Below are 113,045 nucleotides of genomic sequence, written 5' to 3' on the forward strand. Positions count from 1 at the left end.
ACGGGTGATGGCCTGCTGGCGGCGCTGCAGGTGCTCGCCGTGCTCGCGGAACGGCAGCGGCCCTTGAGCGAAGTCGGCCGCGTGTTCACGCCGCTGCCGCAGATCCTGAAGAGCGTGCGCTTCAATGCCAGCGGCGGACAGCCGCTCGAAGACGCGGCCGTCAAGGCCGCAATCGCTTCCGCCGAGGCTGCGCTCAATGGCAAGGGCCGCCTGCTGATCCGCAAGTCGGGCACCGAGCCCTTGATCCGCGTCATGGGCGAGGGCGAGGACGAAGCGCTGGTCGCGCGTATCGTTGCGGACATCGTCGCGGCGGTGCAGGCGGCCGCTTAGCGGCAAGAAGACAGCCAGCGCGTGCCACTTCCGCGGTGATCAGATCACCCGCGACGCGATCGCAAAGCCTATGCGCATGGGATGAGGGGTTTGCACCTTTCGACCGGGAAGAGTTTCTCCCCGTCACGGCCGGCTGGGCCGACCGTCCACGAGCGTCTGCGCGGTTAAACTCGTGGACGCCCGGACACAAGGTCCGGGCATGACGGGGAGAGGGCGGCACGCCGTGGGCTGAACAAGCGCACCGCCCAAGCGCTAGAAAATCGATCCGCTGTCAGGCTTGTAGATCACGTCGGCCAGTGTCGCATTGGTGACGCCCTCAAGGATTGCGAGCGTCACGAAGCCGTCTCCGCCGCCGTCCTTGTCGAACTGCACCAGCGTGTCGCCGTTGTTGACGTAGAGGCGCAGGTATCCATCACCTGTCACATCCTCCGATGCGACGTCGAAATCGTCGAACAGGTCGTAGAGGTCGAGCTTGTCCTTGCCGACCTCGAATCCTTGGATCAGGTCCCCGCCAATCGTGTTGAGGTCCGCCGGCACGTCCAGTGTGTAGCGGAAGAGGTCGTTGCCCGCGCCGCCATTGAGCGTGTCGACACCGAGGCCGCCCTCGAGCACGTCGTCCCCGTCACCGCCGTTTAGAATGTCCGCCCCTGCATCGCCAAGCAGCCGATCGGCGCCCTTGCCGCCGTTCAGGACATCGGCGCCAGTGTAGCCGATGATGGTGTTGTTGAGATCGTTGCCATTGATGGTCACAGCGCCCTGGGAAACGAGCACATGCTCGACATTGGCGGCCAGATCGAGGCTGACGCTCGTAATGATGAGATCGATCCCGCCGCCTGCGTTCTCCTGGATCACGTCGCCGATGTCATCTACGTAATAGGTGTCGTCGCCGGCGCCTCCGATCATCACATCGTTGCCGGCCCCGCCGGTCAGCGCGTCGTTGCCCGCGCCGCCGTTCAAGATGTCGTTGCCCTCGTCTCCGATAAGAATGTCGTGCCCGATGCCACCAATCACTAGATCGTTGCCCGCACCGCCGGCGATGAGGTCGTTGCCGGCCTGGCCGTCGAGCTTGTCGTTGCCGCCGCCGCCGCTAATGACATTGTTGAGCGCGTTGCCGGTTCCGATCGCATCGACGCTGCCGATTTCGAAGACTAGAGCCTCGATGTTTGCCCCGAGCGTGTAGCTGGCAAGCGTGGTGGAGACCGTGTCGTAGCCCTCGCTGGTGTTCTCGATCACTGTGTCGCCCGCATGGTCTACGTAATAGACATCGTCGCCTTTGCCACCGCGCATGGTGTCCTTGCCGGTGCCGCCATACAGCCAGTCGGCGCCATCGCCGCCGATCAGCGAGTCGTTGCCGGTGCCGCCGTCGAGCGTGTCGTTGCCGCCGCCGCCGTTGAGCGTGTCATTGCCGGCGAGGCCGAAGAGCTCACTCTCGCCGCTGTTGCCGGTGATGACGTTGTTGAGCTCGTTACCGGTCCCCTGGAGGAAGCTGGCGCCGACCAGAGTCAGGTTCTCGACATTGGCGCCGAGCGTATAGCTGGCGATCGCCACGACCTCGTCGATGCCGCCGTTTGCCTCCTCCTCGATCGTGTCGCTGCCATCGACGTTCAGATAGCGGTCATTGCCGGCACCACCCTTCAGCGTGTCGTTGCCGATGCCGCCGTCGAGCGTGTCGTTGCCGGCGCCGCCCTCCAGCGTATCGCTACCGGCGCCGCCGGTAATGCTGTTGCTGAGCTTGTTGCCCTTGATCGCGAGACTACCGTTCCCCAAGACCTCCACGTTCTCGACGTTGACGCTGTTCGTTTCGAGATTGAAGTTGATGGTCGTGCGGATCGTGTCTATGCCCTGGCCGGCCAGCTCGATCACCTTGTCGTTTTCGTCGTCGACATAATAGATGTCGTTGCCGGCGCCGCCGCGCATCTCGTCAGCACCCGCGCCGCCCTCGAGCAGGTCGTTGCCGGTACCGCCCTCCAGCAGGTCGTTCCCGGCGTCGCCATAGAGCGTATCGTTGCCGGTTCCGCCAAGCAGCGTGTCGTTGCCAGCGGCGCCTTCCACAGTGTCGTTTCCGGCGCTGCCGTCGAGCTTGTTATTGCCACCGTTGCCGCTGATGAAGTTGTCGAGCGCGTTGCCGGTGCCGCTGAGGGCGCCGTCCAGCAGATACAACGCTTCGAGATTGGCGCCCAAAGTATAGCTGATCGTACTGAAGACCATATCGTAGCCTTCTTTGGCCTTCTCGACGACCACGTCCTTGATACTGTCTACGAAGTAAGTGTCGCCACCCTTGCCGCCGACCATCCGGTCGTTGCCGGTGCCACCATCCAGCGTGTCGTCGCCCAGGCCGCCAGAGAGCGTGTCGTTGCCGGTGCCGCCTTCGAGCTCGTTATTGCCGCTGTTGCCGGTGATGACGTTGGCGAGCGCGTTGCCAGTGCCGTTGATGTTACCGGTTCCTGTCAGCGTCAGCTTTTCGATGTTCGCCAGGGCGGCGAGGGACCAGGTCACCGCGCTGCGGATTTCGTCGATTCCGGCATTCGCATCTTCTAAAACCACGTCGTCGGCGCTGTCGACGACGTAGATGTCGTTGCCGATCCCGCCATACAACGTGTCATTGCCGGTGCCGCCGTCCAGAGTGTCGTTGCCGTCTTCGCCTTCGAGCTGATCGTCATCGCCGCCGCCGGTCAGCGCGTCATTGCCGCCGCCGCCATAGAGGAAGTCATGGCCAAGATCGCCATGCAGGGTGTCATTGCCGGCGTCGCCGTGCAGGAGATCTCGGCCTTCGCCACCCAGCAGAGTGTCGTTCCCATCTCCGCCAAACAAGTAATCGTCGCCATTCTCGCCCTTCAGCGCGTCATTGCCGCTCTCGCCCGCAAGTCCGTCATTCCCGAATCCTCCTGAGATAACGTCGTTGCCGGCGCGCCCATACAGTTGGTTATCGCCGTTGTTGCCAAGTATGATGTTTGCGCCTGCATTGCCAAATCCCTTGAGATTGGCATTTCCGTCCAGATACAGGTTCTCGATATTGGCATAGGCCTTGTTGGTGAGGTCGATGTCGATCACGGCCAGGATACCATCGTTCCCTTGGCCCGCCGCCTCGATCACTTTGTCTCCGATGCTGTCGACGTAATACAGATCGTTTCCGAGACCGCCGGTCATGACGTCATTGCCCGCGCCGCCAGCAAGGACGTCGTGGCCGGCACCGCCGATCAGCGTGTCGTCGCCCGCGCCGCCTGCAAGCTCGTCGTCGCCCCCTTTGCCGTTAAGGAGGTTCTCGTCATCGTTGCCTTGCATCTGGTTGCGCAGTTCGTTGCCGATGCCGGTCGCGGCGCCGGCCAGGGAAAGGAAGAGAATGTTTTCGACGTTCGCGCCGAGGGTGTAGCTCGAGGAATTTGTGATGATGGTATCGAGGCCCTGGTTGGCAACCTCGATCACCTTGTCGCCTTTGTCGTCGACATAGTAGGTGTCGTTGCCCGTGCCGCCGATCATCACGTCAGCACCGAGGCCGCCGCGCAGCGTGTCGTTGCCGTCGCCGCCATTCAGCGTGTCGTCACCGTCCTCGCCCCTCAGGTTGTTGTTTCCGGAGTTACCGATGATCACGTTGTTGAGAGCATTGCCGTAACCGTCGACATTCTTGTCCTGGATCAGCGTGAGGTTTTCGATGTTCTCGAAACCTGCAGCGCTGAGGTCGGTTGTCGCGTTGTTGATGATGGTGTCGGTACCTTCGCCGGCGATCTCTTCAATCGTATTGCTGGCTGTTCCGTTTGCCAGGAAATACCGATCATTGCCCTCGCCGCCGACCAGCGTGTTGGTCCCGAAGCCGCCGTCCAGGTAATCGTCCCCGCTGCCGCCGGAAAGGATATCGGTCCCGTCTTCGCCGAACAGGCGGTCATTGCCTATATCGCCGTCGATCACGTCATTGCCGAGCCCGCCGTGCAGTTCGTCATTGCCTTCCTCGCCGAACAAGAAGTCGTTGTGGTGTCCCCCGGACGCCGTGTCGTTGCCGAGTCCAGAAAAGATAAAGTCGTCGCCGTCGCCGCCATCCAGCACGTCGTCACCAGTGTCACCTCGCAGATCGTCCTTTCCTTCGCCGCCGAATAACCTGTCGTTCCCGGCATTGCCGGTCAGTTTGTTGTCGCCCGAATTTCCCTCGATGACGTTGTTGAGGGCATTGCCGACGCCCGTGATGTTGGCGCTGCCGTGCAGCCTCAGGTTTTCGACATTGGCGCCCTTTAGAAGGAGGTTGAAGCTGATTTCCGCATGGACCAGATCGGTGCCTTTACCGGCCGATTCCACGACTTGATCGTCCTCACTGTCGACGTAGTAGCCGTCGTTACCCTTGCCGCCGGTCATGATGTCGTCGCCGTCACCGCCGTCGAGATAGTCGTCGCCGTTGCCGCCCAGCAACGTGTCATTACCGTCGCCCCCGTACAGGTCGTCGTGGCCGTCACCGCCCTCGAGCTTGTTATTGCCGACGCCGCCGGCAATCACATTGTTGAGCGCGTTGCCTGCGCCATTGATGTCGCCACCTCCAAGCTCAAGGCGTTCGAGGCTGCCACCCAGCACATAGCTGATGCTGCTGTAGACGAAGTCGATGCCTTCGCCGGGCTTCTCGGTCACGACATCCGTCGCGCTGTCGACGAAGTAGGTGTCGCTGCCCTTGCCGCCGATCATGACATCGCTGCCCGCGCCGCCGTCGAGAACGTCGTGTCCGTCGCCGCCGAGCAGCGTGTCGTTTCCCTCGCGTCCACTGAGCGTGTTGTCGCCGGCATTGCCCTTGAGGATGTTGTTCAGCGCGTTGCCGAAGGCATTGATGTGGCCGCTGCCGATGAGCGTGGCGTTCTCAATATCCGCGACATGGAACGCCTTCAGCTTGCCGCTGAAAGTGACGTATCCGACTTCGTTGAGGTCGATCGTCTTGCTCGAGAGAACCTCGTCGGTGCCTTCGCCGGCCTCCTCGACGATGGAATCGTCACTGGTCAGGTAGTAGATATCGTTGCCCTTGCCGCCCACCAGAGTGTCGGCGTTGGCCCCACCATCAAGCGTGTCGTTGCCGAGACCGCCAGTCAGCGTATCATTGCCGTCGCCGCCAGCTAGGCTGTCGTTGCCGTCGCCGCCATCGATCTTGTTGTCGTAACTATTGCCTTCAATGTAATTGTTAAGCGCATTCCCGGTGCCGGTGAGGTCGCCGACGCCGATCAGATAGAGATTCTCAACGTTCGCGCCGCTGACCGACAGGTCGAACGAAATATATGATCCGACCTCGTCGATTCCCTGACCGGCGGCTTCGACAAGCTGATCGTCGGCGCTGTCGACGAAGTAGTCGTCGTTTCCGGCGCCGCCTTGCATGATGTTGGCGCCGCCCGTGCCATACATCACGTCGTCGCCTGCGCCGCCTTGCAGCAGGTTCAGTCCCGCGCCACCCTCCAGGTAGTCGTCGCCGTCGCCGCCGATCAGCGTGTCATTGCCGAGGCCGCCGCCGAGAATGTCACGGCCCGCTCGGCCCTCCAATTTGTTGGCGAGACTGTTGCCGATTAGGATGTTGTGGCTTGCGTTGCCGGTGCCGTTGAGCGCGCCGCCCATCAACTCGAGCTTCTCGACGTTGGCGGGGAGAGTAAGGGAGATCGAGCTGACGATGGTATTCAGCAAGCCCTTGTTCGCGAGTTCGGTAACCAGGTCGCCGACATGGTCGACAAAGTAGAGGTCGTTGCCATCGCCCCCCGCCATCTTGTCAGCGCCGGTCAGGCCGTTAACGACATCGTCGCTATTTGTGCCGACCAGGATGTCGTTGGCGGCGGTTCCAGTCATGGTGGCCATGGTCACGGTCTCCACAGATTCGAGGCGGCAGCAAACGATCCGCGCGGGCCACCGGCTACCACGGTTGACACACGTGAAAGTAGCGGGAAGACTTTGGTTCGCTTACCTCGGCCAATGTCCCAGGTTATGCGGCTAAGCTTCCCACGATTTGTTGTGGCTTGCGCAATTATTGCCGCTGTTCAGGCGCGAGGCGGCGATTTATTGGTGCACCACCACAAAGTCAACCTCGGAATTATGATGTTTGTCACAAACTAGAGGCGCCTTATTGCCCGAGGGAGCTATTCCCGAGGGATTCCCGATGGTTGCGGCAGCTCTCAAAAATTCATCAAAAGCGTTTTGATATCCTCAACCATAGCGGATTCGCGCGGAAAGGGCCGCGCCCCCGCAGGGAATCTGAGTCGCGACGATCCTCTGCGAACCTGGAGCGGTGCGCTCCGGCGATGGAACAGCTTCCAGGCCAGACCGCCAGAAGCGAACTGCGTCACAAGGAAAGATCTGGAACGCGCCGGCACGTGCGTGCCGGCGACACGGGCTTACTATCAGCGCGCGCTCGCGCTGCGGCCGACGTTCCACTGGCGGCAGCGCCAGCTGGGCAGGCGGATGGTGGCGGTGGTGCCGCGGCCTTTTTCGCTGTCGAGCGTCAGCGTGCCGCCATGCATCTCGACAAAGGCCTTGGTGATGGTGAGGCCAAGGCCCGTGCCGTCGTAGCGGCGGGCAAGCGTGCCGTCGATCTGCCCGAAAGGTTCGAGCGCGTGCGGAATCTCCTCCGGCGCCATGCCTATGCCGGTATCGCTGACGCTGATCAGGAGATCGCCGCCGTTTTCGCGCTTGGCGACGATGCGGATCTGGCCGCCCGCCGGCGTGAATTTGACTGCGTTGGACAGCAGATTGAGCAGCGCCTGGCTCACCAGCTTGCGGTCGGCATAGATGCGCGCGACGTCGGCGCCGACCTCGGAGCTCATGGCGAGACCGGCCTTCTGCGCGCGAATCTCGAGCAGGCGCTTGGCCTCGTCGATGGTCTCCACCAGGGGAAAGTCCTGCTCCACGATCTCGAAGCGCCCGGCCTCGACCTTACTCAGGTCGAGGATGTCGTTGATGAGCGAGAGCAGATGCTGGCCGCTGCGGTGGATGTCGGCGGCATAGTTGGCATATTGCGCGACGCCCACCGGCCCGAACAGCTCGCGCTCGATCACTTCGGCGAAGCCGATGATGGCGTTGAGCGGCGTGCGGAGTTCGTGGCTCATGTTGGCCAGGAACTGCGACTTGGTGCGGCTGGCGACTTCCGCCTGTTCCTTGGCGAGGCGCAGGTCACGCTGGCTGCGCGCCAGCGCGTCGCCGCGCTCCACCAGATCACTGACGTCCGTATAGACCGTCACCATGCCGCCCAGCTGCGTACGCCGGTCGCTGATGCGCAGATGCCCGCCGTTCAACATGCGCATCTCGACGTGGCCCTGGCCGTTGCGATGCAGCTGGCTGCGCAACAGGGTCCAATTTTCCTCCTGCTCGGGGGCGGCGACGATTTGGCCGGCCTCCAGCTCCAGGCGCAACACGTCGTCGAAGGTCATCCGCTCGATGTCGGCGTCGTGCGGAATGCCGAGATACGAGCGCGCAATCTGGTTACAGAAGCGCAGCGCGCCATCGGGTGCGTAATAGACCAGGCCGTCGGTCATGCCGTCGGTGGCGTCCAGCAGTTCGCGCCGCACGGACGCGGCCTCATGCTCGCTCCTGGTCAGGCGCACCGCAGCGCGCTTCTGGTTCGTGATGTCGAGGACGAAGCCATCCCAATAGACGCGGCCGCGCTCCGGATCCGGCGCCGCCCAGGCGCATTCGCGGAACCAGCGCAGTTCGCCGCTGCGTGGATGCACGTAGCGATATTCGTGGACGTAGGGCTCGCCCAGCTCCTTGCGTCGGCGCTCGGCCTCGCGATAGGCGGGCAAGTCGTCGGCATGGATGCGGCCGACCCAAGTGTTGACGTCGGCAAGGCGCGTGATGGGATCGATTGCGCCCATCATCTCGATTGCATCGCGGCCCCAGCAGCGGACCGCCCCGCCGACGAAGCCGTAGGCCCCGTCACCTGGCGTGCCCTGATAGACCATGATGTTGTGCATGTTCTCCAGCAGCGCCTCGACGCGCCGGAGCTCCGAGCGCCGCGCGATCGCGGCCGCGTGCCGGCTGACGCACAAATGCACCAGGCCGGCGGCGCCAGCCATGACATCCTCGCACAATGGCGAGGCAGGCTCTGAGTCGAGAAAGGCGAAGATCTTGCCGCGGTCGCCGGGCTGAGGCCCGTCGATTACCACCGTGTGCAATTTCAGATCCGGCATCGCCAGCCGGACCGCCTCCTCCGGCATGGACGCAGAGGCGACCGCGACCCGCTCCAGCGCTTCTGGCATTCCGCGGCTGACAAACAGCATCGGCTGCTCGCGCAACCCGGTGATGGTGATGGCGGTGTGCGTGATGCCTTCGACCGCGCAGAGTCGGTCGCAGACCAGCTGCAACTGGGTGTCGAGTTCCGGGCAGCGCGCCAACTCACGCGTGAGCTCGGCGAGATCTCGCATCCCTTGCATCGGGCTCCGGCCCCACTGTCCCAGACGCGGTTAGAGGTAGCGAAAAGTCTGCATCCGGATAGGTTAAGAAACCCTAGCCAAACGGCCTAATCCGGTCAGAAAACAGCCAGATAGCGCAGGGAAACAGCTACTCCCAGGCCGATAGCGATGGTTGCCATCAGGTTGCGGGTAAGGAGCGAGGCGGCGACCGCGGCAATGGTCGCGAAGAGGTCGGGGTTCAGCCACTGGCTGCCGTCCGGCGCCTGGTCCAGATGCAGGGCGAAGGGCACGATGATGGCGGTCAGGACGGCGACCGGGCAGTGGGCCAGTGCCTTCTCGATGATTCCAGGAATGCGGATGTGGTTGGCCACCAGGAATAGCGGGCAGCGTAGCACCAGATTGATCAGCGCCATGCCGAGAATGACGATGCCGACGCTCATGCCTGACCCCTACGCTCGAGGTGGCGCTCGAATATCACCGCGACGGCGATCGCGACCAGAGTCGCGATGGTGAGGCCGGCCTTGTAGGGCAGGGCGGCGAGCAAAGCTGCGAGAATGCCGGCCACCGCCGCCGCAGTCTGCGCGCCGGCTGTGCGCAGCTTCTGCACCACCATGCCGATGAAGGTGGCGATGGCGGCGAACTCGAGACCCAACCCATCCAGCCCTTTCATCTGCATGCCGACCGCGATGCCGATCATCGTCCAGCAGTTCCAATTGACGTGCATGCCGATGATGGATGCCAGGTACGCCCAGTGGCTGTTGCGATGAACGCCAAGGCGGCGATAGCGATCCTCCATCGCGGCGAATGTCTCGTCGGTCAGGCCAGCGGACAAAATGAAACGCCAACCGAGCGACAAGTGCCGTACATAGCCGACCAGGGTCGCCGCATAGAGCGTGTGGCGCAGATTGAGGATGAACGTGACAAGCCAGATCACCCAGGCCGGTGTCGCCACCGCCATCAGCGCGATCGCGACGAATTGCGCCGACCCCGAGAACACGAACAGCGACAGAGCCATGGTCTCGAACGGAGACAAGTGCAACGGCTGAGAGGTGGCGAGCGCGCCGAAGATCACGCCGAACGGCGCCGCGCCCACCATGAAGGGCAGGGTGATCTTGAGTCCGTCGAGGATTTCCGTACGACGGCTCGGCGCGGCCGCCCCTAAGTCGGCGGCCGCTTGCACCGTTGTTCCATCAGACAACCGAGAAATCCACTCGCGGTTTTTCGCGCGCGAGGCGCGCAACAATATCGAGCCCGCGCGCGACCGTGTCGATCGAGCCGGGCGCACTGATGCTGATGCGCACGCCGTTGCGGCCGCTGCGCGACAGCGAGAACGTGCTGGTGGGGCAGACCGCGACACCGCGGATGCGCGCCTGCAGCGCAAAGGCATCCGCCGGCCATTCGTCCGGCAAATCGAGCCAGCCATGCATCGCCGTCGGGTGGCCGTAGTAGGGCAGACCAGCGAGGATCTCGCGCGCCGCGGCTTGGCGCCGGGTATATTCGTCGCGCCGTTTGGTGGAAATGCGGTCGCCCTCGCCGTTGTGGATCCAGCGCGCGGCGATCTCCGCAGCCAACGGCGTCGCCAGCCAGGTCGAATGCCGCACCGCGTCGTTGATCAGATTGCAGTCGTCAGTGAGTGCACCGAGATAGCCGACGCGCAAACCGGGCGCCATCGACTTCGAGACGCTGCTGCAGAACACGCCGAGCTCCGGCGCGAAGTTCACCATTGGCTGTGGCGCGTTCGGCACCAGGAAGCCGTAGACGTCATCCTCGACGATCTTCACGCCGTAGCGTCGCGCCACTTCGGCCAGCTCGCGCCGGCGCTGTTCGGGCACCACGATCGAGGTCGGGTTCTGCAGGTTGGTGACGCAATAGAGCGCCTTGATGTTGCGGCCGCGGCAGGCGGCTTCGAACGCGTCGGGCAGGATGCCGTCGTTGTCCATCGGCAGGCCCTGCACGCGGAAGCGCAGGAAGTCGCCGAGGCGGCGCAGACCCGGCCAGGTCAGGCTCTCGGTCAGCACCGTGTCGCCCGGCTCTGTGATCGCGCCCAGCGCGACCATCACGCCATGTTGCGCGCCGGCAGTGATGAGAACGCGATCCGGATCGACCCGCACGCCGAACTGCGCGAGCAGCTTCGCGCCGGCTTCGCGGTGCGCACGACTGCCGCCACTGGCCTGATAGTTCAACAGCGCGCCGGCGCTGGCCGAATCCGACAGCTCGCGCAGCGTCGCGCGCATCATGCCCTCATACTCGCCGCCGGCATCAAGATCGGTCGGCGTGTTGATGCTGAAATCGATGACGTTCGAGTGCGCGATCGCCGCGGCCACTGCGGTCGGCACCGGCGCGTTGGTGCGATTGCTGACGCGCACGGCGATATCGCTGCGCACGAAGGTGCCGCGGCCCACTTCGCCGCCGATCAGGCCGCGCCGCTCCGCTTCGCCATAGGCGCGCGTTACGGTGCCGACTGTCACGCCGAGCTGATAGGCAAGCTCGCGATGGGTGGGAAGGCGATCACCGGGCGAAAGCCGGCTGGTGCGGATATCGGAGGCCAGCGCATCCGCAATCGCCAGATAGCGCGGGCCGCGGTGACTGCTAAGGTCGGGGATCCAAATTGTCATGAGGACAATGTTTGCGTTGACGGAGGACAATGTCAACCACAATATCGCTGTTCAGGGAGGCAATCGGGACAATCTAACGCTTCTGATGCTGGAGAATGAAAGATGTATCGGTACAATACGAGTGACAAATCGGGTTCTTACTTCGTGCGTCCCACGCGTGGCAAGACCGACAGCGGTGCCGTCACGCGCCTCTTCGATCAAGTCTTCACCTGGTTCGAGCGTTCGCGTCAGCGCCGTCATCTGGGCGAGCTCGACGACCGCCTGCTGCGCGACATCGGTGTCAGCCGCGCTGAGGTCGAGCACGAGGTCGCACTGCCGTTCTGGCGCGCCGATCGCGGCTAACGCATCGACACTGGAATAGGGACGCGGCGGGCGCTGACGCGGCGGAAAGCCGATGAACGCCCGACGCATTCCTCCATCGCGCGCGAGTGATCCGCAGCAGAGGGATCCCGGATGTATGTGCCCGCTTCATTCAAGATAATCGAGCAATCGGAGGTGCTGGCGCTGATGAAAGCCCATCCCTTCGCGGCGCTCATCAGCCACGATGCCGAAGGGCTCACCGCGACGCACGTGCCGACGGTCACGCGGCTGGAAGGCGAAACGCTCGTGGCGGAGTGCCATCTCGCGCGTCCCAATCCGCATTGGAAGCGACTGGCCGCCAATCCCGATGCCGAAGCCATGATGATCTTTTCCGGGCCCGACGCCTACATTCGCCCGGGCTGGTATCCATCGAAGGCCGAAGGTGGCAAGACCGTGCCGACGTGGAACTACGCGACCGTCCATGCCTATGGCCGGGTCGAGGTCATCCAAGAGGGCGCATGGCTGCTGCGCCACGTCACGGAGCTCTCCGAACAGCAGGAGAGTCCGTACGAGATGCCGTGGAAGACCAGCGATGCGCCGGAGCAGTACATCGCTGCGTTGATCCGCGGCATCGTCGGCGTTCGCCTCTCCGTCTCGCGCGTCGATGCGAAGGCGAAGATGGGCCAGAACCGCGATCGGCGCGACATTCGTGGTGCGGCCGACGGACTTGCCGCGCGGGCGCAGCGCTCGGATCTTGCTGTCTCCGCCATGATGCGCGCTGCGCGGAGTTGAGCCGCGTGACACTCGAATCTGCCATCGCATTCGCCATCGGCATGTTCTTTCTGGCTCTATCGCCCGGTCCCGGGTTGGCAACCATCATCTCGCGCGCGTGGGCCTCAGGGCCGGTGGCTGGGCTCGCCGTGACTGCGGGCCTGGTGCTGGCCGACTTCCTTTTCATGGGCATTGCGGTGCTCGGCCTGACCGCGGTGGCGACGGCGCTCGGCCCGCTGTTTCAGATCGTCAAATATGCCGGTGCTGCCTATCTGATCTGGCTGGGCTATCGCGCCTTCCGTTCCTCCGGCTTACCCCTGATCGTGAGGCCGAGAAGCGGAAAGGGCACTATCAAGGACGTTGGTCTCGGTTTCCTGGTCACGCTCGGGAACCCCAAAGCCATTCTGTTCTACGGCGCGCTGCTGCCGACCTTCCTCGACATGACGCAGATCCGCTTCGCCGACTTCCTGATTCTCGCGGCGATCGTTGTCTTGGCGTCCTATGTCGTCTATGGCAGCTACATCTTTCTGGCGGAGCGCAGCCGGCGACTTTTGTCGTCGACCGCCGCATCGCGGGTCTTCCATCGCTTGAGTGGATCGGTTCTGATCGGCGCAGGCGTGGCGGTGGCGGCACGATAGAAGGGGGCTTCGATGGCGCTGAAATTCTTCCAGGTCGACGCGTTTGCCAGCAAGCCATTCGCCGGCAATCCAGCGGCGGTCATGCCGTTGCCCGAATGGCTGCCCGACGAGACACTGCAGGCGATCGCGGCAGAGCACAATCTGGCGGAGACCGCGTACTTTGTACCGAAGGGGCAGGACTTTCATCTGCGCTGGTTCACGCCGACGGTCGAGATGCCGTTGTGCGGACATGCGACGCTCGCCAGCGCCTATATTGCTCTCAATCACCTGGAGCCCGAGCGGGACAATGTTGTCTTCCACACGCTCTCCGGCGCGCTGACGGTGGCGCGGGACGGCGAGCGGCTGCTGATGGATTTCCCCACCCGTACAAATGAGCCGGCGCCGGCTTCCGAGATCGCGCCGGTGGCCGAGGCAATCGGCGCCCAGATCGTCGATCTGCGCCGGGGCTGGACGTATCTGGCCGTGGTGGAGTCGGAGGATATCGTCCGCTACCTCAAGCCCGACATCGCGAAGATCGCCGCCCTGCCGCTGGATGTCGTCGTCACGGCGCGCGGCGCCAAGGCCGACTTCGTCTCGCGCGTGTTCGTGCCGAAGTTCGGAATTCCGGAAGACCCCGTGACGGGCGCGGCCCACTGCCTGCTGGTGCCCTATTGGGCGGAAGTGCTGGAGCGCAAGACCTTCTTCGCGCGGCAGGTCTCGCAACGCGGCGGCGAGCTTTGGCTGCGTCTTGAAGGTGACCGGCTGAAGATGGCGGGCCAGGCCGTGCTCACCGTTACTGGAGAGGTGCTGATTTGACCGCGTTGATCTCGGTCCCCACGCTCGCTGCTTTCGCCGCCGTGGCCCTTGCGATGGTCCTGACGCCAGGACCGAACATGGCCTATCTCGTGTCGCGCACGATCTGCCAGGGCCGCGCGGCGGGACTCATTTCGCTCGGTGGCGTCGGCATCGGGTTCGTGATCTATGTGCTGTTGGCCGCCTTCGGCATCACCGCTCTGCTGTTCGCCGTGCCGTTGGCCTATGACGCGCTGCGTCTCGCTGGCGCCGCCTATCTTGGCTGGATGGCATGGAACGCCCTCAAGCCTGGCGGCGCTTCGCCGTTTCAGGTGCGCAATCTGCCGGCTGATTCGCATCGCCGGTTGTTCTCGATGGGGCTTTTGACCAGCCTGCTCAATCCCAAGGTCGCGGCGCTTTATCTCTCCCTGCTGCCGCAGTTCATCGAGCCGGCCAGCGGCAACATCCTCGGCCAGACGGTCCTGCTCGGCATGACGCAGATCACCATCAGCCTCACGGTCAACGCGCTGATCGTGCTGGCGGCCGGCGCCGTCTCGGCCTTTCTGACGGGGCGGCCGTTCTGGACCCTGGTGCAGCGCTGGCTGATGGGTACGGTGCTGGCCGCGCTCGCCGTGCGCATGGCCCTCGACACCAGCCGGCGCTGATCCCGGCCTGCGCCGCATCGCCGCTTGCGGCGGCGGCGCGATTTCGGCTACTTACCTGTGCCCAAGGCCCCACAGCACGCGGGGTCGGGGCGCTGTTTACCATCATCCGAGATCGCGCCCACACATGGCCAACGGCAAGGACCATCAACATCTGCTGCCTGCGGGGCTGAAAGACGGCCTGCCGCCCGATGCCGCATTCGAAGCGGCAATGGTGGAGCGGCTGATGGCCTGCTTCGCGTCCTGGGGCTATGAGCGCGTAAAGCCGCCGTTGATCGAGTTCGAGGATGCGCTGCTGTCCGGCATGGGCGCAGCGATGGCGGCGGACACCTTCCGCCTGATGGATCCGGTCTCGCAGCGCATGATGGGACTGCGTGCCGATATGACGCCGCAGGTCGGGCGCATCGCTGCCAGCCGGCTGAAGAGCTCGGCCAGGCCGCTGCGTCTCTCCTATGCGGGGCAGGTGCTGCGCGTGAAGGGCGAGCAGATGCGCCCCGAGCGGCAGATCGGCCAGGCCGGCGTGGAGCTCATCGGCACCGAAAGCGCGGCTGCCGACGCTGAAGCTGTGCTGCTGGCCGCAGAAGCGTTGAAGCAGCTTGGCGTCGCGGCTCTAGTTGTTGACCTCAACGCACCGATGCTCGCGGTCTCCTATTTGCGCGAATCCGGCATTGCCGATCCGGCCCCGATCATCGCCGCGCTCGATCGCAAGGATGCTGCGGCGGTGAAGGAACTCGGCGGCGCACTGGCGCCAACCCTGCAGCAATTGATGAATGCGGTTGGCGCGCCGGCGCAGGCACTCGATCGCCTGGCCAGTATCGCGCTCACCCCGAGCGCGGCGGCGCAGCGCGATCGCCTGGTCGAAGTGGCGACGCTGGTGCAGGCTGCGGCCCCCGACCTCGGCCTCAATCTCGATCCCACCGATCACCGCGGATTCGAGTATCATACGGGCGTCACGTTCTCCTTGCTCGGGCGCGGCGTCGCCGGCGAGTTCGGGCGCGGCGGGCGCTATGTCAACCAGGCGGGCGAGGACGCGACCGGTTTCACGCTCTATCTCGACACGTTGTCGGCTGCCTTGCCCGCGCCCAAGCCGGCGCGGCGCATCTTCCTGCCGCGCGGCGCGTCGCACGATGCGGCCTTGCGCCTGCGCCAGGAAGGCTGGGTCACCATTCACGCGCTCGACAACGGCGCGGAGGATGAGAAGGAAGCGCGCCGCCTCGGCTGCTCGCATCTCTGGCGCAACGGCGCCATTCAAATGCTCTAACGGAGATTTCTCGGCATGGCGAATGTAGCGGTCATCGGCTCGCAATGGGGCGACGAGGGCAAGGGCAAGATCGTCGATTGGCTGTCGGAGCGCGCCGACGTGGTCGTGCGGTTCCAGGGCGGCCACAATGCGGGCCATACTTTGGTGATTGGCAACAAGACCTACAAGCTCAGCCTGCTGCCCTCGGGCGTCGTGCGAGGCAAGCTCTCCGTGATCGGCAATGGCGTGGTGGTCGATCCCTGGGCGCTCTTGAAGGAGATTGAGATTCTGCGCGGACAAGGCGTTGCGGTCACGCCGGATGTGCTCGCGGTGGCGGAGAATGCCGCGCTTATCCTGCCGCTGCACAGCAAGCTCGATCTGCTGCGCGAGGAGGCACGCGGCGCTGGCAAGATCGGCACGACAGGCCGCGGCATCGGCCCGGCCTACGAGGACAAGGCCGCGCGCCGCGCCATCCGCCTCTGCGACCTGCTCGACCCCGATGCACTGGATGGAAAGGTGCAGAACCTGCTCCAGCACCACAATGCGCTGCTGCGTGGCCTGGGCGCCGAGGAGGTGAATGCCGCTGAGCTGCTCGCGCAGTTACGCGGGGTGGCGCCCAAGGTTGCGCCGTTCGTGAAGACCGTCTGGCAGTTGCTCGACGCAGCGCGCAAGCGCAGCGACCGCATCCTGTTCGAAGGCGCGCAGGGTTCGATGCTCGACGTCGATCACGGCACCTATCCGTTCGTCACTTCCTCCAACACCGTCGCGGGGCAGGCGGCGACCGGCTCGGGCATCGGTGTCGGCGCGGTCGGCTACGTGCTCGGCATCACCAAGGCCTACACAACGCGCGTCGGCTCCGGCCCATTCCCGAGCGAACTCCACGACCAGATCGGCCAGACCCTCGGCGAGCGCGGGCACGAATTCGGCACGGTCACCGGCCGCAAGCGGCGCTGCGGCTGGTTCGACGCAGCGTTGGTGCGTCAGTCCGCGAAAGTGGGCGGTATCAACGGCATCGCTCTCACCAAGCTCGACGTGCTCGATGGATTCGAAGAGCTGAAGATCTGCATCGGCTACGACATCAATGGCCAGCACTTCGACTATCTGCCCTCCGCCGCGCATCTGCAGGCGGCCGCAAAGCCGGTCTACGAAACCGTCGAAGGCTGGTCCGAATCCACCAGGGGCGCGCGCTCCTGGGCGCAGCTGCCGGCAACCGCCATCAAATACATCCGCCGCATCGAGGAACTGATCGAAGTGCCGGTGGCGCTGCTCTCTACCTCGCCGGAGCGCGACGACACGATCCTGGTGACGGATCCGTTCACGGATTGAGTCGAGAGACGATCATATGAAAATCGATCGAGACGGATCGGGAGGTTTCACGCTTCATGCCAACTCCGACGAGCTGCTCATTATCAACAACGCCTTGAACGAAATATGTCATGGCCTGCCGATATCTGATTTCGAGGCGCGTATCGGACGCCCTTTGAATGAGGCGCAGTCAATCTTGATGCAAGTAGGCAAGGTGCTTAGCGAGAGCACCTTGAATTGATCATAGGATGTGTGGAGTGCTCGCGCATTGAATGTCTCATGAACTCAACCATCGTCGATGTTGCGCACAGCGCTCTGGATGACGCCGGTAGGGTCATCGAGAAACTAGACCGTGTCGCATTTGAGGCTCTTGCCCAGTCCATAGCTCAGGCCAAGACCATCGCGCTTCACGGCCTCGGCCGCGAGGGGTTGCAGATGAAGGGCCTTGCGATGCGGCTCTTCCATCTCGGGCTCGATGCGCATGTGGTGGGGGAGATGACGACGCCGCCGCTCGGCGCGGGCGATCTGCTGATCTGCTCTGCGGGACCGGGTGATTTTGCCACCATCGCGGCGCTCATGAAGATTGCGACGGATGCCGGCGCCAAGACGGCGGTCGTCACCGCCCAGCCCGGCAGCACGCTCGCGCAATCGGCGGATCACGTGCTGCACATCCCGGCCCAGACCATGGCCGACGACCAAGGCAGCAAGATTTCCGTCTTGCCGATGGGCTCCTTGTTCGAGCTCAGCCAGATGCTGGTGTTCGAGCTGCTGGTGCTGCGGCTCCGAGACATCAAGGGTGAGACCGCCGCTTCCATGCGCCGGCGCCACACCAACCTGGAGTGAGTTCATCCTTTTGCAGGGGGATGAGCGCACTGCATTCCTTACCGTCCCTTAACCTGTTCCCGTCATAACCTAGGATCGGCTCATTTTGTGTAGGGCCGGCGGGGCTAAACGGCCTTGGCCGCGAGGATTGGGCGCAAAGCGCGGTTGGCAATGGCGGACGATCAGATTCTGCTCGAAGAACGGTACGAGATTGCGGCGGACAGGCGTCTGCCCAAGCTCGATTCACCGGACGTTGACGCCTTTGCTGTCAATGACCGCAACGAGCCTGGCCGACCGATGTTCGCGCTAGTCGCGCCCGGGCACTTGCCGTGCCGCTATCTCGACCACCTCACCAAGAAACCGCCGTCCGATGCGCCGGTGCTCTGGCCGCGCGCCGCCGGCGTAATCGATTGGCCGATGGCCCCGGGCAATGGCAGCGCAATCGTCTGGGGCCGCCGTCCGGTTCTCATTTTCGATGCGCCGAAAGGCGAGCGCGTGTTCGGCCGCGAGATGGCACCACCGCGGCCCATGACCGAGCCGCAACTGGCGCGGCAGGTGATCACGCCGCTAGTCACGGCGATCCGCGAGATGAGCCTGCTTGGCATTCCGCATCGCGCGATCCGTCCGGGCAATCTGTTCTACCAGTCGAGCAGCCAGGGCCCGATGATGCTGGGTGAGTGCTTCAGCATGCCGCCCGGTTTCGCGCAGCCCGCGCTCTACGAGACGATCGAGAACGCGATCGCGGATCCGTACGGCCGCGGGCCTGGTCTCTCCGCCGACGATCTCTATGCGCTCGGTGTGCTCATCCTTCAGCTTCATATCGGACGCGACCCGACAGAGGGCATGACGGACGAAGAGATCGTCTCGGCCAAGATCTCCGCCGGCTCCTTTGCCGCACTGGCGGGACGCGAGAAGCTCTCCACGTCCATGGCCGAAATCCTGCGCGGCCTGCTGAACGACAAGGCAGGCGATCGCTGGACCTTGCGGCACCTCGATGCCTGGACCACCGGCCAGCATTTCACGCCGACCATGCCCTATCTGCCGCAGCGCGCCTCGCGCCCGATTCGCTTCGGCGACAGCGAGCACATGAACAGACCGGCCCTGGCCCATGCCATGGCGCGGCACTGGCCCGAAGCGTCGAAGCTGGTCGACAGCAGCGACTTCGATAACTGGATGAAGCGCAGCTTCAACGACGACAAGGTCGGCGACGTGATGATGCGGCTCATGGGCTCAGCCGCCGGGTCGGGACCGAGCGCAGCCATTAAGGATCGCTACATCGCGCGCCTCATCATCTGGATGAGTCCGCAATCGCCGATCTGCTATCGCGATATCCGGGTCAACGTGACCGGCATGGCGACCATGCTGGCCCAGCTATTAGACAATCAGCCGCTGCTCAACCAGTTCGTCGAGATGCTGCGTGGGCGATTGCCCCAGCTCTGGATGAACGAGCAGAGTGCCCTGAATTCGGATCAGCTCCAGCTGCGCCGCATCATGGAGGAGGTGGAGAAGCATATCGAACGACCAGGCATGGGCCAGGGCGTCGAGCGCGCGCTCTACGAATTGAATCCGCGAATACCCTGCCGCTCGCCGATGATTGCCGATTTCTACGTCACCAGCATGAAGGACCTGCTGCCGGCGATCGATGCCGCCCTGCCCGGACTGGGCGAGGGGGCGATTCCGTTCGACCGGCACATCGCGGCCTTCATCGGCGCTCATCTCCGGCGCACGATCGATCGCGAACTGACCGCCGTCTCCCAGGCAGAGAATGAGGCAGAACGCAGGATCGCCGTCCTGCGCCTGCTGGCGATGGTGCAGCAGGCCCATCCAAACCGCAAGCTGCCGCGCCTGGCGGATTCCGTCGTGGCCATGCTGATACCGGCGCTGAGCTGTTTCCATCACGCCACCGCGCGCGCGGATGCGGAGCGGCGCATGCACAAACTGGGCAAGGAATGCGATCTGGCGGGCTTGGCATTGCTGTTCGATCCGACCGGCCCCCATCGCCGCGCCGACAGCCTCGGCTTCACCGCCGCCAGGCGCGCCTACGTCGCGCTGAAGCAGGAGGAGCGATGGTTGGAGAACGGCGGACTGACGAATCCAAATCGTACCCGGCTGATCGGCCAGCGCGCCGCCGCCGTCACCTCTGCCTTCATCGCCAGTGCGGCGATCGCGGCCTACAGCGTCTTCGCCTTGTTGTGAGAGACTGATCGTGGCCAAGGAAGCACCAGCAAAAGCCGAAAACGCTGCCGGGCCCAGGCCGTTCAAGCCGGCCCTGCTGCTGATTCTGCTGCTGCCGGCCGCTGCCCTGATGGCGCCGATCGCGATCGTGCTCGTGGCCGCGCTGGTGCCGAGTGTGGTGGCGCGCATCGTCGATACGTCGCCCGGCCGCTATCTCACCTATACGGTCTTGAGCCTCAACCTGGTCGGCGCCCTGTATTTCGTACATCGAGTGCTGACCATGGGCAACGATCTGAGCGTGGCGATGCTGGTGCTGCAGGATGCAATCGGATGGCTAGCGGCGCTCAGCGGAGCTGGCTGCGGCTGGCTGTTGTTCCTCGCCATGCCGTCGGTCTTTGCCAAGATGGCGGAAGCGCAGTCCGGCCTGCGTATGCGCCGCGTGCATCGCGATCAGAGCCAGCTGATCAGCGAATGGGGTGATACGGTCGCGTCAAACGAGTCCTGAGGCGCGCCACGGCGCCACTCGTCAATTCGCGACGAACAAAGAAACCCGCGCCCAAGGAGCGCGGGTTTTCCATGGAGCGGATGGACTTACTGCGCCGCCAGCTTCTCGTCGAGTGCGGCATTGCGGATCGCGCGTTGCACCTTGTCGAACGCACGCACCTCGATCTGGCGCACGCGCTCGCGGCTGATGCCGAACTCCTTGGAAAGGTCCTCGAGCGTCGTCGGCTCGTCCTTCAGGCGGCGCTCCGACAGGATGCGCCGTTCGCGCGGATTGAGCAGATTGAGCGCGCGGTCCAGCAGCTTCTGCCGGCGGCCGAACTCCTGGCTCTCGGCCAGCTGCGATTCCTGGCTCTCACCTTCATCGACCAGCCATTCCTGCCACTCGCCCTCGCCATCCATGCGCACGGGCGCATTCAATGAATGGTCCGGTGCGGCAAGGCGCCGGTTCATGTCGATGACGTCGCTCTCCGGCACCTCGAGGCGCGTGGCGATTTCCGACACCGTCTCGGGCCTGAGATCGCCTTCCTCCAGCGCCTTCAACTGGCCTTTGACGCGGCGCAGGTTAAAGAACAGCTTCTTCTGCGCGGCGGTGGTGCCGATCTTCACCAGCGACCAGGAATGCAGGATGTATTCCTGGATGGCGGCGCGGATCCACCACATCGCGTAGGTCGCGAGCCGGAAACCCTTGTCGGGATCGAAGCGCTTCACCGCCTGCATCAGGCCGACATTGCCTTCGGAAATGACCTCGGACATGGGAAGCCCATAACCGCGATAGCCCATCGCGATCTTCGCCACCAGGCGCAGATGGCTGGTGACCAGCCTGTGCGCGGCTTCGGTGTCCTGATGTTCCTGCCAACGTTTGGCCAGCATGAATTCTTCGCTCTGTTCCAGCATCGGGAACTGGCGAATCTCCGCGAGGTAGCGGGCCAGATTGGAATCGCTGACAAGGCTTGGCAGGTTTCGTACGGCCATATCGTCCCCTTTATGGTGTCGCTAGGACATCATAGAACAGCCCAGTCCCTATCCCATTACGATTGCCGCAGGGCTGCAGACGACTCCCTGCATGGCTTTGAGAAACTGGCGAATGTAAGGTTGGCTTACATTGCGTCGATTTCAAGGCATCCGACTCGTGCGCCTGGAAATTATTTCTAACCCTTTGAAAGAGCTGAAGATAATGCCATCAGATCTGCGGGCAGCGGCGATTCCCAGCGCAATGTCTTGCCCGTCCGTGGGTGGGCGAAGCCCAGCATCGCCGCGTGCAGCGCCTGCCGTGGAAAGGTGGCTGCCGCGGGCAGCGCTTTGCGCCGCGCGGGTGTGACGCGGCCATAGGTCTCATCACCGATCAGTGGATGGCCGATCGCCGCGAGATGCACACGAATCTGATGCGTGCGTCCGGTCTCCAGCTGGCAGGACAGCTCGGCCGCGGCGAGGCCGAACACTTTCGTGACTTGGTAATGCGTGACCGCGTGCTTGCCGCCCGATTTGACGATGGTCATGCGCTTCCGATCGATGCCGTGACGGCCGATATTGCCTTCGATCGTGCCGGATTTCGGCGAGGGCAGGCCCCATACAAAGCAGCGATATTCCCGCTCGATGTCGTGGGTGGCGAAGGCTTCGCTCAGCGCCTTGTGTGCGACATCGTTCTTGGCGGCGACGACGAGACCGCTGGTGTCCTTGTCGATGCGATGGACGATCCCGGGGCGCTTCACCCCGCCGACGCCGCTCAGGCTGTCGCCGCAATGGGCGATCAGCGCATTGACCAGCGTGTTCTCCGGATTGCCGGGCGCCGGGTGCACCACCATGCCGGCTGGTTTGTCGATAACGATCAGGTCGCGATCTTCGTAGACGACGGTGAGCTCGATCGCCTGGCCGCGCGGCACGGCATCCTCGGGTGGCGGCACGGTCAGCTCGAGCAGCTGGTCCGGTTTGACCCGGTAGGAGGGGTCGTCTAAGGTCTCGACCGCGCCGCCCGCCGGCTGGACCAACCGCAAATTGCCTTGCTCGATCAGCGCCTTGATGCGGCTGCGCGAGAGCTCGGGAAAGGCCGCAGCGAGGCAGCGGTCGACCCGCTCGCCGGCTTCGGTGTCGGCGACGCGATGGCAAGAAATCGTGCTGACGGACGGGTCGCTGTTGTGGGGCGCGATCATTGGGATGGGGCGTGACGTGCCGGCATATGGGGTGGAGCATCCAGTACAGCAGGGCAGCAGGCTGCTCAAGGGCGCGGTGGCGGGCCTCTGCGCCGTGCTGGCGATCTGCGCCATCGTGATCACCACCGCCATTGCCTATCGCTTCATCAGGCCGGCGCCACCGCCGCAGCTGGCACCCTTCGGCGTCTCGGCCCTGCCATTGCCGGTCGGCTGCTCAATCCACTACGTGACGGCGGAGGGCGACCGCCTCATCCTGGAGATCGGCGGCGGCGAAGAATGCCGCCGCATCCTGGTCACCGACATGCGGACCGGCGCGCTGCTCGGCCAGTTTCAGTTTCCTCCTCAGTGACATCACGGAAAGAGCGATGAACTTCATCAGCGACAATGCGGTCGGCGTGGCGCCGGAGATCATGAGCGCGCTGGCGGAGGCCAATCGCGGCCCCAGCATGCCGTATGGCGCCGATGACTGGACCCGGCGCGTGGAACGCAAGATGGCCGAGATCTTCGAGCACGAGGTCCGCGTCTTTCCGGTAGCGACCGGCACGGCCGCCAACGCCTTGTCGCTCGCCTGTCTCACGCCGCCCTACGGCTCGATCTACGCGCACGAGGAGGCGCACGTCATGGCCGACGAGTGCGGCGCCCCGGAGTTGTTCAGCGGCGGCGCGAAACTCCGTCCGCTCCCGGGTGCGCACGGCAAGCTTACTGCGGAGACGCTGGACCGCGCGCTGAAGAGAGACACCACGGGCGACGTCCATCAGGTGATCCCGGCCACCATCAGCCTGACCCAGGCGACGGAGGCGGGGACTGTCTACCAGCCGGCGGAGCTGCAGGCGATCGCCGAGGTCGCGCGCCGGCACAAGGTGCGCCTGCACATGGATGGCGCGCGCTTCGCCAATGCGATGGCGTTCCTCGGCGTGCCGGCGCGTCAGGTGACCTGGGAGGCCGGCATCGACGTACTCTCGTTCGGTGCCAGCAAGGGCGGCTGCATGGCGGCGGAGGCGGTCGTGTTCTTCAATCCCGCCCTGGCCGAGAGTTTCGGGCATCGTCGCATGCGGGGCGGCCATCTCGTTTCCAAGATGCGCTTCGTCTCGGCCCAGCTCGAGGCCTATCTCACCGATGGCCTATGGCTGAGGCTGGCGCGACACGCCAATGCGATGGCGCAGCGCCTGACGCGGGGGCTGAGCACGACCTTGCCGCGTCTGCCGGGCGCGCGGCTGTTGCATCCCGTGGAAGGCAACGAGCTGTTCGTGCAGTTGCCGGCCAGCACGATCGCAGGCCTGCGCCAAGCCGGCTTCGAGTTCTATGACTGGCCGGTGGAGGAGGGCACCGCGATCCGGCTGGTCACGGCCTTCAACACCGAGGCTGCGCACGTCGAGTTGTTGCTGAAGACCGTCGAGGAATTGGCCGGCCGCGCCACAGTGAATTAAGCCGGCCAATCGTTCCAGCCCCAGCCCTCCGCAAGCTGCAGGCAGGTTTGCCAGTGCTCCACGGTATCCGTCGTGGAGGCGCCGCGCAGCGAGGCGGCTGCACTGGCGTGGGCCAGCGCCAGGCAACGCCTGACCTCCCAGCCCTCGTGCAATCCATAGAGCATACCGGCGGCGAACGCGTCGCCGGCGCCATTGGCGCTGACGATCGCGGACTGCGGCACCCGAACGGAAGGCTGTTGCGTCACGGTGCCGTCGCGCGCGACCGCGATGGCGCCTTTGGGGAAATGCACCACGACTAGGCTGATGCTGCCGTGCTTCAAGACATGACGCGCGGCCTCGAGACAGGCCGCGATGTTGGTGACGCCTTCGTCATAGGTTCTCTGATCGGCCAGCGCGCCGATCTCCCAGTCGTTGACGATCAGGTAATCGAGATGAGGCAGGCACGGCCGGATGATGCCGGCGAGACGCTGGGGCTCGATCATCACCAGCTCAAAGTTGGTGAGCATGCCGGCGGCCCGCGCCTTCTTGAGCACGGTCACCCAGCCATTCGCATCGCCCTGCCAGGGTGAATCCAGCACGCGGTGGATGCCCGGCAGGCCCAGATGAAAAATCCTCCCGCTGGTCCTGGAGAAGTCGAAATGATCCGGCGTCAGCAGGGCAGCGGCGCCGGCGTAGTAGATGTGCGTGCGCCGGCCGGTGCGCTTGGAGCCGAAGCAATCGGTGAACTGGGTCGGCAGCTCCTTGGTGATGGCGATCTGGCGGCGGTCGATGCCGAAACTATCGGCGTGGCTCAGCAGGAAGCGCCCGTTCTCGTCGTCGCCGACGATGCCGACGGTCTCGACCGGCATTGCCGGATCGAGCTTCTTCATGTCGATGGCGAGATTGGAGGCCGAGCCGCCGCCGCGCACATCGATCTGATGGATCTCCGCGATCGAATCCTCCGGCGGCCAGAAGTCGATCATCTTGTTGAGATCGACGCACCAGGTGCCGCCGGTGACGAAGCCGCGCCGTGTGCCCGCCATGGTGCGATCCTCAGCCGGCCTTCAGCGGCGCTTCCGTGACGACGAGGTCGTCGTCGAGCGATCGTGCCGGCTTGATCTTCTGCTTCTGCAATTCACCGTGATAGGCCTTCACGGCTTCGGCCGGCGCGATCGTGCCGTCTGCCACCTGCCGCATCATCGCGACCATGGCAAGCGGGTCTTCTGCCAAGTTGATCTTGCGCCCGAACAGAGCCACGCGCGCGCCGTAGCGCTCTGCCTGGTACAGAAGCTCGAAGCAGTCGCGTGTCGTGCCGGCGCCGCCGCCCAGCACGCCAACCACTAAGCTCGGGTCGAACGAGGCAAGCTCCTCCAGCGCCTTCGGACCGTTATAGGCGATCTTTAAGAACTGCGGCCGTTCTGCCTTGGTGACGCCGGCAAGGCAACGCAGGATCACGTCGTTCACGTAGTGCGGCAACACCTTCGGATCGATGCCCGTCTCAACATTCGGGTTGAAGACTTCGAGGAAATATTTGAAGCCATGCGCCACCGCATCGACGCGGAATTCCCCGAACGCCTCTAATGACCGCACATCGGCGTCGATGTCATTGTTAAATGTGATGGAGTAGAGCCCGAGGTCTGTGCCGACGATCTGCCTGTCGGGCGTGGGCTCCGCCGCGCCATACATCACGTGCGACAAGGAGGCTGAGCGGAAAGGGCGGGACACGCTGTTGTGATAGACCGCGCCGCGGCAGCGCCAGATGTCCGTCGTGTCATTGGCGCGGATGGCGGGCTTCACCGCGCTGTTGCGGAACACGTCACGCTCGTTCAGCAGCTCGAGGTTCGACGCCGATACCAGCATGATGTCGACGATGTCCTGTTGCACGATGGCGGTGATCTGGTCCAGGAACTCCGCGCGCGTGCGATAGCGATTCCAGGTGCCGTCCGGCTGGCGATGCGGGCCGCTGGAGGTGAGGCTCGGCCCCATGTCGCCGTCCTTGGCGTCGGCAATGATGAAATCCGACCGCTTGTACTGGCCGGACCGGATGCGGGCGAGCTTGCTGTCCAGACGCTTCATTCCAAATTGCTCCTTCAAAGAATAAGGCGAGCAGCCGTCTGAGGCCGCTCGCCATGGAACTCTCAACCCCAGCACTTTTTGAGTGCCTGGTCCGATGTGATGGATTCGATGCCCTCCACCGGCTTGTCGGTGACCAGTGCCACGCCCGTGTTGAAGAAGTCGAGGCCTGGTGTGGGCGTCGGCTTCTCGCCGGTCTTGGCGAACTTCGCCACCGCTTCCACGCCCATGGAGGCCATGAGCAGCGGATATTGCTGCGCCGTCGCGCCGATGACACCGGCCTTCACGTTCTGCACGCCGGGGCAGCCGCCATCGACCGACGTCATGATGACATCCTTGTCGCGGCCGATCGCCTTCAGCGCTTCATGCGCACCGGCGGCGGTCGGCTCGTTGATGGTGTAGACGACATTCACGGTCGGGTCCTTTTGAAGGAGATTCTCCATGCCCGTCCGTCCGCCTTCTTCCGAGCCGGCGCCCCATTGATGGCCGACGATGCGCTCGTCGGTTTCATCGCCATAGCGCTTGGGATCCTTGATGTCGATCCCGAAGCCTTTCATGAAGCCCTGGTCGCGCGCCAAGTCGACGCTCGGTTGGGATTGTATGGCGTCGATGAAGGCGATGCGCGCATCCTTTGCATCGTTGCCCAGAGTCTTGGCCGCCCAGGCCCCGATCAACTCGCCGGCCTTGAAATTGTCGGTGGCGAAGGTGGCGTCGGCCGCGCTGGTCGGCTCCAGCGGCGTGTCGAGCGCGATGACGAGGATGCCGGCCTGGCGCGCTTTCTCGACCGACGGCACGATCGCCTTGGTGTCGCTGGCGGTGATGAGGATGCCCTTGGCGCCGGCCGCGATCAGGTTCTCGATCGCCGCAACCTGGGTTTCATTGTCGCCGTCATACTTGCCGGCGAAGCTCTGCAGCTCGAGGCCGAGCTTCTTGGCTTCCGCTTCGGCGCCTTCCTTCATCTTGGCGAAGAACGGATTGGTGTTGGTCTTGGTGATCAGGCCGACGATCACCTTCTCCTGGGCATAGGCAGGGGCCGTCCACAGGGCCGCTGTCAATGCAGCGATCGCCGCGCACGCTGTGACGCTCAAACGCCACGCGGACCAGCGCCCGCGCTTCATCGCACGATCCACAATCATGTCTTCCTCCCAAATTGCTCCTCGCCAAAGCGGCGGGCGCTTATCGGCCCGATCGCAGGACTGGGCCGCCCGGAATTCAAATTCACCATTTTGCATCTTGTCAAGCAGATCACGGAAAAGATATGCATAGAAATATGCAAAAGCAGCTCACCGCCGCTACCGGCATCGGGCAGGTCCTCGCGCTCATCCTCTCGCGCCAGGCGACCACTCGGCCGGATCTCGAGCGCGTCTCCGGGCTGTCGCGCGCCACCGTCGCGCATCGCCTGGGTGAGCTGCTGGAGATCGGCCTCATCGACGAGGCGGCCGAGCGCCAGCCGAGCGGCGGGCGACCGTCGCGCATCCTGAAGCTGAATGAAGGCTTCGGCGTGACCGTGGCGGCCGATATCGGCGAGAGCGTCACGCGCGTCGCCGTTACCGATCTCGCGCCGCGCATCCTGGTGGAGCAGACCATCACCATCGATGTGGCCAGCGGGCCTTTGCCGATCCTGGGCGAGATCGCGCGCTTAGCACGCGCACTGCTGAAGCGGGCGAGCTGCAAGCCGAGCCATGTCTTTGGCATCGGCCTCAGCCTGCCCGCGCCGGTCGATCACGAAGGTGGGCGCGTGGTCGGCCCTTCGGTCATGCGCCAGTGGGACAATTTCGATATCCGCGGTTGGCTGGAAAAGGCGCTGGGCACCGACGCACTTATCGACAATGACGTGAATCTGCTGGCGCTGTCGGAGCATCGCCGCTTCTGGCCATCCGCCGATCACTTCTTCTTCGTGAAGGCCGGGACCGGCATCGGCAGCGGCATCGTCGTCCGCGGGCAGGTCTATCGCGGCGGGCGCGGTGCCTCGGGCGATATCGGCCACATCCAGTTCGACGCGCCGAAAGCGCCGCTTTGCCGTTGCGGCAAGCTCGGCTGCGTGGAGGCGCGTGCGGCGGGCTGGGCGATCGCGCGCGATCTGCGAGCGCTGGGCTTCGAAGGCCAGAACGCACGCGACGTCGTAGCGCTGCTCGATCGCGGCACGCCCGAATGCATCCGGCGCATCCGCGAGGCGGGACGCGTGCTGGGCGAAGTGTTGGCCGACGTGGTCAGCATTCTCAATCCCACGACGATCGTGATCGGTGGCACACTCTCTCAAGCCGGCGAGCATCTGATCGCCGGCATTCGCGAGATGATCTATCAGCGCTGCCTGCCGCTCGCGATCGGAGGGCTCGCCATCCACACCGCGCGCAGCGATGACCGCGCCGGCATCCTCGGCACCGCCCAACTCGTCATCGACGCCAAGCTGCAGCCGTCCGCGATCGGGCAAACGGTGGCGAGAGTGGTGGGGTACTAGGGGGGCACATCGGTGCGGACTCCCTCCCCCCAAGCTGGGGGAGGGTTGAGGTGGGGTGCTCCCCACCTAACCTCTCCCGGCTCGGGGGAGGAATAGTGAGACGTGCCGATGAACGAATGTGCTTACTTCCACACCGCGTTCGCGACGCGCATGAAGTTGCCGCCGAGCACGCCCAGGATCTCGCGGTCGCGGAAGCCGCGTTTCACCATGATCTCCGTGATCTCGAGCAGCTGCTTGGGCGGCACGTAGGAGGTCGGCCAGCGGGCGTAATCCTCGCTGGGCGGCCAATAGGCCTTGTGCTCTTCCAGGAGGTCGTCCAGGTTTCCAGCGTCGAACGCGTAATCGAGCGCGATACCGACATGCTCGGACCCCACGAGGTCGGACATGTGGGCGATGTGATTGACGAAGGTTTCACTGGTGGTGTCGTTTTCGCCCAGGAACAAGCTGACGCCGTTGATTCCGATGACACCACCGGTCTTGGCGCAGGCCTTAATCTGCTCATCGACGATGTTGCGCCCGTGGTTCCGCAGCGCCTTGGCGCAGGAGTGGGAGAAGATGACCGGCGCTTCGGAGGTCTCCATCGCCTCCATCGTGGTGCGATAAGCGGTGTGGGAGCAATCCACCAGCATGCCGACGCGATTCATCTCTTTGACCACATCGCGACCGAAGGAGGTGAGGCCGGCATTGCCGTCGTGGCAGCCGCCGCCCGCGAGGTTGTTGAGGTTGTAGGCAAACAGCATTTGCCGGACGCCGAGGTCATAATAGAGGCTGACCATGTTGACGTCGCCGTCGAGCGCGTTCATGCCCTCGAGATCGAAGGCGACGGCGAGCTTGCCATCCTTGCGCGCGCGCCTGATGTCCGCGGTATTCTTCACCAGCGCATATTTCTTCGGATGGGTCTGCAGCCAGGCGCGGAAGCGCGCCAGCGTCTTGATGGTCGCCTGCCAGTCGAACACGTCGTAGCCGACGTTCACCGACAGGTAGTGCACGCCGGCCTTGCGCCAGATGTTGAGGTTGTCGAGATCGGCCCCGCCATGGGGGTCGAAGCCCGAGTGATCGTCCCACACCAGCGCCCGCTTGTAGAGCTGCGCTGCGCGCTTTCTCGCTTCCGCCCTGTTCATGATCCCCCGAATGCCGAAAAGTATACGCGTGACTGAAAGCCTAATTTGACGATGCGACCAGGGAGTCGGCAAGCCCTTTTCTGGATGGTCAAGTATATCGTCATACCAGCAGCTTACAGCATGTTCGATGTATGACCATACATTATTCATTGACGACACCGGAGTGCTTGGGCAGGATGCGCGCGGCTGCTGCGAGGAGCGCGGCAGAGGTTCGTTTTCGAGGGCCGCGCGATGCAGCAGGGCTATGACGCAATCATCATCGGCGGCGGCCACAACGGCCTGACCTGCGCGGCCTATCTCGCCAAAGGCGGCGAGAAGGTCGGCAAGAACAAGCTGAAGGTGCTGGTGCTGGAGCGGCGCGAGAAGGTCGGCGGCGCCGCCGTGTCGGAAGAGAAGTATCCGGGCTTCATCTACTCGACCTGCTCCTATGTCTGCTCGCTGCTGAGGCCGGAGATCTTCCGCTTCCTCGATCTGCCGCGGCATGGCCTGCAGGTCATCCCCTACGACATCAACTCCGCCCCCAACCCGGAGGGCGAGGGGATCATCTACTACAACGACCACGACCGCACGCGGGAATCGCTGCGACGCCATTCGATCCGCGATGCCGAGGCGTACGACGAATATGCGGTGGAGATCAGCCGCCATTGCCGCTTCATCAAGCGCATGCTGCTGATGACGCCGCCCGACCCGACGCAGATCAATCCCTTCGTGCAGAACCGCATCAATCCCTGGGGCCATCGCGAGGATCTGGATGGCCTGCTGCGCATCGCGCGGGAATTCGGGCAGCTGGGCGAGCGCCACATGTACGACATGATTCGCTTCTGGTCGATGTCAGTCGCCGATTTCCTGGACCAGTATTTCGAGACGCCGCGCTGGAAGGGCCTCGCCGCCGCGTCCTCGATCATCGGCACTGCTCTTGGCCCTTACTCGCCGGGCACCGCGTACGTTCTGCTGCACCACTACATGGGTGAAGTGGACGGGCAGATCGGCGCCTGGGGCTTTGCGCGCGGCGGCATGGGCTCGGTCAGCAAGGCAATAGCCGCCGCTGCTGTAGAGGCGGGCGTCGAGATCCGCGTCGATGCGGAAGTCGATAAGATCATCGTCAGGAACGGCAAAGCCGTCGGTGTCGCGCTGAAATCTGGCGAGGAGATTTATGGGCGCTCGATCGTCAGCAACGCCGACCCCAAGCGCACCTACTTGAAACTGATCGACAAGGGCGATCTCGACGCGATTGATCCTGACATCCATCGCTACGCCAGGAACTACAAGATCCGCGGCTCGTCGGGGAAGCTGAACATCGCGCTCGACGGACTGCCGGAGTTCGCCGGCCTCGGGAAGGAAGCCGCCTATGGCACCGTCGATATCGGTGGCGACTTCGACTACATCGAGCGCGCCTTCGACGACTACAAATACGGAAGCTGGTCCAAGCGTCCGTTCCTGGATTGCGTAATCCCAACCACCGTTGATCCGACCATGGCACCGCCGGGCAAGCACTTCATGTCCGTGTTCGTTCAGTACGTGCCCTATCAGCTCGCCGAAGGGCCGTGGACCCCGGAGATGAAGGGGCAATACGAGAAGGACGTGCTGGACACGATCGAGCTGCATGCACCGGGCTTCCGCAAGCTCGTGCTGCATGTGCAGTGCCGCACGCCCTGGGACATCGAGAACGAAGTCGGCATGACCGAGGGCAACATCTTCCACGGCGAGCTCACCTTGGATCAGCTGCTGTTCAACCGGCCGTTCCCCGGCATGGGGCAGTATCGCGGGCCGTTCGACAACTTCTATATGTGCGGCTCCGGCACTCATCCCGGCGGCGGCGTCATGGGCGCGCCCGGCGCCAATGCGGCGACGGAGATGCTGAAGGACTTCAAGCGCGGGGTGGTGCAATGACCGATGCCATCATCATCGGCGCTGGACACAATGGACTAGTTACTGCTGCCTATCTCGCGAAAGCTGGCCTCAAGGTCAAGGTGCTGGAAGGCGCGCCGCAGGTCGGGGGAGCGGCTGTCACACGCGAGTTCGTGCCGGGTTACCAGGTCTCCAGCGTCGCTCACCTGCTGCATGCGATGCATCCGACCATCGCGCGCGATCTCAATCTGGCGCGATACGGCCTCGATCTGAAAGCAGAGCGCGTTTCGACGCGCTCATTGCTACCGGGCGGTCGCAGCATTGATGTCGGCGATGCCGCTTCCATTGCCGCGCTCAGCCGCGCCGACGCGGAGGCGTATCCAGTTGTCATGTCCCGTCTCGCGCGCATGGCCGATGCGCTCGCGTCCTATGCGCTCCACACGCCACCGCGGCCGGACATCGCCAAGATGGATTGGGAGGGCAAGCTCAATCTCGGCAAGTTCGCCTGGGCGATGCGTCGCCTCGGCAGAAAGGACATGCTGGAGCTGACCCGCATCCTCACCATGAACGTCAACGACCTCGCCGGCGATTACTTCGAGAGTGAGGCGGTGCGGGGGCTGCTGTGCTTCGAGGGCGTGCTGGGCTTGGCGCTGGGACCGCGCTCGCCGAGCACGGTGTTCAACCTGCTTTATCGATTGTCCAGCCTCGGTGCGAACGGGCAAGGCGGGCTCCTGCTGCCCAAAGGCGGCATGGGCGCTGTCACCCACGCGCTTGCCAAGGCTGCGCAGATTGCCGGCGCAACCATCCGCACAAGCGCGGCCGTCGATCACATCCTGATCGAGAATGACGCCGCGGCCGGCGTGGTACTCTCGACCGGCGAGGAAGTGCGGGCGCCGCGCGTGGTTTCCAACGCGGACCCGCAGCGGACCGCCCTGCAGTTCATCGGCCCGCGCAATCTCGACACCATGTTCGTCTCGCGCATCCGCCACATGCGGATGAATGGCTGCACGGCGAAGATCCACTTGGCGCTGGATGGCCTGCCGGAGGCGCTGACGGATAGGCGCGGCCGCATCGTCGTGGCGCCGCGGCCCGACGACATCGAGCGCGCCTATGATTGCGCGAAGTATGGCCGCGTTTCGGATCGTCCGGCTTTGGAACTCGTGATCCCGACCCTCAGCGATCCGTCGCTCGCACCCGCCGGCAAGCATGTCGCCTCCATCGTGGCGCAATACTGCCCCTATCGCATACGCGAGACGTCGGTCAACGAAGCGCGCCGGCAGATCGGCGAGCGTAGCCTCGCTGTCCTGGAGGAGGTGGCGCCAGGGATCAAGCAGCGCGTGACCGCGATGGAGGTGCTGACGCCGCACGACCTCGAAGCCCAGTTCGGCATGAGCGGCGGCCAGTGGCATCACGGCGAGATCACGCTCGACCAGGTACTGTTCCTGCGGCCCGCCGGCCAGGCGCAGGATTATCGCATGCCGGTGCCTGGTGTCTATCTGTGCGGCGCCGGTGCGCATCCCGGCGGCAATATCTCCGGGGCGCCCGGCTACAATGCCGCGCGCGAGATCCTCAAGGATGTGCGTGCACGGAGGGTGGCATGACCGCCTACGTCGAGCATCTGACGCCCTTTCTGCGCAAGACGCCGTTCCATCCGCGGATCGAAGCGCTGATGCATGGCAGTCACTGGATGCGCTGGACCGGGCATTATTCGCCGGCGGCATTCGAGTCCGTGCAGTCGGAATACTTCACCATCCGCAACGGCGCCTCGGTCTATGATGTCTCGCCGCTGATCAAGTATCGCATTCGCGGCCGGCAGGCTGCGGATTACGTAAACCACCTGATCACGCGCGACCTCTCGAAGATCAAGCCGATGCACGCCTTCTATACTGCCTGGTGCCAGGACGACGGCATGCTGGTGGAGGAGGGCACGATCTTCCGGTTCGGCGAGAACGATTTCCTGCTCAACTCCGCGAAGGATCAGCTGCACTGGTTGGAGCAGGTCGCCTACGGCTTCGAGGTGGAGATCCAAGAAGCTTCGAACGAACTCTGCGGCCTGTCATTGCAAGGCCCGCAATCGCGCGACGTCCTGCGCGCTTTCGGCATCAATGGCATCGACCATCTGCCGCGTTTTGGCATCCTGGAGTTGGAGCTGCAGGGCCGCTGGCTGCGCATCGACCGCGCCGGCTTTACCGGCGACCTCGGGTACGAGATCTGGGTGAAGCCGGATGATGCGCTCTGGCTATGGGATCGGCTGTTCGAGGTTGGGCGCGACCACAAGATCGCGCCGATCGGCGCGCAAGCACTAGAGACCGCGCGGATTGAAGCCGGCTTTATCCTGATCGACGTGGATTATTCCGGCGCGTTGCATGCGCTGAGGCCGAGCAACCGCATGTCGCCCTACGAGCTCGGCATCGGCTGGACGGTCAACCTCAACAAGGAGGGCTACTTCGTTGGCAAGCGCGCGCTGAAGCGCGAGAAGGAGCAGGGCTTGAGCCGTTACGTGCTGACCGGCATCGAGATCGAAGGCCGCAAACCCGCGCCGGGGTCGTTCCTCTATGCCGATCGGAAGGGCAGGCGCGAGCTCGGCCTCACCACCTCGGCCTGCTGGTCGCCGACACTCAAGAAAAACATCGCCTTCGCCCGCGTGCCGTCTGCCTATGCCAAGCCGGGCACCGAGATGTGGATCGAGATCTGGTACCACAAGGAGCACAAGATCGAGCGCTCCATGGTGCGCTGCCGGGCCGCCAACCGGATGTTCTACGACCCGCCGCGCAAGTCGGCGTGATTCAGCCAAAGTCCAATTGCAAAGAAAGTGTCGGGTCACCTTCGTGCCAAGCACGACCATGACGGTAAAGGGGAACGGTCGATCTGCGCGATCCATCTAGCTGGCTTGCTGTCGCGATTTGTCGCCGGCCTTTGATCGGCCGAGAGCGCGTTTGAGCCGCAGCAGCAGAACCGGTCCACGCCGTTCCAGCTCGCCCAGGATGGTGCGCAGGTGCTTTCGCACGGTCTTCGGTTTTATGTTGGCTTCGGTTCCCTCGCCGAAGGGAATGAAGTGCGCCTCGACCTGCGCCAGCTCGTTCGCCATGCGCTGCATGAGCGGTGGTGTGCGACGCGCCCGCTTGTCCCCCACTTCGATCGTCAGCAGGCCAGGCCGGGCGAACAGGCAATTGTGCATAAAGCTGCTCGACAGGCCCGCCAGGACCTCGCAATTCGCGAAGAGCGACAGCTGCTCCGCCATCGGCATGTGCTCGGGATAGACGATGCGGAACCCGAAGCCCGCGAACACGTCTTCCACCGCGAACGGATTGCCGAGCCGCTCGGATGGCGCGCGCGACAGGAAGATGCGGCCGCTGGACTTGTTGCCTGTGTGACGGCTCCGGATGCGCTCGTAGACCGCGCGCATATGGGCATTCACATGCCGGTCGTAGACCCAGAGCTGCTCCGGGACGACGATCTCGTCGAACACGGTCTGGCTGCGTAGCATCGTCATGCGGTCGAGCGGCACATCCAGCAGGCCCGCCAGATAACGGTGGAAGTCCTGCATGTGGATGTTTCCGGTCTCGTCGTCGAAGGGATAGGCCACGAAATGGTCGAACGGCCCGGCATCCTTCAGCCAGTAGCGCGACAGGCTTTCGGTGATGAAACGTCCATAGTGGTCCATGATGAGGCCGAGATAGAGTGTCCGGCCATTGAGCCAACTGCCGCCGCGCTGCTCCGGCGGCAGCACTGCGGGATCGATCGAAGTCTGTCCTATCGACAGATCGACCCGCGCGCCGCCCGCCTCATAGAGGCAGCCAAGTGTGTGGCCTTTGACGCCGGTCGGCGGCGATGGCTGGTCTCGCGCCTGGTCAGGGGAGGCCAGGGCGAACGGCGTTGCGATCGCATCGCGCAGGGTTACGCAGCGCGGCTCGGTCGTGGCGATGTGAGTCGGGGCAGCCATCGCAAAACGGTTTCCAGGCCTTGCCAAGGATGTCAAGGCAACGTGGTTCCATTGCCGGCTAAGACGTAGCTGCGATCTCGCCGATTAGCGCGCTGATTTTACGGCATTTTTCCCGAGCATTTTCAGTGCCATGCGAGCGACCTTCCGGTCCAAGGGCGGAAGCGACAGATCGAGGCCTTTGCTAAGCCGTTTCACCAGGATGCCGAGCGCCTGCGCCCGCGCCGCCGGCTTGTCGTCGGAAGGTACCACGTCCCAGGGGGCGGCCTTGGTGTTGGTGCGATCGAACATGTCTTCGATCGCCTCGACGTAGTCGCTCCAGCGGGCGCGATTGCGGAAATCATCGTAGCTCAGCTTCCAGCGCTTCAGCGGATCGCGCAGCCGCTCGATGAGCTCTTTGCGCTGCTGCTCCTTGCTGATGTGGAGGAAGATCTTCACCACGCGGATGCCGTCGTCGACCAACTGCTGCTCGAAGGCGTTGATCTCCTGGTAGGCTCGGCGCCAGTTTTGCGCCGGCGTCAATCCCTCGACCCGCTCGACCAGCACCCGCCCGTACCAGGAGCGGTCGAACACGGCGATCTGCGTTTTCTCCGGCAGGCGCGTCCAGAAGCGCTGCAGGTAGTGCTGCTTGGCCTCGATCTCGTTGGGCGCGCCGATCGGCCAGACCTTGAGCGAGCGGGGGTCCATGGCCCACGCAAGGCGACGGATGGTGCCGCCCTTGCCCGCGGCATCCATACCCTCGAACACGACCACCGCGCGCTGGCCGGAGAAGAGCAGGGCCTGCTGGATGCGCACCAGAGTCTCCTGGTGCGCCTTCACCAGCCGATCATTCTCCTCTTTGCTGCGCTCCGGTAGAGGCGGGAGCGACTTCAGCCGAATCGACTTCGCCATCTGAGCGGTGTTCCCCATCTCCCGACTCAGCCTGAATCACGCCGCTCTGGCAAGGCAGCGCGGTTAGAACACCAACGCCTTCGCCTGGCGAACATTGGGCAGCGTGCGCACCTTTTCCAGAACCGGCACGGGAATCGCCCCGTCGATCTCGATGAGCGCGATGGCGTCCTGGCCGGGAGCCGAGCGGCCGAGAGCGAAGGTCGCGATGTTGATCCCGCTGTCGCCCAGCGTCTTGCCCAGGTTGCCGATCATGCCCGGCTTGTCCTCGTTGGTGACATAGAGCATGTGCGGCCCAAGCTCGGCATCGACATTGATGCCCTTGATCTGCACCAGGCGCGGGCGCTTCTCCGCGAACAGGGTGCCGGCAAGGTCGCGGGTGAAATGATCGGTCTCGACGGTCAGCCGGATCAGGGTATGGTAATCGCCTTCGCGCTCCGTACGCATCTCACTCACCTGGATGTCCCGCTCCTTGGCGATATGAGCAGCATTGATCATGTTCACATTGTCCAGCGAGTTGCGCAGCACGGCCTGCAGGATCGTTCCGGTCAGCGGCTTGATGTTGAGCGCCGCGGCGTGGCCTTCGTATTCGACGACGATGCGCTTGATCGGGTCCTCCGTCACCTGCCCGGCGAACGAACCGAGCTGCTCTGCGAGCTTAAGATAGGGTCGCAGGCGCGGCGCTTCCTCCACCGTGACCGACGGCATGTTGAGCGCGTTGGTGACAGCGCCATGCAGCAGGAAGTCCGACATCTGCTCCGCCACCTGCAGCGCGACATTCAGCTGCGCTTCGGTCGACGAAGCGCCGAGGTGCGGCGTGGTCACGACGTGCGGATGGTTGAACAGCACGTTCGATGTGGCCGGTTCCTCGGAGAACACGTCCAGCGCCGCACCGCCGACCTGGCCGCTGTCGAGGGCAGCCCGTAGATCCTCTTCCACGATCAGCCCGCCACGCGCGCAATTGATGATCCGCACGCCCGGCTGGCACTTGGCGAGCGCCTCCTTGTTGATCATGGCGCGGGTCTGGTCGGTCAGCGGCGTGTGCAGCGAGATGAAGTCCGCGCGGCTGTACAGCTCATCCAGCTCCACCTTCTCGACGCCGAGGTCGACCGCGCGGTCCGGCGACAGGAAGGGGTCATAGGCAACCACCTTCATCTTCAGGCCCTGCGCCCGGTCGGCGACGATCGAGCCGATGTTGCCGCAGCCGATGAGGCCAAGCGTCTTGGCATAGAGCTCTACGCCGATGAATTTCGACTTTTCCCACTTGCCGGCATGGGTCGAGCGATCGGCCTGCGGGATATGGCGGGCGAGCGCCATCATCATGGCGATCGCATGCTCCGCCGTGGTGATGGAATTGCCGAACGGCGTGTTCATCACGCAGATGCCGGCGGCGGTGGCGGCTTTGAGGTCGATGTTGTCGATGCCGATGCCGGCGCGGCCGACGACCTTGAGCTTCCTGGCGACCGCAATCACTTCCGGCGTCACTTTGGTGGCGGAGCGGACGGCGAGCCCGTCATATTCGCCGATGATCTCCCGCAGCTCCTTGGGCTTGAGGCCGATCTTCTCGTCGACATCCAGGCCGCGGTGGCGGAATACCTGCACCGCGGCGGGGGAAAGCTCATCCGCAATCAGAACCTTTGGCATGTCCGTCATTCCTTGTTCGCGATCTGGCTCTTGGCTTCGGCGAAGGCCCAGTCGAGCCAGAGCGTCACCTGCTCGATATCGGCTTGCTCCACGGTGGCGCCGCACCAGATGCGCAGCCCGGGCGGCGCCTCGCGATAGGCGCCGATGTCGTAGGCGACGCCTTCCTTTTCCAGCAGGTTGGCGATGGCGGACGCAAACTTGGCCTGGTCCGCCGCCGGCAATGCGACGACATCCTTGTCGACGATCTTCAGGCACACGCTGGTATTGGAGCGCGCCTTCGGATCCTCGGTGAGGAACCGCGCCCATTTGGATGACGAGACCCACTCTTCAAGGGCCGCGAGATTGCCCTTCGAGCGCGCGATCAGCGCCGACAGGCCGCCGATCTTCTGCGCCCATTTGAGCGCGTCGATCTGGTCCTCTACGCAGAGCAGCGAGGGCGTGTTGATGGTGTCGCCCTTGAAGATGCCTTCGATCAGCTTGCCGTCCTTGGCCATGCGGAAGATCTTGGGAATCGGCCAGGGCGGGCGATGCGTGGCGAGTCTTTCCGCCGCGCGCGGCGACAGCGCGATCATGCCATGCGCCGCTTCGCCACCCAGCACCTTCTGCCATGACCAGGTGACGACATCGAGCTTGGCCCAGGGAACGTCCATCGCGAACACGGCGGAGGTCGCATCGCAGATCGCGAGCCCCTGGCGATCGGCCGGAATCCACTCCCCGTCCGGCACGCAAACGCCGGAGGTCGTACCGTTCCACGCGAACACCACGTCATGCGACCAGTCGATGGTGGAAAGGTTAGGCAATTGGCCGTAATTGGCGCGCAGCACATGCGGAGTCAGCTTCAGTTCCTGCGCGACGTCGCTGGCCCATTCGCTGCTGAAGCTCTCCCAGGCCAGCACGGTGACGCGGCGCGGGCCGAGCAGGGACCACAAGGCCATCTCAACCGCGCCGGTATCAGAGGCCGGCACGATGCCAAGCCGATAGTCGGCCGGGATGCCGAGCACATCGCGGCTCAGCTGAATGACCTCGGCGAGCTTGGACTTGCCGGTGGCCGAACGGTGCGATCGTCCGAGAACTGCAGTCGAGAGGATTTCGGGGGTCCAGCCGGGGCGCTTGGCGCAGGGTCCGGACGAAAAATACGGCCGAGCCGGCCGCAAAGCGGGTTTATTCACGTTTGCGTCCCTTCCAGAACGATGCGCTCCGGTGGGGGAGCGTGGCCCACGTTTGCCATGGCATAAGGTGGGCTGGATGTCAATTGCGCCATTTGGCCAGCGCCCATCCGCACCTAATCGATCACCCTGCCGGATGTGGATGGGAGGCGCATATGCAAGGAGCACTTGGCGCCGCGGAAATGCGACGCCTCATCACTGGATTTTCTGTGACGATGGCCGTCTCGGCGGTGGCAGAGCTTGGGATCGCGGATCACCTGTCCCATGGCCCCAAGACCGCCTCCGACCTTGCGCGACTGAGCGGCACGCATGAGGGCTATCTCACACGCGTCCTGCGCTATCTGGCGAGCGAGGGCGTGTTCGAGGAGCAACCCGGTGATCTTTTTGCGTTGACGGAGCGCTCATATTGGCTGCGGTCGGACGTCCCGGGATCAATGAGGCCGCGCGCGATCTATATGGGCAGCGCGATGAGCTGGATGGCGTGGGGAAATCTCCTGCAGTGCCTCAGAACGGGGACCTCTGCGTTCCATGTGGCGTTTGGTGAGGACATCTTCGACTACCTGAAGCGCCAGCCGGATGCCGCCGCGACGTTCAACACGTTCATGGCCGGCCAGACGGCTGCTTCCGTCGACGCCGTCCTGGCCACCTACGATTTCGCTGGCGTTCGCGAGCTGGTCGATGTGGGCGGCGGACGCGGCGCGCTCCTCGCCGGCATCTTGCGCGCCAATCCTGACATGCATGGAGTTCTGCTCGATATGCCGGAGGTGATCGCAACGGCGCAGCCGCTGCTCGACCAGGCCGGTGTGAGCGACCGATGCAGGCTGCTCGGCGGCGACTTCTTCGAAGCAGTGCCGGCCGGGGCCGATCTCTACGTCCTCAAATTCATCCTGCATGATTGGCCCGACGACCGGTGCATTCGCCTTCTACGGAATTGTCGGTGAGCGATGGCCACGGGCGGGCGTGTCCTCATCATCGAGCATGTGATCCCGGAGGACAACGGACCGCACATTGCGAAGTTCATGGATGTCAACATGCTGATCAACACGACGGGCCGGGAACGCTCACGGCGCGAATTCGAGCAGCTCCTGTCCTCCGCCGGCCTCACGCTGCGGCAACTGACGCCCACGTCTATTGGAATTTGCGTATTGGAATGTGCGGCATCATGATCGATGGGCGCATGGGGGGAGCGATCCATCATGAAAAGACTTCGCGTTGGCTTGGTCGGTGCCGGGCTGGTAGGGCAGGCTGAGCACGCCTTCTATCTGTGGGAAGAGCGCGAGCGGTTCGAGTTCGTAGCTTTGGCGGACGCGTCCGCGTCCGTGCGCGAGGCGATCAAGCAGCGTTACGGGCTGCAGCACGTATGCGCCGACATCAATGGATTGCTGACCCGCGGCCTCGACGCGGTCGTGATTGCTGCACCGGATGCGCTTCATCCGGATCTCGCGGTCGCGGCTCTGGAAGCGGGCCTCCATGTGCTATGCGAGAAGCCACTAGCTCTGACCCTTCCAGGATGTGATCGGATTGCCGCGGCGCGCGACAGGTCCGGTCGTGTGCTGCAGGTCGCGTACATGAAACGGCACGATCCCGCCTACAAGCGTGCGTTGGAGCTGCTCCCCGATCTCGCGGACGTGAAGCTGATCTCGGTGGAGGTCAACGATCCCGATTTCGAGCCCTTCATCGCACATCTGCCGATGACCTGGCCGAACGATATTCCCGCTGCGCTGCGCAGTGAATCGCGTGCTGCGACTGCGGTCCAGCTTCGTCAGTCGGCGGGATCCGATCTGACGGAGAGCGCAGCGCGCGCCTTGGGCAGCGGCTATCTGTCCGCGATGGTGCATGACGTCGCCGTAGTACACGGCATGCTCGCGCATCTCGGAAGCGAGATGCCGCGCGCGGTCGATCAGGCTGCCTGGTTCGATGACGGGCGCGGCGTGCAGCTTGCCTTCGGCTTGGCCAGCGGCGGGCGCGTGTCGATCACGCACCTGACGCTGCCCGGGGTGCCGGACTATACCGAGCGCGTGACGGCCTATTGCACGGACCGGATCATCGAGCTGGTGTTTCCGGCACCGTATCTACGCCATGAGCCGACCCGCTTGACGGTGAAGCACGGCGCTGGCAGGCATGCGCTGGAGACGGTCGATTATCGCCCGAGCTATGAAGAAGCCTTTCGGGAGCAGCTGCGGGCATTTCATGCCGCCGCATGCGGCGACGCGCCCGTCTCGACTCCCGTCGAGCAGGCGCGCTGCGATATCGAATTGTTGATCTCGGCCTTCCGGAAGGCCGCTGCTGCGCGTTAGGTGTTGCCGCTCAGCCTGGCCGCGATCTTCGCCACGTGCTCGCCTTGGAAACGCGCCATCGAGAGCTCGCCCTCGGTCGGCTGGCGGCTGCCGTCACCGCCGGCAATGGTGCTGGCGCCGTAGGGCGAGCCGCCGGTGATCTCGTCGAGCCGCATTTGTGTCTTGCAGGAATAGGGTAGGCCGACGATCACCATGCCCTGGTGCAGCAGCGTGGTGTGGAAGGAGAGGATGGTGCTCTCCTGGCCGCCGTGCTGGGTCGCGGTCGAGGTGAAGACGCTGCCGACCTTTCCGATCAGTGCGCCGGTGACCCATAGCCCGCCGGTCTGGTCGAGGAAATTGCGCATCTGCGCCGACATCATGCCGAAGCGGGTCGGTGCGCCAAAAATGATCGCATCATATTGTGGAAGCTCGTCCACGGTCGCGATCGGGGCAACTTGGTCGAGCTTCATGCCGGATTTCTTTGCGACATCTTCCGGCACCAGTTCCGGCACGCGCTTGACGTCGACCTGGACGCCGGACACCGATTTCGCGCCCTCGGCGACGGCCTTCGCCATCGTCTCCAGGTGGCCGTAGGTCGAATAATAGAGCACCAGAACCTTCGTCATTTCGCGCCTCGTCCGAATGTGAATCGTGCTTGTGGCGAGACGATATGGTCTTGCGCGGCTCCGTGAGTATCCGCATCCTCGCGATCGGATTGTTCATGCTTGGTAGACAATGAGGAATCACCGATGGATCGCCTGAGCGCCATGCGCACCTTCCGCACCGTGGTGGAGACGGGCGGCTTCTCGGCAGCAGCGCGTCGGCTTGGTCTCTCGAAGGCCGCTGTCTCCAAGCAGGTGGCGGAGCTGGAGGCGCATTTCGGAACCGCGCTGCTTCAGCGCACGACCCGGCGCCTCAACGCCACCGATGCAGGGCGACGCTATTTCGAGAATTGCGTCCGCCTGCTGGACGACCTGACCGAGGTCGAGGCGGAGGTGCGCAACCTGCAGGCGGAGCCGAGCGGGCGCCTGCGGATCAGCGCGCCGGTCAATTTCGGCAATGCCGTACTAGGCCCTGTGATCTGCGCCATAGCGCAGCGCTATCCCAAACTCGAGATACAGGTGGAGCTGAACGACCGTTTCGTCGATCTGATCGAGGAGGGGTTCGACGTCGCCCTGCGCATCCGCACCAATCTGCCGGATTCCAGCTTGATCGCGCGCCGGCTCTGCAAGATCACGCGCTCCGTTTGCGCCGCGCCGAGTTATCTGAAGCGCATGGGGACGCCGAAGACGCCGGAAGAACTTAAGAATCACGCATGCTTGATCTACACCCTCTCCACATCGCCGTATGATTGGAAATTTCTGTCCGGCAACAAGAGTGTGACCGTGCGCGTGAATGGCGGTATCCAGTCCAACAATGGGCAGTTCCTGATGTCGTTCCTGCATGCCGGCATGGGCATCGCATTCCTGCCCGACTTTACCGTCGGGGACGATATCCGTGCCGGCCGCCTGAAACTTATCCTGGAGGACTACCAGGCCGAGCCGCACGATCTCTATCTTATCTATCCGGCCAACCGACACCAATCTCCCAAGTTGCGCGCTTTCATGGACATGGCGGCGCAGCATCTGACGGGGCAATGCGACCGGGCATCCGCCCACCACCGCAAGGAACGGCGATGAGCGAAGAGAAGGAGCCGCTGGTCGATGTGCCGATGTGGGACTTGCCGGTCCGGCTGTTCCACTGGGCCTTTGCCGTGTTCTTCTTTCTCTCCTGGGCGTCGGGTCAGTTTGGCAACCGCGATCTGCACTATCAGAGCGGGATGGTGCTGCTCGGCTTAGTGATCTTCCGCCTGCTGTGGGGCCTCGTCGGCAGTCCGACAGCGCGGTTCGCGCATTTTTTGCGCTGGCCCGGTGCCGCGTTGGAACACCTGCGCAGGTCCTTTGGGAATCGCCTGCCGTCTTACACCTATGGGCACAATGCGGCGGGTGGGCTCATGGTGGCCGCGGTCCTGGTTCTGGTCGGTTTGCAGGCGGTGTCAGGTATGAGCTCGACCGACGACATCCTGTTCGAAGGTCCGCTTTATGGAAGATGGCCGGAGTGGTTCGGCTCGATCCTGGAGAAGATCCACGAGCCGCTGTCCAATGTACTGCTCGCGCTGGTGCTGCTGCATATCGCCGTCATCGTTATCTACCGCTTCTTCAAGCGCGAGAATCTGGTGCGTGCGATGATCCTGGGGCGGGCGCGCCTGCCGCGCTCGATTGCGCGCATGGCGGAGCAGAGCGGGAGCACAAAGAGCGCGCCTTGGTGGCGCGCCCTTGCCTGTATCGTGATCGCCGCTGCAGTCCCGGCGACGATCCATCTCACCTTGATGAGCTAGTCCTTATTTCGCGCGGAAAGCTTTGTGGCAGCTGCCGCAGGCGCCGCCCAGCTTTTCGAACTCGGCCTTAATCACGCCCATGTCCCCCCCGGCGACGGCGGTCTTGAACATGGCGGCTTCTTCCTGGAACTTCTTCACCGCGGCTGCGAAGTCATCTGGCTTCTGCCAGATCTCCGGCTTGGCCATGGTATGGCCGGGATCCTTGCCTTGCGGCTGATCGGTTCCGGCGGGGAAGAGGGTCGCCAGCTTCATCGCCGTGTCGTTGATCTGGTTGGCGTGAGGGGCCAACTCGGCGGCAGAACCACCGTTTTCCAGCGCGGTGTTGATCGCCTTCATGGCCTTGCCATTCCCCTTCATCGCTTCCCGGCGCTCGGAAATCGGATCCGCTGCCTGCACCAGCGTGGCGAGGGTGGCAAAACCGATGGCCGAGGCTAGCGCCACGGCGCTAAGCTTCGAGATGCGTCCCTTCATCTGACGAGTTCCCCTTCTTGGAAAGATGACACTGAAACCAATAAGCCACTGACAGAGTTACACTAACAGCCCGCCATTGACTGGGACATGATGTGTCCTAGCCGCTCACGTCCTTGTGACCTATCATGTGCCGGACTGACCGAGAACTGTCACGGAACTGACGTAGTTCTGTAACTTTCTTGCGCAGAGGCTGCACTTTATGGTGCGCGCCACAAAGGAGAAAGCGCACGGGGACGGCATGCCGATTGAGACGGAGCTGAAGCTGCAGTTGCCGCAGACGCTCCAAGGGTTCGATTCACGCCTTTTATTGACGCGTCTGCAACCGAGTTTGCGCTCCAAGGGAACCAAGAAGGTTCTTCGCAACGTGTATTTCGACACGGCGGAGCGCGATCTGGCCAAGCGCGGCATAGCGCTGCGCGTGCGCGAGATTGGCCGCAAGCGGATCCAGACGCTGAAAGTGCCCAATGGCAGCGCGCTTGGGCTGCAAAGCTTTCGGGAACTGGAGGCGGAGCTTCCCAACGATCAGCCGAGCCTGGCGAAGGTCGGCGATCGCGCCCTGGCACGCGAGCTGCGGCAGGGCATTTGGCCGAAATTGCAGCCGGTCTTCTTGACAAATTTCGAGCGAACCTCCTGGCGGTTGCCCTATCGCGAGTCGGAAATAGAGGTCTCACTGGATCGCGGCAGCATTCTCGCCGGCGATCGCGAAGAGCCGATCCATGAGCTCGAGCTTGAGCTCAAAGGAGGCAATCACATCGATCTCTGGGGTGCGGCCGAGGAGTTGCTGGATATCGTGCCGTTCCGCCTTGGTCACGTGACCAAGGCTGCGCGCGGCTACGCTTTGGCCGATGCCGCTTCGCCGCAGCCGCAGAAGGCGGCGCCGGTCAAGCTGACCGACGACGACACGGTCGCGACCGCCTTCGAGAAGATCGTTGCCGGCTGTATTGCGCAGATGCAGGCCAACGAGGCTGCAATGCTGGCAACTGGCGCGGTCGAAGCAATCCATCAGTTCCGCGTCGCCTTGCGGCGGTTACGCGCCATTGTCGGCGCCTATCGCGAGTTGATCGACGATACCGTCCATGCCGCCTGGTCGATCGATCTGCGGTGGGCGCAGCGCGCCTGCGGGCCGGCGCGCGACCTGGACGTCCTGGTGCTGGAGACCCTGTCCCAGATGTCATCCCACCTGCAGCACGACGAAGCATTCCAGCGCTTCCTGCAAGTGGCGAACGAAGGGCGGGCTGTCGCGCGGCGGGAGGCGATCCAGGCCCTGCACAACCCGCGCTACGCGGCCATGCAGCTGCAATTGTTCCAGGGGCTGCACGATGGCGCATGGCGGCATGCGCTGGCCGGTCCGATCCTGGACGCGCCGGTCCGCGATTTCGCCGAGCGGCTGCTCCAGAAGCGCTACAAGCGCCTCATGAAGCTGGGCGAGCGCTGGTCGGAGCTGCCGGATGCAGAACTCCATCGCCTGCGCATCTTCGGCAAGAAGCTGCGCTACGTCTCGCTCGCCTTCTCCTCGCTGTTCAAGCCGAAGGCGACCAAGCGCTTCCAGGATCGCCTGTCGGACGTGCAGGATTGCTTGGGCGCGGTCAATGACGGCGCGGTTGGCCGGCAGTTGGTTCGACACTTGGCGGAGCGCGCCGGCGCGCAGGGCGCCCTGGAGCCGAACAACCTGCAGCGCATCCAAGGCATGGTCGTCGGATGGCAGACCCACGCTGCCCATGAAAGAATTGCAGAGTGCGCAGAAATCTGGACTACCTTTGCGGAAACCAAGCAGTTCTGGCGCATGCGCCGCTAGGCGACGCTGCTCTAGTCTCCGCGCTCGATCTGCTTCGGTGTCGCGAAATCGATGAGATGCCCGGTCTCGGCATCCGCATCGCCCCAGTCCTCGACATCGAACTCGATCACCGCAACGGCGCCCGTCGGGAATTTGCGCGCCAGATTGGCGCGGTGCTCCGCCTTGCCGTGGCTGCATAGCCAGTTGGCAAAGTCGGCAATGCCCGGATTGTGCCCGACTAGCATCACGCAATCCGGTTCGCGTCCCACCGCCTGGATCCGCCGCAGCATTTCACGCGGCGTGGCGAGATAGAGGCTTTTCAGCTTGCGGACCGTGGGCTTGACCTGCCAGCCGGCGCACACGAGGTCCAGGGTCTCCAGCGTCCGTTTGGCGGAGGAGGTGAGGACCAGGTCGGGCACCAAGCTCCGGCGGGCGAGATAGGCGCCAACCACCGGCGCAGCCTTGCGCCCGCGGCTGGACAAGGGGCGGTCGAAATCGGCCAGGCTGGGATTGTCCCACGCCGATTTGGCGTGGCGCAGCAGGATCAGTCGTTTGGGCACGGTTTGGACAGGTCCCTCGGCGGCGCTGGGCCGCTCAGTGGAGGCTATACATGCCCTCGGCCAGGGCTTGGAACAAGGTCCAAGAATGCGAAATTCGTGTTATATGATGGCAATCGCGAGCATGTCACATAACTGTCATGAATGGTCTTTAGCGTCGTTCGAATCGGCCGGAATATGATCGAGAAGACCGACAAGATAGCCGCGGCCCTTGCCGCGGGCGGAAATGGAATTGGAGCTGGAGAGCAAGCCGTGGACGACGCTGCAGCGGATCTATCGCCACTAAAGATCGGGATGACCTCGCCGAATCGCTTCATCAATCGCGAGCTGTCCTGGCTCGCCTTCAATGAACGCGTGCTGGACGAGGCGGGCAACCCCAACCACCCCTTGTTCGAGCGGTTGCGCTTCCTCTCCATCTCCGCCAACAACCTCGACGAATTCTACATGGTGCGCGTCGCCGGTCTGCGCGGGCAGATCCGGGCCGGCGTTTCCGTCACCAGCGCCGACGGCCTGACCCCCGCGCAGCAGCTGGCCGCCATCAACCGGCGCAGCGGCGAGCTGATGCGCAACCAGCAGGCCCATTGGCGACAACTGCGCCAGCTGCTGAGCGAAGCGGGCGTTGCAGTCATCGACCCCGGCGAGTTGACCGGCACGGAGAAGGCCTGGCTCGATACATTCTTCCTGGACCAGATATTTCCGGTGCTGACACCGATGGCTGTCGATCCGGCACATCCGTTCCCCTTCATGCCCAACCAGGGGTTTGCGATGGCGCTGGAACTGCGCCGCGCTAGCGACGGCAAGATGCTGCGCGCACTGCTGCCGCTGCCCTCGCAGCTGCCGCGGTTCATCCGCTTGCCTGGCGCCGATCCGAAGAACATCCGCTTCTTGACCTTCGAGGATATGGCGGGGCTCTATCTCGACCGCCTGTTCCCGCAGTTCGACGTCATCAGCAAGGGCCACTTCCGCCTGATCCGTGACAGCGAGATCGAGATCATGGAGGAAGCGGAGGATCTGGTCCGCCATTTCGAATCCGCCTTGAAGCAGCGGCGCCGCGGCACGGTCATCCGTCTCAAGGTGAATGCCGAGATGCCGGAGGACCTGCTCGCCTTCGTCATCGACGAGCTGGGCGCTGACCGTGCCGACGTGTTCCCGCTCGATGGGCTGATCGGGCTCGCCAGCACGTCCAAGCTGATCGTGGATGAGCGGCCGGACCTCAAGTTCCAGCCGTTCAATCCGCGCTTCCCGGAACGCATCCGCGATTTTGGCGGCGACTGCTTCGCCGCGATCCGGCAGAAGGACATCGTCGTCCACCATCCGTACGAGAGCTTCGACGTGGTCGTGCAGTTCATCCTGCAGGCCGCGCGCGATCCCAACGTGGTCGCCATCAAGCAGACGCTCTATCGCACGAGCGAGGACAGCCCGATCGTCAAGGCACTGATCGAGGCGGCGGAGGCAGGCAAGTCGGTCACCGCGCTGGTGGAGCTGAAGGCACGGTTCGACGAGGCGGCCAACATCCGCTGGGCGCGCGATCTGGAGCGCGCCGGCGTGCAGGTGGTCTACGGCTTCGTGGCGCTGAAGACTCACGCAAAGGTCTCGATGGTGATGCGGCGCGAGGCCGGTACCTTGCGCACCTATGTGCACTACGGCACCGGCAACTATCACCCGGTCACAGCGAAGATCTATACCGATCTCAGCTTTTTCACTTGCGACCCTGGTCTGTGCCACGACGCGGCGCGGCTGTTCAACTACATGACCGGCTATGCGACGCCCGAGGGCACGGAGAAAGTAGCGTTCGCACCTGTCACGTTGCGGCCGACCTTGCTGCGACTGATCAATGACGAGATTGAACATGTGAAGGCCGGCCGGCCCGGCTCGATCTGGGTCAAGCTGAACTCGCTGGTGGACGGTGAACTGATCGATTCGCTCTATCGCGCCAGCCAGGCGGGCGTGAAGATCGATCTGGTGGTGCGCGGCGTCTGCTGCCTCCGGCCTGGTATCCCCGGCCTGTCGGAGAACATCCGGGTGAAGAGCATCGTCGGCCGCTTCCTCGAGCATTCGCGCATCGTCTGCTTCGGCGCGGGGCAAGTCTTGCCGTCGCGCCAGGCGAAGGTATTCATTTCCTCGGCGGACTGGATGCCGCGCAACATGGATCGCCGTCTCGAGACCCTGCTGCCGATCGAGAACTCGACGGTGCATCAGCAGATCCTCGATCAGATTATGATCGCGAACCTCAAGGACAATATGCAAAGTTGGGTGTCGGATTCGAACGGCTACTATCACCGGGTCGAACCGGGCGAGGAACCGCCGTTCAGCGCCCATCACTATTTCATGACGAATCCAAGCTTGTCGGGCCGCGGCTCAGCGCTTAAGAAACGGGCCAAGACTCCCAGGCTAAATTTGTTGAAGGGTTGATGCATTGACGGCAACGCTGCGGCAAGCGGCCGCGATCGCCAAAGCGACAAAACCTGGGCGGGTCGCGGTCATCGACGTCGGATCGAATTCCGTTCGTCTTGTAGTCTACGAGAAACGCTCGCGCAGCCTGGTCCCGATCTTCAACGAGAAGGCGCTGCCTGCACTCGGCAGGGGGCTTGAGCGGACCGGCAAGCTGAATGCCGAGGGCCGCAAGGACGCGCTGATCAACATCCGCCGTTTCGTCGCGCTCACGCGCGCGATGAACGTGACGGATGTCGAGATGCTGGCGACCGCCGCCGTGCGGGACGCCAAGGACGGCAAGGAATTCGCCAAGGAGATCGAGCGGGCGACCGGCGTTGCCGTCCGGGTGATCTCAGGCGAGGAGGAGGCGCGCCTTTCCGCGATGGGCGTTCTCGCCGGCGTGCCCAAGGCCGACGGGCTGATGGGCGACCTCGGTGGCGGCAGCCTCGAACTGGTCCTGTTGAACAAAGCCAAGATCGCCCAGCAGGTGACCTTGCCGATCGGTCCTTTGCGGCTGGCGGAGGCGACCAACGGTGACCTCGATGCCGCGCAAAAGATCATCGACCAGCAGCTGGACGAGCTCGAATGGCTGCAAGAGGTGAAAGGCCGCACCTTCTATCCGGTGGGCGGCACTTGGCGCACGCTGGCGAAGATCCACATGGATCAGACGCACTATCCACTTCATGTGATCCACGAATACCGTATCGGGCGCCGCTCGGCCGAGGATCTGGCGCGGGTGGTCAGCCGCCTCGGCCGCCGCAGCCTCTCTTCATTGGAAGGCATCTCCAAACGCCGCATCGACACGCTGCCGCTGGGCGCGCTTGTCATGGAACGCCTGTTGCGCGCGGCGAAGCCCGACCGGACCCTGTTCTCCGCGTACGGACTGCGTGAAGGGTGCCTGTACGCCAAGCTCACTGCGAGCGATCAGGAGGCCGATCCCTTGCTGGTCGGTTGCGCGGATTTCGCCGGGCTGGACAGCCGTTTTGAATCGCTCAGCGACGCGCTCGACAGCTGGATCGCGCCTTTGTTCTCCGACGAGGACGACGGACGTGCGCGCCTGCGTGAAGCGGCGTGCCTGCTATCCGATCTCGGCTGGCGCGAGCATCCCGACTATCGCTCGGAACAGGCCTTCATGCGCGTCCTTCGGATGCCGGTCGCCGGTATCGACCATGCGGAGCGCGTGATCCTGGCGCTCGCCATGGCGATCCGCTACGGCGCCGACCTCGACGAGACGCACTACGCGGATCCCTTCATGCAGCTGCTGAAGGATGACGATGTCACCTATGCCTGGCGCATCGGTGCCGTCATTCGCCTGGCCTATTCGCTGAGCGGCGGCACGCTTGCCATGCTCAACCAGACCCGGGTCTCGAGAAAGGACGGCAAGATCTGCCTGCATCTGCCGCAGGAATCCCGCCTGCTGTTCGGCGAAGCTGTGCAACGCCGCCTCGACGCCGTCGGCCGCGCCTTCGACAAGGCGGTGCAGATCGTTTAGTGCGACCGGAGAACACGCCCCCATTCGTCGTGGTCGCCTGGCGCGACCATCCACGAGTTTGCTTGTGATCGCACAGCCTTGCCTAACGAAACTCGTGGATGGTCGGACCAAGTCTGACCATGACGAAGGAAGCGAAGAGCGCCGCTACTCCAGCGAGATGATCCGGATCGAGCGGCCCTTGGCGGTCAGCGCCAGCTTGCCGTGCTTCAGCGCCAGCGCTTCCTCGCCGAATACCTTGCGCCGCCAGCCGTGCAGGGCGGGCACCTTGGCATGATCGTCGGCAGCGATCCGCTCCAGGTCCGATGAGCTGGCGATCAGCTTCTGCGCCACCTCGAACTCGTCGCAGCGCAGCTTCAAGAGCACGCGCAGCAGGTCGATCAGCGGCCCCAGGCCAGGCGGGATGTCGGGACGCGGCGGCAGCTTGGGCGCTTCATTCTCCGGAATCGCGAGGCCGCGCCGCACCGCCGTCAGGATGGCCTCGCCATTGCGGCTGTCGGCGAAGCCGCGTGTCAGGCCACGGCATTGCGCCAGCTGCTCCGGAGTCTCTGGCACATGCGCGGCGATCTCGACGATGTTCTCGTCGTTCAGCACGCGGTTGCGCGGAACGTCGCGGCTCTGTGCCTCGCGCTCGCGCCAGGCGGCGACCTCCTTCAGCACGGCCAGGAAGCGCGGCTTTTCCGAGCGCGTCTTGAGCCGCTTCCACGCGTTTTCCGGATTGAACTCGTAGGTCGCGGGATCGGTCAGCAGCGCCATCTCTTCCGCGATCCATTCCAGGCGCCCGGTCTTCTCCGCCTTGTCGTGCAGCTTCTGATAGATGCCGCGCAGGTGGATGACGTCGGACAAGGCGTAGTCGAGCTGGCGCGCCGACAGCGGCCGCCGCGACCAGTCGGTGAACCGCGCCAGCTTGTCGAGCCGCACGTTGGCGAGCTTGCTGGCCAGCGTCTCATAGCTGGCGGCATCGCCGAAGCCGCACACCATTGCCAGCACCTGGGTGTCGACGATCGGCTTGGGGATGGCGCTGGTCAGGCGGAAAAAGATCTCCACGTCCTGCCGGGCGGCGTGGAAGACCTTCGTCACCTTGGTGTTCTTCAAAAGCGCGGCCAGCGGTGCAAGGTCCAGTCCCGGCGCCATGGTGTCGATCGCCGCTACCTGGTCCGCCTCAGGCCCAGCGATCTGGACCAGGCAGAGGATGGGCCAGTAGGTCTTCTCCCGCAGGAATTCGGTATCGATCGTGATGTAGGGGGCATGCGCCAAGCTGCCGCAGAAGTCGGCCAAGGCGTCGGAAGTGGTTATCAACAGGGAATGGACGGCAGGTTGTCGAGCTGTCATTGGCCGATGCTATAGCTGGTTTGCCAGAGTCTGGGAAGGGCGGGGGCTAGGGTCCCGGCGCAGCCTTGACAAAGCCCGGCTTTCCGTGGCTTCTCGCGCCCAAACCTTGGAATCTTTGAGGAAATTCACCATGCACGCCTACCGCACGCACACCTGCGGCGCGCTCCGTTTGGCCGACGTCGGCCAGCAGGTCCGGCTGTCCGGCTGGGTCCATCGCAAGCGCGATCACGGCAATCTGGTCTTCATCGACTTGCGCGACCATTACGGCCTGACCCAGTGCGTGCTGGACGTTTCTTCGCCGCTCTTCAAGGCGGTCGAGCAGACTCGAGTCGAGAGCGTGGTGACGGTGACCGGCAAGGTGGTGCAGCGCCCGCCCGAGACCGCGAATCCCAAGCTCGCGACGGGCGAGATCGAGCTGCAGATCCAGGAATACGTCGTGCAGTCCGTGGCGGACGTGGTGCCGCTGCAGGTCAACAGCGACGAGGACGCAGGTGAGGAAGTGCGCCTGCGCTATCGCTTCCTCGATCTGCGCCGTGACCGCGTGCATAGCAACATCGTGCTGCGCTCGAAGGTGATCTCTTCGATCCGCCGCCGCATGATCGAGGCGGGCTTCACTGAGTTCCAGACGCCGATCCTGACCTCGTCCTCGCCTGAGGGTGCGCGCGACTTCCTGGTGCCGGCCCGTTTGCATCCGGGCAAGTTCTATGCGCTGCCCCAGGCGCCGCAGCAGTTCAAGCAGCTGCTGATGGTGGCGGGCTTCGACCGCTATTTCCAGATCGCGCCCTGCTTCCGCGACGAGGACAGCCGCGCCGATCGCTCGCCGGGCGAGTTCTATCAGCTCGACTTCGAGATGTCGTACGTGACGCAGGAAGACGTCTTCAACACCATCGAGCCGGTGCTGCATGGCGTGTTCGAGGAGTTCGCCGGCGACCGCAAGGTATCGCCGCTGCCGTTCCCGCGCATTCCGTTCGAAGAGTCCATGCTGAAGTATGGCTCCGACAAGCCGGACTTGCGCAACCCGATCGTGATCGCAGACGTGACCGAGCCGTTCCGCGGTTCCGGCTTCGGCATTTTCGCCAAGGCGATCGATGGCGGTGCCATCGTGCGCGGCATCCCAGCGCCGGGTGCCGGTTCGAAGCCGCGCAGCTTTTTCGACAAGCTCAATGAATGGGCGCGCAGCCAAGGCGCCGGCGGCCTCGGCTATATCATCTATGAGGCGGGCGGCGCCAAGGGGCCGATTGCGAAGAACCTCGACGAAGCGCGCATTGCTGCGATCAAGTCCGCGACCGGGGCACGGGACGGCGACGCCGTGTTCTTTGCTTGCGACAAGAAGGCGGTCGCCGAGAAGTTCGCCGGCACCGTTCGCACGCGCCTGGCTGAGGAGCTGCAGCTGATCGATGTCAAGCGCTTCGAGTTCTGCTGGATCGTCGACTTCCCGATGTATGAGCTCAACGAGGAGACTGGCAAGGTCGAGTTCAGCCACAACCCGTTCTCCATGCCGCAGGGCGGTATGGACGCGCTGCTGAACAAGGACCCGCTGACCATCAAGGCGTTCCAGTACGACATCGTGTGCAACGGTGTCGAACTGTCGTCCGGCGCGATTCGCAACCATTTGCCGGAGATCATGTACAAGGCGTTCGAGATCGCAGGCTATCCGGCGAGCGAGGTCGAGTCGAAGTTCGGCGGCATGCTCAACGCCTTCAAGTTCGGCGCACCGCCCCATGGCGGCTCGGCGCCCGGCATCGATCGCATCGTCATGCTGTTGGCGGACGAGAAGAACATCCGTGAGGTCATTGCTTTCCCGCTGAATCAGCGGGCCGAGGACCTGCTGATGCAGGCGCCGGCCGAGGTCCCGCCGGCACGCCTGAAGGAATTGCATATCAGGCTTGACCTTCCCCTCAAGAAGGCCGGCCAATAGGCCCCTAGCCAGGGCAGGGCAACCTGCTTAGACTTGCCCGGCCTTGGGAGGGGTGCCGGATCAACCGGCAGGCTGGAGACACGAGGCTTGAGACAGGGACGCCTATGAGCAATCCGTTGGCCGACGGCTTCACCATGCCGGCCGAATGGGTGCCACACGAGCGATGCTGGATGGCTTGGCCAAGCCGGGCGGAGACCTGGGGCGAGCATCTGGACGGCGCCCGCGATGTCGTCGCCGAAATTGCCAATACGATCGCGCGCTTCGAGCCCGTCACCATCGTCACCAAGCCGAAGAATGTCGCCGAAGTCTCGCTGCTGACCGCGAACGGTGTTGCGCAGGTTTCGCTGCCGCATGACGATTGCTGGATCCGCGACTACGGTCCGACGTTCCTGATGAACCCGGCGAAGGGCGTGGCCGGCGTCGCCTGGCGCTGGAATGCCTGGGGCTTCCGCTACGAGGATCACGAGCGCGACGCCAAGGTGGCGGAAGAGGTGCTAAAGCATCTCGAGATGCGCGCCTATTCCCACAATCTGGTGCTGGAAGGCGGCGGGGTCGATGTCGACGGCGAAGGGACGGTGATCGCCAGCGAAGCGACACTGCTCAACCCCAACCGCAATCCCAACATGACGCGCGAGCAGATCGAAGAGGTCCTGATCGAGTATCTCGGCGTGCAGCAGGTGATCTGGCTGGGTGAGGGGTTGCAGGACGACATCACCGGCGGGCAGATCGGCAACGTCGCACGTTTCGTTCGGCCCGGCGTGGTGCTGGCCTTGAGCTGCGCCGATCCCGCCGATCCTAACCACAAGATCCTCACCGACAACATCCAGCGCCTGAAGGCCGCGCGCAACGCCAAGGGCCAGCAGCTCGAGGTGGTGGAGGTGGAGCAGCCCCGGCCCCTGTTCGATCCGGACGGAAAGCGGCTCGCGCTGTCCTATGTCAATTTCTACATGCCCAACGACGGCGTCGTGATGCCGGCTTTCGATGACGGTGCCAGCGACCGCAAGGCCTTCGACGTCATGAGCAAGCTATTCCCGAAGCGCGAGGTCGTGCAGATCCCCGCGCTGGAGCTGGCCTATGGCGGCGGCGGCGGTATTCATGCCTTCACGCTGCCGCAGCCTGTCGGCACTATTGTAAAGCCGGCTTGATTTCCAGGAGGATCGCATGTTGAAGCTGTTCTATGCACCGGGCAGCTGCGCGCTCGCGTCTCACATTGCATTGGAAGAAGCAGGCGCCGAATACACGGCGTACCGGATGGATTTGAAGGCCGGTGATCAGCGCAAGCCGGAATATCTCGCTACCAATCCGAAGGGCAGGGTGCCTGCCCTGGTGACGGATCGCGGCATCCTGACCGAGAACGTCGCGATCCTGGCATTCGTTGCGCAGAGCTTTCCGAAAGCCGGGCTCGCGCCGCTCAACGACCCATTCGCCTTCGCCGAGATCCAAGCGTTCAACAGCTATCTGGCCTCCACGGTGCACGTCGCGCATGCGCATCGCAACCGCGGCTATCGCTGGGCCGACAATCAGTCTTCATTCGATGATATGAGGCGCAAGGCTCCCGAAACCATCAGCGCCTGCTTCGACCTCATCGAGCGCCAGATGTTGAAAGGCCCTTGGGTCATGGGCGAGGCTTACACGATCTGCGATCCGTATCTCTTCACCATCGCGGAATGGCTCGAGGGCGACGGCGTCGACCCGACGCGCTTTCCCAAGGTGCACGACCATCGCCGCCGCATGTACGAGCGCCCCGCTGTGAAGCGCGCGCTGGCGGAAGAGGGTAGAGGATAACTGCGCTCGCACCCAATGCCGTCATGGCAAGGCTTGCCTTGCCATCCACGAGGTTGTTTGGGCGAGACCGTGCTGTCGCCGGCAAACTCGTGGATGCCAGTGTCAAGCACTGGCATGACGAAATGTTGGGCGCGGTGGCTGACCTACAGGTACTTACACCACCCGATCCGGCAGCTCCTGCCCCGCGAAGAACGCGTCCAGATTGTCCAGCGCCTTGAAGCCCATGGCGTTGCGAGTCTCGACCGTCGCGCTGCCGAGGTGCGGCAGCAGGAAAACGTTGGGCAGCTCGCGGTAGCCGGGATGGATGTTGGGCTCGTTCTCGAACACATCGAGCCCGGCCGCAAACAGCTTTCCGGATTTCAGCGCGGCGGTGAGCCCGTTGTCGTCGACCAGCGGCCCGCGCGACGTATTCACCACGATCGCCCTGTCCGGCAGGCGGGCGATGCGCTCGGTGTTCAGCCAGTGATGGGTCTCCGGTCCGCCTGGCGCGTTGATCGACAGGAAATCGCACAGGGGCAGCATCTCGTCCGCGCTGGCGTGATAGATCGCGCCGTGCTCGAGATGCGCGGCCAAGCGGCGGCGGTTGAAGTAGTGGATCTGCATGTCGAAGGCCCGCGCACGCTTGGCGACTGCCTGGCCGATACGACCCATGCCGAAGATGCCGAGCCGCTTGCCGGTCATATGGATGCCCAGCATGTAGGTGGTGGACCAGGACTTCCACGTTGCCTCGCGCACCGCCCGCTCGCCCTCGTAGGCCCGGCGCGCGGCACCCAGCATGAGCAATAGCGCGATGTCCGCCGTCGCATCGGTTAGCACGTCCGGTGTGTTGGAGACGGGAAGGCCGCGGGCCTTGGCGGCATTGAGGTCGATATGCTCGTAGCCGACCGAGAAGGTCGCGATCATCTTGACCGATTTCGGCAGGCGGCCGATCACCTCGGCGGTCAGCTTGTCGGTCGGCGTCACCAGCAGCGCGTCGGCACCTTCGGCGCCGGTCACCAGCTGGTCCGGCGATAGGACCCCATCGTGCTCGTTCAGCCGCGCCTCGTAAGCCGAGGTCAGGCGATGCGTCACGGCATCGGGCAGCCGGCGGGTGACAAAGATGATCGGCTTCTGCGGCATGGAACCCTCTGGAATCCTCGAGATTTCTATTGGTGGAGGGCCCTATCATGGCGATGCTGCCCATGCGATAATTTCTGAAAACGGCCCCGATTGGTGAAGAGGCGACAGGTGACCGACTCCCGTGTGCAAAGGCAAATCGTTGGAATGGCAAAAGGTCTCGCCGTCTCGGCGAGCCTCCTAGTATTGCCCGGCGCGAGCGCGGATGCCGCCCAGCTGATGCCGCATCGCGCCATCTATGAGCTAACCGGCAAGTCCGCCGGCGGTTTCGGGCGCAGTGGCTCCCTGCACGGCCTTCTCACTTATGAGCTGATGGAGGACTGTGACGGCTGGAGTGTCAACCAGAAGGCCGGCCTCGACGTCTCCGCAGCGGAGGGCGCGGGCCACCGCTTCGAATGGAGCCAGGCCACGTGGGAAGCCAAGGATGGCAGCAGCTACCGTTATTTCATCAAGGATAGCCAGGACGGCACCACCGGCAATCAACGCCGCGGGGAGCTCGTCTATCCCGAGCCCGGCGCCACCGGCAAGCTAACGACCGAGCTGCCGGCGCGCGGCGAGGCAGACGTCCCGCCGGCCCTGCTGCCCGTGCAGCATACGCTCGAGCTGCTGGAGCGGGCGAAAGCCGGCGACACGATCTACCTAGCGAAGATCTTCGATGCGACGGTGGATGAAAAGCCGGTCGAGATCAGCGCCACCTTCGGCCCGTCGCTGCCGCAGTCGGAATTGCAGGCAGAGGCGTTCGCACCGCTAATAAACGTCCCGTCCCGCCACATCGATTTCGCGTTCTTCGTGAAGAACCTGCCCGACGGCACGCCGGACTTCGAGCAGAGCATCGAGCTGTTCGAGAACGGTGTCGTCTCCCGCGTGAGCTTCGAGTTTGGCGGACTGCCAGTCCTCGGCAAGCTACGCAAGCTGGAAATGCTCGAACCGCAGACATGCGAATAGTTCGGGGGCATTAGATGATGCGGTGGAGTTACGGCGCATTGCTCAGAGTTTCGCGATCGTGAGCGAATCCTCCTCGCCGCCGAAATACTTCTCCAGGGCATCGCGAAACAGCGGATCCTCGGGTGCGGCATGGGCGAAGAGCGTGAGGCAGGAATGGAATTTCATGTCGTCGGGAGACCCGAGAATCTGGTGCGCCGATCGCCGTTCGACCAGCATCACGAGACGCGTGCATTCCCGCAGCCGCGGCCCGAGGGTCGGGTGCTTCAGATAGGCCTCGGCTTCATCCAGCGATGAAATGGCATAGCGCTGCGCCATCGCGCTGCGGCCGAGCCCGGCGATCTGCGGAAAGATGAACCACATCCAGTGGCTCTGCTTGCGGCCGTTTCTCAGCTCACCGCGAACGCGGTCATAGACCGGATTCTGCGCGTCCACGAAGCGCTGCAGGTCATAGGGATCATCTGCGCTCGGCATGACCGCCTCTGCTCACCGCCGCTTGAACTCCAGGCCGCGACCCTTGCCGATGCTGCCCTTGCCCAGCTTGGCGCGCACCGCGTCGATCGCGGCCTCGACCTTGCGGCGCTGTGCCGCGCCGGGGTCGGCGAGATCCATGGGGTCCGCGTCGGCCGCGTCGCGGATGTCGCCGACGCCAATGCCGATCAGGCGATAACGCATCCCGGTCGCTTCCCGCTGCAACATCGTGCGGCCGGAGCGGAACAGGGTTTCCGCCAGTTGGGTCGGCGCGTTCAGCGACATCTGGCGCGAGATGATGCGGAAGCCGCCCGTCTTGAGCTTGAGATGGACATTGCCGCCGGCGAGTCCGGCCCGCTTGAGCCGGTCCGATACCTTTTCGCACAAGGGCCAGAGCTCGCGCGCCAGGTCATCGAACTCCGCAATGTCGATATCGAACGTCGTCTCTGCAGAAATGCTCTTGGCTTCGGAGTCCGGATCGACGATGCGCTCGTCATGGCCGCGCGCCAAGTGCCAGAGATGCCCGCCCAATTTGCCGTAACGCGCGACCAGGTCGCGCTCCGCCATGGACTGGATCTGGCCCAAGGTCGTGAGCCCGTCCTTCGCCAGGCTTTCGCTGGTCTTCTGACCGATGCCCCACACGAAGCGAACGGGCTTCTCGGCGAGGAAGGAGAGGGTCTCGGCCTTGCCAATGACGGAAAAGCCGCGCGGCTTGTTAAGGTCGGAGGCGATCTTGGCCAGGAACTTGTTGTGGCTGAGGCCGATCGAAACCGTGAGGCCGACCTCGCGCTCGATCTTCAGCGCCAGACGAGCCAGGCTTTCCGCCGGGCTGCTCTTGTGCAGCTTCTCCGTGCCGGTGAGGTCGAGGAAGGCTTCGTCGATCGACAGGGGCTCGACCAGGGGCGTCAGTTCCAGCATGAGCGCGCGCACTTCTTTGCCCGCCTTCTGGTATTTCGCCATGTTGGGCGGCAAGATAATGGCCTCCGGGCAAAGTTTCCTAGCCTTGAACATCGGCATGGCCGACCGGACGCCCGAGATTCGCGCAATATAACAGGCGGTTGAGACGACACCGCGGGTGCCGCCGCCAATGATGAGCGGCCTGTCACGTAAGTCGGGGGTTGTCGCGCTTTTCGATCGCAGCGTAAAAAGCGTCGCAATCAATATGCGCTATCGTGAGGCCGAAGAGCTCGGCGTGACGGGTCAGACGTGGCGAGCGGCAATAGGGGCAGCGCCCCGAGGCGGCGGCTTCTGGCGGAAGGCGGGTGCAGCAATCCCGGCAGAACCCATTCGGGGATTGGTCGTGCTCCGATCCGGCATTTGGCATAGAGCGGGCGCCTAACCAAAAGAGTTAATTCAAGGTTGAACGATTTGTTTACCAATGTCCAATTATGCATAAGTTGGGTGAGGCTTGCCCGTAAGGATCGAGTCGATGGGGTGGGGCAGGATCACCAGCAACTTGGCCGATTTGCCCTGGGGACTATCGGGCCGGAGGACCAATGCTTGAGAGGCAACAGATGACGCCGGAGGAAAAGCGCCGCCGCGCGTCCGAGAAGACGATCCTGATCGTCGAAGACAACGAGCTGAACATGAAGCTCTTCCACGATCTGATCCAGGCGCATGGGTACAATATTCTGCAGACCAAGGACGGCATGGAAGCGCTGAAGCTCGCGCGTCAGCACAAGCCAGACCTGATCCTGATGGACATCCAGCTGCCGGAGGTATCCGGTCTGGAAGTCACCAAGTGGATCAAGGAAGACGATAACCTCAAATCCATTCCCATCATTGCTGTCACGGCATTCGCGATGAAGGGCGACGAAGAGAAAATCCGCGAAGGTGGGTGTGAAGCCTATATCGCCAAGCCGATCTCCGTCGTTCAATTCCTGGAAACCGTCGACCGCTTCTTGCAGTAGGTCGTAGTAGCTCATGTCGGCGCGAGTCCTGGTTGTTGACGATATCGCCGCCAATGTCCGCTTGCTGGAAGCAAAGCTTGCAGCCGAGTATTTCGAGGTGATGACGGCGTCGAGCGGCAAGGAAGCGCTCGCCCTCATCGAGAAGCAGACGCCCGACATCGTGCTCCTGGACGTGATGATGCCGGAGATGGACGGCTTCGAGGTGTGCAAGCGCATCCGCGCCAATCAACGCACCCGTTTCCTGCCGGTGGTCATGGTGACGGCCCTGAGCGATCAGGCCGATCGTGTGCGCGGGCTCGAGGCCGGCGCCGACGATTTTCTCACTAAGCCAGTCAACGACCTCGCCTTGTTTGCGCGCGTGCGCTCGCTTGTCCGCCTGAAAATGATCATGGACGAATGGCGGATGCGCGAGCAGACCTCCGGCGCGTTCGACGTGCTGTCGTCGGAAGCGGAGCCGGCGGAGGAGGATCACACGAGCGCCAAGGTGCTGCTGGTGGAAGGCTTCGCGCCGGCGGCGCAGCGGATCACGACGATTCTCGCCGCCGATAAGGATACTGTGGAAGTTGCCGCCAATTCCGCCGAGGCCATGCAGAAGTCGGCCAAGGGCAACTACGATCTCGTCATCACCGGCCTGCAGATCGGGCAGGAGGATGGCCTGCGCCTCTGCTCCAACCTGCGCTCCGCCGACGAGACGCGCCAGGTGCCGATCCTGCTCATCGTGGATGAGTTCGAGATGCCGCGCCTGGTGAAGGGCCTCGACATCGGCGTCAGCGATTATCTGATGAAGCCGATCGACGCCAACGAATTGCTGGCGCGCGTGCGCATCCAGGTACGCCGCCGGCGCTACCAAGATCGCCTACGCACCAACTATGAACGCAGCCTCTCGATGGCGCTCACCGACGTGCTGACCGGCGTCTATAACCGCCGCTATGCGCTCCGCCACATGGAAGGGCTGATGAAGCGGGTGGCTGACACCGCAAAGCCGCTTTCCGTCCTGGTGTGCGACCTCGACCGCTTCAAGTCGGTCAACGACACCTATGGTCACGCCGCAGGCGACGAAGTGTTGAAGCAGTTCGCCCAGCGCGCCACGCAATCCATGCGCAACATCGACATGGTGGCACGTTTCGGCGGCGAGGAATTCGTGATCCTGCTGCCCGATACCGAGGGCGACAACGCGCTGAAGGCCGCGGAACGTCTCTGCAAGAAGGTCGCCTCGATCCCGATGGACGTGGCGGACGCGCCCGACGGCAAGCTCACTGTGACCGTCAGCATCGGCGTCGCATCCACGACCATGGCGATGCCGGGCGAGGAGCTCATCAAGCTCGCCGATGCCGCGCTCTATCGCGCCAAGCAAGGCGGCCGCAACCAGGTCTGTGCCGACCCCAGCGCGCTGCTGGTGGCATAGGTCCGGGACCTCTTGGCCCTAAGCCGGTACACGGGCGTTGGTGCGCGCCCCTTCCAGGCGCCATCCGAATGTCTTGCCGATCACCGTCATCGCGTCCGGCGAGAGATCGACGCGCGTGACCGGCAGCGTCGCCATCTTGGCCTCCGCAACCGCATCCCAGGATCGCAGCATCTGCTCGATGTTTCCGCGGCGGCGATAGAAGTCGATGGCGCCGGTCTGATACTGGCGGTAGCTGCGCAGCGCGCGATCGACGTGTTTGAGGAAACGGATCGGCTTGGGATAGCGCGTACGGTCCGGAATTCGCGGATGCTTCGCAATGCGCAGATACCCAACGGCTTGAAGGAGACACTTGGCGAGCGGGGCCAACAGCTTGCGGGCATGCAGCTTCCACCTAGGCACACCTAAACGGCCCAGAATCCACTGATCAAGCAGGCGCCGCTGCGTTGGCCGAATTTCAACCAAGGTCGCTGCCTCGCAGCGATGCAGCATGGGCCATAGCGGATCTTCCCAAAGTTGGTGCTTCAGGGCGTACCATTTGTACGTGATGTCGTAATGGAGAATGAAGCCAGGTATGCCGCCGGCGGCCTCGGTCTCAACGACAAAGGCCTCCCACTCCTCGTGACGGCTGCAGCAGAACTGGGGCCAAGTCTCGGCACCTTGCGGAAGATGCCGCCGGATATGCGCTGGTACGCGACCGGCACGAAATTCGCGTACGAATGAAGTCTTGCCCGCGCCGGACGGGCCTGCGACGATCAGAGCATGCAAGCGCTCCCCCGAACATCTCGCATTGCGCAGCAAAAAAGGCGCCTGACGATAGCCAAGCGCCCTTGTAAAAGCCAGCGGCAGTGCTGACTACTTGATCTTCGCTTCCTTGAAGGCGACGTGCTTGCGCGCGACGGGGTCGTACTTCTTGAACTCGAGCTTCTCGGTCGAGGTGCGCGGGTTCTTCTTGGTCACGTAGTAGTAGCCGGTGTCCGCCGTGCTCACCAGCTTGATCAGGACCGTGTTAGCCTTGGCCATTTGTCAATCTCGTCAGTGCGATAGGGGCAAAAAAGGTCGGCGCACCATAGCCAGGGAAAGCCCAAAGTCAAGCCCGAAGGGGTTTCTCAGGCTCTCCGGCGGGCCGCGGGCAAGGCGCGCAGAATAAGAGAATTATTTCGATATATCAGCAGCTTGGGAGACTCCCGACCGACCGGGACACGATCGCGCCACCGCGCCAGCGCAAGTCGGATCAGCGTCCAGGTCACGTCGACAATGTTGAGGCGGTCGAGCTCGCTGAGCTTTCGCCAGCGCAAATCCAGCAGTTCGCCGTCGCCGCGCACAGCGCCGATCGCCGTGCTGCCGTCAGCCAGGAAGAAGCGCGTGTTGTAACGCCGCCGCGATGCCACCGGCGTGATGGCGCGCAGCAGGAAATCGAAGGCACAGAAATCCGGCGCGCTGCCAGCCTGCGCGTAGGCCTGCCAGACCGCGCCGCCGCCCGGCTTCCCGCTGCCGCAGCCGTGGAGGATGAGGCCGGTCTCCTCATGCAGCTCGCGCAATGCAGCGCGCAGGAAGGCGATGGCTGGCCGGCGCTTGTTGCCGGCCTCCAGAGCCTCGGCGACGGCAGGATGCAGCCGCTCGCGAAAGCCCGATGGCAGATGATCTTCCGGGTCGACGCGGCCGCCTGGGACGACATAGATGTCGGGCAAAAAGGCCGTCTTGGCGTGGCGCCGCCCGAGCAGGATCTCAGGAGCTTCGCGGTTGCCCCGCAGCAGGATCAGCCCGGCGGCATCAACTGGCCGAACCGGCGTCTCTCGCTTCATTGCGCGAGGGCGGTGTTCTCGTCGTCGTGGTTCAGGCCCAATTGCGGCGGCTCGGCTAGGCGAACGGCGCTGGCGAACATGTCGGGCGTCGAGACCAGCCGCAGCGCGACTTCGAGATCGACCGGGTTGTCCTGCTCCCGTGCCGGGCAGGCCTTGCGCAACGAATCCAACCCTTTGGTGTCGTCCGGTTTCACGGCGTTGCGGCGACCGGTGGGGACCTGAGGCAGTTGGCCACGGCCCAGATCCCTCATCACCTCTTCGGCGCTACGATAAACCGAGGTGCAGACGCTGGGCAGCACGCCCAGATGATGCAGCGTATATCCGGACGGCGCGTGGAAGCGCGCCCACGTCAGCGTGATCTCGCCCTGGTTGGGCAGAGGCAGCACCGTCTGCACGGTGCCTTTGCCATAGGTGTTGCTGCCGACGACCACAGCGCGGCGGTTGTCCTGCAGCGCGGCCGCGACAATTTCGGCCGCGGAGGCGGAATTGCCGTCAACCATCACAACGATCGGCTTGCCTTTCGCGATGTCGTCGCCGCTGGCTTCGAAATACTGGTGACTGTCGGGATGCCGGCCATGGGTCGACACCACGCGTCCTTCTCGCAGGAAGAGGTTGGAAACCGCGACGGATTGATTGAGCAGTCCGCCAGGATTGTCCCTGAGGTCAATAACCAGCCCCCTCATGCGCGGGCCGATCTCCTGCTCGGCATCGGCCACGGCGCGCTTCAGGCTTGCCGCGGTCTCGGCGTTGAAGCTGTAGATGCGAAAGTAGCCCACATCGCCTTCGCGCCGATAGTTGATGCTCTCGGGCACCACATGAGCGCGTGTGATCGTCACGTCGAATGGATCTCGCGTCGCACGCTTGACGGTGATGTCGACCTTGCTGTCCACCGCTCCGCGCAGGCGCTCCACCACCTCGCGTTGGCCAAGCCCCTTTGTGCTCTCGCCGTTGATCGCGGTGATGATATCGTCGGTCTTCAGGCCCATGCGCTCGGCCGGCGTGTAGTGTTGGACGGAGACGACGCGCACCTGGTCGTCTTCCACCGAGATGCGCACGCCGATGCCGCCGAAGCCGTCGCGCGCGGCGCGGGCTTCGCGTGCGTTCTCCGCGCTGGAATAGCGGGAGAACTGGTCGAGCTTGCTGACCACGCCGCTGAACATCGCCTCATGGACTTTTTCGATCGGCGCTGTCTTGATTTTCTCCGATTCCGCCGTCGCTTCATCCAGCACGTCGGCGGTCAGATCGCCCCAGGCCTCGGGGTCGAAATCGCTGTCGACGGTCCGGCTATAGGCGATCTGGTTCTTCAACAGCAATTCGACCTTGTTGCCCGTGCGGCGGGCCGTCACGTCGGAATCGATCGTGCTGAGTTGCTGCATGCCGGCGAGGGCGAGGGCGCCGATGTCCGGCTTGTCGATATAGACCGCATCGATGTCTTCGAAGCCGGCTTCGAACATTTGGCGCGATAGCGCCGACGGATCGGTGGAGGACCGGCTGCCGACGCAACCCGCGATAGCAAGCCCGAAAAGCGCGATCGCCGCTACAGCGCGAGCCCGCCTGAAGAGGTCAAGAGACGGCATTCGAATCGATCTGATCATGTGTTCGAGCAAGCTAGGCCCCAGCCCCGAAAAACAGGTTAACGGCGCGGCTACAGTAGCAAATTCGGCGGTTCCTGCCAGCGTCTGTTAAGAGACAGTGGCGGGCGCTCAACGTATACTGGCGGAAGGGGCCGGGCGTTAATCGCGCCTGCGACGCTTTGCCCGTGATTTCATCGGTTTAGGCTTGGATTTTGATTTCACGCCGACGCGCGGCTTGGCGGTCCGACGTTCTTCGCCGACCAGCTTGCGGACTGCCCGATCATCCTGATGCGCGCTCCCGCCCGCGACCAGCTCGAAGCTCAACCCTCCTGTTAACGGCTGCGCGGCTGCCAAACGGACGGTGATCTGCGCGCCTAACTGGAAGACGCGGCCGTTGCGCCGCCCCACGAGGGCATGAGACCGCTCGTCATGATCATAGAAGTCCGGCGGCAGCATCCCGACGGGCAGCAATCCGTCGGCCCCTGTTTCCTCCAGCGTAACGAACAAGCCGAAGCGCGCCACCCCGCTGACGCGGCCATCGAAATTCTCGCCGACACGCTCCGCCATGAAATGTGCCACGTAGCGGTCGATGGCATCGCGCTCGGCTGCGGCGGCACGGCGCTCGGTCGCGGAGATGTGCTGCCCGGTCGGTTCGAACGTGGCGGCTGCATCAGTCGGGAGACCGTCATTGCCGAAGCCATAAGCCGAGATCAAGGCGCGATGCACCAGCAGATCCGAATAGCGCCGGATCGGGGACGTGAAATGCGCATAGCGCTGCAGCGCCAACCCGAAATGGCCGAGATTGCCCGGCGCATAGACGGCGGGCATCTGCGAGCGCAGCGTCAATGTGTGGATCATCGCGGCGTAAGGCGTCTTCGTCGCTTGCTCCAGCAGCCGGGTGAAATGCTTCGGCCTGATCACCTGGCCCCGCGCAAGCTTCAACCCCAGCCCATCGACGAACTGCCGCAGCGCCTCGACCCGCGCGGGGTCGGGCGGCTCGTGCACACGATACATGCAGGGTTGACGGCGTTTCTCCAGCGCCTCCGCCGCCGCGACGTTAGCGGCGATCATGAATTCCTCGATCAGGCGGTGGGAATCGAGCCGACTGCGCGGGACGATGCGGTCGATATGCCCGTCTTCTCCAAGGAATACGCGGCGCTCCGGGATGTCGAGGTCCAGCGTGCCGCGTGCCTCGCGCGCCTTCAGCAGCGCGCGGAAAGCGCCATACAGCGGCTCGATGATCGGCTTCAACACTGGCCCCGTCAGGTCGTTCGGCCTGCCGTCATGCGCTGCCTGCACCTGCTCGTAGGTGAGGCGGGCCTGCGAGCGCATCAGCCCGCGCATGAAGCGGTGGCGCAGCTTGTTCCCGTTGGCGTCGATGATGATCTCGACCGCCATGCAGGGGCGATCCTCGTTGGGCTTCAGCGAGCACCAGCCGTTGGACAGCTCCTCCGGCAGCATCGGCACGACACGGTCCGGGAAGTAGACCGAGTTGCCGCGCTCGCGCGCGGCTTTGTCCAGCGCGTCGCCCGCCCGCACGTAATGTGCTACGTCGGCGATCGCGATGACCAGGCGCCAGCCGCCCAGGTTCTTCGCATCCTTGTCAGGCTCGGCGAACACCGCATCGTCGAAGTCGCGTGCATCATCTCCGTCGATGGTGACAAGCGGCACGTCGCGCAGGTCAGTCCGCTTGCCCAAGGTCGCCGGCCCGGCTTCTTTCGCCTGGGTCAGGGCGGCGGGCGAGAACTGGAACGGGATCTGATGCTCGGCGACCGAGATCAGGCTGATGGAGCGCGGTTCATCCGCGCGGCCGATGCGCTCCACGACGCGCGCTTTGGGCGTGCCGAGCCGTCGCGCCGGTTCCGCTTCGACGATGACCAGATCGCCGGTGCGCGCGCTGCCGATCTCGCGCGGATGGATGGAGAACTCGGTCTTGATCCGCTTGTCGGTCGGCACCAAGCGGCCGAACCCGTCCTTGCCCTTCTCGAACAGTCCAACAACGCGCTGCGCCCGGCTCTGCAGCCTGCGGATCGCACGCGCTTCATAGACATCAGCATCCGTCTGTTTGAGCTGCACGAGGACGCGATCGCCGGCGCCGAGCGGGCGGTCGATCTTGCGGTCGTCGATGATGACGATCTTCGGCTCCGCGTCATCGGGCCGGAGGTCAACCGGCCGCGCCCACAGGTCGCCGTCGGCATCGGGACCGATGACCTGCACGACCGTCACCTCGGGGAGAACGCCGGCCGCGGCCAGCTGCCGCTTGCGGCCGCGATCGACCTGGCCCTCTTTTTCCAGCTCCTTGAGCATCGCCTTGAGCGGGATGCGGTCGGCACCCTTCAGATGAAAGGCGCGGGCGATCTCGCGCTTGCCGACCGGCCCTTCGCTTTCGCGGATGAAGGCCAGCACCTGCTCCTTGGTGGGGAGGGGGACGTGCTTCGCGCCGCGCTTCCTGCTGCGCTCTTCCATCGGCGCGTTGTCCTCGGCCTGATCAGTCTCAGGCTTGCGGCGTCTTGAATTCGATTTCGACAAAGACGAATTCGTGCTCGTTGGCGTTGATGACGTTGTGCTCGATGCCCACAGGACGGTAATAGGATTGGCCGGCCGTGAGTTCCGCGAGGCGCTGCGTTTTCCCATCATCGATCTGCAGCTTTCCCGTGGTCAGCGGCACGACGACATAGTCGTAGCCGTGCCGATGCCACGTCGTCTCCGCCCCCGGCGCAAAGCGCCAGAGGGTGACGAGGACGCGGTCATTGTCGACTTGCACGGTAGGCTGGGCGGCGGGGCGGGACATCGGGACTCGCGCTTTCTTCTGGTGCCCGATCATACAGAGCGGCGCCCACACCTGTCATCCCAGCCGAGCGAAAGCGAGAGCCGGGGCCTATGCGGCATTGCCGCGAGGCCGCATGGGTCCCGGATCGCGCCGCTTCGCGACGCGTCCGGGATGACAGCTGTTGAGGAGGTCGGGCCGCGCTATTCCGCGCTCTTCTTGGCTGCCTTCTTCGCAGCTTTCGGCGTCTTGGCGGCAGCCTTCTTCGCGACCTTCGGCTTCACCGCCTTGGGTGCGGGTTCGCTCAGCTCCTGCTTGGGCTCGGCTTTCTTGGCTGCCTTCTTCGTCGCCTTCTTGACCCGGCCGCCGCCGGACTTGGCGGCGCGTTCGGCGATCAGGCCGACGGCCTGGTCCAGGGTGAGCGATTCCGGCGCAATGCCCTTCGGGATCGTGGCGTTGATCTTGCCCCACTTCACGTAGGGACCGTAGCGGCCGTCATGCAGGGTGACCGGCTGGTTGTCTTCCGGGTGATTGCCGATGGGCTTGCCGGGAACCGGCGCACCGCGGCCGCGGCCCTTGCTCTCCTGGGCCAGCAGATCGACCGCGCGGTTGAGGCCGATGGTCAGCACGTCGTCATCCTTGGGGATCGATTTGTACTTGCCGTCGTGCTGTAGGTAGGGACCGAAGCGGCCGATGCCGGCCATGATCGGCTTCTTGGTTTCCGGATGATCGCCGACGACCCGCGGCAGCGACAGCAGGCCGAGCGCCACGTCGAGTGTTATCTGATCCGGCGTCACGCCGCGCGGCAGAGAGACTCGCTTGGGCTTCTCGTCGCCTTCTTCATCCAGCTGCACATAGTGCCCGTAAGGGCCCTTGCGCAACGTCACGTTCTTGCCGGTCTTCGGATCCACGCCGACTTCGAGCGGCCCGACCTGCTCGCTCTCCTCGCCATTGGCGACCGCGAGCGGGCGTGTGTAGCGGCATTCCGGATAGTTGCTGCAGCCGATGAAGGCGCCGGTCTTGCCGAGCTTGATGCCGAGCTGGCCGTTCTTGCAGGCCGGGCAGACGCGCGTGTCGCGCCCATCCTCGGTCGGCGGGAAGAAGTGCGGCGCCAGCGCCTCGTTCAGCGTGTCGATCACCACCGAGCGCTTGCCAATGCCGGAATCCAGGAAGCTGACCGCATCGTCCATCGAGGGCAGCTTGCCATCATCATCGTCGTTGGCCGGCTGATGCAGGCGGCTGAAGTCGAGCCAGAAATCGCGCAGCACTTCCTTCCATTGCGCGCGGCCGCCGGAAATATCGTCGAGCTTCTCCTCGAGGTCGGCGGTGAAACCGTATTCGACGTAGCGATCGAAGAAGTTGGTTAGGAAGGCCGTGACGATGCGGCCGCGATCCTCGGGAATCAGGCGCTTCTTCTCCAACCGCACGTAGCTGCGGTCCTCCAGCGTCTGGAGGATCGAGGTGTAGGTCGAGGGCCGGCCGATGCCGAGTTCTTCCAATCGCTTGATCAGGCTCGCTTCGCTGTAGCGCGGCGGCGGTTGGGTGAAATGCTGTTCCGGCTTGACGGTGCCGGCTTTGACGTTGTCGTTCGCCTTCAGGTCGGGCAGGCGCCGGCCGCTGTCGTCCTCGTCGACCGGATCGTCGCGGCCTTCCTGATAGACCGACAGGAATCCTGCGAACTTCACCACCGAGCCGGTGGTGCGCAGCGTGACCTTGCGGTCGGCACTCTCGATGTCGATCGAGACCTGGTCCAGTTCCGCGCTTTCCATCTGGCTCGCGACGGTGCGCTTCCAGATCAGGTCGTAGAGGGCGGCCTCATCCTCGCGCAGGTAGCGGCGGATGCGGTCCGGCCGGCGGAACAAGTCCGTCGGGCGGATGGCCTCGTGCGCCTCCTGCGCGTTCTTCGCCGTGCTCTTATAGATGCGCGGCGCGTCAGGCAGGAACTCCTTGCCGTATTGCTCGGCGATCAGCTTGCGGCTGGCGGCGATGGCATCCTGCGCCAAAGCGACGCCGTCGGTTCGCATATAGGTGATGATGCCGACCGTCTCGCCCTCTATATCCACGCCTTCATACAGCCGCTGCGCGATGCGCATGGTGTGGGTCGCGCCGAAGCCCAGCTTGCGCGAGGCCTCCTGCTGCAGGGTTGAGGTGGTGAAGGGCGGGAAGGGGTGCCGCTTGACCGACTTGCGTTCGACATTGGAGACCTTGAAGGGTGCGCCGGCGCGCACCTTTGCCGCCGCAGCCTGTGCTGCTGCCTCGTCGGGCAGATCGAACTTGTCGAGCTTCTTGCCGTCGAGATGGGTCAGGCGCGCGGTGAACGAGGTACCGTCGGGCGCGGTGAAGTCGACCTCGATGGTCCAGTATTCTCGCGCCTTGAAGGCCTCGATCTCCGCCTCGCGCTCGCAGATCAGACGTAGCGCAACCGATTGCACGCGGCCGGCCGAGCGGCTGCCCGGCAGCTTGCGCCACAGCACCGGCGACAAGGTGAAGCCCACCAGATAATCGAGCGCGCGGCGCGCCAGATAGGCGTCGACCAGCTCCTGGTCGATCGTGCGCGGGTTGTTGATGGCGTCGAGCACGGCGCGCTTGGTGATCTCGTTGAAGGCCACCCGCTCGAACGGGACCTTGCCAAGACCGCGCCGGGCCTTCAGCGCCTCGATGATGTGCCAGGAGATCGCCTCGCCCTCGCGATCAGGGTCGGTGGCGAGGATCAGCTTGTCCGCGTTCTTGACCGCCTCGGCGATTTCCCTGATCTGCTTCTGGCCACGGCCCTCGACCTCCCAGTTCATAAGGAAGTCGTTCTCCGGCTGCACCGAACCGTCCTTGGAGGGCAGGTCCCGGACGTGGCCGAACGAGGCCAGCACCCGGTAGCCCTGCCCTAGGTATTTATTGATCGTCTTGGCTTTTGCCGGGGATTCGACAACGACGATTTTCATCTGCGTCTTGCGGCTCTCTGTAGTCATTTTGGGGCACCGCCAGCCGCGACTCGCGGCCCCCTGAACCCCACGTCAGGGAGCGGCCAGCAACGAAACGCGATTGCCGGGATGGCGTTCCAGGCGACCTGCGAGGTCGAGTTCCAGGAGCACCTGTCCGATAACGGGCGGTGAGGATTGGCACTGTCGGAGCAATTCGTCAACCGCGATGGGACTGGGCCCAAGCCGGTCCAGAACGTCGCGGCGGGTTCTGTCGACATCCCGCTCTACCGTAAAATCAATGGGTTGGTCGATTTCGCTCAGGGGCTTGTCGACCTCGATCGATTGGTGCCGCAGACTCGTTAAGATTTCCAGAATCTGGTCCGCATCCTCAATTAGGGCGGCTCCCTCGCGGATCAAGCGGTTGGCGCCGCGGCATCTTGGATCGAGCGGCGAGCCTGGAACGGCCATCACCTCGCGCCCCTGTTCGCCCGCCATCCGGGCGGTGATGAGCGAGCCGGAGCGCAGCGCCGCCTCCACCACGACGACGCCCTTGGAGAGGCCGGAGATGATCCGGTTGCGGCGCGGGAAATGGATGTCCCGGGGCTTGAAGCCCGGCGGCATCTCGGAGACGACGAGGCCCGCTTCCAGGATCCGCTCGCGCAAGGCGGCGTTCTCCTGCGGATAGATGTTGTCCACGCCGCCCGCGACCACGGCGATCGTCCCTGCCTTGTCCAGTCCGGCGGCAAGGGCGCCTTGATGGGCCGCGCCGTCGATCCCGCGCGCCAGTCCCGAGACAACGCACCAGCCGGCCGCCGCCAACCCTTGCGCCAGATCGCGCGCCAGCTTCTGCCCGTTGCCGGACGCGTTGCGCGCGCCGACCAGCGCGACGCACGGCTGAGCCAGCCGGGCGTCGTTGCCGAGCAGGATGATGCAAGGCGGTGCATCCTCGATCGCGGCGAGGGCGGCCGGGTAATCGGCTTCATTGAGAAAGAGGTGTTGTGCGCCGAGCTTCGCCGCGTCCGCGAGTTCCGCCTCAATCTCCTTGACCGGTGCCGCCACCAGCGGCCGCGTGCGGCCACCACGCTTCGCCAGTTCCGGCAACCGCGCCAAGGCTTCGCCGGCCGATCCGTAGCGACGGATCAGCCGACGATAATTGGCAGGCCCGATCTGCTCACTACGCGCGAGCCGCAGGCAATCGAGGCGCTCTCGTTCGGTAAGCGCGCGTTGCGTCATGCCGCAACGCTAGAGAAGCATCAATGGTTTTGCAACCAACCGGGGGACGCTACACTTTCTCGACCGCGGCGCCGCTCTCGGCCCAGTCCTTGAAGGCGCCCAGATTGCGCACGTCCGTGAAGCCGAGATCCTTGAGGGCTTTGCCGCCGAGCGCCGAACGCCCGCCGGATGCGCAATAAAGAATCACTGTCTTATTCGGGTCGAACGCCTGATCGTGATAGGGGGACTTGGGATCGGCCTTGAACTCCAGCATGCCGCGCGAGACGTGCAACGCGCCTTTCACCTTGCCGCTCGCCTGCAGCTCCGGCGCATCGCGGACATCGACGATGAGCGCGCCCTTCTCCTGAAGCTGTGCCGCTTCCTGCGGCGAGATTGCCGGCACCACGGCCTTGGCGGCCGCAACGAGATCCATGATTGACTGCGCCATGACTACCTCCTTGGCGTTTTGACAACATCATACGCCACGAGAACCGCGCCACCCGTGGAAGGCGCGCAATATCCTATGACGGCCGGCTAAGTCAAACAGAAAATGTGTGACTTGTCACAGTCGCGTGCCAGCCGTCAGCCTTGAGGGGCTTCCTTCTTCTTGCCGATCTTCGGCTCTTCGCCTTTGAGCAGGCGGCGGATGTTTTCGTGATGGCGGATCCACACCAGCACTGCCGCGAAGGCGGCAAGCCATGCCTGCGGCACGGTGCCGAGCCAGAGGGCGATGAACGGCGCTGCGGCCACTGCAGCCAAGGCCGATAGCGAGGAGTAGCGGAACAACACCGCCGCCGCGAGCCACACCAGGCACGCGCCGATGCCGACCATCCAGTTGGCGGCGATCAGAGTGCCGAGAGTGGTAGCAACGCCCTTGCCGCCCTTGAACTTGAGCCAGACCGGGAAGAGGTGGCCGAGGATCGCCGCGCCGCCGGCCATTACCGTCAGGTCTTCGCTGACAAGGCGCGCGATCAGGACGGCGATGGCGCCCTTGCCGCCATCGAGCAGCAGGGTGGCAAGCGCCAGATCCTTGCGCCCCGTGCGCAGCACATTGGTCGCCCCGATATTGCCCGATCCGATGTTGCGGATGTCGCCCAGGCCGGCGAGTTTGGTCAGCACCAACCCGAACGGGATCGAGCCCAGCAGGTAGCCGAGGGCGGCCGCGGCAACGTGGGGAAGGCCAAACTCGTTCATGCGCGCTCTCCCTCGAGGGCGAAAACCGCCCTACCGTCGACGAAGGTCTTGAGCACGAGGCCCTGCACCGGGCGGCCGTCATAGGGCGAATTCTTGGACTTGCTGCGGAACTTCGCGACGTCGATGCGGTAGGGCCGATCGATATCCAGCAGCACCATGTCCGCCGGCGCGCCCTTCGCGAGCCGGCCCTGCGGCAGGCCCAGAATGTCCGCCGGCCGGCTGGTGAGGCACCGCAAAGCCGCGAGCAAGGTCATGGCGCCCTTATGGTACGGCTCGAGCGCGATGGGCAGCAGCGTCTCGAGGCCGATCACGCCGGCTTCCGCCTGGGCGAAGGGCACGCGCTTGCTTTCGACATCGTGCGGCGCGTGGTCACTGGCGATGCAGTCGATCACGCCGTCGGCGAGGCCGGCTGCGATCGCACGCCGATCGGCTTCGCCGCGCAACGGCGGCGACACCTTGGCAAAGGTGCGGTAGTCGCCGATCTCGGATTCATTGAGCGAGAAATAGGGCGGCGCCGTATCGCATGTGACGCGCAGGCCCTCCTGCTTCGCCTTGCGGATCGCTTCGACAGAGGCAGCGGTGGAAACGTGCGCGACGTGATAGCGCGCACCCGAACCGCGCACCAGATGCAGGTCGCGCTCGATCATCATCACCTCCGCATAGGCCGGGATGCCCGGAATGCCGAGGCGCGTCGAGAGCTCGCCGTTGTTCATCGCGCCGCCGGCGGCCAGGCCCGGCTCCTCCGGATGCTGGATCACCAATGCATCGAAGCTGCGCGCATAGGTAAGGGCGCGGCGCATCACCTGCACGTCGCGCACCGCGTAGAGGCCGTCGGTAAAGCCGAGCGCGCCGCTGTCTGCCAGCAGGCCCATCTCGACGAGGTCCTTACCCTCCAAACCCTGGGTCAGTGCGCCGTAGCAATAGATCTTCACGCGCCTGACTTCCCGCGCGCGCCGCGCGATGAACTCGATGCCCGCCACGTCATCGATCACCGGATCGGTGTTGGGCAGGCAGACCATGGAGGTGACGCCACCCGCGGCTGCCGCCACGCTGCCGGTCTCGATCGTCTCCTTGTGCTCTTCGCCCGGCTCGCGCAGCTGCACGCGCATGTCGATCAAGCCCGGCGCCAGCACGCGGCCATGGCAATCGTGGATCTCCGCGTCCTGAGAGACGTTGGCGCGCGTCACCTGCGCACCGGTCGCCACGATCACGCCGTTCTCCACCAGCACGCCGCCGGTCTCGTCGCGGTTGCTCGCCGGATCGACCAGCCGCGCGTTGACCAGCGCGAGGGGGCGGTCCTGCTTCTTCGGCGGCTTGGGCGGCAGGGACGGGGGCGTCATTGGTTCCCCGTCAGATTGCGGGTGAGCGCATCGAGGCAGGCCATGCGCACGGCCACACCCATCTCCACCTGCTCGCGGATGACGGAGCGGTTGATGTCGTCCGCCACTTCCGAGTCGATCTCGACACCGCGGTTCATCGGGCCGGGATGCATGATCAACGCATCGGGCTTGGCGAGCGCCAGCTTGGCGTAGTCCAGCCCATAGAACCGGAAATACTCTCGCGTCGATGGCACGTAGGCGCCCTGCATGCGCTCGAGCTGCAAGCGCAGCATCATGACGATGTCGACGTCCTTCAGCCCCTTTTTCATGTCGGTGAAGACCTCGACTCCCATGCGATCGATATTGCTGGGGAGGAGCGTCAGCGGTGCGATCACCCTGACCCACGCGCCCATCTTGGTCAGGAGCTGGATGTTGGAGCGCGCGACGCGGCTATGCAGGATGTCGCCACAGATCGCGACCAGCAGGCCGTTCAGCTTGCCGAGCCGTCGGCGGATGGTGAGGGCGTCGAGCAGCGCCTGGGTCGGATGCTCGTGGCGACCGTCGCCGGCATTGATCACCGAACCGTCCACCTTTTGCGACAGCAGGTTGACCGCGCCGGATTCATTGTGGCGCACCACCATCACGTCCGGCTTCATGGCGTTGAGGGTCATGGCGGTGTCAAGCAGTGTCTCCCCCTTCTTGATGGAGGAGGTGCCGACCGACATGGCGATAACGTCGGCGCCAAGCCGCTTGGCCGCCAGCTCGAATGAGGTGCTGGTGCGGGTCGAGGTCTCGAAGAACAGGTTCATGACGGTGCGGCCGCGCAGCAGCTTGCGCGCGCGCTCGTCGTCCTTGGGAAGATTGGCGTAACTGTCCGCCAGGTCGAGCAATCGCTCGATCTCCGCCGCGGAAAGCGCCTCGATACCGAGCAGATGCCGGTGTGGGAAAAACGCGTTGGCGGCGTTGGGCGACCCGATCATCGGGGGCGCATCATATCCACGAAGCGCCCCCGGTCAATCGATTCGCAGGGCTGGAAATCCATCCGCAAGATGACTTGATCCCCCGCCCCCAACTTGGGGGCGGGCTAGGGTGGGGGAAGCGAGCGAGGACTATCTCTGACCGAAGTGCGGCTTCCCCCTCCCCAGCTTGAGGGAGGGGATCCATTGCTGACCGCTTGGTTAGGTTACGCCTTCTCGGCGATCACCATCCAGTTGACGCCGAACTTGTCCACCGCCATGCCGAAGCTCGCGGCGAAGAACGTCTTATCCAGTGGCATCTGGATCTTGCCGCCTTCGGCGATGGCAGTGAACAGCCGCATGGCCTCGGCACTGTTGGCGGCGTGAATGGTGAGCGCGAAGCCCTGGAAAGCGGGCGCGCCCAAGCAGTAGCCGTCCGATGCCAGGATCTCCGTCTCGCCGATCTGGAAGGCGGAGTGCATGACCTTGCTCTTGCTCTCCGGCTTGACCTGAGACTGGTCGGGTGCCTCGCTGAAGCGCATCAGCGCATTCACCTTGGCTCCGATCGCGCGCTTGTAGAACTCTAGCGCTTCCTCGCACTTGCCGTCGAAAAACACGTAGGGTTGGACTTTCATGACGGTCGTCTCCACTTGGAAGTATTAGACTTGTCGCGTTCCGCTACGCTGCCCGGATGCTGGCGAACGCCTCGGCAATCCGCTGAGGGGCGGTGGAACGCTGATACATCCGCTGCAGGTAAGCCTTCAGGTTTGGGAGAACTTCGAGCAGCTGTTGCTCGTTCGCCCAGTCCATCAGGTAAGCCGTGACGCAATCGGCAGCCGTGATGCGATCCCCGACGATGAACTGACGTCCGTTCATATGACGTTCGAGCACGGACGCCATGGCCGTGAACTCCTCGCGGGCGAGATCAACGTCCTGAGGTATCCGCTTGTGTTCGGGAAAGAGGAACGTGTGCTTGGTGATCCGCCACAGCGGCTGCTCGAGCTCGGTCATGGCGAACATGACCCAGCGATAGACCTGGCCCCGCTCCTGTAGTCTGGTCGGCATCAGCCCTTTCTCGGGATATTTCTCGGCCAGGTACAGGACGATCGCCGCCGATTCCGTCAGCACCAAGTCGCCGTCGACCAGCACCGGCACCTTTCCCGCGGGGTTGAGCGCGAGGAAATCCGGCCGTTGGTGTTCACCGGCCTGGAGATTGACCGGAATGAACTCGAACTCCACACCCAATTCCTTGAGGCCCCAGATCGCGCGCAGCGACCGGGTGGGGCCGAAGCCATAAAGCTTCATCATTGGTTCCTCCAGATAATGCCACTCCCTTCGCTGATAACCCGTGCGCGGGAGCGCTTGTTACGGTATGTATACACCGTCCACATACGCTAGCAGAGAAAATGGACGCTGTCCACATTCTGAATCGAGATCTGGGCATGACAAAAAAATTGCGATCCAAAACGCCAGCACGCACGACCTATCGCCACGGTGACTTGCGTCGGGCGCTGCTGGAAGCTGGGATCGCCCTGGCGCGCGCGGGCGGGCCCAGCGCGATCGTGCTGCGCGAGGCGACGCGGCGGGCCGGCGTGGTGCCGAACGCTGCCTATCGGCACTTCGCCAGCCGACAGGATCTGCTGGAAGCGGTGCGCTCTGCGGCCTTGTCGGAGTTGGCGAAGACGATGGAAGCAGAGATCGCCAAGGTTCGGCGCGGCAAATCCGCCGGGGAAGCTGCCCGCGCCAAGCTCCGTGCTGTCGGGACCGGCTACCTGCGCTTCGCCTTTACAGAGACGGGATTGTTCCGCACCGCATTCGCCGCACCCGAACCGTTGGGCTTCACTCGTGATCCTGCGCGGAAGGGCGCGAGCGGGCTGGATCCCCTCGAACTCCTGGGTGCCGCCCTGGACGACCTCACCGCAGCCGGTCTGCTGCCGCTGGAGCGGCGGCCAGGCGCGGAGTTCCTCGCCTGGTCCTCCGTCCACGGCTTTGCCATGCTGGTGATCAACGGCCCGCTGCATACCGTGCCGCGCAGCGACATCGATGCGATCGGCGCCCGTGTCGTCGCGATGGTGGAGAAGGGGCTCTAGACAGCAGCGCGGCTCCGGATAAGCTGAGCGCCTTCAGCGCATGGGAGGGGGCGGATGAGCATCGATTTCCTGATCACATCCCTGATCATCGTCGCATCTCCTGGCACCGGGGTGCTCTATACGCTAGCGGCCGGCCTTTCGCGCGGCTCGCGCGCCAGCGTGGTGGCGGCGGTCGGCTGCACGCTCGGGATCGTGCCGCACATGGCGGCCGCCATCATGGGCCTTGCGGCTCTGCTGCATACCAGCGCGCTTGCCTTCCAGACGCTCAAGTATCTCGGTGTCGCCTATCTGCTCTACATGGCCTGGAATGCGCTTCGGGAGCGTGGCGCCTTGCGGGTGGAGAGCGAAGTCGACGCGAAATCGGCGACCCAAGTCATCATCTCCGCCATCCTGATCAACATCCTCAATCCGAAGCTCTCGATCTTTTTCTTCGCCTTCCTGCCCCAGTTCGTGAGCGCAGATGAGGCCCGGCCGCTCGCGCGCATGCTGGAGCTGAGCGGAATCTTCATGCTGATGACGCTGGTGGTGTTTGCGATCTACGGCCTGTTCGCCGCCGCGGTGCGCAACCAGATCATCTCCCGCCCGCGCGTGCTGACCTGGATGCGCCGCAGCTTCGCCGCGGCCTTCGCCGCGCTCGGTGCGAAGCTGGCATTTGCCGAACGCCCGTAGGTTCTCCTACTCTGCCGCCCGGCGCGACCTTGCCGGCACTCCACCTTGGCTCTTGAGATACGCATTCTGGTCATGCATGAGCGCGCCCTCGGGCAGCGCCTTCCACAACGGCCCTAGGCTCTCGCGCACGCGGTTTGCATAGAACTGGGGCAGTTCGTCGCTTTCGCCCTCGAAGAAACGGCGAATCGGGACGTCCTTGTCAAGCAAGCGGCGGATCTTCGCTTGCCACGCGGCCCGGCCCGAGCTGACAGCGCGCACGCCGTTGAGAAAGCGCGTGTTGACACCACGATTGGCCAAGAAGCGCCGGCGTACCCGAGCGCCGGACAGTGCGTAGCGCGTCAGATCAACCGCGTAGTCGTAGAACTCCGGCCAGGTGTAATTGAGCGGCCGCACGTTCATTGCATGATTGCTGTCGAGAAAGTGGAACGGGAACGGCAGCACGCGACCCGCTCGTTGAAGGTCGAGGTTGAGCGGAGCTGCCTGACCGTAACACGTGAGCAGTGAGAACGCCGGATACGCACCGGGCGCCAGATCAACAAACTGCTTGGTCAGCTCGAACGGCTCCGGGCCGCTGTCGCAATCCAGTCCCAGCACGAAGTTGGTCTGCACGTAAGGCACGTGCCGCAAGATCATGTTCACGTGGTCGGCCACGCGACGGACCTTGGCCTCGCCGGTCGCGATACCGGTCTTCGACTTGTTGCCGAGGTCGTACCAGGATTCGATGCCCGGAAGCAGCGCGTCGAATCCGTTGCGAGCCAGGCGCTTCACATGCGCCTCCGACAACAGCGACAGGCTGCTCTCTGCGACAAACCGCATGCGCCGGGATGGCACGACCTCCTCGATGACGTTCATATAGTCATCGAAGCGCACGCCAAAGTTCGGGTCGTGCCAGGAAACACGCGGGCGCCTGAACTTGCCGAGCAGGAAACGCAGATCATCGCGGATCTGATCGAAAGGCAGAGGCTGATAGGGCACCACCGAGTCGATGCAGAAGCTGCAGGTATAGGGACATCCCAAGCTACCAACCATTGGCACCATCTTGAAGAATGGCGATTTGGCAATGGTCGGTTCGATGAACTTCCAGCGCTCGCGCAGGCCTGGAACGGTCGCCGGCTGCCGTTTGGCGCTCAGCTGCAGCCCCAAGGGTCGCTGCGGCGCTGGATCGCGAAGGACGTCCTCAACGATATGCTTGTCGGTAAAGCCGAGCACGTAGTCGAAGTACCTGGCGGCGTTCTGCGGATAGGAGCGGGCATGCGGTCCACCCAGGACGGTCACCGCACCGCTGCGCCGATGCAGGTTGCTGATGGCGTAGGCGGTCTGCGCAGAGCGCGTGAACGCCCCGACGAACAGCACGTCGGTTTCATGCAGCACCTCGCTCGTCAGATCCTCGACGCCGGTGTAGCAGATGAACCGCACATCGTGACCAAGCTCCTCGCACCACACGGCAATTGCCTGCGGCATGATGCTCGCGAGGTTGGCATTCATGATGCGGTTGAAGAGCCGTCGCGTCGGCCCCTTGGTCACGAGGTCGAGAACGGTAACCCGAAGTTTGCGCAAGACTTGCCCTTTGAACACACTGAACGCGAAGATGACGGGGCTATTCGGTGCCAAGTCGATGAAACAGGTAGATAGGTGCCAGTTCCGCGTCGTCGCAAGGCAGACAGTCCATGCTGGCGCAATCTCCCACAGCTTTGTCACGGGCGCGGGCCCGTTGTCACATTTCAAATGCAGCTTCCTTGGACCTGACGCGCAGCAACCTCGAAGGGTCGCCGACATCGTGTGCGCGCTACGGCGCCGCAGCGGATTGCCGAGGCTTTCGCGAGAACCTTCGCGGAACGCTAGAGCTGCTGGAAGGCGGCGGTGAGCGTCGGGTTGGACCGGTAAAGCGAGAATGCGGTCTCGACCCAGCCGTCGGTGTAGCCGTTCCCGATGATCATCTCGACGTCGCGCCCGACGCCCTCCGCAGTCAGGGCGGCCGCAGTGAAAGAGGTCGCCATGCTGAAAAAGAGGACGCGACCTTTCGGACGTGTCGCGAGGATCGCGCCACCCTCGCATCCGGGCACATTGGTCGTCACGATGGTCAGGTCCGCCAGCCGTCCATCGGTCGCACGGGCGACTGCCTGGTGCGTCGCCAGCGCATCACGCAGATCGACTTCTGGCAGTGCGTCGGCGACATGGAGCGAATTCGCGCGATTGAGCGCGTTCCTGCTCGCATCAAGGCCGATCAGCAGACCATCCCGACCCATCGCCTGGCGCGCCGCGCACAAGGACAGCAGGCCGGCCCGGCCACACCCCAGCACGCAGATGGTCTGGTCCGGCTGCGCCAACTTCGCGACGTGGCCTGGCGCGCCTGCAACGTCGCACAGCGCCATTGCGGCATTCTGGGGAATGTCGCTCGGCAGCTTGGTGTAGAGCCCGCTCGCGAACAGGATCGCGTGTCCCTCGGCCTCCACCCGCGCCGACCTCTCATCGATCGTTCCGATCTTGTGCAGGTGCAACGGCGTCAAGGTGAGCGAGACCAGCGTGCAGATGACATCGCCGACCGCGATGTCCCGCACGGGAAAATCGGGCCCGATCTCGCTGATGCGCCCGACCAGCACGCCGCCGGAACCCGTGACCGGATTGTGCATCTTGCCGCGCGTGCGCACGATCTCCGCGATCTGCGCGCGCATGCGCTCATCGTCGTGCCCGCAGCTCTCACCGATCTGCCGCATCGAGGAAGAGTCGAGGTGAAGATGCTCAATAGCGATCAGCAGTTCATTGCAGCGGATCGGCAAAGAAGCGTCCAGCCGCTCGGCCGATTGCGGCAGTCCGCCGCCGGCGCGATGCGATCCGAAGGGGCAGGGCGCAGGCAACGCGCGCCTCAGATCACCTTCTTCGCACGCAGCGCGGTGATCTCGTCGTCGCGCAGGTGCAGCATCTCGCGCAGCACGTCCTCGGTATGCTGGCCGCAGGTCGGCGGCGGCAGGTGATAGTCGACCGGCGTCTCCGACAGCTTGATCGGGCTGCCGATCAGATCGACGGTGCCTTGACCGGAGAGCGGATGCGGCATCGAGACCTTCATGCCCCGGAACAGCACCTGCGGATCCTGGAACACCTGATCGACATTGTTGACCGGGCCGCACGGCACGCCGAGATCGGTCAGGCCTTCGTACCAATAGGCCTGGGATTTCTGCGACGTGACTTCGTGGATCAGGCGATAGAGCTCGACACGGTTCTTCACGCGCGCGGGGTTGGTCTTGAACTTGCCGTCCGCCGCCCATTCCGGCTTGCCGGCGAACTTGGCGAACTTCTCGAACTGGCTGTCATTGCCGACTGCCAGAATGAAGAAGCCATCGGAGCAGGGCACGACCGAATAAGGCACGATGCTGGGATGCTCGTTGCCCAGGCGCTTCGGCACCTGACCCGACGTCAGGTATTGCAGCCCGATGTTGGCGAGCCAGCTCACCTGCGTGTCAAGCAGTGCCATGTCGACCAGCTGGCCGCGCCCGGTCAGGTGCCGGTGCTGCAGCGCGGCCAGGATGCCGATCACGGAGTAGATGCCGCAGATGATGTCCGTGACCGCGACTCCGACCTTCTGTGGCGGGGTTGATGGGTCGCCGGTCACCGACATGATACCGCCCATGCCCTGCGCCAGGAAATCGTAGCCGGCGCGCGGCGCATAGGGTCCGCTCTGGCCGAAGCCGGTGATCGAGCAATAGATCAGGCGCGGAAAGTCGTATTTGATCTGCTCGTAGGCGAGATTGTAGCGCGCCATGTCGCCGACCTTGAAATTCTCCACGAACACGTCGCAGCGCGCGATCAGCAGCTTCGCGATCGCCTGTCCCTCGGGCTGCGCGATGTCGAGCGTGACCGACCGCTTGTTGCGGTTGACCGCGAGATAATAGGCGCTTTCGCTGGTATCATGGCCGGCCGCATCCTGCACGAAGGGCGGGCCCCACTTGCGCGTATCGTCGCCCTGGCCGGGCCGCTCGATCTTGATCACGTCGGCGCCAAGGTCGCCGAGAATTTGTGTGCCGGTCGGGCCGGCCAAGATGCGGCTCAGGTCAAAAACGCGGATGCCGGACAATGGTCCCGACATGTCATGCCCCTTGAGAGTGTGCGGGAAAGTCCCCTGCACTCTCTAGGGGCGGCTAAGCAAAATCAAGGGGGCCGACGCCGGACGGCTCGGCTGGGCGATGACACGCAGCTGTCTATAGGCGTCAGTGGCGAGTGATATGGTCCGTGCCGCCTTCCCGCTTAATCAAGGAGCCAGACCATGACAACACTCGAACTCGCCCGGGATTTTACCAGCATGCTCAAGCGACACGATCACGACGGCGCTGCCGCGAAATACAATGCGGACGATATCGTGAGCTATGAGGCCATGGAGGGACCGATGGCGGTCTGCCGCGGCAAGGCTAGTGTCAAGGCGAAGGGCGATTGGTGGCAGGCCAACCATGAGGTTCATGGCGGCACGGTGGAAGGTCCGTACGTCAACGGTGACCAGTTCGTCGTCCGGTTCACGATAGACGTAACGGCGAAAGAGAGCGGTCAGCGCATGATGATGGATGAAGTCGGCATCTATACGGTCAAGGACGGAAAGATCGTCGAGGAACGCTTCTGCTACCTTGAAGCCTGACCATGCGGGCACCTTCCCCAAGCAAGAGGGGAAGGTGCCTCCGGTTGGCTACGTTCAGAACGCCGCCCTTGGCATGGTGAGGCGCACGATGCGGGTCTTGGCGCCTTCGATGCCGAAATCGTCATCGTTGATGAGGACGAGTTCCTTGCCATCGACGATCGCAACGCCCTCGATCTTCGACGGCAGCTCCGCATAGTCGCTGCTGTCCAGCCACAGCTTCTTGCTCACCGGCGTAACGCCCTTCGCGGACAGGTCGGCCGCCGTCAGTTGCTCCAGGCTCGGTGAAGTCTCGATCTTGTCCCAATCGCTGCGTAGGATGTTGGTCGCGCCGGAAAGGTCGACCGCCTGCAGCTTGGTGGTCTTGGAGATGCGTTCCAGCACGATCAGCTTGTCGATGCCGACGGCAACGAGCTCGCTGATGCGCACGTCGCTCTGCTTGTCCGACTTATCGCGCTTGAAGCTCTCGGCTGGGTCCAACGTGTAGACATACTCGCCGACCACCTGCCGGGTCTTGAGATCCAGCTTCAGGATGCGCGTCGCCACGGCTGCCTTGTACGCATTGGCATCGGGGTTCGCGAGCGGGTTCTGCACGATCGTGTAGAGCGCCGATTCATCCGGCGCAACGGCGATGCCTTCGATGCCGCGATTGAGATGGCGCTTCATGAGGATGGCAGGCAGAGAGCCCGTCACTGTGTAGGTCGCATCGCTGAGATCGCCTTCGAGGCCGGCCGGCACCAGCCGCTCGATGATCTTGCCGTCGGCGGCGACGTGCACGAGGCCCGGCCCATATTCCTCGCCGATCCAGAACGTGCCGTCCTTCAGCCGTACGAGCCCTTCCGTGTCGAGACCGTTGGGATCGAACGGCATCTGCTTGCCATCCTTGTCATAGGCGGCTTCGGTCTTCGTGGCCTTCAAGGGATTGCTCAAGCCGGTAATCGTCTTGCCCGCCGCATCCCTGAGGGGAATCCATCCGGTCGTGACGAAGGTGCCATTCTGGTTCAGCTTCACCTTCACGATCGAGGGCACGAAATCCGGACGGGGAAACAGCTTGGCCTTTTCATCGCCGCCGCAGGCTTGGTCGAGCAACATGCCGGCGATCTTCTCCGAATCGGCGCAATCGATGTTCGGGCCGCGATCTGTCAGGGCATAGAATTCATCCGCCGGATCGCCCGGCATGTGGAACAGAGCGCTGCCGATGCCGATCGTCAGATCCAGGCTCTTGCCGCCGGCGAACGTGACCTGGCCCAATTGCAGCTTCGCATCCATGCTTTCCAGCACCTTCACAGATTCGTCAGCGCGCGCCACCCCAGCGCATGCCAGCAATGCCGTCGCCATCAGCAGGCCACAACGCACATTCCCCATCTTACCCTCCTTGTTGGAAACCAGCGGAGGAGGGTTAGGCCGCTCTGATGACAGATTCGTTTCAGTTGCTTGAAGCTTTTCTGCCGAGAGAGTCGAGCACGCCTTGCAGGATGAAGGCGGCCGCCGCCTGGTCCACCACCTTATCCCGCTTCGCGCGGGTGACGTCGTGGGCGATCATCGCGCGCTCCACCGCCATGGTGGAGAGGCGCTCATCCCAGAACAGGATCGGCAAATCTTTCAGTTTCAGTAGATTGGCGGCGAATTGTCGTACCGACTGGCAGCGTGGGCCTTCGCTGCCGTCCATGTTCAGCGGCAGGCCGATCACCAATCCGCCGACGCCGCGCTCCGCTGCCAGCTTGAACAGGGCGTTGGCGTCGGCCGTGAACTTGGTGCGCTTGATGGTGGTGATGGGCGAGGCCACGCTGAGCGCGGGATCGCTCAGCGCCAGCCCGATCGTCTTCTCGCCCACGTCGAGTCCCAGCAGCCGCTGGTTCCGCGGCAGCGCCTCGCGCAGCTCGGCAGCATCGGGAACGATCACGGAACCTCAGGCGATCGCCGGAACCGGCGCGCGCTCGCGGATCGGCAGATGGACGATGGCGGCCAGAACGCCGAGCGCAATGGAGACCCACCAGACCGCGTCATAATTTCCCTGCGTCTCGAACAACCAGCCCGCCCAATAGGCGCCGATGAAGGCGCCGACCTGGTGGCTGAAGAAAGCAATGCCGAACAGCATGGTAAGATAGCGCGTGCCGAACAGCCGCGCCACCAGTCCGCTGGTCGGCGGCACGGTCGAGAGCCAGAGCAACCCCATCGCCGCGCCGAAAACGCGAATCGAAACCTCGGTGATTGGCAGCAGGAAGAAGGCGGCGATCGCCACCGAGCGCAGGAAGTAGATCCAGCTCAGCAGATACTTCGACTGCATCCTTTTCATCATTACGCCGATCAGGATGCAGCCGGCAGCATTGAACCCGCCCACCAGCGCCAGTGAATCCGAGGCCGCGGTCGGCGACAATCCGCACAAAGCGGCGAATTGCGGCAGATGGAACCCGATGAAGGCGAGATGAAAGCCGCAAACGAAGAAACCCGACACGAGCAGGATATAGGAGCGATCCTCAAAGGCGGTGCGCAACGCCTCGCCGATCGAGGTCGCGCCGGGCTTGTCGGTCGGTGCGGCAGCCTGCTTATGCTCGCGCGGCAGCGCAAAGGCGCAGAGCGCGATGGCGATGCCGATGACGGTCAGGATCTGCAGCGTCGGCTGCCAGTCCCACTTCGCGATCATCGCTTGCGTCGCCGGCATGAATATCAGCTGCCCGACCGAGCCGCCGGCGGTGACAATGCCGCCATAAAGGCCGCGCTTCTCCGGCGGCGACGCGCGCATGACGGCGCCTAACACCACCGACATGCCGCTGCAGGCAAGCCCGATGCCGACCAGCACACCGCTGCCGATGCCGTAGCTCAGCGGCGAGTGCGCCTCGCTCATCAGCCAGAGGCCGGCGACGTAAGCGACGCCGCCGAAGAAGGCGACCCAGGTGGGACCTCTCGTATCGGCGATGGCGCCGGCGATCGGCTGGAACGCGCCCCACAGCAGATTCTGGATCGCCCAGGCAAAGGACAGCCCGGCAATGCTCCAGCCCAGCTCCGCATGAATCGGCGGCAAAAATAGGCCGAAGGTCTGGCGGATGCCGAAGGTCAGGATCATCGACAAAGCGCCGATGCTGAGGACAAAGATCGAAGCTCTACGCGACACGACTTAGGCACCCCCGGAACACGCGTGCTCTCGGCAACCATGCTAGTGACAGTTCAGCATGCGTGATAGGGCGCCGTCCGACATGGGGCGTTGTCGAGCGCGCATAGCTGTGATGGTCTTTGTAACGAGACAATCTATTCGGCGGGCTGCGTCTCCAGGGACACAGAAGAGGTCTGCCGCGCAAAGCGAATGGCGGCGAGGATCGCCGGCAGGCCGAGCAATCCGCCGATCACGAATGACCAGACGATTGGCCGCGTGCTGGAATCGAGTTCGGGAAAACCTGCACCGATCGCAATGATGCCGGAGAAGGCCGCACCCAAGGCGGCGCCCAGGCCTTCGAAAGTGGGGATCGCGCCGGAGGTCACGTCACGCTCGGCATTGCCACTCGTGCCGATCGTGCGCTGGCAGATGAAGCCGTTGCTGATGCCGAAGCCGATCCCGCACGCAGCGAGCGCGATGGCGGTGCCAAGCAGGGTCTCGGCATTCACCGCCCACGCCAGCATGAACATACCGAACGTCAGCACGGCAGGGCCGAGAACGATGAGGCGTGTCGCCTGCTTCTCCGCCAGGCGTGCAACCAGCATCGCACTGAACGACCAGGCGAGTGCCACGATCGACGCCATCTGCCCCGCATGCATGACGTTGAGCCCCAGATGCACCTGGCCGACGTAAGGGATGAACAGGAACACGCTGGCCTCGGCCAGCGGCATCAGCCCGATGATCCACAGGCCGAGGGAGCTCGCTGGCCGCGCCGACAGCAGCCGCGCGGGAAACAGCGGCGAGCGTGCGTGCCGGTCGATGCGTAGGCCGATCCATAGAGCGACCAGCCCAGCGAGCACGATCGCAGCTGCCAGCAGCGGCGTCTCGGATTTGCTGGCGACACAGATGGCCAGACTGCCGCCGGTCAGGAAGATGAGGCGCAGAAGCGGCCAACCCTTGCCGCCGTCCGCCTTCGGCCGGGCCGGCAGGACGATCAGAGCAAGCACAAGAAATATGATGGCGAGCGGCGCGAGGGAAGCGGCCGCGATCCGCCACGACCAGAGGTGCGCCAATGCACCTCCCAGGATCGGCCCGCCCACGGTTGCCAGTGCCCACACGGCCGCCAGCAGACCGAACAGAGGGGGTAGGGCATCTTCGCCCACGGCATCCGCGGCGATCACATAGCAGAGCGCCATGATGATGCCTTCCGCGAAGCCCTGCACGATCCGACCGACGAGCAGCACTTCCATGTTCGGTGCGACCGCGATGATCAGGCTGCCGGCGATCGCGAGCAGGGACGAGCCGATCAGCACGGCGCGCAATCCAAGCCGGCCTTTCAGGAACGCCGCACCGGATGAGCCGACAATCGAGAAGACGAGGAAGAACGCGGTGACCCAGCTCAGCAGCTCTGCGCCGCCCAGCTCCAGGACGGCGGATGGCGTGATCGTATTGACCACGAACCAGTTGAAGGCGTGCAGGGAGACACCCAGGCAAATGGTCCAGACGGCCGCCCGCCGGGGTCCCAGCAGCAGATCCCGCCATCCGATGGTTGCCTGCGCAGTCGATTGGGTCATGAAAAGGGGCCGGCGATGGACCGACTCGGTCCGGGAAGAGCGCCCACTCGACCACAGAGCGCGCGTGCACTCAAGACAGAGTTGTCTCCTCTAGCGTTTGATGTAGGGCCGGGAATCCCGCGCAGCGCGCAGCGCGTCGGCCCACCAGGCAAGCCGGTCCAGCATGGTCTTTGCAGCACTCCCTGGTCCCTCCGGATCGATCGGATTGCCGTCGGCATTGAACTGGCGCCGCGCATTGATAAAGCACAGATAGTCGCGAATGGTTGCCGCATGCAACTCGGCGAAGACATGGCGTAGATGCTCGATGGCGCGCACGCCGCCGACCGTTCCGCCGTAGGATACGAACCCGACCGGCTTCGCCATCCATTCGACATAGCCCTGGTCGATCGCGTGCTTCAGCGAAGCGGGATAGGAGTGGTTGTATTCCGGCGTCACGATCACGAATGCATCGGCCGCTGCGAGACGTGCGCGGAAGGCATCGACCTCGGGTGTCGGTTTGGCGCGATGGCTCGGTGGCAGCTGGATGTCGATGAGATCGATGAGGTCGACGGAGAAGCCGCCATGGGCCGCCGCCTGTTTCGCGAACCAGCGACCGACGGTGTCGCCGAAGCGGCCTTCGCGGGTGCTGCCGATGATGATGGCGAGGTTGAGCGGGCGATCCGACACGGGCTTCTTCCTATCAACTGAGACTATGTTAGCAGCCGATCCCAGTCCGGGTCGCGGCGTTCGCTGAGGCCGATGTCGCGCAGCAGATAGGGCGGCAGGTTGCGAACGTCGTCATATCTTGTGAGTATCGGGAACAAGCCAGCCAGGAGCGACTGCAATCCGACGCGGAACTGATCCTTCCGTACCAGCAAGGGAAAGAACCGCATCGCAGCCTCGCAATTAGAATGCGTGTATGTTTCTATATTCTCCTAATAAGGAAAGCAAGATATTTCTTTATGTGCGAGGCCGTGTTAGGGTCTCGGCATGGAAGATAAAGGCGCCACGCGCGTTCTCTACGCCCTCAAATCCGCCGGTCCGCAGAGCGCCGACGCGCTTGCGCGTCGCCTCAAGGTGACCGTGGTGGCCGCTCGCCAACAGCTCGGTCGTCTATTGGACAAGGGGCTTGTGACGTTCGAAGATCGGCGGGAAGGTGTCGGTCGTCCGAAGCGTGTCTGGTCGCTCAGCGAAGCCGGCAACGCCCGCTTCCCGGATTCCCACGCGGCCATGACCGTCGACGTCATCCAGGCGATCAGCGCGGTGTTTGGTCCGGAGGGACTAGAACGCGTGATCGCCGAGCGCGAGAAGGTGACGCGCCGACTCTATGCCGAGCGTTTGCGGCCGGGTCGCTCGCTCGCGGAGCGCGCCAAGCTATTGGCCGAGCAGCGCGCCGAAGAAGGCTACATGGCGGAGGTGAAGCGCCAGCCGGACGGATCTTTGCTGCTGATCGAGAACCACTGCCCGATCTGCGTAGCCGCCAAGGCGTGCCAAGGCTTCTGCCGTTCGGAGCTCAACCTGTTCCGCGATACGCTAGGCTCCGACGCCAAGGTCGAACGCGAAGAACACATCCTCGCCGGCGCGAGGCGCTGCGCGTACCGCATCACGGCGGGGAAATAGAACTCCACTGTCACCTCAACGCCGTCATGGCAAGGCCGAGGGCCTTGCCATGACGAATGTGTTGAGATTCGATCTCGTTTCTACTTCTTCCCCACGTCCTTCGCCGTGAGGTCGAGCGCGATGGTTGCCAGGCGCATGAACTCGTCGACGTTCTCCTTGGTCCAGGTGAGGGGCGGGGAGATCATCATCGTGTCCTTGGTCGCGCGCATAACGAGGCCGTTGGCGAAGCAGTGGTCGCGGCACAGGGTGCCGACCTCACCGACCGGCTCGAAGGTCTTGCGCGTCTTCTTGTCCTTCACGAGCTCGATCGCGCCCATCAGGCCGACATTGCGCACCTCGCCCACCAGCGGATGGTCGAGCAGCTCCCGCAGCCGCTTGGCGAGATAGGGGCCGGTCTCATCGTGCACGCGCTCGACCAGCTTCTCGTCCTCGAGGATGCGAATGTTCTCGATCGCGACCGCACACGCCGCCGGGTGGCCGGAGTAGGTGTAGCCGTGATTGAAATCGACGCCGCTGGAGAGCACCTCCGCCACGCGATCGGAGATCATGACTGCCGAGATCGGCAAGTAGCCGGAGCTCAAGCCCTTCGCCAGGGTCATGAAATCGGCGCTGTCGATGCCGAAATGCTCCGAGCCGAACCAGTGGCCGGTGCGCCCGAACCCGCAGATCACCTCGTCGGCGATCAGCAGCAGATCGTATTTCTTGCAGATGTCCTGCACCGCCGGCCAATAGGTCGATGGCGGGATGACGACGCCGCCCGCACCCATGATCGGCTCGCCGATGAAGGCACCGACATTGTCAGGCCCAAGCTCGAGGATCTTGTCTTCGATCGCCTTGGCGCAGAGTTTGCCGAATTCCTCCGGCGACAGATCGCCGCCTTCGGCATACCAGTATGGCCTGCGCACATGCACGAATCCGGGCAGCGGCAGGTCCGCGAGCTCGTGCATGTAGTTCATGCCGCCGAGCGAGGCGGAGGCCATGGTCGAGCCGTGATAGGCGTAGATGCGGCTGATGATGGTCTTCTTGTTCGGCTTCTTCTGAAGGTTCCAATACGTCCGCACCATGCGCACGATCGTGTCGTTGGCGTCGGAGCCGCTGAGGCCATAGAAGACATGATTGAACTGCTTTGGCGTCAAGCCGACCAGGATCTCGCTCAGCTCCGCAACGGCGGGGTGCGTAGTCTTGAAGAAGGTGTTGTAGTAGGGCAGCTCCTGCAGCTGCCTATACGCGGCCTCGGCAATCGACTTGCGGCCATAGCCGACGTTCACGCACCACAGGCCGGCGAAGGCATCCAGCAGCTGGTTGCCTTCGGAATCCCAGAGATAGGTACCCTCGGCCCTGGTGATGACGCGGCTGCCATGCCGGTGCAGGTCGGCGTGATCGGTGAAGGGATGCACATGGCGGCGATCCTGCGCCTGCCACGCGGCGGTCGAATTGCGCTTCGGTAAGACGGTCATGATGATCCTCGCATTGAAACGGACAGACTGAACCGGCATCTCATCGACGTATGCCGGCCTCTTTCGCTCAATGCCTGATCAGGGATTGAAATTGATACGCGCAGTCAGGATCAGGATCTCGGCGCGCAGGGACCGCCGGCTGGCCGGGCCGTGATGCCGGCCGGCGCTCAACAAAGCCAACGGATCGGTCCTCATCCACATGATGACAGTCTATCAGCCGCTTACACGTTCAACAACAGATGCTCGCGCTCCCACGAGCTGATGACGTTCTGATAGGCTTCCAGCTCCGCCATCTTCACGATGTAGAGCGCCTTCACGAACTTCTCGCCGAGCAGCGCCTTCACCGGCTTGCAGGCCAGGAACTTCGACAAGGCTTCGTGCGCCGTCTTGGGCAGCGTGTGCGCCATGCGATAGGCGCTGCCCTCGATCTGGTTGGTCGGCTTCAGCCGCTCCGTCATGCCGATATAGCCGCATAGCAGCGATGCAGCGATCGCCAGGTACGGATTCGCGTCGGCACCTGCCAGGCGGTTCTCGATGCGCCGGCTGGAGGCGTTGGAGATCGGCACGCGCAAACCGCAGGAGCGGTTGTCGATGCCCCATTGCACGTTGATCGGCGCATCGAAGCGCGGGCGCAGACGGCGGTACGAATTGATGTTGGGTGCCAGCATCGGCACGACCTGCGGCAGATAGCGCTGAAGGCCGGCGACGTGAGTGCGGAAGAGGGCGGTGTCGCGCCCCTTGCTGTCGGCGAATAGGTTCTTGCCGGTGCGCTTTTCAACCACAGACTGGTGGATGTGCATGGAACTGCCCGGCTGGTTGGCCAGCGGCTTCGCCATGAAGGTCGCATAGACACTGTGCTTCATGGCCGCCTGGCGGACGGTGCGCTTGAACAGGAACGCCTGATCGGCGAGCTCCAGCGGATTGCCGTGGTTGAAGTTGATCTCCATCTGCGCCGCGCCGGATTCATGCGTCAGCGTGTCGACGTCGATCTCGGACTGTTCGCAGAACTCGTAGACATCCTCGAAGATCTGGTCGAACTCGTTGGTGGCATCGATGCCGTACGCCTGACTGCCGGTCTCCGGTCGTCCGGAGCGGCCTGTTGGCGGCACCAGCGGGAGGTCCGGGTCGGTGTTGACGCTGACGAGATAGAATTCGAGTTCGGGCGCCACGATCGGCTTCCAGCCCTTTTCATCATAGAGCTCCAGCACCTTCTTCAGCACATAGCGCGACGAATGCTGCACGGGCGTATCGTCGGCGTTGTAGGCATCGTGGATCACCTGCGCGGTCGGGTCGGTGTACCATGGCACCATGCGGATGGTGTCCGGGTCCGGGCGCAGATAGATGTCCGGATCCTCGTCAGAGCCGATATCGTCCTCGTCCAGATCGGGATACTCGCCGGTCACGGTCTGGAGGAAGATGCTCTCCGGCAGGCGCAATCCGTACTCACGCACGCTCTTGGTGAATTTCTGCGCCGGCAGGATCTTGCCGCGCGGGATGCCGTTCATGTCAGGGACAAGGCACTCGACCTCATCGACCTTCCGTTCGTCGAGCCATTCTTCCAGGTATTTCATGATAACCGCTTGATGGTGGGGCGCCGGCAGTCCCCGTTTTGGGGCTCTGCACTCGCCCTGCTGAGACTAGCCGATCCCTCAAAGGGCTGGCAATTCATGTGAAAATTATTATATAATACATTGATATTAAAGGAAATACTTTACCAAGCCAAGGGATGCCAGCGTAAGGCAAGGGCATCGCCGCCGTTTTCTTGACTTGCAGGCTTTTGCCACTATAGTCCGCGCGCTCCCGAGCCGGGCAGGGTCGTTAAGAACCTGTCCAGCCGCCGCCCTGAAAGGGCGGAGCGGACAGCCGGGATAACAACAACATCGCACGCAGCGAGAAAGGAAACCACCATGTCAAAGCGCATCAGCGCCAAGCACAAGATTGACCGCCGTCTGGGCGTCAATCTCTGGGGCCGTCCCAAGAGCCCCATCAACGATCGCGAATATGGTCCCGGCCAGCACGGTCAGCGCCGCAAGAAGCCGACCGACTTCGGCCTGCAGCTGATGGCCAAGCAGCGCCTGAAGGGCTACTACGGCAATATCGGCGAGCGCCAGTTCCGCCGCATGTATCAGGAAGCTTCGCGCCGCCGCGGCGACACGTCGGAGAACATGATCGGCCTGCTCGAGCGCCGGCTTGAGAGCGTGGTCTATCGCGCCAAGTTCGTGCCGACCGTGTTCGCTGCCCGCCAGTTCATCAATCACGGCCACGTCAAGGTCAACGGCAAGCGCGTCAACATCGGCTCCTACCAGCTGAAGGAAGGCGATGTTGTCGAGGTGAAGGACAAGTCCAAGGATTTGACCATCGTCCTCGGCGCCACCCAGATGGGTGAGCGCGACGTGCCGGATTACATCGAGGTCGACCACAGGAAGATGACGGCCAGGCTGGTTCGCATCCCGCAACTCGCGGACGTGCCCTATCCGGTGACCATGGAACCGCACCTGGTGGTCGAGTTCTACTCGCGCTAACGGCCACAGCAATGAATGCAAGAAGGCCCGCCGTTCGTCGCGGCGGGCCTTCGTTTGTACGCGCCTGCTCACATGGCTGAGCCTGCCGGCCGCGGCTGCTCGTGCTGCAGACCAAGCGCAGGCGCACCGTGAACGTCATGAATGCGTGGATGGAGGTGGAGACGATCTCAATGCCCGCGAGAGGTGTTGCGGGTCAGCCACTGGCGCAGATCGATCTTGCTGCCGTCAACCAGGCCCTGGATGAACTGGGAGGTCCCGCCGCACCCGGGCTCCTCCGCCGTCTCCTTGATTCGGTATTGCGGTAGCCACGGTGGACCAGCGCAAGCTCGGTAACCTAGCACTGGTCGCGGTGGCCTGCGCCTGGGGCACCATGATCCCGGTCATCGCCCATCTGGCGCAGACCTGGGATCCGTTTTTCCTGGGAGCGGTGCGCTATGTGGGAGGCGTGCCTCTGCTCTATGTCGCTCTCTGGACGGCGGAGGGGTTCGCACGTCCCGCCGTGCGGCCGGCCATCTGGCGCGCGCTGGTGCCCGGCTGGTTCGGTCTCGGCGCCTTCGCATTCATCTATACAATCGGCGTCGCGCATGCGAACCCCATCATCGCCGCCGTGTTGAGCGCGGCCAATCCGGTGATCGCCGCGTTCGTCGGCGGCCTGGTTTTCCGCATTCCGTTCGACCGGCGCTTGGCGCCCGCGGTGATTCTGGCAGTCATCGGCTGTGCGCTGGCGAGCATCGATTGGTCGGGCGACGATCTCAGCCTCGAGCTGCGCGGCGGCGAGGTGCTGGTCTTGATCGCCTCCGGCCTGTGGGCTTGGTATTCCATCGCCGTTCACCGCTGGCTGAGCGGCTGGTCGCAGCTGCGCAAGGCCGCGAACACCATGGCGCACGGCGCCGTCCCCTTGATCGTCGGCTACTTCCTCGCCCGCGAACTGGGCTGGGCGCACCAAACGCCATCCATGCCGCGAAGCTGGGACCTCGGTATTTTCATCTGGATGATCGCGGGCTCGGTGGTCGTCGGCCTCCTGCTGTGGAATTTCGGTGTCGCCAAGACCAATCTGGTTATTGCCTCGCTCTACACAAATCTTGTGCCGATCGTCGCCGTTGCGCTGCTCGCAATCGGCGGGCAGGCGCCGACGCTGGCGCAGATCACAGGTGGCGCGCTGGTCGTCGGCGGAGTCGCCTGGTGCGAATGGCGGCTGCTGCGCGCAAGGGCTGCCGCCGAAATGAGCAGCGCGGCCAAATCATAACTCTCGGCCACTGCATCGATCGGTCGCTGACCATTTTCACGAAAACTTTCCTGTGACATATGAAGCGCAATGTCACAGCGGTACAGAGATATGCGCGCGCGAGACCAGAAAGCGCGTGTGTCAAACGTTACTTCAGCAAGAAATGCGCGATCTGTCGGGAACTTCGTGATAGGCTTTGCATTATTGTCGCCGGCGGAAAGAACGCGTTCTGCCACGGGTGTGGCGGCGGCTGTATCGGGTCCTGGATGGTCGACGCGTTGGATTTTCGCTGAGACGCAAGAGGACCGAAATGAATGCGAAGAACATTGACGGTCTGATGCGCGCGATGGAACTTGAAGGGAGCGCGCGTATCGATATCATTCGCATCGGCAAAGACATACAGACCGCCGGTCATGCTCATAGATCGCCGTCGGTCCAACAATATGAAGAGCTGCGGCGCGCCGTGGTGCATTGGCAGCGGATCGCTGACGACATAGGCCGCATCATGGGCAGCGGGTGAGCGCTGCCCGTTAAGGGAGCGAAATTCTTCACGTCGGGGGGAAGGCAGGGCCGAACTGGCAATTCGGCTGATAAGACGCGCTGTACGCGCTATCGGAGGGCAGGATGGTCGACTATTTGGTTGTGACGCTCCAGCATCCTTCTGGCGGCTGGGTGGCAGTACTTCCCGACTTTGTTGGCGTGACCGGACGGGCGACGTCGATGCAACATGCCATCGACCGCGCCGCGGCAGGAGCAAGAGAGGTCTGCGCCGTCATCTTCGACATCAAGAAAGCCATGCCGCAGCCATGCGACATAGGCGCCGCGCAAAAGAATCACCGTTGGGCCAAGGAATACGGCATCGACTGGCAACAGGCGGTCATTCAGAAAGTGACGCTGTCGCACCCCGGCACCGGCTTGCGCCGCCGTCCTGCCAAACGCGAGAGCAAGGTCGTGGAATGGTCGCGCCGAGCGGCGGCCAGGCGGGCGAGCATCGCCGTGGCGTCCGCAGCGTCTTACGCACCGCAGGCAGAGTAGCGTCGCGCTTTATACCGCTTCGGTTCCGGCACCACGCAGCTTGAGAAGCGTGAAGCACGCGAGTCCGAAGCACAGCGCGACCGTGGCGCACAGCAAGCCGATCGCCACGATGACGGTCGAGCTCGAATAGGCGCCGGTCAGCTGGCCGGTGCTCGGCAAAGCGTCTTGTGCGAGCGGGACGGCGCTTTCTTGCAAGACGTCCCGCCAGTTCGGTAGAGGCGTCAGCTCGACTTTGCTGATCACATCGCGGGCCCGCAGCAATTCGTCACCGAACTGCTTGGCGATCGCGCCACAGATGGCGCCGCAGCCATGATAGATCGACACCCGCGCCCGGAGATTGGCGGCTGCCTTTTCCAGCCGTTCCGCCGCGTCGCCGATCGCTTCGTCGAAGCGGACTTGTGCGTCACCGCGATCCGAATCCCAGCGAACGCCGAATGCATGAATGGCCGCGGCAGCGTGCTGCTCGCTGTGCCGTTCACCCGCCATGTAGCCGACGAGGCCACTGCCGATACCGAATAAGAGCAAAGCAGTGGCTAGCAGAAGCAGGGATCTCGCCGGCAATCCCTCTTGATCCAGGGCCATGGCACTTCCCGCGCTGGTATGTCGAAAAACTGCAATAGAGCCAAATTTGGCTGCATTTTAACGAAAATTAAAGGTTTTGACGTCACGGTCACGTCATGCGGGAAAGGCGGTCCATCGGGATCGCCGCGCTTTGGGGGTGTGAAGGAGCGCACCACATGATCGACGGCATCGGACTCAGCCAATCTCTCGCCGGCCTGTTGGAGGCCGGATCGCCCGAAGCCGACGATTGGGACACCAGCGCTCTGGCCGATTGGCCCAAGATCGCCTTCACGACCGCTACACCGATTTCATCGGCCGAGCTTCTGGCCGCAGACTTTGACCAAGCACGTTAGTTCGACCGAGTAGCCCTCCAATCCTCCCCGACCTCGACGGCCGCACCCCACAGTGCGGCCGTTACTTTGAGTCCGACAGCGAGGCGACGATGAGGGCGGCAAAAGCCTCTTCTGCCTTCGCGGCGCTCACGCGGCCACGGCCAACTTCCCCGGTAATCGCGTCGCCGGCGCCGATAATGGCAAGGCACCGCAGGCGCAGTTCCTCCGTCGGCAGCTTCGTATGGGGCGCGAAGGCCCCGCAGTAGATCGTCACATAGCGATCGATCAGCGATTGATGGAACCTTTCCATCTGTTCGTCGCCCTTGAGGGCGGCGGAGACAGCATGCCACTCCGGCCCGATGGCGCAATAGCAATCGATGAATGCCTTGGCGAGCACGCGCGCGACATTGCTCAACCGCGGCTTGGTGCGCTTCAGCGCATTCATGAGCGAGGCGACCTGCCGGTCGTCTATCTCTTGATAGAGCGCGACCAGAAGCCCGGCGCGCGTTTTGAAATGCTCATAAGCAATCGGCTTGGTTACGCCAGCGCGCTCAGCCAGGTAGCCGAGCGTTAGCGCGTCGGTACCCTCATCGCGCACAATCTCATGCGCCGTCGCAAGGAGCTGCTGGCGGCGTTCGGCCTTGGGTAGCTTCTTCGCCGGTGTTTTGCGCCGGCGCGCGGATTTCTCCATCTCCAAAAAATTCCACGAAAGGCGACGGTTGAAAACCGACCGCTCACTTACCATTAGTAACTTACCAACGGTAATGGAGAATGGCAATGCCTACCAGCAAGCACTACCCAGTCCTCATCGTCGGCGGATCGGGCATCGTCGGCTCGCAGGCGGCGCAGACGTTGCGCCGGCTTCATCCCGAACTTCCCATCGCGATCGGTGGCCGCAATCTGGAGCGCGCGAAAAAGACGGCGGGCGACGTTGGCAATGCCGAAGCCGTCAAGGTCGATGTCGCCGAAGCTGATCTCGGCCTATCCGACCAGCGCTTCAGCGCGGTTGTGATGTTCGCGAAGGACGACACGCTCAACGGCTTGAAACACGCCCAGGCCAAGAAGATCCCCTATATCGGCATTTCGTCCGGCGTCTTCGAAGTAGGGCCGGAGATGGCACTTCATATTCGCGCCCCAAGGAGCGCACCCATCCTGATGGGCAGCCAGTGGCTGGTCGGCGCCGCAACTCTGCCGACGCTGGAATTCGCGCGGGAGTTTGAGTCACTTGAGTCAATCGAGCTGGCCGCGGTGTTCGATGAACAGGACATGGGTGGACCGGCGGCGGCCGCCGACTTCGAGCGGCTGACCCAAGCCGCGCCGAGCCCGCTGATTCTCAAGGACGGCAAATGGCGCTGGATCAACGGCGCGGAAGCGACGCGCCAAGTGAAGGATCGCGAAGGCGCGGTGCGGGAAGCGAACACCTACACGCCGCTCGACGTGCTGAGCCTCGCAACCGCCACCGACGCCAAGTCGATCCGCTTCGACCTGGTCTACGGCGAATCCGCAACGCGAAAGCGCGGCGAGCCTTTCTCCACCGAGATTATCATCGAGCTGAAGGGCCGGCTGAAGAACGGCAAGGCGGGGAGCGCGCGCTACGACCTGTTCCATCCTGGCGGGCAGGCGCCCGTCACCGCTCTGTCCGTCGCGATCGCTGTGGAGCGCCTGCTTGGCCTTGCCGGTGGAGAGAAAGTCGAGCCGGGCCTCTATTTCCCCGACAGCCTCATCGAGCCGGCCTATGCCCTGCGCCGCCACCAGGAGTTCGGCATGGAGGTGCGCCGCGCGGCGGCGAATTTCCACCCCTCGAAATCAGGAGTGTAACGATGGCTAAACGCGATGCGATTTTCCCCGCCGGCCGGCAGGCGCTCTACGAGATGAACCGCTATTCGGCGGCGATCCGCTCGGGCGACTTTCTGTTCGTCTCGGGCCAGGTCGGCAGCCGCGAAGACGGGTCGCCCGAGCCGGTCTTCGAAAAGCAGGTCCAGCTTGCCTTCGACAATCTCGCGGCCGTGCTGAAAGCGGCCGGTTGCACGTTCGACGACGTCGTCGACGTAACCACGTTCCACACCGACCCACGCACGCAGTGGGAGACGTTTGCCGCCGTTCGCCTTAGAGCGATCGGTGACCCGCCCTACCCGAACTGGACCGCGGTGGGTGTGAACTGGCTGGCGGGCTTCGATTTCGAGATCAAGGTCATCGCGCGCCTTCCTCAGCCAGCCTAATCAATGGCGGCAGTGTGTCGCGCGTCATAGCTCGGCGGCGACCTTGAGCCCTTCCAGCACAGCTTCTTCCGCCGTCCGCGGTGTCTGAGCGTCTCCGATCACGTGCACCTCTCCGCGCCAGCCGGCGAGCTCATCTTCCAGCTCGGCCACGCGATGGTGGCCGAGCGAGGCGACCAGCGTATCAACCTCCTCGAAGATGAGGGGCTCGCCGCTGGTCGCGTGCTGGAAATAGACAGTGTTGCCGTCGACGCCGTAGATGCGGGCGTAGGGCACGATCTCGACGCCGAGCTTGTGCAGCTGTCCGACCCAATGGTCGCGGACATATTGGTGGATGCGCTGGCCCGCCATGTAGCCGTCGACACAGAGCCGTACGCGGCAGCCCTGCCGTGCCAGCATCTCCGCGACACCCATACCGATCCAGTCACAGCGCCAATCAGCGATCACGACGGACTGGCCGACATTGGCCTCGTTCCGGATCACCTGCCAGGCATTGACGACATGCCCAGTCTCGACTCCCTCGATCTCCGCCGCGCGCGGCTTGGCACCTGTGGCGATGATCACCGCGTCGGGCTCTTCCGCGTCTACAAGGGCGCGCGTCACTTTGGTGCGCAGCGCAACGCACGCCCCAGCCAGCTGCATTTCGCGCGACAGGTTGGTGACGATGCCGCCGAACTCCGCGCGGCCAGGCAGCATCTGCGCCAGCAGCGCCTGACCGCCGAGGCGTTCGCTCGCCTCGTAGAGCGTGATGTCGTGGCCGCGCTCGGCTGCGATGGCCGCGGCTTTCATGCCGCCCGGCCCTCCGCCGGCAATGATGATCTTCTTCTTGCGTGCAGCCGGCTTGAGCGTGCCGTAGGCGAGCTCGCGCCCGGTCTCCGGGTGCTGAATGCAGGAGATGGGATAGCCGAGATGGAAGTGCCCGATGCAGGCCTGGTTGCAGCCGATGCAGGCACGGATGTCGTCCAGCCGTCCGACCTCGGCTTTCCCCGCCATCTCGGGATCGCAGATCATCGCGCGGGTCATGCCGACCATGTCGGCCTGGCCGGAGGCGATCACCTTCTCGGCGTCCTGCGGCTGGTTGATGCGGCCGGCGACGAACACCGCCGCCTTGACCTTGGACTTCACCGCCGCCGCGAACGGCGCGACATAGGCATTGGCGATCGCCATTGGCGGCGCGATGTGAACAGCGCTGCCGAAGCCGGCGGATGAGCCGGCGATGACGTTCACATAATCGAGCAGCCCATCGAGCGCGACGATCGCCTGCAGGCTTTCCGACTCTTGCAATCCGTCCGGATCCTTTTCATCGCCGCTGATGCGCAAGCCAACGATCGTGTCTTCGTCGACATGCGCGCGCACCGCCTGGATGACTTCGCGCAGGAAGCGCAGCCGGTTCTCGAAAGGCCCGCCATATTCATCCTCGCGCTGGTTGATGCGCGGATTGAGGAACTGCGCCGGGAGATAGCCATGGCTCGCGACGATCTCCAAACCATCGAGACCCGCGCCGCGCAGCCGCCGAGCCGAAATGCCGTAGCCTTCGATCACCTCGGCGATCAACGCCTTCGACATCGGCCTCGGCATCACGTGGAAGCGCTCGTTCGGAACGGCCGACGGTGCATAGGCGACCGGCGCGCTGCCATCCTGGCTTTCCATGATTTCGCGGCCCGGATGGAACAATTGCCCAAAGATCTTGCAGCCGTGCTTGTGCACGGTTTCGGCCAGGCGGCGATAGCCGGGAACGCTCTCTTCCGAGGCCATCAGCACATGCGACGTATATTTCGCGGTCTCGTGGATGCCGGCGGCCTGCACCACGATCAGGCCCGCGCCGCCTTTGGCGCGCGCTTCGTGATAGGCGATCAGCGCATCATTCGGCACGCCGCCGGTGATGAGCGTCGTGTCGTGGCCGGTGGAGAGGATGCGGTTCTTGATCTCCAAACCGCGGATGCGGATGGGGGAGAAGAGGTGCGAGAATCCCGGTGCTGCCACGTCAGTGCCTCACGCCAGTCCGTGCTTCTGCCGCCAGTCGACCGGATGCAGCGCGTAGAACACCGTCGCCTTGTCGCCCTCGTACTTGATCGACGTGTTTTCCGGGATCCAGATCACGTCACCCGGCGCGCAGGAATAGGTCTCGCTGCCAGCGACTAACCGGAACGTGCCTTCCAGCACCACGATCACCTCGTCGTACAGCACGGTCCAATCGATCGAGCAGCCATCGAAGGTTGCGACGCCCGCACCCATGCTCTTGCTCATCTCCGGCCCGACCAGCCGTGCAATGGTCGCCGTGCCCGGCGGTCCGCCGAACGCGGCGAAACTCATCTCCGACTTGCGGAAGTGAGCGACCTTCGCCGCGGTTTTCGTCTCTGCCATGTGGCTCTCCCAGATCTTTCGCCGCAAACCTAGCGACGCGCCTCCAGCGGTGCAACTCGCGCGGAATGGTAGGCTAGGTCTGGATTCCGGTTGACAAGGGCAGGGCTGCCGGTTCGTTTAGCGCCGACAATCCATCCACTGAGGTCGCCGCCGATGATTCCCCGCTATTCCCGTCCTGAAATGGCCAAGATCTGGGAGCCGGAGAACCGGTTCCGTATCTGGTTCGAGATAGAGGCCCATGCCTGCGATGCGCAGGCGGAACTGGGCGTAATCCCAAAGGAAGCGGCCAAGGAAGTCTGGGCCAAGGGCAAATGGGAGATCGCACGCATCGACGAGATCGAGCGCGAGACCAAGCACGATGTGATCGCCTTCCTCACCAACCTTGCGGAGCATGTAGGCCCTTCCGCGCGCTTCGTGCATCAGGGCATGACCTCCTCCGACGTGCTGGACACCTGTCTCGCGGTGCAGCTGAAGCAGGCATCGGACCTGCTGCTGAAGGATCTGGATCTCATCCTCGCGGCCCTGAAGAGGCGCGCGCTCGAGCACAAGATGACGCCGACCATCGGCCGCAGCCACGGCATCCATGCCGAGCCGACGACCTTCGGCCTCAAGCTCGCGGGCCACTACGCCGCCTTCGACCGTGCCAAGCGGCGCCTCATCGCTGCGCGCGACGAGGTCGCGACCTGCGCCATCTCCGGCGCGGTCGGCACCTTCGCCAACATCGATCCCAAGGTCGAGGCGCATGTCGCCGCCAAGCTCGGCCTGAAGATCGAGCCGGTCTCCACCCAGATCATCCCGCGCGATCGGCACGCGATGTTCTTCGCGACGCTCGGCGTCATCGCCTCCTCGATCGAGAACCTGGCGATCGAGATCCGGCATCTGCAGCGCTCCGAGATGCGCGAGGCGGAGGAATATTTCTCGCCGGGCCAGAAGGGCTCTTCAGCCATGCCGCACAAGCGCAATCCGGTGCTCACGGAGAATCTGACTGGCCTTGCGCGCATCGTGCGCGCAGCGGTCACGCCCGCGCTGGAGAACGTCGCGCTCTGGCATGAGCGCGATATCTCGCACTCCGCCGTCGAGCGCGTGTTCGGCCCGGACGCGACCATTGCGCTTGACTTTGCCCTGGTGCGCCTCGCCGGCGTGATCGATAAGCTGATCGTCTATCCCGAGGCCATGGCAAAGAATGTCGAGACCTATGGCGGCCTGGTCCATTCTCAGCGCGTGCTGCTGGCTCTCACGCAAGCGGGAGTCAGCCGCGAGGATTCCTACAAGTTGGTTCAGCGCAACGCGATGAAAGTGTGGCTGGAAGGCAAGGACTTCCTGGCCGAGCTCAAGGCCGATCCTGACGTGACCGCGCGCCTGAAGCCCGCCGAGATCGAGGAATGCTTCGATCTCGCTTATCACACCAAGCATGTGGATACGATTTTTGCCCGAGTCTTCGCATAGCGCGTCGTGGGTCAATAGAGCACCGTCGATTACCATCGAGGAGGCATTTGCCTACTGTCGGTCGCACCCTGTCGCCGGCATCGATCTCGAGCGCTTCCTCGGCATCTTCACGACCGATGCCCATCGTATCGTCGATGCGCGCGATGTCGGGCTGGTCGGGATCATCATGGACCGCCTGACCATCGTCGACGGCGCGAAGCCGTTCGAGTGGATCGGCGGCGATGTCGAGAAGATCGACGCGACGACATTTCCCATCGTCGTCGAACGTCTGCGCCGAACGGCCCGCGAACTCGGGATCCCGTCCATCGATCTGGCCTTGAGCGCCCACTGGTCGAACGTGCGGGATTTGCTGGCACGGGAGGGCGCTCATCCGCAGTTCGTCGATCTCGAGCTTACCCATGCGGATTGCAATTGGGGGCCTGACCGCCCGCTGCCGGAAGGCTGGCGCTGGGCCCTGGTCACACCGGACCGCGAGCCGGCTTATATTTCGCTGCTCAATTGTGGCATGGGACCGATGCCCGGCGTTTATGTGCCGCCGGAGGCCGAGGCGCTGGCCTCCATGCGCACCACCGCGGATGGCACCAAGCTGCTGCTGGATGCGCAGGGGCAAGCGCAAGCGATGATCCGCTGCAAACTGGCAAACCGCTATCTGCACCTGATCTGCTGTGCGTCCGAGATGCGGGGCAGGGGGCTCGGCCGCCTTGCGCTGGACGAGGTGCGCCGTATGCTGGGACCAGGACCTCTGCATCTGACGGTCGTGAAACAGAACGAGCATGCGCACGGTTTCTATCTGCACATGGGCTTTGTGGAGACGGAGCAGATCGAGATCTGGCGATTGCCGATTGTGCCATGAATGATTGGGCTCACATTGCCACGGAAGTGATCGGGCGGACGGAATTGAAGCGCCTGTCCGAGCGCCGCGACGCGCCCGGGCTGCTCCAGCTCGCCGGGCACGTCGCGCTGCTCGTGGTGACCGGCACGCTCGTCCATCGCAGCTTCGGCACGATCTGGCTATGGCCGGCAATGTTCGCGCACGGCGTCGCACTGACCTTCCTGTTCGCGCCCTTGCACGAAACCATTCACCGCACGGCATTCCACAATCGCGCGCTGAACGATGGAGTGGCGTTCGTCATCGGTGTGCTGCTGGTCCTGCCGCGAGAGTTCTTCCGCGCCTTCCATTTCGCGCATCATCGCTTCACGCAGGAAGCGACCGATCCCGAGCTCGGCATCCCGAAGCCGGCCAACGCGCGACAGTTCTTGTGGTGCGTTTCCGGCATGCCGTACTGGATCGCGGGATTTCGCGGATTGGCGTTGCACGCCGCCGGCATCCTGCGCGAGCCGTTCTACGCAACCGACCGCGTGCGCCGCAGCGTCATCCTGGAAGCGCGTTGGGTGCTGGCGATCTATGCCATTGCGCTGGTGGGCTCTATCGCCGCGGGCAGCACGGTGCTGCTGTGGTACTGGGTGATCCCGGCTCTGCTAGGCCAGCCGGTCTTGCGGCTCTATCTGCTGGCTGAGCATTCCGGATGTCCGCGCAGTCGCGACATGCTGGAGAATTCGCGCACCACCTATACCAACGGGCTCGTGCGCTTTCTGGCCTGGAACATGCCCTTCCACGCCGAGCACCACGCCTGGCCTTCGATCCCGTTTCACGCGCTGCCCCAGGCAAACGCACTGGTCCGCACGAAGTTGCGGACGACCGCGCCCGGCTACCGCGCGGCCTTGGGCGAGATCTGGGCGGCGATGCGGGCAGGGCGGCAGCTCTAATCTACCCCGTCATCACCGGGCCGCCGCGCAGCGGCGAGATCCGGTGATCCAAATATCATCGTGTGGCCGTGTGCAAACCTGGATCACCGGGTCTCGACACTTCGTGTCGGCCCGGTGATGACGGTTAGAGGGTAGTCGGCAGCGGAAGGAGGAGCGTGACGAGCGCCTATCCCTCTTTCACTTCCGTCCGGATCTGGTCGGTGGCGATCTTCATCAGATCGTCCATCTGCTTGCGCAGGCGGTGCTCGCTCATTTCGACTTTCTTGGCCTGGAAGTCGGTCAGCACCTTGTGCAGGACGTCGTGATCGCCGGGCGTGGCGAAATCGGACTTGATCACTTCCTTGGCGTAGGTCTCAGCGTCGGCGCCGTGGATGCCGAGCAGGTTCGCCGCCCACAAGCCCAGGAGCTTGTTGCGGCGGGCATTCACGCGGAACTGCAGTTCCTTGTCGTGCTTGAACTTTGTTTCGAAGGTGCTCTCGCGCTCGTCGAACGTGGTCATTGATACTAGCCCCTTGCTGGACGTAAGGCCTAAGATGGTCGCGGGGCAGGTCCCCGTCAAGGTTAACCGCACCGCTCATGTGCTCCGTCATAGTGCTCTACCGGCCCGGCCACAACTGGCCTTTGCTGTGGGCCAGCAACCGCGACGAAATGGCCGATCGCCCCTGGTCGCCGCCTGCGCGCCATTGGCCCGACAGGAACGATGTCGTGGCCGGACGCGACGATCTCGCAGGCGGGTCGTGGCTCGGCATCAATGATGCGGGTGTGGTGGCAGGCGTGCTCAACCGCCGCAACACGCTCGGCCCGCAGCCGGGCAAACGCAGCCGCGGCGAGCTCGTGCTCGATGCGCTGGATTTTCCCGATGCCGCCGACGCGGTGGAGACGCTGCGTCAGCTCGATGCGCACGCCTTTCGCCCTTTCAACATGGTCGTGTGTGACAACCGCGACGCCTACTGGGTGCGCAATCTCGGCATGCAGGTCGAGGTGGAGACGCTGCCGCCGGGCCTCTCCATGGTCACCGCGTCGGACCGCAACGATCTCAACAGCAAGCGCATCCGCTGGTATCTGCCGCGCTGGAAGGATGCGAAGACTCCGGATCCCGATACCGGCGATTGGCAGGACTGGCAGGCGCTGCTGTGCGATCGCAGCCACGATCCCGCCGGCACTGTCTTCGACGCCATGAACATCGTCTCCAATACCGGCTTCGGCACCGTCTCTTCATCGCTGATCGCGCTACCGGCGCCGCAATTCGCCACCCGGCGTCCGATCTGGAAGTTCGTCGGCGGCCGGCCGGACAAGTCCGCCTGGCAGGACGTCCAGCTCTAGAGGAGGCGAAGCCTCTTGCGCCGGTTCTTCGCCTGTGTATTGTTACGTTATAACATTCTTAATGGAGCGCAGAATGCGTCGTTTGGTGTGGGTGGCCGGATTGCTGGCCATGATGGCGGCTGTTCCGGGTGTGGCCTGGTCGCAAGAGAAGCTGGCTGTGGTGGCGACCTTTTCCATTCTGGGCGACCTCACCCAGCGAATCGGCGGCGATCACGTCCAGGTCCTGACCCTGGTGGGCCCGAATGGCGATGCGCACGTGTTCCAGCCGGGCCCGAAGGAATCCGCCGCGCTCGGCAAGGCCAGCGTCCTGATCGCCAACGGCCTCGGGTTCGAGCCGTGGCTGCATCGCCTGGAAGAATCGTCCGGCTTCAAAGGCAAGCTGCTGGTCGCCACCGAGGGCATTACGCCACTCGCGGGTGCCGAAGAGCATGAAGGCGAAGAGGAAGAGCATGAGGGCGAGGAAGCCCACGAGGAGCATCACGATCACGGCGGCACAGATCCGCACGCCTTTCAGAACCTTTCCAACGCGCTGGTCTATGTCACCAACATTGCGAAGGGCCTGTCCGAAGCCGCACCGGCCCATGCCGCTGATTTCAAGCTCAATGCCGACAAACTGAGCGCCGAGATCGCGGCGCTCGATGCGCAGCTGAAGGCCGATTTCGCGGCCATCCCGCAGGAACGCCGGCGCGTCCTCACCTCGCACGATGCCTTCCAGTATTTCGGCCGGGCCTACGGCATCGAATTCATCTCCGTCCAGGGTGTCAGCACCGAAGCGGAGGCGTCCGCGGAGGATCTCGCGAAGATCGTGCGCCAGGCGCGGGACGGGCATCTGTCCGCGATCTTCCTGGAGAACATGAGCGACCCGCGGCTCGCGGAGACGGTAGCCCAGGAATCCGGGATTCGCGTGGGCGGCGAACTCTATGCCGATGCCTTGTCCGATCCCACCGGCCCGGCGCCGGACTATTTGTCGCTCGTCCGCTACAACGCGAAGCAATTGCTCGCCGCCATGCAGTGACGTAAACTCCGCGCCCATTCAGACGCGGAGCTGAGAGATGAATGCTCGCCGGGAAGTGCTGCTCGGACTGGTGGCCGGTGCCGCCGGCTTTGGCCTGCTCTCGAGCCGTGCTTTCGCTTGGTATCTCGAAGAGATGACGCCGGATCAGGAAGCGGCCTTTCTCGAGGCCTGCCGTGCTGCGCCGGTCAAGCAGGCGGAGAATCATACCGGCCTCATTGCCGCTGCGCGCCAGAGCCTCGCACAGCGCATCGCCAACGGTCAGTTGCCGTCCGGTACGACCGAGCAGGTCGGCTGCCCGGTCTGCGGCTGCAGCTTCGTCGTGACTGCGGACGGGACGAATTGATCCGGCGATTTGCCGCTATCACGCTTGCTCTATCCTGCCTGGTCGCCGCCCAACCGGCGGCGGCGCATCCGCACGTGTTCATCGACAACAGGGTCACGTTCGTGTTCGACGGCGGGAAGGTTACTGCGCTGCGCCTCCACTGGGTGTTCGACGAGATCTTCAGCGATTCTCTGCTCGGCCAGTTCGATGCCGATGGCGACGGAACGTTTGACAAGCTGGAAAGCGGAGCTGTCGGAGAAGGCGTTCTGCCCAACCTGCAGATGTTCAACTACTTCACCTACATCTGGATCGACGGCAAGCAGCTCGATCCGATCAAACCGACCGATTTCATCGCGAGCGCGGATGACGCACGCATGGTGACGTTCCAGATGAAAGTGCCGCTGCCTCAACCCGTCGATCCGCGCACCGCTGCGGTGGCGGCAGAGATCTATGATCGCGAATACTACGTACAGGTGGATCTCGCCCAGCAGGACCCGGTGCTTCTCGAAAATGCCGATGGCGTTCCATGCAGCACCATGGTGCGCGATGATACGGAGAGCGCCTATTTCGGCGGTGTCATCATCCCGCAGGAGATTTCACTCCAATGTCGCCAATGAAGCGGCGCGTACTGCCGCTGGTTGCGCTGGTCGTGCTTCTGCTCTCGTGGCCCCTGATTGTTCACGCTCAGCAGGCCGCACCATTGTTCCCGCCGCCGAGCAGCGATGCCGCCGAGCCGGCTGAGCCTGCCGCATCGCCGTCGCTGTGGCGCCAGGCCGCCGGCTTCGTCGTTCGCACGGAAAGCCAGTTCAGCCGTCAGCTCAACAAGCAGCTGGGCGCGATCCGCCGCGGCGATGGTTCGACTGCGCTTTTGGCCGGCGTCCTCGCCGCCTTTCTCTACGGCATCTTTCACACGCTGGCCGTCGGTCACGGCAAGACCGTAGTGGTTGGCTACTTCCTGGGCAATCGCGCGCGACCCATGCATGGCATCGGGATGGCGAGCTGGATTGCAGTCAGCCACGTCATGGGCGCCGTCGTGGTCGCGCTCGTCGCGCACTGGATCCTCGCGCGCACCCTGATATCGCCGATCGAGCAGAATCACTGGATTCGCCTTGTCAGCTTCGGCGCCATCGCGCTGATCGGCGGCTGGATGCTGGCAGCGGCGTGGCGGCGCGTGCGCGGCACCGGCGACCATCATCACCACGACCATGATCACCATCATCACGGCGGTGGGGTAGGGCATCGACGCCTCCTGGCAGTGGCGGCAGGCTTCGTGCCGTGCTCCGGCGCCATCCTGATCCTGACCTTCGCCTTCGCGAACGGGATCCTGGGCAGCGGGCTGGTGATGGTGCTGGCGATCGCCCTCGGCATGGCGCTCACCCTGGCCGGGCTGGGCCTGGTCAGCATGCTGGTGCATCACCAGGTTTCGCTCCGGCTGGCGAGCCGCAGCACCGCGACCCGGTGGCTCGGCCTCCTCGGGCCGCTCCTCATTCTGATCATAGGTGGGTTGTTGTTTTTGGCCGAACTCTCGATCCTCATTGTCGGGTCAAGCGGCTGATTCACAAGCAAAATTTCCGTCTCGGCGAGTCGCGCTGCACCTGCGAGATTGATTGAGTTTCGAGGGGTCCCCTGCTAGAAGGATGCCGATTCCGACCTCGGCCCCCTTGGTTGGCCCCCTTTTTCAGAATTGGAGAGCCCCGGATGACCCGTCGCCGGCGCATTTACGAAGGCAAGGCGAAGGTCTTGTTTGAAGGTCCGGAGCCAGGGACCCTGGTCCAGTATTTCAAGGACGATGCGACGGCGTTCAACAATCAGAAGAAGGGGACGATCACTGGGAAGGGCGTCCTCAACAACCGCATCTCCGAATACCTGATGGTGAAGCTGGGCGAGATCGGCGTGCCGACGCATTTCGTACGCCGCCTCAACATGCGCGAGCAGCTGGTGCGCGAGGTGGAGATCATCCCGCTCGAGGTCGTGGTGCGCAACATCGTGGCCGGCTCGCTCGCCAAACGCTTCGGCATCCCGGAAGGGACGCAGCTGCCGCGCTCGATCATCGAGTACTATTACAAGTCGGATGAGCTCGGCGACCCGATGGTCTCGGAAGAGCACATCACGGCCTTCGGCTGGGCGACGCCGCAGGACATCGACGAGATGCTGTCGCTGGCCCTGCGCATAAATGATTTCCTGCTGGGGCTCTTCCTGGGCGTCGGCCTCAAGCTGGTCGATTTCAAGCTGGAGTTCGGCCGGCTGTACGAGAATGACGAGATGCGGATCGTGCTGGCGGACGAGATCAGCCCGGACAATTGCCGCCTGTGGGATGTGAAGACCAACGAGAAGCTGGACAAGGACCGCTTCCGCCGCGACCTCGGCAATGTCGAGGAAGCGTATCAGGAAGTGGCGCGGCGGCTCGGCATCTTCCCCGAAGGCGGACCGAGGGACATGAAGGGTCCCTCGACCATGCAGTGACTTGGATCAGGAGACAGACAAGACATGAAGGCGCGCGTTCACATCACCTTGAAATCCGGCGTGCTGGACCCGCAAGGCCGCGCGATCGCCCACGCGCTCGGCACCTTGGGGTTTGGCGGTGTCAATGACGTGCGCCAGGGCAAGTATATCGAGATCGACCTCAATGAGCGCGACAAGGCCAAGGCCAAGCAGCAGGTCGATCAGATGTGCGCCAAGCTGCTGGCAAACACCGTGATCGAGAATTACGCAATCGATCTCGTCGACTGACGGGGATACTCATGAAAGCTGCCATTGTCGTCTTCCCTGGCTCCAACCGGGAGCGGGATGCCGAAGCGGCTCTGACCCAGGCGATGGGCAAGAAGCCGCTCATGGTCTGGCACCGCGATACCGAGCTGCCGGATGTCGATCTCGTCCTGGTGCCGGGCGGTTTCTCCTACGGTGACTACCTGCGTTGCGGTGCCATCGCCGCGCATTCGCCGATTCTACGCGAGGTGAAGGCGCGTGCCGACAAGGGCATGGCGGTCATCGGCGTGTGCAACGGGTTCCAGATCATCACGGAGGCGGGGCTGCTGCCGGGCGTGCTGCTGCGCAATGCCAGTCTCAAGTTCGTCTGCAAGAATGTCCGGCTGAAGGTCGAGACCTCGCAGTCGCTGTTCACCAGCCAGTACGAGCAGGGCCAGGTGCTCAGCATCCCGGTCGCACATCACGACGGCAACTACTTTGCCGACGAGCGGACATTGGATGAGCTCGAGGCCAACGGGCAAGTGGCCTTCCGTTATTGCAGTCCCGACGGCGAGTTCGGCGACGAGCACAATCCAAACGGCTCAGCGCGCTATATCGCCGGCATCTTTAATCGGACCAAGAATGTGCTCGGCCTGATGCCGCATCCGGAGAACGCGATCGAGCCGCTGCAGGGCTCGACTGATGGCATCCCTCTGTTCAAGAGCATGGTGGAGGCGCTGTCGTGACCACTGCGACCGCCAAGATCACACCCAACATCATCGCAGACCACGGCCTCACTGGCGAGGAATACCAGCTGGTGCTGGAGATCATGGGCCGCGAGCCCACGATAACGGAGCTCGGCATCTTCTCCGTCATGTGGAGCGAGCATTGCTCCTACAAATCCTCGCGCGTGCATCTGAAGAAGCTGCCGACCAAGGCGCCCTGGGTGATCCAGGGCCCGGGCGAGAATGCCGGCGTCATCGACATCGGCGACGGCCAGGCCGCCATCTTCAAGATGGAAAGCCACAACCACCCGAGCTTCATCGAGCCGTATCAGGGCGCCGCCACCGGCGTCGGCGGCATCATGCGCGACGTCTTCACCATGGGCGCGCGGCCGATTGCCAACGTGAACGCGCTGCGTTTCGGCGAGCCGGATGATCCGAAGACGCGGCATCTGATCGCGGGTGTGGTTGCGGGCATCGGTGGCTACGGCAACTGCATGGGCGTGCCGACGGTGGCGGGCGAGGTGAATTTCCACGCCAGCTACAACGGCAACATCCTGGTGAATGCGATGACCGTGGGTCTCGCGCCCGCCGACAAGATCTTCTATTCGGCAGCGGCGGGCGTCGGGAATCCCGTCATCTATGTCGGCGCCAAGACCGGGCGCGACGGCATCCACGGTGCGACCATGGCCTCCGCCGAGTTTACCGAGGATTCGGAGGAGAAGCGCCCGACCGTACAGGTCGGTGACCCATTCACCGAGAAGCTGCTGCTGGAAGCCTGCCTCGAATTGATGGCGACCGACGCGATCGTTGCGATCCAGGACATGGGCGCAGCAGGCCTCACCTCGTCTTCGGTCGAGATGTCGTCCAAGGGCGGGCTCGGCATCGAGCTCGATCTCGACAAGGTACCGGTGCGCGAGACGCACATGACCGCCTACGAGATCATGCTCTCCGAATCCCAGGAGCGCATGCTGATGATCCTGAAGCCGGAGGCGATGGACAAGGCGCGCGCCATCTTCGAGAAGTGGGAGCTGGACTTCGCCGAGATCGGCCGCCTGACGGATACCGGCCACCTGGTGCTGAAGAAGAATGGCAAGGTCGAAGCCGACATGCCGGTGGCGCCTTTGGTGGAGAAGTCGCCGGTCTATCAGCGCCCCTATGTTCCGACCAAGCCGCAGGAGGATATCGATCCCGCATCGGTGCCGGCGCCGTCCGATTTGCTCGCGGCGCTGCGCACGCTGGTGGGCTCGGCGGATCTTTCTTCGCGCCGCTGGGTGTGGGAGCAGTACGATCACCTGATCATGGGCAATACTATGCAGCGCCCGGGCGGCGACGCTGCCGTCGTGCGCTTGCCTGATGCGAATGGCAAAGCCCTCGCGATCACCTCCGACTGCACGCCGCGCTACTGCTTCGCCGACCCGAAGCGCGGCGGCGCCCAGGCGGTGGCGGAGACCTGGCGCAACCTGACGGCGGTCGGTGCGACACCGCTGGCCATCACCGACAACATGAACTTCGGCAATCCGCAGCGGCCGGAGATCATGGGTCAGTTTGTCGGTTGCATCGAAGGCATGGCGGAGGCCTGCAGGGCGCTTGACTATCCCGTCATCTCCGGCAACGTCTCACTCTACAATGAGACCAACGGCAAGGGCATCCTGCCGACGCCCGTCATCGGCGGTGTTGGCGTCATCGCCGACGCGGCCAAGTCGGCGCTGATCGCCTTTCGTCAGCCCGGCGAAGTTATTCTGCTGGTCGGCGAGACAACGGGTCACGTGGGCCAGTCGATCTACCTGCGCGAGTTGCATGGACGGGAGGAGGGCGCACCGCCACCGATCGACCTTGCCGCAGAAAAACGCAACGGCGACTTCATCCGTACGCAAATTCTGGCGGGCAATGTGACGGCCTGTCATGATTGCTCCGATGGCGGCCTGCTAGTCGCGATCGCGGAGATGGCGATGGCCGGCGATCTGGGCGCTACCCTGCGCGCTCCTGAGAAGCTCTCGATGCCCGCGCACGCCTTCTGGTTCGGCGAGGACCAGGCGCGCTACGTCGCGACTGTCACCATGGGCGACGCCGATCGATTCCTCAATGAAGCCAAGAAGGCCGGTGTGCCGGTGACGGTGCTGGGCGAAACGGGCAGCGCCTCGTTGACGCTGGTCGACAACGGCACCATATCGGTCGCGGATCTCAAGGGCGCGCACGAGGCGTTTTTCCCGGATCTGATGAGCGCGGGGAGCTGATCATGGCAATGGAAGCAAGCGAGATCGCGCGTCTGATCAAGGAGGCGCTGCCGGATGCCGAGGTGAAGATCGAGGATCTGCGCGGCGACGGCGATCACTATGCCGCCCAGGTCGTTTCGGCGGCTTTTGCGGGAAAGACTCGCGTCCAGCAGCACCAGATGGTCTACGAGGCCCTGCGCGGGCGGATGGGCGACCAGCTCCACGCTCTGGCACTCCAGACCTCGGCGCCCAAAGCGGGTTAACCGCAACGAACTTGTGGTCTTGGAGTTAACCAAAGGGCGAGGCGGCAAGGCGCGCGATTGACAGGGCCGCGATTTGCCCTCATATGCGGGGTTAAGGAATTCGGCGAGCTTCGCCGCAGGAGATGAGAATGAGCGATAATCCGGTCTTCGACCGCATCCGTGACGATATCACCAGCAACGACGTGGTGCTCTACATGAAGGGCACGCCGGTCTTTCCGCAGTGCGGTTTCTCCGCGACGGTGGTTCAGGTGCTCTCGCACATCGGCGTGAAGTTCAAGGGCATCGACGTGCTGGCCGACCCGGGCCTGCGCCAGGGCATCAAGGACTTCGCCAGCTGGCCGACCATCCCGCAGCTCTATGTGAAGGGCGAGTTCGTCGGCGGCTGCGATATCATCCGCGAGATGTTCCAGAGCGGCGAGCTGCAGGAGCTGCTGAAGAGCAAGGGCGTCGCCGTCACCCAAGCGGCCTGATCGGCGTACCGGGTTTCGAGGCAAGGGCCGGGCGCATGCGCCGGCCCTTCCTCTTTCAGCGGTTTGCGCCGCCTTTGTCGCCGCGATCGTTTCCTCCGCCGCCATGTTGCCACCACCGACGCTGCCGTCGGTAGGCGTCCGGATTGCTGGCGCAAGCGGCAAGTGCAAGGGCCGGAAACACGAGCGATCCCAGAGACACCATCTGCAAGAGCCGGCGGCGTTCGAATGTCTGCTGATCCATCACACACCTGTTGAAAGCGGCGATATCACTGTGAAGTGGGTGGTAAGCTGCA

At 63.8% G+C, this 113,045-nt stretch carries 108 protein-coding genes and 1 pseudogene (1 of these 109 cut by a window edge); 56 read left to right on the forward strand and 53 right to left on the reverse strand.

Translation table 11 applies throughout. The features are described from left to right. Positions 1–330: the final stretch of a phosphoglucosamine mutase gene (gene glmM / locus DTX69_RS14170; RefSeq protein WP_119302193.1), read on the forward strand. 1,023 nt of this gene lie to the left of the window's left edge; 330 of the gene's 1,353 nt are visible here — the last part of the coding sequence; the start codon falls outside the window, past its left edge; its stop codon occupies positions 328–330. Between the two features lie 252 nt (positions 331–582). Here glmM and DTX69_RS14175 read toward each other — a convergent pair whose 3' ends face one another. The 5 genes from DTX69_RS14175 to DTX69_RS14195 form a co-directional block, all read right to left on the reverse strand. Next, on the reverse strand, positions 583–6,135 hold the full coding sequence (locus DTX69_RS14175) for a beta strand repeat-containing protein (RefSeq protein ID WP_162917170.1): 5,553 nt from the start codon (positions 6,133–6,135) through the stop codon (positions 583–585). A 539-nt stretch (positions 6,136–6,674) separates the two neighbouring features. Further along, a complete protein-coding gene (locus tag DTX69_RS14180) occupies positions 6,675–8,702 on the reverse strand; it encodes a PAS domain-containing sensor histidine kinase (protein ID WP_119302195.1) in 2,028 nt (675 codons plus the stop codon). A 95-nt stretch (positions 8,703–8,797) separates the two neighbouring features. Continuing rightward, positions 8,798–9,121 (reverse strand): AzlD domain-containing protein, encoded by a 324-nt coding sequence (locus DTX69_RS14185; protein WP_119302196.1) that lies wholly within the window; start codon positions 9,119–9,121, stop codon positions 8,798–8,800. After that, entirely contained in the window at positions 9,118–9,879 is a 762-nt protein-coding gene (locus DTX69_RS14190) for an AzlC family ABC transporter permease (RefSeq protein ID WP_162917171.1), read from the reverse strand. The genes DTX69_RS14185 and DTX69_RS14190 overlap by 4 nt, the downstream gene beginning before the upstream one ends. Beyond that, positions 9,872–11,296 (reverse strand): aminotransferase-like domain-containing protein, encoded by a 1,425-nt coding sequence (locus DTX69_RS14195; RefSeq protein ID WP_119302198.1) that lies wholly within the window; start codon positions 11,294–11,296, stop codon positions 9,872–9,874. The genes DTX69_RS14190 and DTX69_RS14195 overlap by 8 nt, the downstream gene beginning before the upstream one ends. A gap of 102 nt (positions 11,297–11,398) precedes the next feature. Between DTX69_RS14195 and DTX69_RS14200 the strand changes: the two genes are divergently transcribed. The 11 genes from DTX69_RS14200 (at position 11,399) to DTX69_RS14250 (ending at position 20,485) form a co-directional block, all read left to right on the forward strand. Then, positions 11,399–11,638 carry a DUF1127 domain-containing protein gene (locus tag DTX69_RS14200; RefSeq protein WP_119302199.1) on the forward strand — a complete coding sequence of 80 codons (240 nt, stop codon included), beginning with the start codon at positions 11,399–11,401 and terminating at the stop codon, positions 11,636–11,638. Between the two features lie 111 nt (positions 11,639–11,749). Continuing rightward, positions 11,750–12,388 carry an FMN-binding negative transcriptional regulator gene (locus tag DTX69_RS14205; protein WP_119302200.1) on the forward strand — a complete coding sequence of 213 codons (639 nt, stop codon included), beginning with the start codon at positions 11,750–11,752 and terminating at the stop codon, positions 12,386–12,388. Between the two features lie 5 nt (positions 12,389–12,393). Further along, the gene (locus DTX69_RS14210; protein WP_162917172.1) at positions 12,394–13,005 is read left to right on the forward strand and encodes a LysE family translocator; all 612 of its coding nucleotides are present in this window, start codon (positions 12,394–12,396) and stop codon (positions 13,003–13,005) included. 12 nt (positions 13,006–13,017) lie between these two features. Continuing rightward, on the forward strand, positions 13,018–13,800 hold the full coding sequence (locus DTX69_RS14215; RefSeq protein WP_119302202.1) for a PhzF family phenazine biosynthesis protein: 783 nt from the start codon (positions 13,018–13,020) through the stop codon (positions 13,798–13,800). Continuing rightward, the gene (locus DTX69_RS14220) at positions 13,797–14,441 is read left to right on the forward strand and encodes a LysE family translocator (RefSeq protein WP_284735766.1); all 645 of its coding nucleotides are present in this window, start codon (positions 13,797–13,799) and stop codon (positions 14,439–14,441) included. The genes DTX69_RS14215 and DTX69_RS14220 overlap by 4 nt, the downstream gene beginning before the upstream one ends. Positions 14,442–14,565: 124 nt before the next feature. Continuing rightward, complete coding sequence (locus tag DTX69_RS14225) at positions 14,566–15,699, forward strand: ATP phosphoribosyltransferase regulatory subunit (RefSeq protein ID WP_119302204.1); 1,134 nt, start codon at positions 14,566–14,568, stop codon at positions 15,697–15,699. Between the two features lie 15 nt (positions 15,700–15,714). Further along, complete coding sequence (locus tag DTX69_RS14230) at positions 15,715–17,004, forward strand: adenylosuccinate synthase (protein ID WP_119302205.1); 1,290 nt, start codon at positions 15,715–15,717, stop codon at positions 17,002–17,004. Positions 17,005–17,020: 16 nt separating this feature from the next. Continuing rightward, on the forward strand, positions 17,021–17,224 hold the full coding sequence (locus tag DTX69_RS14235; RefSeq protein ID WP_119302206.1) for a hypothetical protein: 204 nt from the start codon (positions 17,021–17,023) through the stop codon (positions 17,222–17,224). A gap of 38 nt (positions 17,225–17,262) precedes the next feature. Beyond that, positions 17,263–17,826 (forward strand): 6-phospho-3-hexuloisomerase, encoded by a 564-nt coding sequence (hxlB, locus tag DTX69_RS14240; RefSeq protein WP_119302207.1) that lies wholly within the window; start codon positions 17,263–17,265, stop codon positions 17,824–17,826. A 150-nt stretch (positions 17,827–17,976) separates the two neighbouring features. Further along, complete coding sequence (locus DTX69_RS14245; RefSeq protein WP_119302208.1) at positions 17,977–20,001, forward strand: protein kinase family protein; 2,025 nt, start codon at positions 17,977–17,979, stop codon at positions 19,999–20,001. 10 nt (positions 20,002–20,011) lie between these two features. Continuing rightward, positions 20,012–20,485, forward strand: coding sequence for a hypothetical protein (locus DTX69_RS14250; RefSeq protein WP_119302209.1), 474 nt, complete (start codon positions 20,012–20,014; stop codon positions 20,483–20,485). Between the two features lie 86 nt (positions 20,486–20,571). Here DTX69_RS14250 and rpoH read toward each other — a convergent pair whose 3' ends face one another. Together rpoH and DTX69_RS14260 are read right to left on the reverse strand one after the other, a co-directional pair. Further along, positions 20,572–21,456, reverse strand: coding sequence for an RNA polymerase sigma factor RpoH (gene rpoH, locus DTX69_RS14255; protein ID WP_119302210.1), 885 nt, complete (start codon positions 21,454–21,456; stop codon positions 20,572–20,574). Positions 21,457–21,632: 176 nt separating this feature from the next. Continuing rightward, the gene (locus tag DTX69_RS14260; RefSeq protein ID WP_119302211.1) at positions 21,633–22,631 is read right to left on the reverse strand and encodes an RluA family pseudouridine synthase; all 999 of its coding nucleotides are present in this window, start codon (positions 22,629–22,631) and stop codon (positions 21,633–21,635) included. Positions 22,632–22,647: 16 nt separating this feature from the next. Here DTX69_RS14260 and DTX69_RS14265 point away from each other — a divergent pair, with 16 nt between their 5' ends. Beyond that, entirely contained in the window at positions 22,648–22,980 is a 333-nt protein-coding gene (locus DTX69_RS14265; protein ID WP_162917173.1) for a hypothetical protein, read from the forward strand. A gap of 16 nt (positions 22,981–22,996) precedes the next feature. After that, entirely contained in the window at positions 22,997–24,058 is a 1,062-nt protein-coding gene (locus DTX69_RS14270; RefSeq protein WP_119302213.1) for a threonine aldolase family protein, read from the forward strand. Here the strand turns inward: DTX69_RS14270 and DTX69_RS14275 are convergent. The 3 genes from DTX69_RS14275 to DTX69_RS14285 form a co-directional block, all read right to left on the reverse strand. Further along, positions 24,055–25,080 carry a carbohydrate kinase family protein gene (locus DTX69_RS14275; RefSeq protein ID WP_119302214.1) on the reverse strand — a complete coding sequence of 342 codons (1,026 nt, stop codon included), beginning with the start codon at positions 25,078–25,080 and terminating at the stop codon, positions 24,055–24,057. The genes DTX69_RS14270 and DTX69_RS14275 overlap by 4 nt on opposite strands. Positions 25,081–25,090: 10 nt before the next feature. Then, positions 25,091–26,113: a hypothetical protein gene (locus tag DTX69_RS14280; protein ID WP_119302215.1), complete on the reverse strand. Its 1,023-nt coding sequence runs from the start codon at positions 26,111–26,113 to the stop codon at positions 25,091–25,093. A 62-nt stretch (positions 26,114–26,175) separates the two neighbouring features. Next, complete coding sequence (locus DTX69_RS14285; RefSeq protein ID WP_284735767.1) at positions 26,176–27,246, reverse strand: sugar ABC transporter substrate-binding protein; 1,071 nt, start codon at positions 27,244–27,246, stop codon at positions 26,176–26,178. Positions 27,247–27,380: 134 nt separating this feature from the next. Here DTX69_RS14285 and DTX69_RS14290 point away from each other — a divergent pair, with 134 nt between their 5' ends. Continuing rightward, positions 27,381–28,568: an ROK family transcriptional regulator gene (locus DTX69_RS14290; protein WP_284735768.1), complete on the forward strand. Its 1,188-nt coding sequence runs from the start codon at positions 27,381–27,383 to the stop codon at positions 28,566–28,568. Between the two features lie 122 nt (positions 28,569–28,690). On the opposite strand, the gene DTX69_RS14295 is transcribed toward DTX69_RS14290, so the two are convergent. Then, entirely contained in the window at positions 28,691–29,689 is a 999-nt protein-coding gene (locus DTX69_RS14295) for a dipeptidase (RefSeq protein ID WP_119302217.1), read from the reverse strand. A 231-nt stretch (positions 29,690–29,920) separates the two neighbouring features. Here DTX69_RS14295 and DTX69_RS14300 point away from each other — a divergent pair, with 231 nt between their 5' ends. The 3 genes from DTX69_RS14300 to DTX69_RS14310 are packed head-to-tail and all read left to right on the forward strand — an operon-like array spanning position 29,921 to position 34,322. Next, entirely contained in the window at positions 29,921–31,579 is a 1,659-nt protein-coding gene (locus tag DTX69_RS14300; protein ID WP_119302218.1) for a phytoene desaturase family protein, read from the forward strand. Then, positions 31,576–33,138, forward strand: coding sequence for a phytoene desaturase family protein (locus DTX69_RS14305; protein ID WP_119302219.1), 1,563 nt, complete (start codon positions 31,576–31,578; stop codon positions 33,136–33,138). Before DTX69_RS14300 ends, DTX69_RS14305 begins: the two co-directional genes overlap by 4 nt. Further along, positions 33,135–34,322, forward strand: a complete 1,188-nt coding sequence (locus tag DTX69_RS14310; RefSeq protein WP_119302220.1) for an aminomethyltransferase family protein — start codon at positions 33,135–33,137, stop codon at positions 34,320–34,322. The genes DTX69_RS14305 and DTX69_RS14310 overlap by 4 nt, the downstream gene beginning before the upstream one ends. Positions 34,323–34,418: 96 nt before the next feature. Here DTX69_RS14310 and DTX69_RS14315 read toward each other — a convergent pair whose 3' ends face one another. The 4 genes from DTX69_RS14315 to DTX69_RS14330 all read right to left on the reverse strand — a co-directional run bounded on the left by DTX69_RS14315 (position 34,419) and on the right by DTX69_RS14330 (position 39,178). After that, positions 34,419–35,480, reverse strand: coding sequence for a glycosyltransferase family 61 protein (locus DTX69_RS14315; RefSeq protein WP_119302221.1), 1,062 nt, complete (start codon positions 35,478–35,480; stop codon positions 34,419–34,421). 84 nt (positions 35,481–35,564) lie between these two features. Further along, the gene (locus DTX69_RS14320) at positions 35,565–36,368 is read right to left on the reverse strand and encodes a polyphosphate kinase 2 family protein (protein ID WP_284735769.1); all 804 of its coding nucleotides are present in this window, start codon (positions 36,366–36,368) and stop codon (positions 35,565–35,567) included. Between the two features lie 63 nt (positions 36,369–36,431). After that, positions 36,432–38,009: a phosphoglycerate dehydrogenase gene (gene serA / locus DTX69_RS14325; protein WP_119302349.1), complete on the reverse strand. Its 1,578-nt coding sequence runs from the start codon at positions 38,007–38,009 to the stop codon at positions 36,432–36,434. Between the two features lie 5 nt (positions 38,010–38,014). Further along, positions 38,015–39,178 (reverse strand): phosphoserine transaminase, encoded by a 1,164-nt coding sequence (locus DTX69_RS14330; RefSeq protein ID WP_119302223.1) that lies wholly within the window; start codon positions 39,176–39,178, stop codon positions 38,015–38,017. Positions 39,179–39,357: 179 nt separating this feature from the next. Here DTX69_RS14330 and DTX69_RS30645 point away from each other — a divergent pair. After that, a pseudogene (locus DTX69_RS30645) lies at positions 39,358–40,341 on the forward strand (methyltransferase). Positions 40,342–40,371: 30 nt separating this feature from the next. Beyond that, on the forward strand, positions 40,372–41,472 hold the full coding sequence (locus DTX69_RS14345) for a Gfo/Idh/MocA family protein (RefSeq protein WP_162917174.1): 1,101 nt from the start codon (positions 40,372–40,374) through the stop codon (positions 41,470–41,472). Here DTX69_RS14345 and wrbA read toward each other — a convergent pair. Then, the gene (gene wrbA / locus DTX69_RS14350; RefSeq protein WP_119302227.1) at positions 41,469–42,077 is read right to left on the reverse strand and encodes an NAD(P)H:quinone oxidoreductase; all 609 of its coding nucleotides are present in this window, start codon (positions 42,075–42,077) and stop codon (positions 41,469–41,471) included. The genes DTX69_RS14345 and wrbA overlap by 4 nt on opposite strands. Before the next feature lie 123 nt (positions 42,078–42,200). Between wrbA and DTX69_RS14355 the strand changes: the two genes are divergently transcribed. Together DTX69_RS14355 and DTX69_RS14360 are read left to right on the forward strand one after the other, a co-directional pair. Continuing rightward, positions 42,201–43,130, forward strand: a complete 930-nt coding sequence (locus tag DTX69_RS14355) for a LysR family transcriptional regulator (protein ID WP_119302228.1) — start codon at positions 42,201–42,203, stop codon at positions 43,128–43,130. Further along, the gene (locus DTX69_RS14360; protein ID WP_162917175.1) at positions 43,127–43,828 is read left to right on the forward strand and encodes a cytochrome b/b6 domain-containing protein; all 702 of its coding nucleotides are present in this window, start codon (positions 43,127–43,129) and stop codon (positions 43,826–43,828) included. The genes DTX69_RS14355 and DTX69_RS14360 overlap by 4 nt, the downstream gene beginning before the upstream one ends. 3 nt (positions 43,829–43,831) lie before the next feature. Here DTX69_RS14360 and DTX69_RS14365 read toward each other — a convergent pair whose 3' ends face one another. Beyond that, complete coding sequence (locus DTX69_RS14365; RefSeq protein ID WP_119302230.1) at positions 43,832–44,299, reverse strand: c-type cytochrome; 468 nt, start codon at positions 44,297–44,299, stop codon at positions 43,832–43,834. 238 nt (positions 44,300–44,537) lie between these two features. On the opposite strand from DTX69_RS14365, the gene DTX69_RS14370 reads away from it, so the two are divergent. After that, positions 44,538–46,094: a CYTH and CHAD domain-containing protein gene (locus DTX69_RS14370; protein ID WP_162917176.1), complete on the forward strand. Its 1,557-nt coding sequence runs from the start codon at positions 44,538–44,540 to the stop codon at positions 46,092–46,094. 11 nt (positions 46,095–46,105) lie between these two features. Here DTX69_RS14370 and DTX69_RS14375 read toward each other — a convergent pair whose 3' ends face one another. Next, positions 46,106–46,633, reverse strand: a complete 528-nt coding sequence (locus DTX69_RS14375; protein ID WP_162917177.1) for a SixA phosphatase family protein — start codon at positions 46,631–46,633, stop codon at positions 46,106–46,108. 291 nt (positions 46,634–46,924) lie between these two features. On the opposite strand from DTX69_RS14375, the gene DTX69_RS14380 reads away from it, so the two are divergent. Further along, a complete protein-coding gene (locus tag DTX69_RS14380) occupies positions 46,925–49,042 on the forward strand; it encodes an RNA degradosome polyphosphate kinase (protein ID WP_284735794.1) in 2,118 nt (705 codons plus the stop codon). Between the two features lie 4 nt (positions 49,043–49,046). After that, the gene (gene ppx, locus DTX69_RS14385; RefSeq protein ID WP_284735770.1) at positions 49,047–50,555 is read left to right on the forward strand and encodes an exopolyphosphatase; all 1,509 of its coding nucleotides are present in this window, start codon (positions 49,047–49,049) and stop codon (positions 50,553–50,555) included. A gap of 144 nt (positions 50,556–50,699) precedes the next feature. Here ppx and rnd read toward each other — a convergent pair whose 3' ends face one another. Then, positions 50,700–51,884, reverse strand: coding sequence for a ribonuclease D (gene rnd, locus DTX69_RS14390; RefSeq protein WP_119302233.1), 1,185 nt, complete (start codon positions 51,882–51,884; stop codon positions 50,700–50,702). Positions 51,885–52,014: 130 nt separating this feature from the next. On the opposite strand from rnd, the gene aspS reads away from it, so the two are divergent. The 3 genes from aspS (at position 52,015) to DTX69_RS14405 (ending at position 55,587) form a co-directional block, all read left to right on the forward strand. Next, the gene (aspS, locus tag DTX69_RS14395) at positions 52,015–53,802 is read left to right on the forward strand and encodes an aspartate--tRNA ligase (RefSeq protein ID WP_119302234.1); all 1,788 of its coding nucleotides are present in this window, start codon (positions 52,015–52,017) and stop codon (positions 53,800–53,802) included. Between the two features lie 104 nt (positions 53,803–53,906). Further along, positions 53,907–54,947: an agmatine deiminase family protein gene (locus tag DTX69_RS14400; protein WP_119302235.1), complete on the forward strand. Its 1,041-nt coding sequence runs from the start codon at positions 53,907–53,909 to the stop codon at positions 54,945–54,947. A 16-nt stretch (positions 54,948–54,963) separates the two neighbouring features. After that, on the forward strand, positions 54,964–55,587 hold the full coding sequence (locus DTX69_RS14405) for a glutathione S-transferase family protein (protein ID WP_119302236.1): 624 nt from the start codon (positions 54,964–54,966) through the stop codon (positions 55,585–55,587). Positions 55,588–55,740: 153 nt separating this feature from the next. Here DTX69_RS14405 and DTX69_RS14410 read toward each other — a convergent pair whose 3' ends face one another. Beyond that, positions 55,741–56,706: a 2-hydroxyacid dehydrogenase gene (locus tag DTX69_RS14410; RefSeq protein ID WP_119302237.1), complete on the reverse strand. Its 966-nt coding sequence runs from the start codon at positions 56,704–56,706 to the stop codon at positions 55,741–55,743. Between the two features lie 144 nt (positions 56,707–56,850). Here DTX69_RS14410 and DTX69_RS14415 point away from each other — a divergent pair, with 144 nt between their 5' ends. Continuing rightward, entirely contained in the window at positions 56,851–57,648 is a 798-nt protein-coding gene (locus DTX69_RS14415) for an EipB family protein (protein WP_119302238.1), read from the forward strand. A gap of 42 nt (positions 57,649–57,690) precedes the next feature. Here the strand turns inward: DTX69_RS14415 and DTX69_RS14420 are convergent, their stop codons facing one another. Further along, positions 57,691–58,119 carry a DUF1810 domain-containing protein gene (locus tag DTX69_RS14420; RefSeq protein WP_119302239.1) on the reverse strand — a complete coding sequence of 143 codons (429 nt, stop codon included), beginning with the start codon at positions 58,117–58,119 and terminating at the stop codon, positions 57,691–57,693. A gap of 12 nt (positions 58,120–58,131) precedes the next feature. Beyond that, complete coding sequence (locus DTX69_RS14425; RefSeq protein ID WP_322090890.1) at positions 58,132–59,277, reverse strand: DNA polymerase IV; 1,146 nt, start codon at positions 59,275–59,277, stop codon at positions 58,132–58,134. Between the two features lie 335 nt (positions 59,278–59,612). Here DTX69_RS14425 and DTX69_RS14430 point away from each other — a divergent pair, with 335 nt between their 5' ends. Both DTX69_RS14430 and DTX69_RS14435 read left to right on the forward strand, forming a co-directional pair. Beyond that, complete coding sequence (locus DTX69_RS14430) at positions 59,613–60,026, forward strand: response regulator (RefSeq protein WP_407643986.1); 414 nt, start codon at positions 59,613–59,615, stop codon at positions 60,024–60,026. 13 nt (positions 60,027–60,039) lie between these two features. Next, a complete protein-coding gene (locus DTX69_RS14435; RefSeq protein ID WP_119302240.1) occupies positions 60,040–61,431 on the forward strand; it encodes a PleD family two-component system response regulator in 1,392 nt (463 codons plus the stop codon). Between the two features lie 18 nt (positions 61,432–61,449). Here the strand turns inward: DTX69_RS14435 and DTX69_RS30135 are convergent, their stop codons facing one another. From DTX69_RS30135 to DTX69_RS14505, 14 genes are all read right to left on the reverse strand, one after another. After that, complete coding sequence (locus DTX69_RS30135) at positions 61,450–62,196, reverse strand: hypothetical protein (RefSeq protein WP_162917178.1); 747 nt, start codon at positions 62,194–62,196, stop codon at positions 61,450–61,452. 87 nt (positions 62,197–62,283) lie between these two features. Then, a complete protein-coding gene (rpmG, locus tag DTX69_RS14445; RefSeq protein WP_119302242.1) occupies positions 62,284–62,451 on the reverse strand; it encodes a 50S ribosomal protein L33 in 168 nt (55 codons plus the stop codon). An 86-nt stretch (positions 62,452–62,537) separates the two neighbouring features. Beyond that, a complete protein-coding gene (locus tag DTX69_RS14450) occupies positions 62,538–63,233 on the reverse strand; it encodes an NUDIX hydrolase (RefSeq protein WP_119302243.1) in 696 nt (231 codons plus the stop codon). After that, positions 63,230–64,687, reverse strand: a complete 1,458-nt coding sequence (locus DTX69_RS14455) for a S41 family peptidase (RefSeq protein WP_162917179.1) — start codon at positions 64,685–64,687, stop codon at positions 63,230–63,232. Before DTX69_RS14455 ends, DTX69_RS14450 begins: the two co-directional genes overlap by 4 nt. A 279-nt stretch (positions 64,688–64,966) precedes the next feature. Further along, the gene (rnr, locus tag DTX69_RS14460) at positions 64,967–67,273 is read right to left on the reverse strand and encodes a ribonuclease R (protein ID WP_119302245.1); all 2,307 of its coding nucleotides are present in this window, start codon (positions 67,271–67,273) and stop codon (positions 64,967–64,969) included. A gap of 28 nt (positions 67,274–67,301) precedes the next feature. Continuing rightward, a complete protein-coding gene (locus DTX69_RS14465) occupies positions 67,302–67,598 on the reverse strand; it encodes a cupin domain-containing protein (RefSeq protein WP_119302352.1) in 297 nt (98 codons plus the stop codon). Positions 67,599–67,777: 179 nt separating this feature from the next. Continuing rightward, positions 67,778–70,537 (reverse strand): type I DNA topoisomerase, encoded by a 2,760-nt coding sequence (topA, locus tag DTX69_RS14470; protein WP_284735771.1) that lies wholly within the window; start codon positions 70,535–70,537, stop codon positions 67,778–67,780. Positions 70,538–70,582: 45 nt separating this feature from the next. Then, complete coding sequence (dprA, locus tag DTX69_RS14475; RefSeq protein WP_119302247.1) at positions 70,583–71,722, reverse strand: DNA-processing protein DprA; 1,140 nt, start codon at positions 71,720–71,722, stop codon at positions 70,583–70,585. A 49-nt stretch (positions 71,723–71,771) separates the two neighbouring features. Beyond that, the gene (locus tag DTX69_RS14480) at positions 71,772–72,149 is read right to left on the reverse strand and encodes a rhodanese-like domain-containing protein (protein ID WP_119302248.1); all 378 of its coding nucleotides are present in this window, start codon (positions 72,147–72,149) and stop codon (positions 71,772–71,774) included. 134 nt (positions 72,150–72,283) lie between these two features. Next, positions 72,284–72,895 carry a glycerol-3-phosphate 1-O-acyltransferase PlsY gene (gene plsY / locus DTX69_RS14485; protein WP_119302249.1) on the reverse strand — a complete coding sequence of 204 codons (612 nt, stop codon included), beginning with the start codon at positions 72,893–72,895 and terminating at the stop codon, positions 72,284–72,286. Next, complete coding sequence (locus tag DTX69_RS14490) at positions 72,892–74,235, reverse strand: dihydroorotase (protein WP_119302250.1); 1,344 nt, start codon at positions 74,233–74,235, stop codon at positions 72,892–72,894. The genes plsY and DTX69_RS14490 overlap by 4 nt, the downstream gene beginning before the upstream one ends. Continuing rightward, positions 74,232–75,194: an aspartate carbamoyltransferase catalytic subunit gene (locus tag DTX69_RS14495; RefSeq protein WP_119302251.1), complete on the reverse strand. Its 963-nt coding sequence runs from the start codon at positions 75,192–75,194 to the stop codon at positions 74,232–74,234. The genes DTX69_RS14490 and DTX69_RS14495 overlap by 4 nt, the downstream gene beginning before the upstream one ends. Positions 75,195–75,397: 203 nt before the next feature. Beyond that, a complete protein-coding gene (locus tag DTX69_RS14500; RefSeq protein ID WP_119302353.1) occupies positions 75,398–75,805 on the reverse strand; it encodes a VOC family protein in 408 nt (135 codons plus the stop codon). A 43-nt stretch (positions 75,806–75,848) separates the two neighbouring features. After that, positions 75,849–76,478 carry a glutathione S-transferase family protein gene (locus DTX69_RS14505; RefSeq protein ID WP_119302252.1) on the reverse strand — a complete coding sequence of 210 codons (630 nt, stop codon included), beginning with the start codon at positions 76,476–76,478 and terminating at the stop codon, positions 75,849–75,851. 134 nt (positions 76,479–76,612) lie between these two features. Here DTX69_RS14505 and DTX69_RS14510 point away from each other — a divergent pair, with 134 nt between their 5' ends. Next, on the forward strand, positions 76,613–77,260 hold the full coding sequence (locus DTX69_RS14510; RefSeq protein ID WP_119302253.1) for a TetR/AcrR family transcriptional regulator: 648 nt from the start codon (positions 76,613–76,615) through the stop codon (positions 77,258–77,260). 54 nt (positions 77,261–77,314) lie between these two features. Then, complete coding sequence (locus DTX69_RS14515; protein ID WP_119302254.1) at positions 77,315–77,929, forward strand: LysE family translocator; 615 nt, start codon at positions 77,315–77,317, stop codon at positions 77,927–77,929. A 6-nt stretch (positions 77,930–77,935) separates the two neighbouring features. Here the strand turns inward: DTX69_RS14515 and DTX69_RS14520 are convergent, their stop codons facing one another. The 3 genes from DTX69_RS14520 to DTX69_RS14530 form a co-directional block, all read right to left on the reverse strand. Continuing rightward, positions 77,936–79,486: a B12-binding domain-containing radical SAM protein gene (locus DTX69_RS14520; protein ID WP_119302354.1), complete on the reverse strand. Its 1,551-nt coding sequence runs from the start codon at positions 79,484–79,486 to the stop codon at positions 77,936–77,938. Positions 79,487–79,767: 281 nt separating this feature from the next. Then, positions 79,768–80,784: an L-erythro-3,5-diaminohexanoate dehydrogenase gene (kdd, locus tag DTX69_RS14525; protein WP_119302255.1), complete on the reverse strand. Its 1,017-nt coding sequence runs from the start codon at positions 80,782–80,784 to the stop codon at positions 79,768–79,770. A gap of 8 nt (positions 80,785–80,792) precedes the next feature. Beyond that, positions 80,793–82,010 (reverse strand): CaiB/BaiF CoA transferase family protein, encoded by a 1,218-nt coding sequence (locus DTX69_RS14530; RefSeq protein WP_119302256.1) that lies wholly within the window; start codon positions 82,008–82,010, stop codon positions 80,793–80,795. Between the two features lie 177 nt (positions 82,011–82,187). On the opposite strand from DTX69_RS14530, the gene DTX69_RS14535 reads away from it, so the two are divergent. Then, positions 82,188–82,550, forward strand: coding sequence for a nuclear transport factor 2 family protein (locus DTX69_RS14535; protein WP_119302257.1), 363 nt, complete (start codon positions 82,188–82,190; stop codon positions 82,548–82,550). A gap of 54 nt (positions 82,551–82,604) precedes the next feature. Here DTX69_RS14535 and DTX69_RS14540 read toward each other — a convergent pair whose 3' ends face one another. From DTX69_RS14540 to DTX69_RS14565, 6 genes are all read right to left on the reverse strand, one after another. After that, the gene (locus tag DTX69_RS14540; RefSeq protein ID WP_119302258.1) at positions 82,605–83,912 is read right to left on the reverse strand and encodes an esterase-like activity of phytase family protein; all 1,308 of its coding nucleotides are present in this window, start codon (positions 83,910–83,912) and stop codon (positions 82,605–82,607) included. Between the two features lie 61 nt (positions 83,913–83,973). Beyond that, positions 83,974–84,450, reverse strand: a complete 477-nt coding sequence (gene ruvX / locus DTX69_RS14545; RefSeq protein ID WP_284735772.1) for a Holliday junction resolvase RuvX — start codon at positions 84,448–84,450, stop codon at positions 83,974–83,976. Positions 84,451–84,456: 6 nt separating this feature from the next. After that, the gene (locus DTX69_RS14550) at positions 84,457–85,659 is read right to left on the reverse strand and encodes an MFS transporter (protein WP_162917180.1); all 1,203 of its coding nucleotides are present in this window, start codon (positions 85,657–85,659) and stop codon (positions 84,457–84,459) included. A 134-nt stretch (positions 85,660–85,793) separates the two neighbouring features. Then, positions 85,794–87,212, reverse strand: coding sequence for an MFS transporter (locus DTX69_RS14555; RefSeq protein ID WP_119302260.1), 1,419 nt, complete (start codon positions 87,210–87,212; stop codon positions 85,794–85,796). Positions 87,213–87,302: 90 nt separating this feature from the next. Next, positions 87,303–87,878: an NADPH-dependent FMN reductase gene (locus DTX69_RS14560; RefSeq protein WP_119302261.1), complete on the reverse strand. Its 576-nt coding sequence runs from the start codon at positions 87,876–87,878 to the stop codon at positions 87,303–87,305. A gap of 23 nt (positions 87,879–87,901) precedes the next feature. After that, positions 87,902–88,084 (reverse strand): hypothetical protein, encoded by a 183-nt coding sequence (locus tag DTX69_RS14565; protein ID WP_119302262.1) that lies wholly within the window; start codon positions 88,082–88,084, stop codon positions 87,902–87,904. A 97-nt stretch (positions 88,085–88,181) separates the two neighbouring features. Between DTX69_RS14565 and DTX69_RS14570 the strand changes: the two genes are divergently transcribed. After that, positions 88,182–88,811 carry a helix-turn-helix transcriptional regulator gene (locus DTX69_RS14570; protein WP_119302263.1) on the forward strand — a complete coding sequence of 210 codons (630 nt, stop codon included), beginning with the start codon at positions 88,182–88,184 and terminating at the stop codon, positions 88,809–88,811. An 80-nt stretch (positions 88,812–88,891) separates the two neighbouring features. On the opposite strand, the gene DTX69_RS14575 is transcribed toward DTX69_RS14570, so the two are convergent. The 3 genes from DTX69_RS14575 to DTX69_RS14580 form a co-directional block, all read right to left on the reverse strand. Then, positions 88,892–90,268: an aspartate aminotransferase family protein gene (locus tag DTX69_RS14575; protein ID WP_119302356.1), complete on the reverse strand. Its 1,377-nt coding sequence runs from the start codon at positions 90,266–90,268 to the stop codon at positions 88,892–88,894. Positions 90,269–90,346: 78 nt separating this feature from the next. Then, on the reverse strand, positions 90,347–90,469 hold the full coding sequence (locus DTX69_RS30650) for a hypothetical protein (protein WP_284735773.1): 123 nt from the start codon (positions 90,467–90,469) through the stop codon (positions 90,347–90,349). A gap of 20 nt (positions 90,470–90,489) precedes the next feature. Beyond that, on the reverse strand, positions 90,490–91,839 hold the full coding sequence (locus DTX69_RS14580) for a glutamine synthetase family protein (RefSeq protein ID WP_119302264.1): 1,350 nt from the start codon (positions 91,837–91,839) through the stop codon (positions 90,490–90,492). 336 nt (positions 91,840–92,175) lie between these two features. On the opposite strand from DTX69_RS14580, the gene rpsD reads away from it, so the two are divergent. From rpsD to DTX69_RS14605, 4 genes are all read left to right on the forward strand, one after another. Next, the gene (gene rpsD / locus DTX69_RS14585; RefSeq protein WP_119302265.1) at positions 92,176–92,790 is read left to right on the forward strand and encodes a 30S ribosomal protein S4; all 615 of its coding nucleotides are present in this window, start codon (positions 92,176–92,178) and stop codon (positions 92,788–92,790) included. Positions 92,791–93,100: 310 nt separating this feature from the next. Further along, a complete protein-coding gene (locus DTX69_RS14595) occupies positions 93,101–94,036 on the forward strand; it encodes a DMT family transporter (RefSeq protein WP_119302267.1) in 936 nt (311 codons plus the stop codon). Positions 94,037–94,325: 289 nt separating this feature from the next. After that, positions 94,326–94,535, forward strand: a complete 210-nt coding sequence (locus DTX69_RS14600) for a hypothetical protein (protein ID WP_119302268.1) — start codon at positions 94,326–94,328, stop codon at positions 94,533–94,535. A gap of 104 nt (positions 94,536–94,639) precedes the next feature. Next, a complete protein-coding gene (locus DTX69_RS14605) occupies positions 94,640–95,050 on the forward strand; it encodes a hypothetical protein (protein ID WP_119302269.1) in 411 nt (136 codons plus the stop codon). Positions 95,051–95,059: 9 nt separating this feature from the next. Here the strand turns inward: DTX69_RS14605 and DTX69_RS14610 are convergent, their stop codons facing one another. After that, positions 95,060–95,632 carry a hypothetical protein gene (locus DTX69_RS14610; protein ID WP_162917181.1) on the reverse strand — a complete coding sequence of 191 codons (573 nt, stop codon included), beginning with the start codon at positions 95,630–95,632 and terminating at the stop codon, positions 95,060–95,062. Positions 95,633–95,787: 155 nt separating this feature from the next. Here DTX69_RS14610 and DTX69_RS30140 point away from each other — a divergent pair, with 155 nt between their 5' ends. Beyond that, entirely contained in the window at positions 95,788–95,964 is a 177-nt protein-coding gene (locus DTX69_RS30140; protein ID WP_162917182.1) for a hypothetical protein, read from the forward strand. Between the two features lie 61 nt (positions 95,965–96,025). On the opposite strand, the gene DTX69_RS14615 is transcribed toward DTX69_RS30140, so the two are convergent. Next, a complete protein-coding gene (locus DTX69_RS14615; protein WP_284735774.1) occupies positions 96,026–96,721 on the reverse strand; it encodes a TetR/AcrR family transcriptional regulator in 696 nt (231 codons plus the stop codon). Here DTX69_RS14615 and DTX69_RS14620 point away from each other — a divergent pair. Both DTX69_RS14620 and DTX69_RS14625 read left to right on the forward strand, forming a co-directional pair. After that, positions 96,721–97,761: an NAD(P)-dependent oxidoreductase gene (locus DTX69_RS14620; protein WP_119302272.1), complete on the forward strand. Its 1,041-nt coding sequence runs from the start codon at positions 96,721–96,723 to the stop codon at positions 97,759–97,761. The two genes, DTX69_RS14615 and DTX69_RS14620, sit on opposite strands and share 1 nt — an antisense overlap. A 2-nt stretch (positions 97,762–97,763) precedes the next feature. Further along, positions 97,764–98,162, forward strand: coding sequence for a RidA family protein (locus tag DTX69_RS14625; RefSeq protein ID WP_119302273.1), 399 nt, complete (start codon positions 97,764–97,766; stop codon positions 98,160–98,162). 24 nt (positions 98,163–98,186) lie between these two features. On the opposite strand, the gene DTX69_RS14630 is transcribed toward DTX69_RS14625, so the two are convergent. Both DTX69_RS14630 and DTX69_RS14635 read right to left on the reverse strand, forming a co-directional pair. Further along, positions 98,187–100,142, reverse strand: coding sequence for an oxidoreductase (locus tag DTX69_RS14630; RefSeq protein WP_119302274.1), 1,956 nt, complete (start codon positions 100,140–100,142; stop codon positions 98,187–98,189). Positions 100,143–100,151: 9 nt separating this feature from the next. Further along, a complete protein-coding gene (locus DTX69_RS14635; protein ID WP_119302275.1) occupies positions 100,152–100,523 on the reverse strand; it encodes a cupin domain-containing protein in 372 nt (123 codons plus the stop codon). A 153-nt stretch (positions 100,524–100,676) separates the two neighbouring features. Between DTX69_RS14635 and purB the strand changes: the two genes are divergently transcribed. The 3 genes from purB to DTX69_RS14650 are packed head-to-tail and all read left to right on the forward strand — an operon-like array spanning position 100,677 to position 103,736. Next, entirely contained in the window at positions 100,677–101,969 is a 1,293-nt protein-coding gene (gene purB, locus DTX69_RS14640; protein ID WP_119302276.1) for an adenylosuccinate lyase, read from the forward strand. Beyond that, positions 101,950–102,822 (forward strand): GNAT family N-acetyltransferase, encoded by an 873-nt coding sequence (locus DTX69_RS14645; protein ID WP_162917183.1) that lies wholly within the window; start codon positions 101,950–101,952, stop codon positions 102,820–102,822. The genes purB and DTX69_RS14645 overlap by 20 nt, the downstream gene beginning before the upstream one ends. Further along, complete coding sequence (locus DTX69_RS14650; protein WP_119302278.1) at positions 102,819–103,736, forward strand: fatty acid desaturase; 918 nt, start codon at positions 102,819–102,821, stop codon at positions 103,734–103,736. Before DTX69_RS14645 ends, DTX69_RS14650 begins: the two co-directional genes overlap by 4 nt. 166 nt (positions 103,737–103,902) lie before the next feature. On the opposite strand, the gene DTX69_RS14655 is transcribed toward DTX69_RS14650, so the two are convergent. Continuing rightward, positions 103,903–104,235: a DUF1476 domain-containing protein gene (locus DTX69_RS14655; RefSeq protein ID WP_119302279.1), complete on the reverse strand. Its 333-nt coding sequence runs from the start codon at positions 104,233–104,235 to the stop codon at positions 103,903–103,905. Positions 104,236–104,312: 77 nt separating this feature from the next. Here DTX69_RS14655 and DTX69_RS14660 point away from each other — a divergent pair, with 77 nt between their 5' ends. The 11 genes from DTX69_RS14660 to grxD all read left to right on the forward strand — a co-directional run bounded on the left by DTX69_RS14660 (position 104,313) and on the right by grxD (position 112,752). Continuing rightward, on the forward strand, positions 104,313–105,059 hold the full coding sequence (locus tag DTX69_RS14660; protein ID WP_119302280.1) for an NRDE family protein: 747 nt from the start codon (positions 104,313–104,315) through the stop codon (positions 105,057–105,059). Positions 105,060–105,132: 73 nt separating this feature from the next. Next, the gene (locus DTX69_RS14665) at positions 105,133–106,074 is read left to right on the forward strand and encodes a metal ABC transporter solute-binding protein, Zn/Mn family (RefSeq protein ID WP_119302357.1); all 942 of its coding nucleotides are present in this window, start codon (positions 105,133–105,135) and stop codon (positions 106,072–106,074) included. A 37-nt stretch (positions 106,075–106,111) separates the two neighbouring features. Then, entirely contained in the window at positions 106,112–106,417 is a 306-nt protein-coding gene (locus DTX69_RS30145) for a hypothetical protein (RefSeq protein ID WP_162917184.1), read from the forward strand. Then, positions 106,414–107,013 (forward strand): DUF1007 family protein, encoded by a 600-nt coding sequence (locus DTX69_RS14670; RefSeq protein ID WP_162917185.1) that lies wholly within the window; start codon positions 106,414–106,416, stop codon positions 107,011–107,013. The genes DTX69_RS30145 and DTX69_RS14670 overlap by 4 nt, the downstream gene beginning before the upstream one ends. Beyond that, positions 107,001–107,951: a nickel/cobalt transporter gene (locus tag DTX69_RS14675; RefSeq protein ID WP_119302282.1), complete on the forward strand. Its 951-nt coding sequence runs from the start codon at positions 107,001–107,003 to the stop codon at positions 107,949–107,951. The genes DTX69_RS14670 and DTX69_RS14675 overlap by 13 nt, the downstream gene beginning before the upstream one ends. 143 nt (positions 107,952–108,094) lie before the next feature. Beyond that, the gene (gene purC / locus DTX69_RS14680) at positions 108,095–108,859 is read left to right on the forward strand and encodes a phosphoribosylaminoimidazolesuccinocarboxamide synthase (protein ID WP_119302283.1); all 765 of its coding nucleotides are present in this window, start codon (positions 108,095–108,097) and stop codon (positions 108,857–108,859) included. A 24-nt stretch (positions 108,860–108,883) separates the two neighbouring features. Beyond that, positions 108,884–109,126 (forward strand): phosphoribosylformylglycinamidine synthase subunit PurS, encoded by a 243-nt coding sequence (gene purS / locus DTX69_RS14685; RefSeq protein WP_119284570.1) that lies wholly within the window; start codon positions 108,884–108,886, stop codon positions 109,124–109,126. Positions 109,127–109,137: 11 nt separating this feature from the next. Continuing rightward, positions 109,138–109,827: a phosphoribosylformylglycinamidine synthase subunit PurQ gene (purQ, locus tag DTX69_RS14690; protein WP_119302284.1), complete on the forward strand. Its 690-nt coding sequence runs from the start codon at positions 109,138–109,140 to the stop codon at positions 109,825–109,827. Next, on the forward strand, positions 109,824–112,040 hold the full coding sequence (gene purL, locus DTX69_RS14695; protein ID WP_284735775.1) for a phosphoribosylformylglycinamidine synthase subunit PurL: 2,217 nt from the start codon (positions 109,824–109,826) through the stop codon (positions 112,038–112,040). Before purQ ends, purL begins: the two co-directional genes overlap by 4 nt. A gap of 2 nt (positions 112,041–112,042) precedes the next feature. After that, complete coding sequence (locus tag DTX69_RS14700; RefSeq protein ID WP_119302285.1) at positions 112,043–112,282, forward strand: BolA family protein; 240 nt, start codon at positions 112,043–112,045, stop codon at positions 112,280–112,282. A gap of 128 nt (positions 112,283–112,410) precedes the next feature. Next, the gene (grxD, locus tag DTX69_RS14705) at positions 112,411–112,752 is read left to right on the forward strand and encodes a Grx4 family monothiol glutaredoxin (protein WP_119302286.1); all 342 of its coding nucleotides are present in this window, start codon (positions 112,411–112,413) and stop codon (positions 112,750–112,752) included. The last annotated feature ends 293 nt before the right edge of the window (positions 112,753–113,045 follow it).

The organism is Dongia deserti, from assembly GCF_003574735.1.
GTDB lineage: Bacteria > Pseudomonadota > Alphaproteobacteria > Dongiales > Dongiaceae > Dongia_A > Dongia_A deserti.

What these genes read in the sequence shown, in the direction of transcription:
- dprA (WP_119302247.1), bottom strand. Translation starts at nt 71,722, where the DNA reads ATGACGCAACGCGCGCTTACCGAACGAGAGCGCCTCGATTGCCTGCGG.
- DTX69_RS14600 (WP_119302268.1), top strand. Translation starts at nt 94,326, where the DNA reads ATGAATGCGAAGAACATTGACGGTCTGATGCGCGCGATGGAACTTGAA.
- wrbA (WP_119302227.1), bottom strand. Translation starts at nt 42,077, where the DNA reads ATGACGAAGGTTCTGGTGCTCTATTATTCGACCTACGGCCACCTGGAG.
- topA (WP_284735771.1), bottom strand. Translation starts at nt 70,537, where the DNA reads ATGACTACAGAGAGCCGCAAGACGCAGATGAAAATCGTCGTTGTCGAA.
- DTX69_RS14270 (WP_119302213.1), top strand. Translation starts at nt 22,997, where the DNA reads ATGAACTTCATCAGCGACAATGCGGTCGGCGTGGCGCCGGAGATCATG.
- rpsD (WP_119302265.1), top strand. Translation starts at nt 92,176, where the DNA reads ATGTCAAAGCGCATCAGCGCCAAGCACAAGATTGACCGCCGTCTGGGC.
- DTX69_RS14195 (WP_119302198.1), bottom strand. Translation starts at nt 11,296, where the DNA reads ATGACAATTTGGATCCCCGACCTTAGCAGTCACCGCGGCCCGCGCTAT.
- DTX69_RS14465 (WP_119302352.1), bottom strand. Translation starts at nt 67,598, where the DNA reads ATGTCCCGCCCCGCCGCCCAGCCTACCGTGCAAGTCGACAATGACCGC.
- DTX69_RS14660 (WP_119302280.1), top strand. Translation starts at nt 104,313, where the DNA reads ATGTGCTCCGTCATAGTGCTCTACCGGCCCGGCCACAACTGGCCTTTG.
- DTX69_RS14490 (WP_119302250.1), bottom strand. Translation starts at nt 74,235, where the DNA reads ATGACGCCCCCGTCCCTGCCGCCCAAGCCGCCGAAGAAGCAGGACCGC.
- DTX69_RS14450 (WP_119302243.1), bottom strand. Translation starts at nt 63,233, where the DNA reads ATGAAGCGAGAGACGCCGGTTCGGCCAGTTGATGCCGCCGGGCTGATC.
- DTX69_RS14515 (WP_119302254.1), top strand. Translation starts at nt 77,315, where the DNA reads ATGAGCATCGATTTCCTGATCACATCCCTGATCATCGTCGCATCTCCT.
- DTX69_RS14675 (WP_119302282.1), top strand. Translation starts at nt 107,001, where the DNA reads ATGTCGCCAATGAAGCGGCGCGTACTGCCGCTGGTTGCGCTGGTCGTG.
- DTX69_RS14620 (WP_119302272.1), top strand. Translation starts at nt 96,721, where the DNA reads ATGCCTACCAGCAAGCACTACCCAGTCCTCATCGTCGGCGGATCGGGC.
- DTX69_RS14405 (WP_119302236.1), top strand. Translation starts at nt 54,964, where the DNA reads ATGTTGAAGCTGTTCTATGCACCGGGCAGCTGCGCGCTCGCGTCTCAC.
- DTX69_RS14200 (WP_119302199.1), top strand. Translation starts at nt 11,399, where the DNA reads ATGTATCGGTACAATACGAGTGACAAATCGGGTTCTTACTTCGTGCGT.
- DTX69_RS14665 (WP_119302357.1), top strand. Translation starts at nt 105,133, where the DNA reads ATGCGTCGTTTGGTGTGGGTGGCCGGATTGCTGGCCATGATGGCGGCT.
- DTX69_RS30145 (WP_162917184.1), top strand. Translation starts at nt 106,112, where the DNA reads ATGAATGCTCGCCGGGAAGTGCTGCTCGGACTGGTGGCCGGTGCCGCC.
- DTX69_RS14500 (WP_119302353.1), bottom strand. Translation starts at nt 75,805, where the DNA reads ATGAAAGTCCAACCCTACGTGTTTTTCGACGGCAAGTGCGAGGAAGCG.
- DTX69_RS14290 (WP_284735768.1), top strand. Translation starts at nt 27,381, where the DNA reads ATGCAAAAGCAGCTCACCGCCGCTACCGGCATCGGGCAGGTCCTCGCG.
- purS (WP_119284570.1), top strand. Translation starts at nt 108,884, where the DNA reads ATGAAGGCGCGCGTTCACATCACCTTGAAATCCGGCGTGCTGGACCCG.
- DTX69_RS14650 (WP_119302278.1), top strand. Translation starts at nt 102,819, where the DNA reads ATGAATGATTGGGCTCACATTGCCACGGAAGTGATCGGGCGGACGGAA.
- DTX69_RS14230 (WP_119302205.1), top strand. Translation starts at nt 15,715, where the DNA reads ATGGCGAATGTAGCGGTCATCGGCTCGCAATGGGGCGACGAGGGCAAG.
- DTX69_RS14430 (WP_407643986.1), top strand. Translation starts at nt 59,613, where the DNA reads ATGCTTGAGAGGCAACAGATGACGCCGGAGGAAAAGCGCCGCCGCGCG.
- DTX69_RS14260 (WP_119302211.1), bottom strand. Translation starts at nt 22,631, where the DNA reads ATGATCGCGCCCCACAACAGCGACCCGTCCGTCAGCACGATTTCTTGC.
- DTX69_RS14530 (WP_119302256.1), bottom strand. Translation starts at nt 82,010, where the DNA reads ATGTCGGGACCATTGTCCGGCATCCGCGTTTTTGACCTGAGCCGCATC.
- purQ (WP_119302284.1), top strand. Translation starts at nt 109,138, where the DNA reads ATGAAAGCTGCCATTGTCGTCTTCCCTGGCTCCAACCGGGAGCGGGAT.
- grxD (WP_119302286.1), top strand. Translation starts at nt 112,411, where the DNA reads ATGAGCGATAATCCGGTCTTCGACCGCATCCGTGACGATATCACCAGC.
- DTX69_RS14455 (WP_162917179.1), bottom strand. Translation starts at nt 64,687, where the DNA reads ATGTTCGAAGCCGGCTTCGAAGACATCGATGCGGTCTATATCGACAAG.
- DTX69_RS14295 (WP_119302217.1), bottom strand. Translation starts at nt 29,689, where the DNA reads ATGAACAGGGCGGAAGCGAGAAAGCGCGCAGCGCAGCTCTACAAGCGG.
- DTX69_RS14610 (WP_162917181.1), bottom strand. Translation starts at nt 95,632, where the DNA reads ATGGCCCTGGATCAAGAGGGATTGCCGGCGAGATCCCTGCTTCTGCTA.
- DTX69_RS14380 (WP_284735794.1), top strand. Translation starts at nt 46,925, where the DNA reads ATGACCTCGCCGAATCGCTTCATCAATCGCGAGCTGTCCTGGCTCGCC.
- DTX69_RS14565 (WP_119302262.1), bottom strand. Translation starts at nt 88,084, where the DNA reads ATGCGGTTCTTTCCCTTGCTGGTACGGAAGGATCAGTTCCGCGTCGGA.
- DTX69_RS14540 (WP_119302258.1), bottom strand. Translation starts at nt 83,912, where the DNA reads ATGGGGAATGTGCGTTGTGGCCTGCTGATGGCGACGGCATTGCTGGCA.
- DTX69_RS14180 (WP_119302195.1), bottom strand. Translation starts at nt 8,702, where the DNA reads ATGCAAGGGATGCGAGATCTCGCCGAGCTCACGCGTGAGTTGGCGCGC.
- DTX69_RS14415 (WP_119302238.1), top strand. Translation starts at nt 56,851, where the DNA reads ATGGCAAAAGGTCTCGCCGTCTCGGCGAGCCTCCTAGTATTGCCCGGC.
- DTX69_RS14175 (WP_162917170.1), bottom strand. Translation starts at nt 6,135, where the DNA reads ATGGCCACCATGACTGGAACCGCCGCCAACGACATCCTGGTCGGCACA.
- rpoH (WP_119302210.1), bottom strand. Translation starts at nt 21,456, where the DNA reads ATGGCCGTACGAAACCTGCCAAGCCTTGTCAGCGATTCCAATCTGGCC.
- DTX69_RS14505 (WP_119302252.1), bottom strand. Translation starts at nt 76,478, where the DNA reads ATGATGAAGCTTTATGGCTTCGGCCCCACCCGGTCGCTGCGCGCGATC.
- DTX69_RS14305 (WP_119302219.1), top strand. Translation starts at nt 31,576, where the DNA reads ATGACCGATGCCATCATCATCGGCGCTGGACACAATGGACTAGTTACT.
- DTX69_RS14700 (WP_119302285.1), top strand. Translation starts at nt 112,043, where the DNA reads ATGGCAATGGAAGCAAGCGAGATCGCGCGTCTGATCAAGGAGGCGCTG.
- DTX69_RS14215 (WP_119302202.1), top strand. Translation starts at nt 13,018, where the DNA reads ATGGCGCTGAAATTCTTCCAGGTCGACGCGTTTGCCAGCAAGCCATTC.
- DTX69_RS14420 (WP_119302239.1), bottom strand. Translation starts at nt 58,119, where the DNA reads ATGCCGAGCGCAGATGATCCCTATGACCTGCAGCGCTTCGTGGACGCG.
- DTX69_RS14495 (WP_119302251.1), bottom strand. Translation starts at nt 75,194, where the DNA reads ATGATCGGGTCGCCCAACGCCGCCAACGCGTTTTTCCCACACCGGCAT.
- DTX69_RS14605 (WP_119302269.1), top strand. Translation starts at nt 94,640, where the DNA reads ATGGTCGACTATTTGGTTGTGACGCTCCAGCATCCTTCTGGCGGCTGG.
- DTX69_RS30650 (WP_284735773.1), bottom strand. Translation starts at nt 90,469, where the DNA reads ATGTGGATGAGGACCGATCCGTTGGCTTTGTTGAGCGCCGGCCGGCAT.
- DTX69_RS14575 (WP_119302356.1), bottom strand. Translation starts at nt 90,268, where the DNA reads ATGACCGTCTTACCGAAGCGCAATTCGACCGCCGCGTGGCAGGCGCAG.
- DTX69_RS14225 (WP_119302204.1), top strand. Translation starts at nt 14,566, where the DNA reads ATGGCCAACGGCAAGGACCATCAACATCTGCTGCCTGCGGGGCTGAAA.
- DTX69_RS14355 (WP_119302228.1), top strand. Translation starts at nt 42,201, where the DNA reads ATGGATCGCCTGAGCGCCATGCGCACCTTCCGCACCGTGGTGGAGACG.
- purC (WP_119302283.1), top strand. Translation starts at nt 108,095, where the DNA reads ATGACCCGTCGCCGGCGCATTTACGAAGGCAAGGCGAAGGTCTTGTTT.
- DTX69_RS14480 (WP_119302248.1), bottom strand. Translation starts at nt 72,149, where the DNA reads ATGGCGCAGTCAATCATGGATCTCGTTGCGGCCGCCAAGGCCGTGGTG.
- DTX69_RS14400 (WP_119302235.1), top strand. Translation starts at nt 53,907, where the DNA reads ATGAGCAATCCGTTGGCCGACGGCTTCACCATGCCGGCCGAATGGGTG.
- rnr (WP_119302245.1), bottom strand. Translation starts at nt 67,273, where the DNA reads ATGGAAGAGCGCAGCAGGAAGCGCGGCGCGAAGCACGTCCCCCTCCCC.
- aspS (WP_119302234.1), top strand. Translation starts at nt 52,015, where the DNA reads ATGCACGCCTACCGCACGCACACCTGCGGCGCGCTCCGTTTGGCCGAC.
- DTX69_RS14280 (WP_119302215.1), bottom strand. Translation starts at nt 26,113, where the DNA reads ATGAAGCGTCTGGACAGCAAGCTCGCCCGCATCCGGTCCGGCCAGTAC.
- purB (WP_119302276.1), top strand. Translation starts at nt 100,677, where the DNA reads ATGATTCCCCGCTATTCCCGTCCTGAAATGGCCAAGATCTGGGAGCCG.
- DTX69_RS30140 (WP_162917182.1), top strand. Translation starts at nt 95,788, where the DNA reads ATGATCGACGGCATCGGACTCAGCCAATCTCTCGCCGGCCTGTTGGAG.
- DTX69_RS14300 (WP_119302218.1), top strand. Translation starts at nt 29,921, where the DNA reads ATGCAGCAGGGCTATGACGCAATCATCATCGGCGGCGGCCACAACGGC.
- DTX69_RS14435 (WP_119302240.1), top strand. Translation starts at nt 60,040, where the DNA reads ATGTCGGCGCGAGTCCTGGTTGTTGACGATATCGCCGCCAATGTCCGC.
- rpmG (WP_119302242.1), bottom strand. Translation starts at nt 62,451, where the DNA reads ATGGCCAAGGCTAACACGGTCCTGATCAAGCTGGTGAGCACGGCGGAC.
- DTX69_RS14315 (WP_119302221.1), bottom strand. Translation starts at nt 35,480, where the DNA reads ATGGCTGCCCCGACTCACATCGCCACGACCGAGCCGCGCTGCGTAACC.
- serA (WP_119302349.1), bottom strand. Translation starts at nt 38,009, where the DNA reads ATGCCAAAGGTTCTGATTGCGGATGAGCTTTCCCCCGCCGCGGTGCAG.
- DTX69_RS14535 (WP_119302257.1), top strand. Translation starts at nt 82,188, where the DNA reads ATGACAACACTCGAACTCGCCCGGGATTTTACCAGCATGCTCAAGCGA.
- rnd (WP_119302233.1), bottom strand. Translation starts at nt 51,884, where the DNA reads ATGACAGCTCGACAACCTGCCGTCCATTCCCTGTTGATAACCACTTCC.
- DTX69_RS14245 (WP_119302208.1), top strand. Translation starts at nt 17,977, where the DNA reads ATGGCGGACGATCAGATTCTGCTCGAAGAACGGTACGAGATTGCGGCG.
- DTX69_RS14570 (WP_119302263.1), top strand. Translation starts at nt 88,182, where the DNA reads ATGGAAGATAAAGGCGCCACGCGCGTTCTCTACGCCCTCAAATCCGCC.
- hxlB (WP_119302207.1), top strand. Translation starts at nt 17,263, where the DNA reads ATGAACTCAACCATCGTCGATGTTGCGCACAGCGCTCTGGATGACGCC.
- DTX69_RS14580 (WP_119302264.1), bottom strand. Translation starts at nt 91,839, where the DNA reads ATGAAATACCTGGAAGAATGGCTCGACGAACGGAAGGTCGATGAGGTC.
- DTX69_RS14510 (WP_119302253.1), top strand. Translation starts at nt 76,613, where the DNA reads ATGACAAAAAAATTGCGATCCAAAACGCCAGCACGCACGACCTATCGC.
- DTX69_RS14275 (WP_119302214.1), bottom strand. Translation starts at nt 25,080, where the DNA reads ATGGCGGGCACACGGCGCGGCTTCGTCACCGGCGGCACCTGGTGCGTC.
- DTX69_RS14285 (WP_284735767.1), bottom strand. Translation starts at nt 27,246, where the DNA reads ATGATTGTGGATCGTGCGATGAAGCGCGGGCGCTGGTCCGCGTGGCGT.
- plsY (WP_119302249.1), bottom strand. Translation starts at nt 72,895, where the DNA reads ATGAACGAGTTTGGCCTTCCCCACGTTGCCGCGGCCGCCCTCGGCTAC.
- DTX69_RS14410 (WP_119302237.1), bottom strand. Translation starts at nt 56,706, where the DNA reads ATGCCGCAGAAGCCGATCATCTTTGTCACCCGCCGGCTGCCCGATGCC.
- DTX69_RS14370 (WP_162917176.1), top strand. Translation starts at nt 44,538, where the DNA reads ATGCCGATTGAGACGGAGCTGAAGCTGCAGTTGCCGCAGACGCTCCAA.
- DTX69_RS14655 (WP_119302279.1), bottom strand. Translation starts at nt 104,235, where the DNA reads ATGACCACGTTCGACGAGCGCGAGAGCACCTTCGAAACAAAGTTCAAG.
- DTX69_RS14235 (WP_119302206.1), top strand. Translation starts at nt 17,021, where the DNA reads ATGAAAATCGATCGAGACGGATCGGGAGGTTTCACGCTTCATGCCAAC.
- DTX69_RS14555 (WP_119302260.1), bottom strand. Translation starts at nt 87,212, where the DNA reads ATGACCCAATCGACTGCGCAGGCAACCATCGGATGGCGGGATCTGCTG.
- DTX69_RS14635 (WP_119302275.1), bottom strand. Translation starts at nt 100,523, where the DNA reads ATGGCAGAGACGAAAACCGCGGCGAAGGTCGCTCACTTCCGCAAGTCG.
- DTX69_RS14365 (WP_119302230.1), bottom strand. Translation starts at nt 44,299, where the DNA reads ATGAAGGGACGCATCTCGAAGCTTAGCGCCGTGGCGCTAGCCTCGGCC.
- DTX69_RS14360 (WP_162917175.1), top strand. Translation starts at nt 43,127, where the DNA reads ATGAGCGAAGAGAAGGAGCCGCTGGTCGATGTGCCGATGTGGGACTTG.
- DTX69_RS14345 (WP_162917174.1), top strand. Translation starts at nt 40,372, where the DNA reads ATGAAAAGACTTCGCGTTGGCTTGGTCGGTGCCGGGCTGGTAGGGCAG.
- DTX69_RS14320 (WP_284735769.1), bottom strand. Translation starts at nt 36,368, where the DNA reads ATGGCGAAGTCGATTCGGCTGAAGTCGCTCCCGCCTCTACCGGAGCGC.
- DTX69_RS14310 (WP_119302220.1), top strand. Translation starts at nt 33,135, where the DNA reads ATGACCGCCTACGTCGAGCATCTGACGCCCTTTCTGCGCAAGACGCCG.
- DTX69_RS14625 (WP_119302273.1), top strand. Translation starts at nt 97,764, where the DNA reads ATGGCTAAACGCGATGCGATTTTCCCCGCCGGCCGGCAGGCGCTCTAC.
- DTX69_RS14205 (WP_119302200.1), top strand. Translation starts at nt 11,750, where the DNA reads ATGTATGTGCCCGCTTCATTCAAGATAATCGAGCAATCGGAGGTGCTG.
- DTX69_RS14185 (WP_119302196.1), bottom strand. Translation starts at nt 9,121, where the DNA reads ATGAGCGTCGGCATCGTCATTCTCGGCATGGCGCTGATCAATCTGGTG.